Genomic DNA, 111837 nt, shown 5'->3' on the forward strand with positions numbered 1-111837 from the left:
CAGCAAGGCAAAGGCGCTGGAGCGGGTGGAGGCGCTGCTTGCCGAGGTGAACTTCCCCAATCCGCGCGAAGCGATGTCGCGCTATCCGCACCAGCTTTCCGGCGGGATGCGCCAGCGCGCGGTGATCGCCATGGCGCTCTCCTGCAATCCGGCCCTGCTCGTCGCCGACGAGCCGACCACAGCGCTCGACGTCACCGTGCAGGCCGGCATTCTCGATCTTGTGCGCAAGCTGCGGGCCACCCACAACTCCGCCGTCGTCTTCATCACGCATGACATGGGCGTGGTCTCCGAGCTCGCCGACCGGGTGATGGTGATGTATGCCGGCCGGGTGGTGGAGCGCGGCAGCCGTGCTGCGTTGTTCTCCGATCCGCGCCACCCCTATACGCGAGCCCTGCTCGGCTCGATCCCGCCGCTGACCGGCGAGAAGCCCCACCGCCTGCCGGCCATTCCCGGCTCACCGCCCTCGTTGCTGCGCCTGCCGCAGGGCTGCGCCTTCGGCCCTCGCTGTCCGCTGCGCTACGAGCCCTGCCTCACCGAAAAACCTGCCCTTCCAGCCGGCCCGCACGCGGCGGCGTGCCTCCGGGAGGTGCAAGCATGAGCACTGCAATGACAGACACCGAACAGCCGATCCTCGAAACCCGCGCGCTCGGAAAGCGCTTTTCGATCGGCACGCGGTTTTCCGCGGAGGGAAGACGGACGGTACACGCGGTCGACAACGTCTCGCTGACGGTCCGGCGCGGGGAGACGCTCGGCCTTGTCGGGGAGTCGGGATGCGGCAAGTCCACATTGGCGCGCTGTTTGGTGCGGCTTTACGAGGTCTCCGACGGCAAGCTCCTGTTCGAGGGCGAGGACATCACCGCCCGGTCGCTGCGGGAGCTGCGCCCGCTGCGCCGCCGCCTGCAGATGGTTTTCCAGGATCCGTCCGCCTCGCTGAACCCGCGCCGGCGCGTCGGCGATCTCGTCGCCGAGCCGCTGCGTATCCACACGAAACTCTCCTCTAGCGAGATCGACAAGCGGGTTGCCGAACTTTTCGACATCGTCGGCCTCCTGCCGGACCATGTCGGGCGCTATCCGCACGAATTCTCCGGCGGCCAGCGCCAGCGTGTCGGTATCGCACGCGCCATCGCCCTCAATCCCGATCTCGTCGTGCTGGATGAACCTGTTTCCGCACTCGACGTCTCGGTACAGGCGCAGATCGTCAACCTGCTTGCCGATCTCCAGGAAAAGCTTGGCCTCACCTATATCTTCATTGCCCATGACCTCTCGGTGGTGCGCCAGGTCTCGACCCGCATCGCGGTCATGTATCTGGGGTCCGTGGTCGAGGAGGGACCTGCCGAGGAGGTCTTCTCTGCGCCGGCCCACCCCTACAGCCAGGCGCTGATCTCGGCGGTTCCGATCGTCGAGACGACGCCGAGCGGCGCGCGCAGACGCATCCTCCTTACCGGCGACGTGCCAAGCCCGCTCAACCCGCCCTCCGGCTGCCGCTTCCATCCACGCTGTCCGATCGCGAAGGACCGCTGCCGGACGGAGCGGCCCGAGGCGCAGGCGCATGGCAATGGCCGTAAGGTGGCCTGCCATTTTCCGACGCTGTGAGGCTTGGGCAGGACGGGTTTTTTCTGTTCTGTCCAGCATCGTGATGCTTCGTTGTCGGCGTTGCTGTCGTGCGCCGTGGCATGCTGCAGAAGGACGCACCCTCTTGAATTTGCCGCATTGAACGGCCAAGTGCAGGCTATGACTATGGAAACGCCCGCCAGAATTTCGAGGTTTCGCGATCAAGCGCGCTCCCTGACCCGGAGCCGGCTGTCTTGACCCTGTAACGCCGCCGCAAATCCCGCCGCTCCGGGAACCCCACAATCCAACAGTGCGGTTCATGTCGTCTCGCCCTTGTGGCGTTCCGATGGAGCGTTTCCATGTCCACGTCTCATTCCCTGAAAACCTGCCTCACCTGCGACCGGCGCCTGCCGCGCGCAGCCAGCCGTTGCCCCTGGTGCAAGGCGCCCATTCTCGTCCGCTCTGCCTGCGGCGCCCGCCACGGGCCCGGCGCGACGGTCTTCTTCCTGCGCGGCGAGGGGAGGGCATGATGAGAGGCAAGACACGCACCAGCGTTCCCGCCCCCGAGGCCGGTCACTGCGATGAACTGCAGCAGGTCGGGGTGCTCCCCTGGCGCCTGCGGCGCGATGGCGAGCCGAAGATGTTGCTCATCACCTCGCGCCGGCGTGGGCGGTGGATCGTGCCCAAGGGATGGCCGATGAAAGGGCGATCGGCCGCGGCCGCGGCCTCCCGCGAGGCCTTTGAGGAGGCTGGCATCATCGGCGATATCTCTCCTTCGCCTGTGACCTCCTATCGCTACTGGAAGGCACTGGATGACGGCTCGGAGGTTTCCTGCCGCGTCACGGTGTTCGGCATGAAGGTGCGCGGCACGCTGAGCCATTGGCGCGAGAAGGGGCAAAGGCAGCGGCGCTGGTTTTCCCTCACCGCGGCGGCCGAACGTCTCGACGACACGGAGCTTGCCGCCTTCGTGCGGTCGCTCGACGCCTCCTCGGAAGCGCTGCGGTCGCTCGGTCCACTTGCCGGGTGGACGTACCCGCCCGGCGAGCCGCAGACCGGCGAACGGTGAGGGAGCCGATGGTTTCGCTCCGTCTCGCCCGCCGCCGTGGTTCCTCACGCCCTTTCCGCAGGATCGGCGCCGACTGCTGAGAGCCTGGCGCTGCGAACTGCAAATGCAAGCGCGGCGCCAGGATTTCGCTTTCCGACCCAAGAAGAAAACCTGCGGAGCAAGGCCGGACGCGTCGTCGTGCCGCCGCCTTGCCCCTGTTCAGAAAGAGCCAGATATGAGCTTTCGATATAGTCACACCTTCCCCATCAGCGGTCCGAACAAGCTGCCCCGTTTCAGGCAGTGGGCGGCGGAAAACCTGCCGGGCATCGCTTTCTCCCTGCCGCCGCAGGTTCCGGTGAAGAGCACGGCCCTGACGGTGCGCCTGCAATCCATCGAGGATCGCGCTGTGCTGACAGAGAAGCTGGCGGGCGCAGGCTTCAAGTGACGTGAGGCGCGGCGAACGATTGCCTTTACCGTCCGGTAAACATCTGCTGACACAAAGATGTGGTACCGGCATGGTGGCGTCGTTCGCCGCATCTCTTCCTCGAACGCCCCGATCACATCGATCTCCCCACGATACCAGCGATTTTCGGACCAGACATATGGTAAAGGCCCTCGTTTCCAACCAGCGTTATGCAGTGTTCTTCCTTGTCGGGGTGGCTGCATTCGCCTCCCTCGGCGGCGCGCTGCTCTATAGCGGCTGGCTGTTCCTCGTCGCCGCGGCCTGCGGTGCGTTGTTCCTTCTCGGCATTCACGATCTGCGCCAGCACAGGCACGCGATCCTGCGCAACTATCCGGTGGTCGGGCATCTGCGCTTCCTGCTGGAGAGCATCCGGCCGGAAATCCGCCAGTACATCATCGAAAGCGACAATGACGCAGTCCCGTTCAACCGGCAGGACCGCGGTCTCGTCTATCAGCGCGCCAAGGGGGTGGAGGACAAGCGGCCGTTCGGCACGATCGAGAATGTCTACGGTTCCGGCTATGCTTGGCTCACCCATTCCGCGACGCCGGTCGCCATTGCGGACACGGACTTCCGCGTGCGCGTCGGTGGGCCGGCCTGCCGGCAGCTCTATGAAGCCAGCCTCTACAACATCTCGGCCATGAGCTTCGGTTCGCTCTCGGGCAATGCCATCCTCGCCCTCAACACCGGCGCGCGCAAGGGCGGCTTCGCGCATGATACGGGGGAGGGCAGCATCAGCCGCTACCACCGGCAGGGCGGGGGCGATCTGATCTATCAGGTCGCATCCGGCTATTTCGGCTGCCGCGGCGAGAATGGCCGCTTTTCGCCTGAAAAATTCGCCCAGCTTTCTGCCGATCCCCAGATCAAGATGATCGAGATCAAGCTGAGCCAGGGGGCAAAGCCCGGCCATGGCGGCATGCTGCCGGCCTCGAAGATCTCGCCGGAAATCGCGGAGGCCCGTGGCATTCCGATGGGTATCGACTGCATTTCACCGGCTGCGCACAGCACATTCTCGACCCCGATCGGCCTGATGCGGTTCGTCGGGCAGCTGCGTGAGCTCTCCGGCGGAAAGCCGGTCGGCTTCAAGCTGTGCATCGGTCATCGCCGTGAGTTCATGAGCATGGTCAAGGCCATGCTTCAAACGGGCATCGTTCCCGATTTCATCGTGGTCGACGGTGCGGAGGGCGGAACGGGCGCCGCCCCGGTGGAGTTCGCAAACCGCGTCGGGATGCCGATGCTCGAGGGGTTGACCTTCGTGCACAACACGCTGCGCGGCGCAGGCATCCGCAACCAGGTCCGCATCGGCGCGGCGGGCAAGATCGTCTCCGCCTTCGACATTGCCCGCACGCTGGCCCTTGGCGCGGACTGGTGCAACGCCGCGCGCGGCTTCATGTTTGCCATCGGCTGCATCCAGGCGCAGTCCTGTCACACCAATCGCTGTCCGGTCGGCATCGCCACCCAGGACCCCGTGCGTCAGCGCGCGATCGATCTTGGCGACAAGAGCGATCGCGTCGCGCGGTTCCATCGCAATACCATGCATGCGCTGGGCGAGATCGCCGGTGCCGCCGGCCTTGGCGATCCGAGCGATTTCATGCCTTACCACTTCATGTTCCGGCAGAAGGACAACGAGTTCCTCGACGGCAACGAGGCCTATCCCTATCTGCCCGAGGGCTTTCTCGTCTCCGGCTCGGAAATTCCGGAACTGGCCGACTGGCACGACCGCTGGGACCGTGCCAGCGCCGAAAGCTTCGCCCCGCCGGAAATCCCCCACGGGCCGTTCCGCAAGCGCAGGGCCGCTTGACGGTTACAGCGCCCCGGATGCGCCGGGGCGCTGCCTGTATTTGCGTTCCATAATTAAGCTTATGTGATCGTTTGCCGGTCTCTTAGGGCTCGGACTCATCAGCCGGAATGAACCGCAACACGCCCGCAAGGCTTGGGCCGCTTCCGGCTGGCCTGTCGGATGGATGCGAGACGCCGTCGTTGACTGGAATTTCGGAAAAATCGAAGGGGCTGATGCCCTCGAGGCAGGCGACGTTGACGCCGTATTGCTCAGGGTTGGAGCGGCGCTGGTGGTGGATATAGATGCCGCAGCGTGCGCAGAAGTAGTGTTTCGCTGTCTTCGTGTTGAACTGGTAGAGGGTAAGCAGCTCCTCGCCCTCCTCGATGGCGATGTCGGAGAGATTGGCGGAAACCGCGATGGCGCCGCGCATGCGGCAATAGGAACAGGAGCAACGGCGCGCGCTGTGCAGCCCATTTGCAAGGCGAACTCGGAAGCGGACGGAGCCGCAGTGGCAGGCGCCGCCGATGGTGTCGATATCCTTGTCGAGGGGATTTTCTCCGTGCGCCATTGGGGCCTCCTTCGACGATCGGTCCCGCCCGCTTACAGCGTCTGTGGCGCGATGAACTGGTAATAGGCCCAGACAAGGACGATCACCGCGAGAACGGCTATCCAGATGAGGCCCTTTTTCGGTTGCGGCGCCTTCGGAGTGTTCTTGTTTTCCTGCTGCGGCTTCCGGCGTTCGAATTTCAGAACATTGTTGTCGTTCATGGCATCCTCCGGTGCGCGGGCTTGGCAGTCGCCGAGAGCTTTACCGGCGATCTGCCCCTTTCTGCAAGCGCTCACCAAAGAAGAATACCGGTCGGGTTGTCGTGGAAACCCCGGTGCCGTCAACTCGCCTTCCGCGCGGCGCCCATCTGTTCGAAATGCATCTGCCCGAGATGGCCCGTGCCGTCGCGGATGTCGGCGGCGATGGCCGCCTTGAGCGCGTCGGGATTGCGCGCGACGATGGCGGCGAGCGCTTCGGCGTGGCGGTCGATCTGGTAGGTGGCGGAAAGGGTTTCGCCCGCCCGGCGCATGAAGGGCGCAAGGCGCAGCCAGAGGGATTCGATCAGCGGCAGCATCACCGTGCCCGGCCGGGCCTCGTAGAGGCAGCGGTGGAAATCGAAATTCGCCTCCACGAGGCGGCCGAAATCGCGCCGTGCCAGTGCCTCGTCGGCCTGCTGGTCGAAGGCGCGCAGGCGCGCGAGTCGGGCCTCGTCGATGAAGGGCATGGCGCGTTCGGCGGCGCGGGTTTCGAGCGCGATGCGGGCCTCCAGCACCTCTTCGAAGCGCTGCGGATCGATGTCCGGCACGCGGACGCGGCGATTATCGAGCAGTTCCAGCGCGCCGTCGGCAACCAGCCTGTGCAGCGCCTCGCGCACCGGCATGGCGCTGACGCCGAGGGATTCGGCCAGGCCATTGATCGTCACCGGATCGCCCGGCTCGAACTGGCCCGTCATGACGGCCCGCCGCAGCACGCGGTAGACCCATTGCTTGGCGGATTCGGACGCTTCGCGACCGGCAGCAACCAGCATGCGGAAACCCTCCCCTCTGTCGACCCGGCCTCTGCCGGCTTATCGTCTCTGGGCTGAATTCTGCGACCCTTGCACGCAAGGCGGATAAAATCGCAAAGCTCAAAATCACCCTTTACAGATTTGATCAAATTATGATTTGTTGTGATCATAAGCAAGATAAGCCTATCACATAAGAACCGCGATCAGCGGTCGGACAGAGGACAGCCGGCGCTTTGGGCGGAGCACGCTCGGGCGGCCGGACGATAAACGGGGAACCGATGACTGAGACCCGAACGACCGCGGCCCATGGCGGTGCCATCGGCATGCATGGCATCAAGAAATGGTTCGGCAATTTCCAGGCCGTCGACAATGTGACGCTGGATATCCGGTCGAATGAATTCTTCACCCTTCTCGGCCCTTCCGGCTGCGGCAAGACTACGCTCCTGCGTATGATCGCCGGCTTCGAGCTGCCGACCGAAGGACAGGTCCTGCTCGATGGCGTGGATATTTCCAGCCTTCTGCCGAACCAGCGGCCCGTCAACACGGTCTTCCAGAACTATGCCCTCTTCCCGCACCTGACGGTGGCCGAGAACATCGGTTTCGGCCTCAAGATGCTGGGCAAGCCTCGCTCGGAAATCGACAGCGTCGTCAAGGACATGCTGAAGCTTGTCCATCTGGATGGGCGCGGCGACAATCCGGTCACCCAGCTTTCCGGCGGCCAGCAGCAGCGCGTGGCGCTCGCCCGGGCTCTCGCGCCGCAACCGAAGGTGCTGCTGCTCGATGAACCGCTTTCCGCGCTCGACCTGAAACTGCGCAAGTCCATGCAGATGGAGCTGAAGCGCCTCCAGACCGAAACCGGCATTACCTTCGTCTTCGTCACGCATGACCAGGAGGAAGCGCTCACCATGTCCGATCGCATCGCCGTCATGTCGACGGGCACGGTGCGCCAGGTGGGCTCGCCCTGGGATATCTACGACCGTCCGGCCGAACGTTTCGTGGCCGACTTCATCGGCGAGACGAATTTCCTTTCGGCCGAGGTCGTTGCGGTTTCCGGCGACCGGGCCCGCGTGCGGCTCTCCTCCGGCGCGGAGATCCCGGCGACCTTCCCGGCCGACCTGACGCCCGGCGGCAAGGTGACGGTTGTCGTCCGTCCCGAACATGCCCAGGTCGCAGCCCCCTCGCCGTCTTCGGTGTTGCGCGGCACCATCCACGAAATCGTCTATCTCGGCACGGACACGCATTTCCACATTCGCCTCGAGGACGGCACGACCTTCACCGTGCGCCAGCAGAATACCCGCAGCGGGTCCTGCGGCTTTTCGAAGGACGAGGTGGTCGGCATCAGCCTCAGCGACGACGTCGCCCAGATCTTGAGGGATTGACGATGAGCGGCGCACAGCAGGCCGCTCTCGCGGCGCAGAAAAAGGACATCCGCTCCCGCTGGCTGCTCAGCACGCCGGCCCTGCTCATCATCTTCTTTGCGGCCGTCGGCCCGCTGCTCGTGATGCTGCTCTACTCCTTCATGGCGAAGGGCGACTACGGTGATGTCAAGTTCGGGGAGTTCTCGCTCGACGGCTGGGTCTCGGTCTTCTTCCAGCGCGACATATTCGACGATACGCTCGGGCTTGCGGATGCGCATCTGTCGATTATCTGGCGCTCGCTCCAGCTGTCGTTCTTCACGACGCTCCTCACCCTGATCCTCGGCTTTCCGACCGCTTACTTCATCGCGACGCGCCCGGCGCATACCCGTGAGATCTGGGTCTTCCTGGTGACGATCCCGTTCTGGACCAACCTTCTGATCCGCACTTTCGCCATGCAGCAGGTCATCCGCAACGAAGGTCTGCTCAACAACGCCCTGATCTGGCTCGGCGTGATCGATTCCCCCCTGCAGATCATGTACACGGACACTGCCAACCTGCTCGGCATGACCTATGTCTATCTGCCGCTCATGGTGCTGCCGCTCTATGCCTCGATCGAGAAGCTCGATTTCCGGCTGGTGGAAGCGGGCTACGATCTCTATGCGAGCCGCCTGCAGGTCCTGCGCGGCATCGTGATCCCGCTGGTGAAGCCCGGCATCATCGCCGGCTCCATCCTCGTCTTCATTCCCTCGCTCGGTGCCTACGTCATTCCGCGCGTGCTCGGCGGCGGCAAGAACATGATGCTCGGCAACCTCATCGAGATGCAGTTCGGATCGGGCCGCAACTGGCCGCTCGGCGCCGCCATGTCTATCACCCTGATGGCGCTGGTGATGGTTGCGCTGATCTTCTACGTGCGCAATGCCTCGCGGGGAGGTTCGAGCCATGTTTAAATCGCATTTCGACATCCGCTCGCAGCCCGGTTTCGGGCTTATCACCCTCTTCACCTTTTTTGCGCTTTACCTGCCGATCGCGGCGCTGGTCATCTACTCCTTCAACGGGGCAGAATCTCTGTCGCGCTGGGATGGTTTCTCGGCACGCTGGTTCGTCGCCGCCTGGCAGAACGCGGCCGTTCAGGACGCGGCCATCCGCTCGCTGATCATCGCGGTCTGGGCCGCTCTCCTTGCCACGATCGCCGCCACCATGGCGGCTCTCGCGACGACGCGCACGACGCCCTATCGCGGCCTCACCTTCAAGTATGCGCTCATCAACCAGCCGCTGATGGTACCGGAAATCGTGACGGCCGTGGCGCTGCTCATCGTCTTCTCGCGCATCAAGGTCTGGACAGGCTATTCGGGGCTCGGCTACCTGATCGTGGCACATACCGCCTTCTGCATTCCCTTCGCCTACCTGCCCATCCGTGCCCGGCTGGAGAGCATGGACCTGACGCTGGAGCGGGCGGCGGCCGACCTTTATGCCTCGCGCTGGCAGACCTTCCGGCATGTGACCCTGCCGCTGCTGCGCCCGGCGGTCATCGCTGGCTTCATGTTGTCCTTCGTCATCTCCCTGGATGACGTCGTCATCACGGAGTTCGTGAAATCCGGTGGTCAGGATACCCTGCCGACCTACATGCTGGGACAGCTCCGGCGCGAGACGACACCCGAGATCAACGCCATCGCCACGGTCTTCCTAGCGCTTTCGACGGCACTCGTCGTGATCTTCTTCTTCATCAACCGAAAAAAACAGTAATCATCTCGACGAACAAACGACAGAGAGGAACAGAGAATGAAAATGAAATGGATGACGACGACCGCGACGGCGGCCATTGCCATGCTGGCGACGGCGGGTGCCGCCTCGGCAGCGGGCGAGCTCAACATCTACAACTGGGGTGACTACACCAACCCGGAGCTGATCAAGAAATTCGAGGCGAAGTTCGACGTCAAAGTGACGGTCACGGACTACGATTCGAACGACACAGCACTTGCCAAGGTCCGCGCCGGCGGCCACGGCTTCGACATCGTCGTACCGTCGGCGAACTACGTGCAGATCTGGGTCAAGGAAGGCCTGCTGCAGGAAGCCCGTCCGGACCAGATGGAGAACTTCAAGAATGTCGATACGCGCTGGGTCGACGTGCCGTGGGATCCCGGCCGTCACTACACCGTTCCGTGGCAGTGGGGCCTGACCGGCATTGGCGTCAACGCTTCCGTCTACAAGGGCGACATCAACACTTCGGCGATCTTCCTGGATCCGCCGGCGGAACTTGCCGGCAAGATCAACGTCGCGCCGGAAATGAACGACGTGCTCTTCGCCACCATCAAGTACTTCGGCGGCGAATGGTGCACGATGGACAAGGACGTGCTGCGCAAGGTCCGCGACAAGCTCGTCGAGGCGAAGACGAAATGGCTCGCCATGGACTACAGCGTGACCGAGAAGCTGCCGGCCGGCGACTATGCCGCCGTCTACTACTGGAACGGCGCCATCATGCGCTCGCGCCTGAAGAACGCCGACATCAAGTTCGGTTACCCGAAGGAAGGTTTCCCCTACTTCATGGACAGCGTCGCGCTGCTGAAGGATGCGAAGAACACCGAGAATGCCAAGCTGTTCATGAACTTCATCATGGATCCGGAAAACGCGGCCCTGATCTCCGCCTTCGCCAAGTATTCCAACGGCATCAAGGGTTCCGAAAAGTTCCTGCCGGCGGAAATGCAGAATGCGCCGGAACTGGTCGTGCCGGCTGAATTCGAGCCTGCAGGCCAATTCCTTGCAAGCTGCGAACCGGATGTGCAGCAGCTCTACACGAAGATCTGGACCGAACTGCAGAAGTAAGCGGCAAGGCCGCGAAAACCGAGGACAGCTGGACGCGGGAAGGCTTTGCGCCTTCCCGCGCTTCAGTTGGTTATGTCATGATGAAGACGTTCAAGGACGAGCACGGCTTTACCCGTGCGGATGTTACGCTCGCCAACTGGCGCACTGCCCCCTATAGCCGCTGGACCTTTCAGAATGTCCGCGATCTCGTGCCGACGGCGGTGATTGCGGCAGAGGTGCCGGCCGCCGAAGCGCCGCTTCCCAGCGACGCCTTTCTCGATGCGGCGATGGAGACAGGCCTTGCCGGTGCCGCGAGCGCCCGCGCCTTCCTCGACTTCGCCCATACAGACGCCTTCGTAATGATGCGCCGGGGCGAGATCGTCGCTGAATATTACGCACCGCATGCCAATCCGGATGCGCCGCACCTTGTCTTCTCCATCTCGAAGTCGCTGACGGCCGTCGTCTCCGGCATCCTGGAGGCGGACGGACTGATCGATCCCGACCGGCCGGTGGCGGATTACCTGCCGGAGGCCAAGGGCAGCGTCTATGGCGACTGCACCTATCGCGACGTGCTCGACATGCGCGTCAGCCTGGATTTCGAGGAAGCCTATCTCGACCCGCACGGCGCCTTCGCGCGCTATCGCCGCGCCATGCTCTGGAACCCGCCGGAGCCGAACATTGCGCCGGAAACGCTCGCCTCCTTCCTCGTAACCCTCGAGAAGGCCGAGCGGCCGCATGGCGGGCCGTTCTATTATGCCTCGCCGAATGCCGATCTGCTCGGCGTCGTCATCGAGCGCGTCACCGGCGCTCGTTTTGCCGACCTCACCTCCGATCTTCTCTGGAAGCCGATGGGTGCCAAGGGCAATGCCAACATCACGGTGGACGCGATCGGCACGCCGCGCACCGCGGGTGGCGTTTCCATGACGGCGCGCGACCTTGCCCGTCTTGGTGAACTGCTGCGGAACCACGGCGTGCGCAACGGCCGGCAGATCGTGCCGGAAGGCTGGATCCGCGACATGCAGGAGAACGGCGACCGGGAGGCCTGGCAGCAGGGCCGCAATGTCGACCTGCCGAACGGGCGCTACCGCAGCCAGTGGTACCAGTCGGGCGAAGCCGACGGTGCCTTCTGCGCGATCGGTATCCACGGCCAGTGGCTCTATGTCGATCCGAGCACTGAGACCGTCATCGTCAAGCTCTCCTCCCAGCCGGAGCCGCTGGGCGACGAGGAGAACCAGGACAATTTCACGTTCTTCCGGGCGCTTTGCCGCCGGGCAATCTGAACGCATTTCAAGGATACGCCATGCAGACGGAAGCGAGCTTTATCATCCGCAATGCGCGGGTGCTGACCATGGATGCGGCGAACCCGCGGGCGAATGCGGTCGCCATTGCCGGAAACCGCATCCTGGCCGTCGGCTCCGAAGCGGAGATCGATGCCTTTTCGGGGCCCGACACCCATGTGATCGACGCCAAGGGCGGGACTGTCCTGCCCGGCTTCAACGAAGCGCACATGCACATCTTCGGCGGTTCGGCCGAACTCACCGAATTGTCGCTGGCCGGCGTCAAGGGATTTGACGCCCTCGAAAAGGCCGTGAAAGGCTATGCCGCCGACTATCCGGAGCGCCAGCTCCTCATCGCGCAGCAGGCGGACTACACGATCCTCTCTGACGACGAGCGCATGACGCGGCATCATCTCGACCGGATCCTGCCGGACCGCGCGCTGCTGATCGTCGCGCCCGACCACCACACCGCCTGGGCCAATACGACGGCGCTCAGGATGGGCGGCATCCTGGAAGGGCGAGATGTCGGCGTCGGCAACGAGATCGTCATGGCCGACGATGGCCTCGCGATCGGTGAACTGCGCGAGAGCAACGCCATCCGCCCCGTTTCCGCCTTCGGCGAGACCGGCGGGCGCGAAATGCTCGGTGTCGGCACCGGCGGCGACCCGGAGCATGTGACGGCAGAAGAGCGTGCCGGCGATATCGAGGTCATCAAGCGGGGCCTTGCCTATGTGGCTTCGCTCGGCATTACCTCGCTGCAGAACATGGACGGCAGCCTCTACCAGCTTGAAATGCTCGACGAGATCGAGCGTACGGTGGGCCTGCCGGTGCGCGTGCGCATGCCCTTCCACATGAAGAATTTCATGCCGCTCTCGGATCTCGAGACGAAGGCGGCCGCGTGGCGTAACCGCTTCAACACCGATCGCCTTCGCTGCGATTTCGTCAAGCTCTTCATGGACGGCGTGACGGAATCGGGCACCGCCGTTTTCATCGACGACTATGCACACCAGCCTGGCTGGAAGGGCGACCCGCTGTTCTCGCAGGAACACTTCGACAGCATCGCGATTGCCGCCGACAAGCTGGGCCTGCCGGTGGCGGTTCACGCCATCGGCGACGGCGCCGTGCGCATGGTGCTTGATGGCTACGAGGCCGCCATCAAGGCGAACGGCAAGCGCGACAGCCGCAACCGCATTGAGCATATCGAGGTCGTGCATCCCGAAGATATCGGGCGTTTCAAGGAACTCGGCACCGTCGCCTCGATGCAGCCGACCCATCCGCCGGGCAGCGCCGGCCTGCCGGTCGAGCCCTACCTCTCCTACATCGGCGAAGACCGCTGGCCCTATGCTTTCGCCTGGCGCACGCTGGTCGATGCCGGGGCGGAGATCGTCTTCGCTACGGATTGGCCGGTTTCCCCGCTCGACCCGATGAACTGCATCGAATGCGCCATGACGCGTGGTCTCTGGAAGGAGGGCCTGAAGGACGAACGGCTCTCGCTGGCCGAGACGCTGGCCGCCTATACGAAGAATGGCGCCTGGGTCGAGTTCATGGAAGACCGCAAGGGCATGCTGAAGGCGGGCTATCTCGCGGATGTCGTCGTGCTCTCGGACAATGTCGAGGCGGCCGAGCACGGGAAGCTCGCCGCGATCCGCCCTGTCACGACGATTTGCGACGGCCGCATCACCTTTCAGGCCTGAGCGGAGGGCGGCCGTGAAAGGCTCTATCCGCTAGGGGAAATCTGTGCGATAGGCCGGGCGATCATTCGTCCGGTCTTTCCATGTATCTCGCCGAAATCCTTGCCCTTTGCGCCGCCATCTGCATTGCGATGAGCAGCATGCTCGTCAGCGAATTGCGCGGCCGCCTACCGCTTCTCGATCTTGCGCGCCTGCAGATGGGCACCGCCTTTTTCATGACGGCCGCCGTATCCCTCGCCGTCGGTGGCTGGCGCACGATAGGGCTCTGGCAGCTCGGTTTTCTTGCCGTTTCCAGCCTTTTTGGCATCATTATCGCGAGTACGACCTATTTTGCGGCGATCTATACCGCCGGCCCTCGCACCACGGCCCTGCTCTTCTCGCTCACCGCACCCTTTGCCGTCCTGTTCGGTTACCTTTTCCTCGGGGAAACGATAGACGGCCAGCAAGGAGCCGGTATCGCTTGCGTTCTCTTGGGGATCTTGCTCGCGATCGGTGCTCGAGGTACGGCGAAGTCCAAAGGAACCGAGCGGATCTCGTGGCTCGGTATCGTACTGGGCGTCGTTACGGCGCTTGGTCAGGCGCTCGGAAGCCTTGCTGCTCGTCCCGCAATGGCGGCCGGGGCCGAACCTTTCACGGCAATGGCCGTGCGCTCCGGGATTGCGGCCCTGTTCTTCCTGCTTCTCATGGCGGTTCCGCATCCGGTGGTAAAGCCGGCGGCGCAGATCGGAAAAAGGTCGCTGAGCCTTGCGGTCGGCTCTGCCTTTTTCGGTGTGGGCCTGGGCATGTCGCTGCTGATGGCCGCCTTGGCACATGGCAGCGTCGGCATCGTCTCGACGCTGTCATCGATGACGCCGGTCGTGATCCTGCCCATGATCTGGGCCCGCACCGGCGCCGTGCCGCCGCCGCTGGCATGGCTGGGCGCGGCGCTGGCGGTCGCCGGAACGGCTCTGATCAGCCTTTAGGCGGTTCAGCCCTGACGGCCAAGATCGATGAGGTAGGTGTTTTCCGCGCGTGACTTCGCGTAATCCTCGGGGCGGATTTCCGCGAAGAGCAGGGTTTCGCCCTCTGCCGGCGCTTCGGCGAGCAGCTTGCCGTCGGGCGCTGCGATGCGTGACAGGCCGGCATAGGTGAAATGGTCGTCGGCGCCGCAATGGTTGATATAGGCGACGAAGACCTGGTTCTCGAAGGCGCGTACCTGGATCATGTGATTGGCGATGAAAGTGCCGGACGAGCCCTTCGGCAACGCCGTGGGCACGAGGACGAGATCGGCGCCGGCGAGCGCGAGACGCCGGACGTTTTCCGGAAACTCCACGTCGTAGCAGATCAGCATGCCGAGCCGGATGCCGCCGAGTTCCACCATGACGGAGGCAGGTGCGGCGGTGCGGAAGGCGGCGCGCTCGTAGTCGCCATAGAGATGGGACTTGCGGTAGACGGCGTTGGTACCGATGCCATCGGTAAAGAGCGCGCTGTTGTAGACATGCGTGCCGTCCTGTTCGGCAAAGCCCGCGACGATGGCAAGGGCGTTGTCGCGGGCGATCGCGCCGAGGCGCGTGGCAACGTCACCCGTTGCGGGGGATGCGAGACGGCCGAAGGCCGCCTCCCCTGCCCCATAGCCGGGAACGGCAAGTTCCGGCACGACGAGCAGCCTGGCACCGCCGGCTGCCGCATCGGCGGCAGCTGCCGCGATGCGCTCGATATTGGCCTCGCCGTCGCCGGCAATGGCGTGCATCTGGAGGGCGGCGATCCGCATGCGGGCTCCTGTTCGTTGTGGCCTTCCGGCAGCAAGCGTCCCGCTCCTGACGGGCCGTCAGGGCGTTATCGCTTGTCTTCGAGCCGCGAAAACGCCCTAACCTGTTGTCTTTCGTGTTCCCGGACGGAGGATCGGTCCCCGCCTTCCGGACGTACTCTCGATCCTTGCTTTGCCGCATTATCCGACGCCGAAGCGATTTCGCTTCGGCTGGAAATGCTCTAGTCCCGCGACGACATGGCGCCGAGCAGCTTCGGCAGGTCGCCGAAGCGGGCGACGAGACCGAAGATGGTGGCGGCGATGGCGACGAAGAGGATGGTGACCGAGGCCATCGTCGGCGTATAGCCGTAGCGCAGGGCGTTGAAGATCTTGATCGGCAGTGTCTCCATCGTGAAACCGATCGTCATGTAGGCAACGATATATTCGTTGAGCGACAGGACGAAGGCGAAGGCATAGCCGGAGATCAGATAGGGCAGGATGAGCGGCAGGACCACCGTGCGGAAGATCGTGCGGTCGTCGGCGCCCATCGTGGCGGCTGCTTCCACCAGCGAACGGTCGATGGAAGAGAAGCCGAGCGAGAGCGTGACCAGCGGCAGCGTCACGAAGAAGATCGCATGGCTGATGACGGCCGTCGCGGGCTGGCCGTAGAAGCCGGTCGTCGCCCAGAAGGTGAGAAGGCCGAGCGCGGTGATGACCGGCGGCAGCGTGAAGGGCGCGACGCCGAGCAGCTGGAAGATGTTTGCCCAGGGCGCGTGGCGGCGCCAGAGAAACCAGGCGAGCGGCAGGGCGATGGCGAGCGCGACGGCCGCTGAAAGAGCCGCGAGCGTTATCGATGCGAAGAGTGCGTTGCGCCATTCGACATTGGTGAAGATTTCGCCGTACCAGCCGAGCGAAAAGCCCTGCGGCGGGAAGGCGAGCGTCTGCTTCTCGTTGACCGAGACACCGGCCACCACGATGATCGGCAGCGAGAGAAAGAGGCCGATAAGGCCGAAATAGACCTTCTGCAGAAGCGCGTTCATGCGGCTTCTCCCTTGCGACCGGCATAGACCGTGAGTGCGACGAGGCCGAGCGTGACGAGCACGAGGAACACGGCCATGGCGGCGGCGAACGGCATGTTGGACTGGTAGATCGCCTGGTCGGTGATGAGCACCGAGAGCGTCCAGTGCTGCGGCCGGCCGAGGATCTGCGGCAGGAGGTAGGAGCCGAGCGCGAAGATGAACACCATGATCAGCGTCGCGACGATGGTGTTCCTGAGCGCCGGCACGACCACGGTGAAGAAGGATTTTACCGGCGAGGCGCCAAGCGTGCGCGCGGCCTCCGTCAGGGTGGGGTCGAGCCGCACCAGCGCGGGATAGAGCACGAGCACGGTATAGGGCAGCGCCTGGTAGGTCATGGCGGTCAACACCGCGCCGAAGCTCGGGTTGAGGGCCACCGCCTCGTTCATGATGCCGAGCATCACGAGCAGATTGGTAATACCGGCGGTGCGCGAGAAGAGGGTCGACCAGGCAAAGCCGATGATGACTTCCGACAGCGACAGGATGGAGAGCAGCGCCACCAGCCAGAGCACCTGCGTCTTTCGCCGGGCGCGCGAGAGCAGATATGTGAAGGGGACGGCGAGCACCACACAGCAGATGGCGACCGTAATCGCCAGGAACAGCGAGAAGCCGAGCACCTTGCCGAAGAACAGGCTCAGGAAGCGGGCATAGTTGTCGAAGACGAAATCGGGCGAGTAGAACCCCGCCGGGTCGCGGCGGAAGAAGGAGACGGCGATCATCGTCGCGAAGGGCACGACGAAGAAGACGATCAGCATGCCCGCGGGAAAGAACAGCGGGCCGTAGTCGGAAAACTTCTGCGGGGCCTCGCGTCTCATGACTTCAGCACCACGCAATCGCCGGGGTTGAGCTGGATGCCGACGGTCTGGCCGACGGCAACGTCTGGCCGGGCATTCGGCATGGAGACGGCGACGACCTGCTTGCCGGCCGCCTCGACGAAGGTCTCGATCGTGCCGCCGAGATCGCGCACGAAGGTGACGGTCCCCGTGATCGGGGCGTTGCCGGCGGCGGTGAGGTGCACGTCTTCCGGGCGCACCGAGATGATGCCGGATTTGAGGCCCGCCGGGATGGAAAGGCCGGGCACCTGCGCGCCGAGCACGCTCGCGCCGGCGCCGTCGGCGGAGAAGTCGATGAGGTTGGTCATGCCGATGAAGTCGGCGACGAAGGTGTCGGCCGGGCGGCGGTAGATTTCGACGGGCGCGGCGGCCTGGCGGATTTCACCGCCGCTCATCACGACGACCGTGTCGGCCATGGTCATGGCCTCGCGCTGGTCGTGGGTGACGACGATGGTGGTGATACCGAGGCGTTGCTGCAGCTGGCGCAGTTCCACCTGCATGGCCTCGCGCAGCTTCGCGTCGAGGGCGGAGAGCGGTTCGTCGAGCAGGAAGAGTTTCGGCGAGATGGCGAGCGCGCGGGCGATCGCGACGCGCTGGCGCTGGCCGCCGGAGAGCTTTGCGACCGGGCGGTCCGCGTAGCCTGTAAGGTGGATCATCGCGAGCAGCTCGTCGACGCGTTTCTTCTGCTCTTCCTTGCCGACGCCGCGGATGCGCAGCGAATAGGCGATGTTCTCGCCGACCGTCAGGTGCGGGAAAAGTGCCAGCGACTGGAAGACCATGCCGAGCTCCCGCTTGTGGGTCGGCACGTTGGTAATGTCCTTGCCGTCGAGCTTGATGGCGCCGCTCGTCGGAAGATCGAGGCCGGCGACCATCCGCATCAGGGTCGTCTTGCCGCAACCGGACGGGCCGAGAAGGCAGACGAAGGTGCCGTGCGGAACCGTCAGCTCGACATTCTTGACGGCCGTGAAGGTACCAAACTGCTTGACGATATTCTGGAGGGTCAATCCGGACATTGGAGCTCCGCTCGGCGCTGACGGTTTTGGGGCCGGCCGGCTGATTGTTCAGCCGGCCGGTCGAGTTCTGGAAGGCGCGGCTCAGCCCGCGATCATTTCCGTCCACTTCTGGTTCAGCCAGTCGGCCTTGGACGTGTAGAGGTCATAGCGCGGGATAATCGGCTCGATGTCCGAGGACACCGCGGCGAACTCTTCCGCCGTGAGGTCGAGCAGATCGCGCTTCAGTGTCGGGGCGGTACCGACCTTGCGCGACAGGAGCGCCTGGATCTTCGGCTGGCACATGTAGTTGATGAAGGTGTGGGCTTCTTCGGCCTTTTCGGAGGCGCGTGACAGGGCCCAGCAACCGGAATCCATGATGCCGCCCTCCTTCGGGAAGGTGGAGCGGACCGGCTGGCCATCCTTTGCGGCAAGGCCCGTCACGTCATGGTAGTACTGGCCCATCGGGATTTCGCCCGACTTCAGCGACTGTTCGAACTGCGCCTCGTCGCGATACCACAGGCGGACGTTCGGCTTGACTTCGGCGAGCTTCTCGAAGGCCTTAACGAGGCCTTCCTCGGTGTCGAGCGCGTTGGTGCCACCGAAATGGGTCTTCGCGGTCACTTCCAGGAGGAACGAGTTCGAGACGAGCGCCAGCAGGCCGAGCTTGTCGGCGTTGGCCGGATCCCACAGCGCATTCCAGGAGGTCGGCGCTTCCTTGTAGACATCCGTGTTGGTCACGAGCGTGATGTACCAGGCGACGGCACCGATGCCGGCGACGCGGCCGTCGGGATACTTGTTGACGAAATGGTCGATGAGGTTCGATGAATTCGGGATCTTGGCCGTGTCGAGAGCGGCCCAGAGTTCGGTCGACTGGCCCTTCAGCATGGCGACCTGCGACATCATCGAGACGTCGGCCGGGGCCTGGCCGGCCTTGGCGGCCTGTTCGAGCTGGACGAGCCAGGCTTCGCCGGTCGGCTCGGCGACCGATTCCACGGCGATGCCGGTCTCCTTGGTGAAATCGGCAAAAATGTTCTTGTCGAACGAATCCTTGAAGTAGCCGCCATACACGCCGACCTTCAGCGACTTGTCCTGGGCGCGCAGCACGGCCGGCATGGCCAGCAGCGAGGCACCGGCAACGCCGGCACCCAGCACCGCGCGGCGGCTGACATTGGTCTTGAGGATGTCACGCATCGTCATTTTTCTCCTGTTAGGCCGGCCGATCGATCCGGCCGGTGCGTTCCCGTTGTTGCTATTGTATGTCAGGCGGTCCGGGCCACGGAAGGGCTGAAAACCATAAGGCTCAGAATTTCGAACAGCACCTGGGCGCCGGCATGGGCGGTGTTGGTCGTGGCGTCATATTGCGGGGCGACTTCGACGACGTCGCCGCCGACGAGATTGATGCCCTTGAGGCCGCGGATCAGCTCCAGAACCTCGCGGCTCGTCAGTCCGCCGATTTCCGGCGTACCGGTGCCGGGGGCGAAGCTCGGGTCGAGGCTGTCGATGTCGAAGGAGAGATAGGTCGGCCCGTCGCCAACGATCGCCTTCGCCTTCTCGATGATGGCAGGAATGCCGAGGCCGCTCACCTCTTCGGCGTGGATGACGGTCATGCCGGACTCATAGGAGAATTCCCAGAGATATTCCGACGAGCCGCGGATACCGATCTGGATCGTGCGGGTCGGGTCGAGCACGCCGTCGAGCACGGCGTTGCGAAACGGGCCGCCATGGTGGAACTTCGTCTGGTCGAAGGAGCCGCCGGTGTCGCAATGGGCATCGATATGGATCATGCCGACCGGCTGTTTCTTCCCGACCGCTTTCATGATCGGATGGGTGATCGAGTGGTCGCCGCCGACGGCGAGCGGGATCACGCCGGCATCCACGATCTGGTTGAAGCGCTTCTCGATGTCGTCATGGCTGAGCTCGAGGCGATAGCGGCTCTGGAAGGGCACGTCGCCGATATCGGCCACGCGCAGTTCCTGCACCGGGGCGCAATCGAGCACGTGGTTGTAGGGGCCGATGCGCTCGATGGAGCGCATGGCGCGCGGCCCGAAGCGCGAGCCGGGGCGGTTGGTGACGCCGAGATCCATTGGCACGCCCGTTATGGCGACCTGGAGATTGCCGAAATCGGGATTTTCCGCATCAAGGGGCATGTAAGGTGCGGAGAGGAAGGTCGGTACGCCGGCATAGGGCGCAAGGCGCGAGCCGCTCTTGGTGAAGATCTTGTCGGCGACCTTGCGGAAGGCCGGGTCGAACAGTTCGCCACCGTGGCTTGCGCCGTACTTTGCCTTGAGTTCGTCGAGCTTGCTGCCGCCCATTGTCCTTACCTCACCTGTCAGAAATGCGGGCAGACCGGGGGCCGGAGCAGAAGCGAGCCAAATGATGTTCCCCCGGGGCTTTGCCCTCGTTCTTCATAGTATCGTAATAAAACGGCTGGAAAATCAATTGACATTGTTGTAGCGGTTTGTGTGAGAAAAACTCACATACCGGAACCGCCTCCATGGCCTCGCGCCTGCCGCCGCTCAACCCGCTTCGCGCCTTCGAGGCGACCGCCCGCCGGGGCGCGGTTTCGGCTGCCGCGCGCGAGCTGAACGTGACGCACGGCGCGGTCAGCCACCAGATACGGGCACTGGAGGAATCGCTTGGCACCGTTCTTTTCGAGCGCGGCGGCAAGCGGCTCAAGCTGACGCCGCAGGGCGCGCTTCTGCTGCCCGCCGTTACCAATGCCTTCGGCGAGATCGCGGCAGCAACGGCGCTGATGAAGCAGCCGGAGACCCGCGGCGATCTCACCGTCACCTGCGTGCCCGCGCTCCTGTCGCTCTGGCTCATCCCGCGCCTCAACACCTTCACCGACCAGTTCCCCGGCGTGCGTGTGACGCTGATCGCCTCCAACGATCCCGACAATCTGCGCTCGCTCGACACGGATGTCAGCGTGCTCTACGGCGATGGCAACTGGCCGGATTGCTGGACGCGGCTCTGGTCGCATCTCCAGCTCTTTCCGGTGGCGAGTCCGACGCTGCTCAACAGCCGTCCGCTGCGCTCGGTGCGCGATCTTTCCGACCACACGCTGTTCCACGGTGACGACGGGCGCGAATGGAACACCTGGCTGGCGGCGGCGGATGCGATCGACGTGGTGCGCGGGCGCCAGCATTTCATGAGCGACGCGCGCCTTTCCACCGAGGCGGCGCTGCATGGCCAGGGTATCGCCCTCGGCGACACGATCACCGCCAGCAACCTCATCGCCTGCGGCGAACTCGTCGTGCCCTTCGACTTGACGGTGCCGGCCAATGACGCGTTCTATGTCGCCTGCCGGCAGGCGGTGCGCCAGGCGCCGATCGTCAAGGTGTTCATCGACTGGCTCTTTGCCTCGCTCGAAGAGAGCCTGCCCGAGCCGCAGACCTCCGCCCGCATGATATTGCGCGGCCGCAGTGGCCGGACCGGTGAAAACCATCACGCGACCGCAATCCCGGCCAAGCGCCGTGTTCCCTCCACCCCCCAGCGCAAGACCCGCGCCTGACCGCTACGGAAATGACAATGCCCCGTTTCAACCCGCTCGTCGAAACCCTTGCCGCCCCGCCGATCCCGTCCGTCTTCGCCTGGGGCGATGCCTATGATGGCCGTAGCGGCCCGATGATCGACCTGTCGCAGGCTGTGCCCGGTTATCCGCCGCATCCCGACATGCTGCGCCTGCTCGGCGAATATGCCGCTTCGCGCGCCTATACGGGCTATGGGCCGATCGAAGGCGAGGACAGCCTGCGCAAGGCCTATGCGCTGCATGTGGCGGAGGCCTACGGCGCGGCGATTGTCGCCGGCAATGTCCATATCACGGCCGGCTGCAACCAGGCCTTTATCTGTGCCGCCATGGCGGTCGCCGGAGCCGGTGATGCGGTGCTGATGACCGATCCCTACTATTTCAACCAGGAAACGACGCTCGCGATGCTGGGTATCAAGACCCGGTTTGCGGCCTGCGACCCCGCCAACGGGTTCCTGCCTGACATCGAGACGCTGGCATCGGCGATTACGCCCGACGTGCGCGCCGTCGCGCTCGTCTCCCCGAACAACCCCACCGGCGCCGTCTATCCGCCCGCCCTGCTGGCGCAGATCTACGATCTTTGCGCCGCACGCGGTGTCTGGCTCATTCTCGACGAGACCTATCGCGACTTCCTGCCGGCCGGTGCCGGCCGGCCGCATGACCTGTTCGGCCGGCCGGGCTGGGAGAGCACGCTGATCAGCCTCTACAGCTTCTCGAAATCCTTCTGCATACCCGGCCATCGCCTCGGCGCCATCACGGCGGGTGCCGGCGTGGTCGAGCAGGTCGCCAAGATCATGGACAACCTGCAGATCTGCCCGCCGCGCTCCGCCCAGGCCGCTGTTGCCACAGCCCTGCCACTCCTGGCCGACTGGCGCGAGGAGAACCGTCGGGAAATCGCCCGGCGGGTCGAGGCGCTGCTTTCGACTATGGCCGGCGCTCCGGCCTGGCGCGTTGGCGCGGTCGGCGCCTACTTCGCCTTCATTGGCCATCCGTTCGGCGAAGCGCCCTCCGCGCGGGTCGCGGAGAAGCTGGCCAAGGAGGCCGGCATTCTCTGCCTGCCCGGCAGCTATTTCGGTGCGCGGCAGGACGGCTACCTCCGCTTCGCCTTCGCCAATGCCGATGTGACGACGATCGGGCGGCTGCAGGAACGGCTCAACCGATTCGCCTTGGACTAATCAGCGGTTGCTACTTTTAGCTGAGCGAGACGATGTTCATGTAGACCCCAGGCATCACCGAATGTCTGGGGGCGGCAAAATCATTTCGCTCCTAATGGTTGCGTGTAGAAAATAGATGCAATCGCGCAGGCCGTGTCTTGTGCTTGCTCCGGTTGTCCTTATGGTCTTGACATGCTGCGCACCGGAGGAAGTCCGGTCGCGGGGAAGAGGCTCAAGTCATGGGAACAGCGGGCGAAATTGACGGGCCAACTACCGAAGGCGCTCTTGGCGCCTCCTTGGTGGCGCAAGGCGTGGTGCATCAACTCCGTCGAGCGCACGGCCAGTTTCTTCACCGTTTCCTCCTCTATTTTTCGGCTATGAACCTGCGTCCGGCAGAGTTCAGCGCCCTCGCCCTGATCGCGGAAAATCCCGGGCGCAAGCAATCGGAGATTGCCGGAGCGATGGGTGTCCAACGGGCGAATTTCGTATCGCTGATGAACGAGCTCGAAGGGCGATGTCTGATCGAGCGGCGTGCGGCGCCGAACGACCGGCGCTCTCACGCCCTTTATGTAACTCCAGCCGGGGCGAGCCTATTTGCAGATGCCCGCAAGGCGGAGGCGGATTTTGAGGCGGATTGCCTGGAGCGACTTGGCGGTACGCGGGCGCGCGACCAGTTCCTGGTCCTCCTCACGCTTCTCTTCGGTTGAGTCTTTCCGGTGGATCCGAGCTTGACCTTGCCATGCGGGAAGGTTTCAGCATGGGTGACCAATCAGGAGACCCTTCATGAGTGACAATGCCCGCCTCGCCTTCACTGTTGCGGATATGACCTGCGGTCATTGTGCCAAGACGATCACGGGCGCGGTCCTTTCTGCCTTTCCGGCCGCCAAGATCGAGATCGATCTCGGCACGAAGCGCGTTTCGGTTGAGAATGCCGGCGACCGCTCTGCCGTCGCCTCTGTCATCGAAGCTGAGGGCTATTCGCCGGTCGACGCCGCCTGAGCGTCAAAAGGCCGCTTGATCTTGACAGACGGGGCACTGCGCGACCATTTCCAGAACGGGATGACGGCCCACTTTGCTCGTATGCTGACGGCTCGCCTGGCTTTTCCTGGCGCGCCGGATGGGTCGGCAGGCACTGCGCTTTGCGCAATGCCCACCGTCTCGATCCTGCTGCGGCCGGAATGTTTTCCCGCGGCTTTCTGCAAGGGAGACTATGCATGAACATCGGCGAAGCGGCAGAGGCGACGGGCGTCACCGCCAAGATGATCCGGCATTACGAAGAGATCGGCCTCATCCGGGCGGCCGGCCGCACGGGCGCGGGCTACCGCGTCTACGGCGCGAAGGACCTCTCGACGCTCTCCTTCATTCGGCGAGCGCGTGATCTCGGCTTTTCCATCGCCCAGATCCGCGACCTGCTCGCGCTCTGGCAGGACCGCGAACGCGCTTCCGGCGACGTCAAGCGCATCGCCAGCGCGCATGTCGCCGAGATGAAGGAAAAGATGCGCCTGCTGCAGGAGATGGTGCAGACGCTGGAGCACCTTTCCGCGCATTGCCACGGCGACGACCGGCCGGATTGCCCGATCCTCGAACAGCTTGCGGCCGGCAAGGCCGAGGAAAAATGTTGCTGACTTAGACCGCGGGCGACAGGTGCTCGTGGACTGCGAGCCAGCGGCCGGACGGGTCGCGGGAGAAGACGATAGTCTCGCGCTCGTTGTTCCTTACGGTCTCGCCACCGATGGAAAGATCGGTCTCGACGGCGTGGGTGAAGATCGCGACGTTGCCGGCAAACTGCACCTGTCGGTCCGTCGAACGGCAGGCGAGCACGCGGAAACCGTCGCGCTTCTCCCAGAGGGCCCACTCGGCCTCGTAGGCGGTGCGGCTTTCGAGGCGGCGGTCGAGATTGTAGAAGAGGAAGCTCGCTTCTTCAGAGAAGGCGGCGAAATAGGCCTCGCGGTCGTGCCGCGCAAAGGCGTCGACCAGCGCATCGGCGGCGGCAAGGACGGTGGTTTCCGGTTCGGTCATGCGGGGAGGCTTCCTGTCGCTCAGACGATCTTGACGGTGCTGATGAGCGCGGCGATGGGCTCGTGCTGGGTGTTGACGCGCGCCTTCAGTTCTTCGAGCGGCATGGCGTCGACCTTGCAGAACTCGATGAACATCATGTTGAGATTGTTGAAGAAAAGCTCACCCATGGCCTTGGTGTCGACGCTGGCCTGTACGATGCCGCGGGCCTGCAGGGTCTCGACGAGGCGAATGACTTGCGCGCAGAGCTGGCCGTCGAGTTCGCTGTAGCGCCGGGAGAGCGGCATGTCCGGCTGCTGGATGGAGATCGCCATGGCCGTACGCCACATCTCCTTGGAGAGGTAGTAGAGCGAATGGTCGTAATACTGCTCGATCAGCGCACGCAGCGCTTCGGCGACGTTCAGCGGTGGGTTGGCGACGATGCGCGTGCCGGCTTCCAGCACCTCCGTCACCTCCATCGCCACGGTCGCGACGAGGATGTCGCCCTTGTTCTGGTAGTAGTTGTAGAGTGTGCCGACGGAGACCTCCGCCATCTCGGCGATGTCCTCGATACGCGCGCTGTCATAGCCCTCGCGGCGAAACAGCGTGGTCGCGGCTTCGAGGATGCGACGTGTCCTGTCCGCCTTCTGTTTTGCGCGCAATCCGGCCATGGAACCTCCGTTGGAATCCCCTCAAAAATGAGATTGACTTAAAAAATGAACTCGTTCAATCTTTTTCTCAAGGCACCGCAATGAGTGCCATCCGCCAGGCCGACAGCCTGCAGCCAGAGGGAAAGACGATGAAGATAACCGTTTCGGGCGGGCTCGGCCGCCGCATGCTTCTTGCCACCGCCACCGCTCTTGTCCTCGCTCCGGCGGGTGCCATGGCGCAGGACGAGTTGAACGCGCTCGTCTGGTGCGATCACACGGATCCCGCGCTGGTCGAGCCGTTCGAAAAGGCCAACAACGTCAAGGTGAACCTCAAGGAATACGAGGGCACGGGTGCGGCGATCTCGATCATCGAGCAATCCCGCCCCGGCGACTGGGACGTGCTTGTCATCGACGCCGTCGACGTGCCGCGCGCCATCGACATGGAAATTCTCGGCGAGATGCCGGCCGATAAATTGCCGCTCGGCGACCTTTTTCCTGAAGTGCGCATGGAGCAGACGACCACGAAGGACGGCAAGGTCTATGCCGTCACGGAAAAGTTCGGCTACAACACGATCTCCTACGACAAGACGAAGGTCGATCCCGCTGACATGGACGACCTCTCCGTCATCTGGTCGGAGAAATACAAGGGCCGCATCGCGCTCTATGACTATTACCTGCCGATGGTCGGCCTGACAGGCGTCGGCATCGGCAAGAAGACCGCCGAACTGAAGCAGGACGACCTGCCGGCGATCAAGGAAAAGCTGTTCGAGATGAAGAAGGTCGCCCGCCAGGTGAGCGACGTCGTCGCCTCGCAGACGGCGCTGGCGACCGGCGAGGTGGACATCGTCGTCGGTGGCGGGGAATGGTTGACGGCCGGGCTTTCGGCGGAAAAGCCGAACCTCGACTGGACCATCCCGAAACAGGGCGCGCTGCGCTGGGCGCAGTCGATCGGCGTCTTCAAGGATTCCGAAAAGCAGGATCTGGCGCTGAAATTCGTGCAGTACATCGTCAGTCCCGAGGGGCAGGCGCGGCTTGCGACCTCCTCCTGCTACTGGGCGATGCCGGCGAACGCCAAGGCGGGCGAGCACCTGACCGACCAGCAGAAGACGGCGCTGCGCTGGGACAGGCAGCCGGACTACCTGAAGAACTCGCAGCTCTATCCGGTGGCGGATGCCGACATGGATGCGGCGATGCAGGATGTGTGGACGGAGATGTTGCAGCAGTAAGGGTTTAATGGAGCGCAGTCGCCCGCGTTGCTGGGCAATCGCATCAGGTTCGCCCCTCACCCTACCCCTCTCCCCGCAAGCGGGGAGAGGGGACTTGCCCCACGAACCGGTCATTGGTCAAGGAAGCCGGTGCGGCATATCCCCGTCTCCCCGCTCGCGGGAAGATGGTGCCGGCAGGCGAATGAGGGGCGGCACCAGCATAGAGCGCGAACGGAGACCCGACCGCATGACCACCACCGCCCTCGAACGCGCCGAGCGCCGTAAGGCCTGGGCCTTTGCCCTGCCGGCGCTCGCCTGGACGGGGTTCTTCTTCCTCGTGCCCTTCGCCTATATGGCGGCGATCAGTTTCTGGACGCGGCAGGGGCGCGAGATCGTCGCGACCTGGACGCTCGATAACTACATTGCCTTCTTCGGCAAGGCGCATTTCTTCAAGGGGCTCACCGTCTCGCTGGAGATTACCGCCATCGTCACCGTCATCTCCATTCTGCTCGCCTATCCGCTGGCCTGGATCATCGCCGAGCGCGTGCCGAAGAAATGGCAGCGTTTCGCCCTCGTCATGGCCATCCTGCCGTTCTGGACCTCCTATGTGGTGCGCTCCTATTCCTGGCTGCTGGTGCTCTCGAAGGGCGGCGTCGTCAATCAGGCGCTGCTCGCCCTCGGCGTCATCGCCGAGCCGCTGGAGCTTTCGGCCAACCGCACCGGCACGGTCATCGGCTTCGTGCACTTCTTCGTCATGCTCTTGACGCTGACGATCTACGCCAACCTCATCCAGCTTTCGCCGAACTATCGCCGCGCGGCGGCAGACCTCGGGGCGAACGCTTTCCAGACTTTTTGGCATGTCGTGTTGCCGCTGACGCTGCCCGGCATCATGGTCGGCGCGTTCCTGACCTTCGTGCTGTGCATCGGCGATTACATCACGCCGCAGATCCTCGGCGGCAACAACGAATTGGTGCTGCCGCAGGTCATCATGCTGCAACTGGGCCGACGGGCGGATTTCCCGATGGCGGCCGCGCTCTCGCTGGTTCTGATGGTCGTCGTGACGCTCGCCTACATCGCCTGCGCCCGCTGGCTGAAGATGGAGAGGACCTGACCATGCGGCACCTCACCACGGCGCTGGCGGCGCTCTATGCGGGCCTCATCTATCTCTTCATTTTCCTGCCGGTCGTGGTGCTGGTGCTGTTCTCCTTCCAGGACGGCACCCTGCCGGTGCCGCCGCTGAACGGGCTGACGCTGCGCTGGTACGAGGCGATCTTTGCCGACGGCAAGCTGATGGCGGCGCTCGGCAATTCGCTTCTCGTCGCGATCCTCTCCTCGGCGGTCGCCTGCGTGCTCGGCTTCCTCGCGGCCTATGCCTTCGCGCGCTACACGCTGCCGGCCTCCGGCCTGCTGCGCGGGCTCATCGTCGCGCCGATGACTGTCAGCACGCTGATCATCGGGCTCGGCCTGCTGTCGATGCTGAACGTCACGGGCCTGCGCCTTTCGCTTCTGACCGTCGGCATCGGCCATGTGGTGATCAACCTGCCGCTGTGCTTTGCCATCATCTATGCCTCGATGGGCGGACATCAGGTGAACATCGAGCGGGCGGCGTGCGACCTCGGCGCAAAAGACTGGCAGGTCATGTTGCTCGTCACCGCGCCCATGCTGCTGCCGTCGATCCTCTCCGCCTTCTTCCTCTCCATCACCTTCAGCTGGGACGAGTTCATCGTCGCCTTCCTGCTGTCGCGCTTCGATGTGACGCTGCCGGTCGAGATCTGGAGCATGCTGCGCTCCGGCCTCGATCCGCGGACCAACGCAATCGGCAGCGTGGTCTTCCTCGTCTCGGTCGTGTTCCTCGTCGTGGTGGAACTCGCCGTCTTCCGCAAAACCGGGAAATCCTCATGACCGCCGACGTTTCCATCAAGAACGCCACCAAGGTTTTCGGCGCTTTCCGGGCACTGGACGACGTCTCGCTCGATATTGCCGCCGGCGAGTTCATCGTGCTGCTCGGTCCCTCGGGTTGCGGCAAGACCACGCTGCTGTCCATCCTCGGCGGTTTCATCGAGCCGACCTCAGGCACGATCGCGATCGGCGGGCGGGACATGACCTTTGTGCCGCCGGCCAAACGCCCGACGACCACCATGTTCCAGGACTATGCGCTCTTTCCACATATGTGCCTGCGCGACAATGTCGGCTTCGGCCTCAGGATGCGCGGCATGGGCAAGGCGGAGCGTTACGAGAAGGCATTTTCCTATCTCGATCTCGTCGGGCTCAGGGCGTCCTCCGCCAAGAAGCCGCACGAACTCTCGGGCGGCCAGCGGCAGCGCGTGGCGCTCGCCCGGGCGCTGGCGGTCGATCCCGACGTGCTGCTGCTCGACGAACCGCTCGGCGCGCTGGACCTGAAACTGCGTCGGCAGATGCATGACGAACTGAAGGCGATCCAGAAGCGTGTCGGCACGACCTTCGTGCATGTCACGCATGATCAGGAAGAGGCGATGGCGATCGCCGACCGTATCGTCGTCATGAACAAGGGGCGCATCGAGGATGTCGGCACGCCCGCCTCGATCTACATGCGACCGCGCTCGCTGTTTTCCGCCGGCTTCATGGGCGAGGCGAATTTTTTGCCGGCCAAGGTGTGCGGCACGGCGGGGAACGAGGCCGAAGTGGAAACCGCGCTCGGCCGCGTTGCCCTCCCCGCCTCCGCCTTCGTTTCCGGCCTGCCGGCGGCGGGGCGGGATGTGACGCTCTGCATCCGGCCGGAGCATTTTCGCAGTGCCGGTGCGGCGGTGCCGACCGTCTCGCTGGGGCGCGGCCGGATCACCTCCAGCGCCTTCTTCGGCACGCATCACCGTTGCCACGTTGCCGCGGGCGGGGCGAGCCTCACCGCGCATCTGCCGCAGACCGAGACGCCTGACATCGGTGGCGAGCTTGACCTTCGGCTGAAGGCGGATAGCATCGTCGTGCTTCAGGACGGAGCGGGAGTTTAGGGTCACATGCAGCGCATCCGCCCGGAGGATTGGTACAGCGTTCGTCGCCTCGATGACGGCGTCACCGCGATCAGCGAACCCTATATCCAGGAATTCTACCGCTGCAACGTCTGGCATGTGCGCGGCCGTGACCGGGACATGCTCGTCGACAGCGGCATGGGTGTCGTCTCCTTGCGTGAATGGGTGCCGCTCGTCACCGAACGCGATCTCATCGCCGTGGCGAGCCACACCCATTTCGACCATATCGGCTGCCACCACGAATTCGAGTGCCGGGCCGTACACGCCGCCGAGGCGGACCTGCTCGCCAACCCGACGCGGCAGAACACGCTCGCCGACCCCTATGTGACCGACGAGATCTTCGACGCGCTGCCGCCTGAACCCTATTGCTCGACGTGTTATGCGGTGAAGAAAGCGCCGGCGACGCGCCTGCTCGAGGATGGCGATGTCATTGACCTCGGCGACCGCCAGTTCGAGGTCGTCCACACGCCGGGCCATTCCCCGGGGGGTATTGCGCTCTATGAAAAGGCGACCGAAATTCTCTTCTCGGGCGACATCGTCTACGATGGTCCGCTGATCGAGGATACCTACCATTCCGACGCGGCGGACTATCTCGCCTCGATGGAACGCCTCCTGACCCTGCCGGTGCGGCTGGTGCATGGTGGCCATTTTCCAAGTTTCGGTGGCGACCGCTACCGCCAGCTCATCAAGGGCTGGCTCGATGAAAAACAGAAGTGACGGGAGAAAAGCATGCTCGACAAGCGCAAATTCTACATCGACGGCCAGTGGGTGGACCCGCTGAAGCCCAACGACCTCGAGGTCATCAACCCGGCGACGGAAAAGCCGATCGCGGTCATCTCCATGGGCACCGCCGCTGATATCGACCGCGCCGTCGCCGCGGCCAAGAAGGCTTTTGCGACCTACAGCCAGACCAGTGTGGAGGAACGCCTCGCGCTGCTCGAAAAGCTGCTCTCGATCTACAAGCGCCGCTATGAGGAGATGGCCCGCACCATCACGCTCGAACTCGGCGCGCCGATCACCATGAGCACCGAGCAGCAGGCGGATGTCGGCGTCGGCCACCTGCAGGGTTTCATCGACGGGCTGAAGCGGCTGAAGAGCCGCGAGGTGCTGGCGAACGGCGATGTGGTGCGCCGCGAGCCGATCGGCGTCTGCGGCCTCATCACGCCCTGGAACTGGCCGATCAACCAGATCGCTCTGAAGGTCGTTCCGGCGCTGGCGACGGGCTCGACCTGCGTGTTGAAGCCATCCGAATTCACGCCGCTCAACGCGCTGCTCTATGCGGAGATGGTGCATGAGGCGGGCTTCCCGGCCGGCACGTTCAACCTCGTCAACGGCGATGGCCTCGAATGCGGCGCGGCGCTCTCCAAGCACAAGGACGTCGACATGATGTCCTTCACCGGCTCCACCCGCGCTGGCATTGCGGTCAGCAAGGATGCGGCCGAGACCGTCAAGCGCGTGACGCTGGAACTCGGCGGCAAGTCGCCGAACCTCGTCTTTGCCGATGCGGACCTTGAAGATCGCGTTGCCGGCAGCGTGCGCGAGTGCTTCAACAATTCCGGCCAGTCCTGCGATGCCCCGACCCGCATGCTGGTCGAGCGTTCGGTCTATGACAAGGTGGTCGAGATAGCCGAACGCACCGGCAAGCAGGCGACCGTCGGCAATCCGGAGCAGGAAGGTGAACATATCGGTCCGCTTGTCTCGCACGTCCAGTTCGGTCGCGTGCAGGCGCTGATCGAGGCGGGTGTTGCCGAGGGCGCGCGCGTGCTGGTCGGTGGCCCGGGTAAGCCCGAGGGTTTCGAGACTGGCTATTTCGTCAAGCCGACGATCTTCGCCGACGTCAACAACGAGATGCGCATCGCCCGTGAAGAGGTCTTCGGCCCCGTTCTCTCGATCATACCCTTCGACACGGAGGAGGAAGCGATCGCGATCGCCAACGACACCGCCTATGGCCTTGCCGCCTATCTTCAGACCGGCAATCCCGATCGGGCCGAGCGCGTCGCCGCCCGCCTTCGCGCCGGCATGGTGCACATCAATGGCGGCCCGCACCGCTACGGCAGCCCGTTCGGCGGATACAAGCAGTCGGGCAACGGCCGCGAGGGCGGCCTTTTCGGCCTGGAGGATTTCCTCGAGGTGAAGACCGTGCACCGGCCGGACGCGGCCTGAGACAGCGGCGGCGCCCCTTTTGGGGCGCCGCTTTCCTTTATAGACGGCCTTGACCGACGCTGTTGTCGTCCTCGTGCTTGACCCGAGGTTCCATCGGCGGCTCCAAGCCCGGTGGTCGGGTCCGCCCCGATCACGGTGGAAAAATCGTGCGGACGTTCGTCGGCAGTCGAGAAAGCGGCGCGTGCAAGGGCGCCCCCCACATGCGGCCGGGGTCGACGCAAAGTTTTCCTCCAATTTCGCCTGTCCCGTCTGGCCCAATCGGTTGCGGTCTGATAGCTCGCGGCATTCACGATATCCGGACTGCCGCCTTGTCTCCGATTGCCTCCTCCAAGCATAGCCGCCTTGCTTTGATCGCCCTGCTCGTCGGCGGCGTGGCGATAGGCGGGTCGCCGATCTTCGTGCGCCTTTCCGAGGTCGGGCCGATGGTCACGGCCTTCTGGCGTGTCGCGCTGGCCTTTCTGCCGTTCGTGCTCATCTCGCAGGTGGCAAAGCAGGGTGACGAGCGGCCGACAGGGCTCAGAGACTATCTCTTCCTGCTGCTGCCGGGTGCATTCCTTGCCGCCGATCTTGCCGCCTGGCACTTGTCGCTGCACATGACCTCCGTCGCCAATGCAACGCTGCTCGGCAATCTTGCGCCGGTCTTTGTGACGCTCGGCTCCTGGCTACTCTTCCGCACGCGGGTCACGCCGGTCTTCCTGGCGGGTCTCGGGCTGACGCTCATCGGCGTGCTCGTGCTGAAGGGCGGGCCGTCGGCGCTCGGCGGCGGGCAGCTTGCCGGCGACGCGACGGCTGTCGTTGCCGCGCTCTTCTATGCTGGTTACATGCTTTCGCTCGGTCATATCCGTTCGCGGTTTTCGACACTGCGCATCATGGTCTGGACGACCTTCTCGGCGGCGGTCTGTATCTTGCCGGTGGCCCTCTTCTTCGAGGGGGGCATGGTACCCGCGACGCTGTTCGGCTGGACGATGCTCATCGGCCTTGCCTTGATCAGCCATGTCGCCGGGCAGGGCCTCGTCACCTATGCGCTCGCCTATCTGCCGACGGCCTTCTCCTCGCTGACGCTGCTTCTGCAACCGGTCGTCGCCGCCATCCTCGCCTGGGCCATTCTGGCCGAACCAGTCGGTGCGATGCAGGCGGTCGGCGGGGCGATCGTGTTGATCGGCATTCTCGTCGCCCGCCGCGGATGAGGTTCAGCCGTCGGTCTGTTTGGCCTGCAGGACGGTTCTGATGCCCGCGTAGACGATCAGGCCGTTGATGGCGATGCCGAGCAGGAAGCGGCCCGGGGCGAGCGCGAAGCTCATCGGCGCATCCGGATTGTAGCCGAGGCCCGCAATGCCGCCCATGTCGTTCATCGCGATGCCGGAGATGAGCCACCAGGCACCGGCGACGATCATGATCCAGCCCATTATCTTGCCGTTCTTCATGCTACCTCTCCCGCGGCATGCACGTTGCAAGGCGAAAGCCCGGCAAGGCTGCCTCCGGAGAAACGGCCAGGCTGCACCGAATATTCCGGCAGGCTAATGATTGTGCCGCGGCGGCGTTTCCGCGATCGCGCGGAAATCGGCCGCCCCGTCGATCACCGCGCCGTCCGAAAGCTGGGTAACGGTCTTGCGGTAGATCCGCTGCCAGGGCGTCGCATCGGCCGGTACCGGCGGAATGCCGTCCACCTTGCGGCGCTCGATTTCCACCGCCTCCACCAGCATGTCGCACCGCCCCTCGGTCAGGTCGATGCGGATGACATCGCCGGTGCGCAGGAAGGCGAGACCGCCGCCGGCGGCACTTTCCGGCGAGGCGTTGAGGATCGACGGGCTGTCGGCCGTGCCGGACTGGCGCCCATCGCCGATCGTCGGCAGGCTGGTGATGCCGCGCTTGAGCAGATGGTCCGGCGGCTGCATGTTGACGACCTCGGCCGAACCCGGCCAGCCGAGCGGCCCCGCGCCGCGGATGACGAGGATGGTGCGCTCGTCGATGCCGAGCGCGGGGTCGTTGATGCGCCTGTGATAGTCTTCCGAGCCGTCGAAGACGACCGCCTTTCCCTCGAAGACGCCCTCGCGACCGGGCTCGCTGAGGTAGCGCGCGCGAAACTCCTGCGAGATGACCGAGGTCTTCATGATGGCGAAATCGAAGAGGTTGCCCTTCAGGACGAGGAACCCGGCGCGTTCCTTCAGCGGCTCGTCATAGGGGCGGATGACCTCGCGGTCACTGGCGGCGCGCCCTTCCAGGTTTTCCGCCATGCTGCGCCCCGTCACGGTCGGACAGTCGCCGGCGAGCTTTCCGGCGGCAAGCAGCTCGTGCATGATCGCCGGCACGCCGCCGGCCCGATGGAAGCGCTCGCCGAGGAAGCGGCCGGCGGGCTGCACGTCAGCGAGCAGCGGGATGTCGTAGCCGTGCTCCTGCCAGTCCTCAGGCGTCATCTCCACGCCGGCATGTTTCGCCATGGCCATCAGATGCGGCTGGGCATTGGTCGAGCCGCCGATGGCCGAGTTGACGCGGATCGCGTTGAGGAAGGACTTTCGCGTCAGGATCGATGAGGGACGGATGTCTTCCAGCACCAGTTCCACCGCACGCCGGCCGGTGCGATAGGCCATCTGCCCGCGTTCGCGATAGGCCGCCGGGATGGCCGCGCAGCCGGTCAGCGACATGCCAAGCGCCTCGGCGAGTGCGTTCATCGTCGAGGCGGTACCCATCGTGTTGCAATGGCCGATGGAGGGCGCCGAGCCCATCGCGGCCTGGAGAAATTCTTCTTCATCGATTTCTCCGGCGGCGAGCTTGCGGCGCGAGCGCCAGATCACCGTGCCGGAACCTGCGAGGCCACCTTCGTGCCAGCCGTCGAGCATCGGTCCGCCAGAAAGCACGATCGCGGGAATATCGACCGTCGAGGCAGCCATCAGCGCCGACGGTGTGGTCTTGTCGCAGCCTGTCGTCAGGACGACGCCGTCGAGCGGGTAACCGTAGAGGATCTCGACAAGGCCGAGATAGGCAAGGTTGCGGTCGAGCGCGGCCGTCGGCCGCTTGCAGTTCTCGAAGATCGGATGGGTCGGGAACTCGATCGGAATGCCGCCAGCATCGCGGATACCGTCGCGAACGCGCTTGGCGAGATCGACATGGTGGCGGTTGCAGGGGGTCAGATCGCTGCCGCTCTGGGCGATGCCGATGACCGGCTTGCCTGAGCGCAGTTCTTCCGGGGTGATGCCGTAGTTCATGAAGCGCTCGAGATAAAGCGCCGCCATGTCGACGTGCTCGCGGTTGTCGAACCAGTCCTCGGAGCGCAGCCGCCGCTTGCCCGTCTTTTCGTCCGTCATGAAATGAACCTCGTCAAAAATCCCGGATTGCACTCTTCCATTGCCGCCGTGCGCAATCAACCGGGCGGGGCCCGGTGCGCCGCTTTATGCAGCTATCAAAATTGCTGACTGGATCGGCCGGGCGGAATGTGTCACAGCCCTTTCATCCAAGCTTCCGAGTTTCCGCCATGACAGACATCACCGCCTCCTCCCCCGCCACGGGCACCGCTCGCCTCGGCGTGCTCCTGATGCTGCTCGGCATGGTGATGTTCTCGCTGAACGACGTGCTCGGCAAATGGCTCGTCGCGACCTATTCCGTCGGTCAGCTCATGCTGATCCGCAGTATCGCCGCGATGGTGGTTCTCGCACCGTTCTTCTGGAAGGTCGGCTGGCGCAGGCTCGTGGATGTCGGGCGGCCGAAGCTGCATCTCGTGCGCGCAGCGCTGTTTGCCTTCGAGGCCTCTGCTTTCTACTTCGCCGTCGCCTACATGCCGCTTGCCGATGCCATGACCTATTGGCTGGCCGCGCCGATCTACGTTGCCGCCATGTCGCCGCTGCTGCTCGGCGAGAAGGTCGGCTGGCGGCGCTGGACGGCGATCATCGTTGGCTTCATCGGCGTGGTGATCGCGCTGGAACCGTCGAGGGAAACGTTCACCCTGCCGGCGCTGATCGCGCTTGCCGGCAGCCTCGCCTTCAGCTTCGCCATGGTGCTCAGCCGAACGCTGCGTACGACACCCGATACGACGCTGGTGTTCTGGCAGGTGGCAGGTGCGGCCATCTTCGCCGGTGTCTGGTGCATTGCCGATCCGGCCGGCTGGGCGCCGGTCAGCAGCATCGACTTCGGCCTTCTGAGCCTGCTCGGCGTTGTGGCGATGGGCGCGCATATGCTGGTCAATCGCTCGCTGAAGCTGGCGGATGCGGCGACCGTCGTGCCGCTGCAATATTCGCTGCTGCTCTGGGCCGTGGTTTTCGGCTGGATGTTCTTCGGCGATGCGCCGCGCTCGGCCATGCTGATCGGTGCCGGCTTCATCGTCGCCTCCGGCCTCTTCATCTTCTTCCGCGAGCAGCAGCTCAAGCGCCGTGCCTGACGCGCGCTTCAGGGCGCCGTGCAGGATTGCGAGATGCCTTTCGCCCAGGCGGCGTAAGCGTCCGGTTCGATGACCGTGAGATCGAAAGCCATCTTCTCGTAGCCGGCACCGGAGAGGCTGGTGGCGCCGCCCTTGAAGGTGCCCGTCGCCGCGGGACTGAAGGCCACGAGATTGAGCAGTCCGGGAATGGCATCCGCCTTGAGATCGAGCGCCGGCACGCGCCATTCATGGATGATATCGTCGGCGGTGATGGAGAGATGCACGCGTTTGCCGCGCGGCAGCATGAGCGCGCCTTCGACGCGGCATTCGCCGGCCCCGTCCGTTTCCGTGTTCGGATAGGCATAGCGCCAGCCATATTGGTATCCGATGATGGTGACGGAAAGCTCGGGCGGCGCCTGGTCCGCCTTCAAAATGTCCGGCACGAGAAGATCAAGCGGCGAGGCGAAGGCGCTGCGTGCGAAAAGGGTGGCGATCAGAAGAAGCGGCGCGCGGCGGATCACAGGGGCAGTTCCGTGGTGTATTTCACGCTCTTCAGCGCGAAATGTGAGGAAGAGTTGGCGACGGCTTCATGGGTCAGGATCGCTTGCATCAGCAGTTGTTCGTAGTCCCGGACGTCCTTTACCACGACGCGGATCAGGTAGTCCCACTCGCCGGACATGGAGTAACATTCCAGCACCTCCTCGTGGGTCTGCACGAAGCGCTCGAAATCGCGCCGGGCGCCCGGATCGTGCGACTTCATGCGCACCTGGCAGAAGACGTTGAGACCGCGGCCGATGCTGTCGGGATCGAGCAGCCGCACGGTCGGGCCGAGCACGCCGGCCTCCTCCAGCGCCTTGATGCGCCGCCAGCAGGAGGCGCTGGAAGCGCCGACCTCTTCGGCAAGCGCCGCATGGCTGATATCCCCCCGCCGCTGCAGGACCTTGAGGATTTTCTTGTCGACGGCATCAAGTTGAATGGAATTCATCGAAAATCCCAAGAATGTGATGGTTCTGTTTCATTCCTACCGCAAAACCCAGCCGGTTTGAAACGCTTTTTCGCCGGGCGGGGCCTACACTCTCCAGGACTTGATATCTGCGGGAGGAAACTATGGCGCAGGTCGCACTCAAATCCGTCGTCGGGTCCACTGTTCGCAACGCGCCCGACGATACCGTCGATTGGAAGCGCATCGCCTATCTGGTGCATCTGTCGCGGGCGCTCGACGACATGGAGGAAACCCGCCTCGTTCCGGAAAAGAAGGTGCTCTACCAGTTTTCCGCCCGTGGCCACGATATGGCGCAGATCATGCTCGGCTGTCTCCTCACCGACCGGCATGACGCGACCTGCGGCTACTACCGGTCTCGCCCGCTGCTGCTTTCGCTCGGCGTCGACCCCGCGGATGCGCTCGGTTCCGCCATGGGCCGGGCCGGTGGTTACTCGGACGGGCGCGATATCGGTGTCGTCTTCAACTATCCCAACCTTGACGGTGCCTCCGCCCTGCCGATGTGCGGCGGTGTCGGGACGCAATATACGCCCACGGCCGGGTGGGCGCAGGCGGTGAAATACTATGCCGAAACGCTCGGTAAGGCAGATTATGCACGGAGCATCGCCGTCGTGCTCGGCGGTGACGGTTCGGTCGCCTCGAACGGCTTCTGGTCGGCGCTGACCATCGCCACCACGCAAACCCTGCCGATGCTGTTCTACATCGAGGACAACGGCTACGGCATTTCCGTTCCCTCGACGATCCAGACGCCCGGCGGCAACATTGCGGCGAACCTTTCCGGTTGGCAGAACCTGACGATCTTCGAGGGCGACGGTACCGATCCGGCCGCCGTCGCCCGGCTGACCTGCGCGGCGGTGGAGCATGTGCGTGAGGCGCGCGGCCCCGCGCTGCTGCGCCTCATGGTGCCGCGCCTGCAGGGCCACAGTTTTCAGGACACGCAGGCCTACAAGAGCGAAGCGGTGGTTCGCAGCGAATGGGCGCGGGATCCGCTGCCGCGCCTGAAGGACTACATCGTGCCGGCCGTGCTCAGCGCGGCGGAGTGGGAGGCGGCGGATACGGGCGCAAGGGCGGCGGCGGAAACCGCGCGCATCGCCGCAGAAGCGCGTCCGGTCGCCGTTCCGGAGACGGTGACGCGCCATGTTTTCTTCGAGGGTGAGGTGCAGGTGATGGGCGGGCAGATCCGCCACGGCCATGTGCCGCCGCAAACCGCCGCGGTCGCCGTGTCGGAAGGCCAGCGCATCAACATGGTCACAGCCATCCGCCGCACGCTCGAGCACGAGCTTTCGAACAACGAACGTGTGGTGCTGTTTGGCGAGGACATCGGCCCGAAGGGCGGCGTGCATGCCGTCACGCTGGGTCTCCAGGAAAAATTCGGCCGCGAACGGGTGTTCGACACGTCGCTTTCGGAGGAAGGCATTGTCGGCCGGGCGGTCGGCATGGCGCTGGCGGGGCTGATGCCGGTGCCGGAAATCCAGTTCCGCAAGTATGCCGAACCTGCCACCGAACAGATCAACGATTGCGGCACGATCCGCTGGCGCACCAACAACCGTTTTGCCGCGCCCATGGTGCTGCGCATGCCGGGCGGCTACTTTAAATGCGGCGACCCCTGGCACAGCCAGACCAATGAGGTGGCCTTCGTGCACCAGCCCGGCTGGAAGGTGGCGGTCCCCTCCAATGCCGCCGACGCGGTCGGGCTGCTGCGCACTGGCCTTCGCGGCAACGATCCGGTCATCTTCTTCGAGCACCGCGCCATGCTGGACCATGCCTGGGCGCGGCGCCCCTATCCCGGTGACGATTTCGCCCTGCCCTTCGGCAAGGCGAGTTTCACGCGTCGCGGCGAGGCGATCACGCTCGTCACCTGGGGCGCCATGGTGCATCGCTGCGAGGAAGCGGCGGAGGGCATTTCCGCCGATGTCATCGACCTGCGCACGCTGATGCCCTGGGACAGGGAGGCGGTGCTGTCTTCGGTCCGGCGCACGCGCCGCTGCCTTGTCGTGCACGAGGATCTCGGCACCGCCGGCTTCGGCGCGGAGATCGCCGCCGTCGTCGCCGACGAGGCCTTCATGGATCTCGATGCCCCCGTCTCGCGCCTGACGATGCCGGACATACCGAGCCCGCACAATCCGGTCCTGCTCGACTGGGCGGTGCCTTCGGCGGGGCGGATCCGCGCCAAGATCGACGCATTGATGGAGTTCTGACGGATGGCGGGGCTGATGATCGACGTTCTCGCGCCCGTGGAGCAGGAAGGCACCAAGGCGGTCGTGCGCAACTGGCTGAAGGCGGTGGGAGATAGAGTAGCGCCCGACGATCCCCTCGTGGAACTTGAAACCGACAAGGTGACACAGGAAATTCCCGCCCCCGTCGCCGGCATCCTGAGTGAGATCCTGATGCAGGGTGGCGAAAAAGCCGAGCCCGGCGCTGTGCTTGGCCGCATCCGGCTGGAAGAGGCTGCCACCGCCGAACCCGTTGCCATGGCCACCAAGCAGGAGCTCAGGCGGGTGCCGGCAGCTGCGGAACACTATTCTCCGGCCGTACGGCGTGCGGCGGCGGAGTACGGCATCGACCCCGCGACGGTAGAACGCTCCGGCAAAGGCGGACGGGTGACGCGGGCCGATATGGATGCCGCGCACGAGGCGGCGCGCGCTGTGCAGTCATCACCGGCGCCTGTCCAGGAGACTGTACCGGAGATGCCGCCTCTCGGAGGGCGTTCGCGGGCGATCCGGCACTCGCCAATGCGGCTTGCGATCGCGGAACACATGCAGATGTCCGTCTCCACGGCGCCGCATGTCACGGCGGTGTTCGAGGCGGATTTCAGCGCCGTCATGCGGCACCGCGAGAAGAGCAGGCAGGCCTTTGCCGCGTCGGGTGTGTCGCTCTCCTATACGGCCTACATCGTTTCGGCCTGCGTGGCGGCGACGAAGGCGGTGCCCGAGGTCAACAGCCGCTGGTTCGACGACCGGCTGGAGGTGTTCGATGACGTCAATATCGGCATCGGCACGGCGCTCGGCAATGAAGGGCTGGTGGTGCCCGTCATCCGTGCAGCGCAGGACCTCTCGCTCTCCGGTATCGCCGCGCACCTGCAGGATCTTACGACCCGCGCCCGGACGAAGACGCTGACGCCCGCCGACATGCGCGGCGGCACCTTCACCATCTCGAACCACGGCGTTTCCGGCTCGCTTCTCGCTACGCCTATCATCATCAACCAGCCGCAAACGGCAATCCTCGGCGTCGGCAAGCTGGAAAAGCGCGTGGTGGTGCGGGAGGTCGAGGGTGTCGATACGATCCAGATCCGGCCGATGGCCTATGTCTCGCTGACCATCGATCACCGCGCGCTCGACGGTCACCAGACCAACACATGGCTCGCCCGCTTCGTCGAGACGCTGGAAAGCTGGCCGCAATGAGCGCTTCCGGCGACTATGACGTGCTGGTGATCGGCGGCGGTCCCGGGGGCTATGCCTGTGCGATCCGCGCTGCGCAGCTCGGGCTGAAGACAGCCTGCGCCGAGGCGCGGCCGACGCTCGGCGGTACCTGTCTCAATGTCGGCTGCATTCCCTCCAAGACATTGCTGCATGCGACGCATCTGCTGGAGCTCGCCCGTGACGGCCACATGGCCGGTTTCGGCATCGACACGGGGCCGGTCTCCGTCGATCTCGCCCGGTTGATGGCGCGCAAGGAGGCGACCGTGGCCTCGCTGGCGGGCGGCATCGATTTCCTGTTCCGCAAGAGCGGCGTTGACCGCCTGTCGGGGCGGGCGCGGCTCGCTGGATCAGGCCGTGTCGATATCGGCGGCAAGAGCGTCACCGCAAAGGCGATCGTCATTGCTACGGGCTCGCTGCCGACGGGGCTGGACGGTCTGCAGGTGGACAACGACGCCGGGATTGTGGTCGATTCGACTGGTGCGCTGTCTCTCCCCCGCATACCCGGCCGGCTCGCCGTCATCGGCGGCGGAGCGATCGGCCTTGAACTGGGCTCGGTCTGGCGGCGCCTTGGCACTGTCGTAACGGTCGTCGAGCTGGCGGACAGCATCCTGCCTGGCATGGACGCCGATATCCGCGCGACGATGACGAAACTCCTGGTGCGGCAGGGCATGGAGATCCTCGCTTCTACCGGCGTTTCCGGTGCTAAAATCCGCAAGGACGGTGCCATCCTCAAACTGAGGGGAGCGGAGGGCGAAGTCTCGGAACTCGCCGCCGACGTCGTGCTGGTCGCCACGGGGCGGCGGCCGAATACGGGCGGTCTCGGGCTGGAAACGGCCGGCATCACCCCGGATATGGGCGGTTTCATTCCGGTCGACGCGCGCGGTCGGACGGTGGTGGACGGCATTCATGCGATCGGCGACGTGACGCGCGGGCCGATGCTCGCGCACCGCGCCGAAGACGAGGGCATCGCCATGGCCGAGCGGCTTGCCGGTCGGCCCGGTACGAGCAATTCCGCCATCGTCCCGGCAGTCGTCTACACCGATCCGGAGGTTGCCGCCGTTGGCCGGACCGAAGAGAGCCTGAGGGCGGAGGGGGTCGCCTACCGCGCCTCGACCTTCCCGATGCTGGCCAACAGCCGGGCAAAGGCGAACGGCAGCACGGAGGGTTTCGTCAAGCTTCTGGCGGACGAGGCGAGCGGTGTCGTGCTTGGTGCGCATATGGTCGGCACTGTCGCCGGTACGATGATCGCGGAGGTCGCGCAAGCGATGGAGTTCGGGGCGACGGCGGAGGATATCGCCTATACCTGCCATGCCCACCCGACGCACAACGAAGCGATCAAGGAAGCGGCCCTCGGTCTTTTCGGGGCGGCCATTCATAGCTGAGCGCGATGATACCGGCGCCGTCAACGCTTGACCGGTTGCCGTGGCAGGGGCTGAAATTTTCTGGCGATGATTGCTGTTCCTCGTGATACCGTGCGCTCCGTCGGCGGGGTCGCCGTGTAAAATTCAATCTATACAATTTCTATAGAATGTGATCTTTTTGACCGATTAAGCCTGTGCGCCCTGAAACGCCAATCCGCGAGGAGCAGACGACATGGGTATGATCTCATCAGCGTTCGACCGTCCGTCGCGAACCGCTGCCATCATCGGCAGCGAAGACGAGGCGTTGACCGTTGCTGGCACGATTGCCGGCATCTTCGCCGACGGGGACGCGGCCCAGACCGCCCAGGCCCGCCTCGATCTTCTCTCCCGTTCCGGCCTGTTCGGCATTTCGGTGCCCACCGAGCACGGCGGGATCGACGTTTCCAACACCGTGTTGGCGGATGTCTGTGCCGTAGCGGCCGCACAGTCGACAACACTTGCCGACATCCTGGCTGCTCATTTCGTGGCGCTGGAGCATCTGCGCAGCTATGGTACGGACGGCCATCGTTCCGTGGTGTTCTCCGCCACCCTCGCCGGTGCCCGGCTCTGTCGGGCGGCAGCGAGGCGCAACGGACAGGATGGCGACGCCCTGCCATTGGCCGCAAGCGGTCTTGCCTGGCGCCTGAGCGGCGAAGCGCTCTGTACCCCCTGTACCCGCCATGCAGACTGGCTGATCGTGCCGGGGCGCAGCGAGAGCGGACGGACGATGGGCGTCCTGCTGGCGACCCGCATCGAGGGGTTGCACTACGTCGCCAACAGCTGCGAACCGGTGGACAGGTCCGTGCCGTCGGCGGAACATGTTCTATTCAAGGATGTCGCCGTCGATGCCGACGCGGTGCTGCATCCGCCTGTCGAGACGGCGGTGCCCCAATCGCTGGAACTGCTTCTGGAGGCCGCCCGGCAGCTGGGTGCGGGCCAGCGCGCATTCGAGCGCCTACTGCGCGCCGATCACGGCGATCTTCTCGAGACGGGTCTGCTGTCCGCCCGCCTCGCCGCCGCGCAGGCTATGATGGCGGAAGCCGGCCGCACTATCGATGCGGCCCAGATCGGCCTTGCGGACCAGCACCGGACGAACGCCTTCCTCGCCTCCACGGCTGCCCTTGCGGTGGCGCATGAGGCCGCAAACCACGCGCGCAAGGCGATAGACCGCAGCCCATCACCAGTGGCCGTCTCCCCGTTCCTTGCCACTGTCCTGCAGGAAAGCGGCCGGCTACGGCGCCAAGGGCATCCACACCCGCCGGAACAGGAGGGTTAGGGTTCTACGCGGAGCGCTGTGAGGCGCTCCGGGTTATCCGACGCGCTTTTCCAGCGCTTCCTCGTCGATCATTGCGCTGGCACCGGGTACGGCAACGAACTGTTCGAGCGTCATCGTGTCGAGGATGGAGGCAATGGCGTCGCGCACATCGGTCATGGCGCGGCGGACCTGACAGGCTTCAGGGTTGGCGCAATCCTCACAGGCCTCATAGGCCGTACGGCTGGCGCAGCGGATCGGCGCCAGCGGGCCGTCGAGCACGCGGATGGCATGGCCGATGCGGATCTCCGATGCAGCGTGGGAGAGCGAATAGCCGCCGCCCGGCCCCTTCTTGGAGCGCAGCATGCCGGCATTGCGCAGTTCCAGCAGGATCGTGTCGAGGAATTTCTTCGGAATGTTGTTGCGGAGCGCGATCTCGCTGACGAAAGCGGTTTCGCCGGGTGCCAGCCGCGCCAGATCCACCAGGGCCTTCAGTCCGTATTTTCCCTTTTTCGTCAGCATGTCGGCCTGCTTTCCATCAGCATATGTGCATCACCGGATATGCCCGGCAGCGCGGACACGCGCATCGCGTCCGGCTCGGTTTCCGTCCGTCGTCCTCGGGAAGATCGATCGGCTCACCCATGACGGGTGATTCTGGCTCATTCTTGGCACCGGAGTGCGAAAAACATATAAAAACAATATAATTTATTTTTCAGTGATCCTGCAAGGAAATTGGCATTTTTGCCAAGTGCTTATGCGGATTTTCCGCCCTGGCGTGCCCATTTGGCATCATTTTCCACTCTCGCCGATCCTTTCCGCGAACTCCTCCTTGCACGAGGCCTTGCATGGCGGTTTTCCGGTGCACGCGACTCGTTTCAACAGCACCGTCGGAAAACGCAAAACCAATCGCGAGGATGCCGCTAAATTGAGGCAAATATTTCTCTACTAAATTTATTGAATATATAGCCTTGAATAACCGGCCCGCGACTGAACCCGGGCGACGGCTTTTTGAGGAGAGACCCATGACCACGACCCGCAGGACCCTGCTTGCCGCGACGGCCGCCCTTGCCCTCACCGCTTCGTTCGGCACTGCCTTTGCCGAAGAGGTGACACTCAATATCGGTTACCAGCCGATCGTAGAACCTTCTCGCGTGCCGCAGGCCGACGGTACCTATGAGAAGGTGACCGGCGCCAAGATCAACTGGCAGAAATTCGATGGCGGCGCCGACGTGATCGCCGCCATCGCTTCGGGTTCGCTGGATATCGGCTATGTCGGCTCGTCGCCGCTGGCCGCCGCGTCCAGCCGTGAATTGCCGATCGAGACGATCTTCGTCGTCGGCCTCATCAGCGAGGCCGAGGCGCTTGCCGTGAAGTCCATCGAGAAACCGGAGGATCTTGCAGGCAAGAAGATCGCGACGCCCTTCGTCTCCACCGCGCATTACAGCCTGCTGACGGCGCTGAAGCACTGGAAGGTCGATCCGAAGTCGGTGGAGATCCTCAATCTGCGTCCGCCGGAAATTGCGGCCGCCTGGGAACGCGGCGATATCGATGGCGCCTATGTTTGGGATCCGGTGCTCGCCCAGCTGAAGAAGAGCGGCAAAGTTCTCGCCACCTCGGCGGATGTCGCCGAGTGGGGCGGTCCGACCTTCGATGCCTGGATCGTCAGCAAGAAATTTGCCGAGGAGCATCCGGATGTCGTGACGGCCTTCGTGAAGGTGACGGGCGATGCGACGGCGGCCTACCGCGCCAATCCAGAATCCTGGAACGCCACCTCGCCGGAAGCCGAGAAGATTGCACGCCTGACAGGCGCCAAGCAGGACGAAGTGCCGGCACTCCTGAAGGGCTACATCTTCCCGACGCTGGAAGAGCAGGCCGGCGAGGCGTTGCTCGGCGGCGGCACGGTGAAGGCGGTGGCCGACACGTCGGCCTTCCTGCTGGAACAGGGCAAGATCCCCGCGGCGCTCTCTGATTACGCGCCTTATGTCTCCACCCGCTGGGTGACGGATGCGACGAAGCTCGCCTACTGACCCGGTGAGACAATCCCGCGGCGGAAGGGCCTGGCAGCGTTATCGCGCTGCCGGGCCTTCTTCCGATCGATCGCCCACGCTTCCGGAGGTTTCATGAGTACCCTGACATTCCGCAACGTTTCGCTGCGCTATCCGCCGAGGGCGGGGCGCACCGGCGCGGAGGAAAAACTGGTCCTCGACGGCATCAATCTGCAGGTCGCATCGGACGAGCTGGTCGCCATCATCGGGCGATCAGGCTCCGGCAAGACGAGCCTGCTCAATCTCGCCGCCGGGTTCCTCGATCCCACCGCCGGCACCGTTACCGTGGATGGCGTGCCCATCGACGGGCCGGGCGCCGACCGGGCGGTCGTTTTCCAGGACGATGCGCTCTATCCTTGGCTGGACGCGCGGGACAACATCGCCCTTCCCTTCAAGCTGAAAGGCGTGCCGCTTGCCGAGCGCCGTGCGCGGGCGGAACAGCTTCTCGCCCGTGTCGGCCTTGCCGATGTCGGTAACCGGCGGATCTGGGAGCTCTCCGGCGGCATGCGCCAACGGGTCGGTATTGCCCGAGCACTCGCCGCCGAGCCGCGGTTCCTGCTGCTCGACGAACCGCTCGGCGCGCTCGACGCCCTGACACGCACGCGCATGCAGGAATTCCTGCTGCGCATCAAGGCGGAAAGCGGAGCGGGCGCCCTGCTCATCACGCACAGCATCGAGGAGGCGCTGCTGCTCGGCACGCGCATTGTCGTCCTGTCACCCCATCCGGGTCGCCTGACGGCGGAGATCGAGGCGGGCTTCAATGCGGAGGTGCTGAATGGCGCATCGGTCGCTGCGGTGAGGGCCTCGCCGATCTTCAAGCGCATGCATGCCGGCCTGACCGGCCTCATCCACGCCTCCGCGCAAGAGGAGATTGCCGCATGACACTTTCGACTGACATCGATGCCCTGCCGCAGGTGACGGAAACGCAGCCGGTGAAACGCCTGCCGAGGGGGCGGTCGCTACCGGTGGCCATCATCTCGGCCGTCACGATCGGCGTGATCATCGCGGCCTGGGGGCTGGCCTCCGTCTACGCGCTCGTCTCGCCGGTCTTCCTGCCCTCCCCGCGGCAGGTCGTGCTCGCGCTCTACAATCTCGTCGTCACGGGGTTCGTCGACGCGACGCTGGCAGAACATGTCGGCGCCAGCCTCACCCGCATCTTCGGCGCGTTGATCGCCTCCATCCTTATCGGCATTCCTGCCGGCATCGCGATCGGCACGAGCCGCCTTGGCCGCGGCGTTCTCGACCCTATCGTCGAATTCCTGCGGCCGCTGCCGCCGCTTGCCTATCTGCCGCTGATCATCATCTGGGTCGGCATCGGCGAGGCCTCGAAGATCACGGTCATCGCACTTTCCATGCTGCCGTCGATCATCCTGTCGACCTCCGCCGGCGTGCGCGGGGTTTCGAAGGATCACGTCAATGCGGCTCGCTCGCTCGGGGCGAGCCGGGCGCAGGTGTTGCGCGAGGTGGTGCTGCCGAGTGGTGTGCCGTCGATCCTCACCGGCGTGCGCATCGCGCTCGGCGCCGGCTGGACGACGCTGGTGGCGGCCGAGCTGGTGGCTGCGACGAGCGGCATCGGTTTCATGATCCAGTCGGCGGCTCAGTTCCTCGTCACGGACATCGTCATTGCCGGCATCATCGTCATCGCGCTGATCGCCATCCTCCTAGAATACATCGCCCGGCAGATCGAGCGGCGCCTGGTGCCCTGGGCGGCGCATCGGTGAGATTTATCGGGGGGGCTGAAAGTAAACGGCCGCCCCTTGGTCAGAAGAGGCGGCCGTTTTCCGGTGTGCTGGATCTCATCCGCGGTGGTCGAGGCGGGCGGTCAGGCGATCGCCCAGCCACTGGATACCGCAGACGAGCACGATCAGCACGGCGACAACCGCCACCATCACCGATGTCTCGAAGCGCTGGTAACCGTAGCGGATGGCGAGGTCGCCGAGGCCGCCCGCGCCGATGGCGCCGGCCATGGCAGAGGCGCCGATCAGCGTGACGAGCGTGACGGTGAAGCCGGCAACGATGCCGGGCAACGCCTCGGGGACCAGCACTTCCCGCACGATGGTCCAGCGGTTGCCGCCCATCGCCCGCACCGCCTCGATCAGGCCGCGATCGACTTCACGCAGCGACACCTCGGCGATGCGCGCATAATAGGGTGTCGCGGCGATGGCGAGCGGCACGATGGCCGCCCAGGTGCCGATCGACGTGCCGACGATGAGGCGCGTGACCGGAATGAGGGCGACCAGCAGGATGATGAAGGGCACGGAGCGGAAACCGTTGATGACGGCGCCGAGCACGCGGCTGATCCAGAGGTTTTCCGCAATGCCGCCGCGCGCGGTTGCGACCAGCGCAAGGCCGAGCGGCAGGCCGAAGACGAGCGAGATGACGCCGGAGGCCGCCGTCATGACGACGGTTTCCCACAGCGAACGGACGAGCAGTTCAAGCATGACCGGCGACATGGCCGAGGACCTCCACCTGTGCGCCGGAGCGCTCTGCAAGGGTTGTGAAACGTGCAGTGGCCTCGACCGGCACGGCGATGAAGAAGCGGCCGACCGCCTGTTCCTGGATATGGTCGATGCCGCCGTGGATCAGCCGGTAGCCGTCCGGAAACGCGGCGGAAAGCTGCTGAAGGAACGGGCCTGTGGCGGCAGGGCCGGCGATATCGACGCCGAGGATGGCCTCGCCAACCACGTCCGCGACCAGCGTCTCGGCGATATGGGCCGGCAGCTGCGGGCGGATGCCGCTGAGAAGGCTCTTCGTCGTCTGTGCCTGAGGCGTCGCGAAGACCTGCCAGACCGGACCTTCCTCCACGATGCGGCCGGCGTCGAGCACCGTTACGCGGTCGGCGATGGAGCGCACCACTTCCATTTCGTGGGTGATGAGCAGTATGGTGAGGCCGAGCTTGCGGTTGATATCCTTCAGCAGCGTGAGGATCGCCCGGGTCGTTTCCGGATCGAGCGCCGAGGTCGCCTCGTCGGAAAGCAGCAGCGCCGGGCTTGCGGCGAGTGCCCTTGCAATGCCGACGCGCTGCTTCTGGCCGCCGGAAAGCTCTGACGGATAGGCCTTCGCCTTGCCCGAGAGGCCGACGAGTTCGATAAGCTCGGCCGCGCGTGCCAGACGTTTGGCCTTCGGCCAGCCCTCGATCTTCAACGGCAGGGCGATGTTTTCCTCGACGGTCTTGGCCGAGAGCAGGTTGAAGTGCTGGAAGATCATGCCGATGCGGCGGCGCAGCGGTTGCAGATCCGCCTCGCCAAGGCCGGTGATCTCGCGACCTTCGATGGCAATGCTGCCGCTGTCCGGCCGTTCGAGGCCGTTGAGGCAGCGGATGAGCGTCGACTTGCCGGCGCCGCTGCGGCCGATGATGCCGAGGATTTCGCCGCGGCGCACCGTAAGCGAAACGCCGTCGAGCGCGGCGGTTGTGCCGAAGCGGCGCCGCACGTCGGCGAGATGCACGACATCGTCCTGCCGCGCGACGGCTTCGGCCGCCTGTCTTGTCACATGGGTGTTCATTTCGGTTCCCTTCCGGAAACGACAAGACAGCCCGCGGCGGCCGAAGGCGCATCGCGGGCTGTCTTGCTGGTTGGATGGCGGCCTTAGTAGGCGCTGATGCCCGTGCCCTTGTAGACGCGGTCGAATTCAGCCTTCACGGCATCGTTCTGGTAGGCTTCGACCAGCGGCTTGACCCAGGCCTCCTCCTTCGATTCCGCGCGCACGGCGATGAAGTTGCGGTACGGGTTTTCGTCGACGGGCTCCTGCGCGATGCGGTTTTCCGGGGTGAGCCCGCTCTTCAGTGCCCAGTCGGTGTTGACGATCGCGGCATCGAGGTCATCGACCGAGCGGCCGACGATACCTGCATCGAGTTCCTTGATCTCGAGGTTCTTCGGGTTCTCGGCGATGTCGGCGATCGTGGCGAGGATGCCGGTGCCGTCCTTCAGCTTGATCAGGCCTTCGTTCTGGAGCACGCGCAGCGCCCGGCCCTCGTTGGACGGGTCGTTCGGCACGCCGACGACGGCGCCATCAGGAAGTTCGGCCACCTTGGCGTGCTTCTTGGAGTAGAGGCCGATCGGCCAAACGGCCGTGTAGCCGACCGGGACGATCTTGTAGCCGTGCTGCTGGACCTGGTTTTCCAGATAGGGAAGATGCTGGAAGGCGTTCGCGTCGATTTCGCCGCGGGCAAGCGCTTCGTTCGGCTGGGTGTAGTCGTTGAAGACGACCGCCTCGATGGTGAGGCCCTTCTTGGCGGCTTCCGCGATGACGACGCGCCAGACGTCTTCGTCCTCGCCCGAGATGATGCCGACCTTGAGATCCTTCTTGTCTTCGGCAAAGCCGGGTGCGGGAAGCGAGAAGGTGGAGAGGGCGGCGGCTGCCACCGCGAGGGCCGCAAGTGCGGCGCGGCGGGTGAAGAGAGTGCTTGCGCGGAGTTTCTTGTTGATTTTCGACATGCTGGCCTGCTTTCGCGATTGGGAGGATCGACTGCGAAACATCGCTGTTTCTGCCCTCAAAATCGCAAATGCCGCTTTTATGGACAACGAACGGCGGTTTATTGAGCAGGCGGAAAGGGAAATTTTCGCTCCCGGATATCGCGGTGCGGCGGAAAATATTTTCTACTGAAATTGTAAACTATGTCGGGTGCCGCAGCGGGCACCGTCCGTCCGGGCGCCGGCTCAGAAGGTCGGCGGCGTGTTGATCCAGATCAGCACGGTCTCGCCGTCGTGGCGGTTGCGCCAGGCATGGCGCCGGCAGCTTTCGAAATAGAGGCTGTCGCCGGGGCCGAGGTCGTGGAATTCGTGGCCGTCGAGCACCATTTCGATGCGGCCGGAGAGGACATGCACGAATTCCTCGCCCTCATGCTTGTAGGCGCCGTCCGAGGAAGCGCCGGGGGCGAGCACGAAACGGTGGCAATCCATCATGTTGCGCCCGTCAGCCAGAACCTGGATGGTGACGCCGGGGGAGGTCTCGGGCCAGAACTTCCACTCCCCCGCCCGGACGACCGAGCGGTTTTCCTGCTCCTCCTCGCCGGAGAGTTTCGAGACGGTTGTGCCATAGTAGTCGGCAAGGTCGTGCAGCACGCGGAACGTCACGCCCTGCGAGGTGCGCTCGAAGGTGGAGAGCACGGAGGTCGCGACACCGATGTCGCCGGCGACCTGATCGAGCGTCCTGCCGGCGGCGTGGCGCAGGCTCCGCAGCTTGCGCCCGACGCCCTGGTGAGCGTCGCCGTCGGAGGCAGGACTGTCATTGGCTGGCTCTTCCGCCTCGAGCGCCTCGCGGATAGCCGCCGGGTTGAGGCCGCGCTCGGTCCTGTACCAGGCGATGCGCTTCAGCCGTGCGACGTCCTCAGCGCTGTATTGGCGGTGACCCGTTTCGGAGCGGCCGGGCACGACCAGCCCCTGCGTTTCCCAAAGCCTGAGCGTGGAGGCTGAAACGCCAGCGAGCCGCGCGGCCTCCGCCACCTTGTAGTGCACCGGTTCTTGCGAACCCATCGCGCCAATCCCTGATTCTGTATAGTGTTCTTTTATAGCATTCCGGCGGCGCGGACCGGTTCGAAAAACCGTCGCATTGCCGCCGTAAAATGCCCGTTGCATTCTTGCAGAAAAAATGTAGGAATTCCACTTGAGACTTGCAGAAAAAATGCAAGTTAATGCGGTTCCGGCAAAAAGCGCGAAGCGGCTTTGCGTTCGGAGCCGCGCGAACGTTCCATTATCAGAAGCCTCCAGATTCAGGATAGCGCCATGACCGCAACGCCCCTCACAGACCGCAAGAACGCCGCCATCTCGCGCGGCGTCGGCATGACCACGCAGATCTACGCCGACCGTGCGGAGAATGCGGAGATCTGGGACAAGGAAGGCAACCGCTATATCGATTTCGCTGCGGGTATCGCCGTCGTCAACACGGGCCACCGCCATCCGCGCGTCATCGAGGCCGTCAAGAACCAGCTCGACCGTTTCACCCACACCTGCCATCAGGTCGTGCCCTATGAGAACTATGTCGAGCTCGCCGAGCGCCTGAACGCCATCACCCCCGGCAACTTCGCCAAGAAGACGATCTTCGTGACGACCGGCGCCGAAGCCGTCGAGAACGCCGTGAAGATCGCCCGCGCCGCCACCGGTCGCCAGGCCGTCATCGCCTTCACGGGGAGCTTCCACGGCCGCACCTTCATGGGCATGGCGCTGACCGGTAAGGTGGTTCCCTACAAGGTCGGCTTCGGCGCCATGCCGGCCGATGTCTACCATGCGCCCTTCCCGGTCGAGATGCACGGCACGACGGTCGAGCAGTCGCTTTCCGTCCTGAAGAAGCTGTTTGCAGCCGATGTCGATCCGAACCGGGTCGCGGCGATCATTGTCGAGCCGGTTCAGGGCGAAGGCGGTTTCTATCCGGTCCCGGTTTCCTTCATGAAGGCGCTGCGCGAGATCTGCGACCAGCACGGCATCCTGCTTATCGCCGATGAGGTCCAGACCGGTTTCGCCCGCACCGGCAAGATGTTCGCCATGGAGCACTACGGCATTGCGGCCGACCTGATGACCATGGCCAAGGGCCTTGGTGGCGGTTTCCCGATCGCGGCCGTCACCGGCCGTGCGGAAATCATGGATGCGCCCGGCCCGGGCGGTCTTGGCGGCACCTATGCCGGCAGCCCGATCGGCGTTGCGGCGGCCCATGCCGTTCTCGACGTCATCAAGGACGAGGACCTCTGCAACCGCGCCGAAAATCTTGGCGCGCGCCTGAAACAGCGCCTTGCCTCGCTGCAGGACAAGATCCCCGAGATTGTCGACATCCGCGGCCCGGGCTTCATGAACGCCGTCGAATTCAACGATGTTTCGACCAAGCTGCCGAGCGCCGACTTCGCTAACAAGGTGCGTCTGAAGGCTCTCGACAAGGGCCTGATCCTGCTGACCTGCGGCGTGCACGGCAACGTTATCCGCTTCCTGGCGCCGATCACCATCCAGGACGAGGTATTCGCCGAGGCGCTCGACATTCTCGAAAGCGCGATGATCGAAGCCCGCGCCGCCTGACCGGCGCCGCGCGACACTGAAACACATCCTCTCAAGGCGACACCCGGAGCTCAAGCTCCGGGTGAACGGCTTTCCATGTCCGAAAGGAAGGACACCATGGCTTTCTACGATGCTCTCACCCGGCACCTGACGTCGGCCGATCTCCTGCGCGATGCGGGTTATGTCAACGGCAACTGGATCGGCGGAAACGGCGCGGCAACCTTCGACGTCTTCAACCCGGCCACCGGCGAAAAGCTCGCCACACTGCCGGAAATGGGCGCCGGCGAAACGGCCGCGGCGATCGACGCGGCCTATGCGGCACAGCAGGTCTGGGCCGCCCGCCCGGCGAGGGACCGCAGCATCCTCCTGCGCAAGTGGAACGACCTCATCATCGCGAATGCCGACGAACTGGCCGCGATCCTGACTGCCGAAATGGGCAAGCCGCTGGCGGAAGCCAAGGGCGAAATCCTCTATGCCGCCTCCTATGTCGAGTGGTATGCGGAAGAGGCCAAGCGCATCAACGGCGAGACGATTCCGGCTCCGTCGGCCGACAAGCGCATGCTGGTCATCAAGCAGCCCGTCGGCGTCGTGGGCACGATCACGCCGTGGAATTTCCCTGCCGCGATGATCGCCCGCAAGGTGGCGCCCGCACTTGCCGTCGGCTGCACGGTCGTTTCCAAGCCGGCCGAGCAGACGCCGCTTTCGGCCATTGCCCTTGCGGTGCTCGCCGAAAAGGCCGGTATTCCCGCGGGCGCCTTCAACGTCATTCTCGGCACGGATGGTCCGGCGATCGGCAAGGAGCTCTGCTTCAACCCGAAAGTCCGCAAAATCTCGTTCACGGGTTCGACGGAGGTCGGTCGCATCCTGATGCGCCAGTGCTCCGACCAGATCAAGAAGGTGAGCCTGGAGCTCGGCGGCAACGCACCCTTCATCGTCTTCGACGACGCGAATATCGATGCGGCCGTGGAAGGCGCCATGGCGTCGAAATATCGCAATGCCGGCCAGACCTGCGTCTGCGCCAACCGTCTCTATGTGCAGTCGAATGTCTATGACGTCTTTGCCGAAAAGCTGGCGAAGAGGGTTGCCGAGCTCTCGGTCGGCGATGGCTTCGACAAGGGCACGACGATCGGCCCGCTCATCGAGGAAGCGGCGATCGACAAGGTCGAGGCGCATATTGCCGATGCCGTCTCCAAGGGAGCGTCCGTGGTGGCCGGCGGCAAGCGCGTCGACGGCAAGGGCACCTTCTTCCAGCCGACCGTTCTGAAGAACGTCGCACGCGGCATGACGGTCGCACGGGAGGAAACCTTCGGTCCCGTCGCCCCGCTCTTCCGCTTCGACACCGTCGAGGACGTGATCGCGCAGGCGAACGACACCGAGTTCGGCCTTGCCGCCTACTTCTTCGCCGGCGATCTCAAGAAGGTCTGGAAGGTGGCCGAAGCGCTGGAATACGGCATGGTCGGCGTCAATACCGGCCTCATTTCCTCCGAGGCTGCGCCCTTCGGCGGCATCAAGCAGTCCGGTCTCGGCCGCGAAGGCTCCGCCCATGGTGCCGACGACTATCTCGAACTGAAATATGTCTGCATGGGCGACGTCGCCTGATGATACCGGGATCGCCCCGCTTCGGCAGGGCGATCCTCAGGCGGTCTCGATATCCGTCTGCGGAAAGTCGTCGCCTTTGTGGAGCAGTGGCATATCGAGCTGCCTTGCGCAGGCATAGGCGAAGCAGTCTCCGAAGTTGAGACCTGCAGAATGGCGGCCCTTGCCGAAGCGGTGGTATGCATCGACGGCCGCTGCCGCGATTGCCGGCTCGATGGCAATGATCTGGACGTCAAACAGCCGGATATAGGCCTCGACCTCGCGCAGGGCGGCGTTCGGTTCAAGTCGGAAAATCCGGCTATAAGCAACGGACGCTTCCCAAAGCGCCATAGCCGAGGTCGTCGGAGAACGCGCGGCCGCCAAGCGCGCCGACAGCGATGCGGCATCGCTTTCGTTTGTCATCATGGCGACGATTGCTGAAGCGTCGAGGAACATCAATCCTCGTAGAGACTGTCGATGAAGGCTTTGTCGGCCTTGAGGCCAGTGGGGGCGTACTTCCTGTTGAGTTCCCTTGTCATGGCCACGGCCTTCTCGACCAATGTCGGTTCACTCTCCACGCGCTGCAGCTCATGCACGAGAGCCTGCCGCACCGCCTCGGTCTTGCTGACCTTGCGCAGCGCGGACAGTCGTTGGGCAAGCCGGTCGACCTCCTGGTCCTTCACATAGAGCGGCATGGTATATCCTTCCTCCGTCGAGGGTATATATACCATGCCGGAACCTTGCCTGAAAGATCAGGCCGGCTTGACCGCGTCAGGGTGCGCAGCCTGGAAAGCAGTAAGGGCGCGGCAGGTTTCGGCGATGCGTCGTACCTGTTCGAGGGCCGACAGATCGACGCCCCAGCGCTCGGCATTGTAGACCTGTGGCACGAGGCAGAAATCCGCCATGGTGGGCGTGTCGCCATGGCAGAAGGTGCCGGTCGCCGGGGCATCGAGGAGCTTTTCGACGGCCAGAAGGCCTTCGCCGATGTACTTCTTCATCCAGGCGACGCGCGTCTCTTCCCCTCCCCCCGCCAGCGTCATGACATGGCCGATGACGCCGGTGTTGCAGACGGCGTGGATTTCCATGGCGATTGCATAGGAAAGCGTGCGCACCCGCTGCCGACCCAGCGGATCGGCAGGCAGGAAACGCGCCTCGGGGCGAGTTTCGGCAAGATACTCGATGATAGCAAGCGATTGCGTCAGGACGTGCCCGTCGATCGACAAGGCCGGCACGAGGCCCTGCGGGTTGCGGGCGCGGTGTTCCGCGGAACGCTGCTGACCGGCCAGGAGATCAACGGATTCGCGCCGGTAGGACAGGCTGAGGCTTTCGAGCGCGATGCGCACACGGTAGCTGGCGGATGAGCGCCAGTAATCGAAGAGGATGATCTCGTCGTGCACTGGCTCAGCCTTTCTCGTATCGCTCGACGGTCTGTTCGATCGCGCCGAAGATCGAGTGGCCCGTCTTGTCCTTCATCTCGATGCGCACGGTGTCGCCGAATTTCATGAAGGGTGTCTTGGGCGCGCCCGAGGCGATCGTCTCGATGGTGCGGATTTCCGCGATGCAGGAATACCCCGCCCCACCTTCGGCGACCGGCTTGCCGGGGCCGCCATCAAGCTTGTTGGAGACGGTGCCGGAGCCGATGATCGAGCCGGCGACGAGCGGCCGGGTTTTGGCGGCATGGGCGACGAGTTCGGCAAAGTCGAAGGTCATGTCGATACCGGCATTGGCCTTGCCGAAGGCCTTGCCGTTCAGGGAGACGAGGAGCGGCAGGTGCAGCTTGCCGCCGTCCCAGGCATCGCCCAGTTCGGCGGGGGTCACCGCGACAGGCGAGAAGGCCGAGGAGGGTTTCGACTGGAAGAAGCCGAAGCCCTTGGCGAGTTCACCCGGAATGAGGCCACGCAACGACACGTCGTTGACGAGCATGACGAGCTTGATTGCCTGCCGCGCCTCCTCGACGCTCGCGCCCATCGGCACGTCGTCCACGATGACGGCGATCTCGCCTTCCATGTCGATGCCGAAGGCCTCATCCGCCGCAAGGATCGGGTCTCGCGGTCCCAAAAAGCTGTCGGAGCCGCCTTGATACATCAGGGGATCGGTCCAGAAGCTCTCGGGCATTTCGGCATTGCGTGCCTTGCGCACGAGTTCGACGTGATTGACATAGGCCGAGCCGTCCGCCCACTGGTAAGCGCGGGGCAGTGGCGATGCGGCGTCGTGTTCGTGGAAGCGGGCGGTCGGTTGCGAACCGGTTTCCAACCCTTCGGCGACCCGCTCAAGCCGCGGGGCGACATGTTCCCAGTCGTCCAGCGCATCCTGGAGAGTGCGGGCGATATGCCCCACTTCCGAGCAGCGCGTCAGGTCGCGCGAGACGACGACCAGGCGGCCGTCGCGGGTGGAATTTTTCAGTGTCGCAAGCTTCATGCGTCCTACTCCCGATCTTGTTTCCGGCCGTGCGATCGTGTCATCTTCCGGCCGCCTGTCTCCACCCTCGTGCGCCGGTCGTTCCGGCGCATCGCTTTTCCGAGGAAATCCCGTCTTGAACCGTACGGTGCTGAATTCCCTGCTGCTGGTCGCCGGCTTCGTCGGCGCGACGGCCATCATCCTTTATACGATGGGTCAGCCGCTCATCTGCAAGTGCGGATATGTCAAACTCTGGCATGGCGTGGTGATTTCTTCGGAAAACTCGCAGCACCTGTCCGATTGGTACACGCCGAGCCACATCATCCACGGTATCCTGTTCTTCGGCCTCTTCACGTTCCTCCTGAAGAAGGCGAGCCTCAAACTGCGGCTTGCTCTCTCGCTGGTGCTGGAATGCGCCTGGGAAATCCTCGAAAACACCGACATGATCATCAATCGCTATCGCGAGGCGACGATCTCGCTCGACTATTTCGGCGACAGCGTGATCAATTCGAGCGCGGACATTCTCGCCATGGTGGTCGGCTTCTTCCTCGCGGCACGCCTGCCCGTCTGGGCGAGCGTGGCGATCATCGTCGTCTTCGAGGCGACCACCACCTGGCTCATCCGCGATGGCCTGGCGCTCAACATCCTGATGCTCGTCTGGCCGCTGGAGGCGGTGAAGGCCTGGCAGGGCGGCTGACGTCATTTGATGCCCGGCGTTCCGTCGAACTTGCGTTCCAGCCCATCCCAGCATTCTAGATAGTTGTCCTGCAGGGTTTCCAGCTCGGCCGCGAACTTCGTGATCTGCTGGGGGAAGCGCGTCTCGAACATGAAGGCCATGGTGTGGTCGAGTTTTACAGGCTTAAGCTCGCTGTTCGCGGCTTTCTCGAAGCCGGTCGCATCGGGCCCGTGTGGTAGCATCATGTTGTGAAGGCTCATGCCGCCGGGCACGAACCCCTCCTCCTTGGCGTCGTACTGGCCGTGGATCAGGCCCATGAATTCGCTCATGATGTTGCGGTGATACCAGGGCGGGCGGAAGGTGTGCTCGGCCACCATCCAGCGCGGCGGGAAGATGACGAAGTCGATGTTCGCGGTGCCGGCCTCCTCGGTCGGCGCAGTCAGCACGGTGAAGATCGACGGGTCGGGATGGTCGAAGAGGATCGCGCCGACCGGCGAATAGGCCCTGAGGTCGTATTTGAACGGTGTGTAGTTTCCGTGCCAGGCGACGACGTCGAGCGGGGAATGGCCGATCTCGGTCACATAGAACTTGCCGCACCATTTGACGTGCACGCGGCAGGGCGTCTCCTTGTCCTCATAGGCCGCGACCGGCGTCTTGAAGTCGCGCGGATTGGCAAGGCAGTTGGCGCCGATCGGCCCGCGGTCCGGCAGGGTGAATTTCGCGCCGTAGTTCTCGCAGACATAACCGCGCCAGGTGTCGCCCTCGCCGATGCGCGCGACCTTGAACATCATGCCGCGCGGGATGAGGCAGATTTCCAGCGGCTCGACATCCATGATGCCCATTTCGGTGAAGATACGGACGGCACCGAGCTGCGGCACGACGAGAAGCTCGCCGTCAGCATTGAAGAAATAGTCGTCCACCATGTCGGCGTTGAACGTATAGGCATGCGCTGCCATGCCGACCTGCGTCAGCACGTCGCCGGCCGTTGTCATGGTGCGGATACCTTGAAGGAAATTCTGTGTCTCGTCAGACGCCGGCAGCGGGTTCCAGCGCAGCTGGCCGAGCGGCAGGGAATGATCGTCGAGGCAGGGCGCGGTCTTCCAGTGTGGGTAGCTGGCAGTGGAGAAGCGGCGGGTGTGGCGCACGCTTGGGCGGATTCGGTAGAGCCAGGAGCGCTCGTTGGTGCCGCGCGGTGCAGTGAAAGGTGATCCGGAAAGCTGTTCGGCATAAAGGCCGTAGTTGCATTTCTGCGGGCTGTTCTGGCCCTGCGGCAGGGCACCCGGCAGCGCCTCCGTTTCGAAATCATTGCCGAAACCCGGCATGTATTTCAGGCTGTTGGCGGCATGATCCGACATGGCTGGTCCTCCTCCTGCAAGGCGCTTGTCCTCAAGTGGTTGCAGATGTAACTGTCCATTTTGTAACCATCAAGGCGCGCCATGGATTTCAAGCTCGAGACGTTCCTGCCCTATCGGCTCAATCTCGCCGCCGAGCTGGTCAGCCAGCGCTTTGCCGCGCAATACCGTGCGCGCTACCGCATGACGCGGCCCGAATGGCGGGCGCTCGCCGCACTCGGCGCCTACGGGCGCATGACGGCGACGGAGATCGGCGCGAACTCCAGCATGCACAAGACGAAGGTGTCGCGTGCCGTGCGGGCGCTGGAGGAAAAACGCTGGCTGAAGCGGCGCGAGGATTTGGACGATCGCCGGATCGAGCACCTCGAACTGACGCCGGCGGGACGGCGCATCTATGGCGAAATGGTCGTGGTGGCACGGGAGTACGAGCGGGAGCTTGCCCGGCTTCTCGGTGGCGGCGGGCTGAAGCAGCTGGAGGCCGGTCTTGCCGCCGTCGAGGCGAAGCTGGCGGTGCCGACGGTTCGTCGTGTGCCGAAGGACTGACGATACATCAATGCTGTGAAACGATCGACCCTGATCGATTCATATCTTTCGTTGGACGGTGATTCGCGCCTTCGGCAGACTCGCGTCCATGCCCAATACGTCCCCACCCCCGCTGCCCAGCTATCGTTTTCGCCGTATCGATGCGGTGCGCAACATGGCGCGCTTCTATATGCTTTCGTTGGAGCCGACCCTTTTCGGCGAGGTCGCGGTGCTGCGTCACTGGGGCCGTATCGGCACGCACGGCCGGCAGGTGCTGAACCTCTATCCCTCGCTGGCGGAGGCAGAGACGGTGCTCGCGCGACAGGTCGCGCTTCGGCGCAGGCGGGGCTATGTCGAGGCTTGAGGGACCAGATTCGGCGGTCCCGGAAGAAAAATGCAAACTTTCTTGAGTTTTCCCCAGCCGAATCGCGCGGCCTCGATAGGCGACCGATGGTCAATAGGCTAAAGTCTGGATTATTGGGTGCTAGCTCCGTCCCGTGACGGGCGCGTTAACCCTTTTTGCCTTGCCCTGGAATCAGAATCGCGTCTAAATGCGTTTTAAACCTGCAAATGGGTTTGAAATCGCATTTTGAGATTCTCGACATGAATATGGCCGCAACGTTCGGACGGGCAATTTCCGAGGTCGATCAACTGATCATCGGACAGGCGCACGAACTGTCAGACAAACTGAAGCAGCACCGGCTGGAGATGTTCCCTCCCGTCGCACAGAAGAACCTGCGCCAGTTCCAGCTGAGCGAGGCCGCACATTTCCTGGGCGTCACCAGCGGCTACCTGCGCAATCTTTCGCTGGAATCCAAGGGGCCGCTGCCGCAGGTCACGCCTTCTGGCCGCCGGTCCTATTCGGCTGAGCAATTGCAGGAGATGCGCGAGTATCTCGAGCAGAACGGCCGTGCCGGTCAGCGCTACGTGCCGCGCCGCCGCGGCGGCGAACACCTTCAGGTCATCGCGGTCGTCAACTTCAAGGGCGGCTCCGGCAAGACGACGACGACGGCCCACCTCGCCCAACACCTCGCGCTGACAGGGCACCGGGTGCTGGCGGTGGATCTCGACCCGCAGGCCAGCCTTTCGGCGGTGCACGGCTTCCAGCCGGAGTTCGACGTCAACGAGAACGAGACGCTTTACGGGGCCATCCGCTATGACGACCAGCGGCGGCCGCTGAAGGAAATCATCCGCAAGACGAACTTCCCGGGCCTCGACATCGTGCCGGGCAATCTCGAACTCATGGAGTTCGAGCACGACACGCCGCGGGTTCTCGCGCAGGGCGACCGGAGCGATTATGGCCGGATCTTCTTCGCACGGCTCGATGAGGCTCTGTCGTCCGTAGCCGACGACTATGACGTGGTGGTGATCGACTGCCCGCCGCAGCTCGGCTTCCTGACGATGAGCGCGATCTGCGGCGCGACGGCAGTGCTGATCACGGTGCATCCGCAGATGCTCGACGTCATGTCCATGTGCCAGTTCCTGCAGATGCTGGGGGAAGTGCTGAACACGCTGAAGAGCGCGGGTGGCAACATGAACCTCGACTGGCTGCGGTATCTCGTTACCCGCTACGACCCGGCCGACGGGCCGCAAACCCAGATGGTCGCCTTCATGCGCTCACTGTTCAAGCAGCATGTCCTGACCAATCCGATGGTGCGAAGCGTTGCCATTGCCGATGCAGCGCTGACCAACCAGACGCTTTACGAAGTTGACCGGAGTCAGTTCACACGTGCCACCTATGACCGGGCGCTCGAATCCATGGAGGCGGTCAACGCGGAAATCGTTGAACTGATCCACAAAGCATGGGGGCGCTGACCATGGCGCGCAAGAACGTTCTTTCCAACCTGATGTCCCCGACGACGACGGAACAAGTGGCGCCGGTAACCCCCGGCAACGACGAGCCGCGCCAGCATGTGACCTACAAGGGCATCGGCGCGCTTGGCGCTGTTACGCGCAGTATCGACGCGCTGGCCGCCAAGGCGGATGCGGCAAAAGAGATCGAAGCGAAGTTGACGGCCGGCGAGGTCGTCATCGAGCTTGAGCCCGATCAGATCGAAGAATCCTTCGTTTCCGACCGCCTTGCCCATTCGGACGAGCAGTTCCGTGACCTCGTTGAGGCTATGCGCGTGCGAGGGCAAGACTCGCCGATCCTCGTTCGTCCGCATCCAGCCAAGGACGGTATCTACCAGATCGCCTTCGGCCATCGCCGCGCCAAGGCTGCGCGCCTGCTCGGGCGGCCTGTTCGCGCTGTCGTCAAGGCGTTGACCGACCGGGACCACGTTATCGCGCAGGGCCAGGAAAACAGTGCGCGCGCTGACCTTTCCTTCCTCGAAAGGGCAACCTTTGCCGGGGAGCTGGAGGCGCGTGGCTTCGACCGCGAAACGATCATGGCGGCGCTGAGTGCCGACAAGACGACCGTGTCCAAGATGCTCTCGGTGGTGAACCGCATTCCCAAGACGGTGCGGACCGGCATCGGCCCGGCGCTCGCCATCGGGCGAGACCGCTGGCACGAGCTGGCCACCCGCTTCGACGAGCCCGCCAACGAGGACAGGGCGATGGAATTCCTGGCCCGCGACCGGGTGAAAGCCCGTGCACCCGAGGACCGTTTCAATCTCGTCAGCAGCCACCTTGCCCGCAAGGACGCCCCGGAGGCTGTCGCAAAGCCGGCGCCGGCCGAGTGGGTCCGCAAGGATGGCCCGGTGCGCGCCAGCATCAAGACCACCGGTCGCCAGTACACGATTGCGCTGAAATCCGCGGATGCCTTGGCCTTTGGCGCTTACATTACCCAGAACCTGGACCGCCTCTACGAGGCGTTCCGGACGGAAAATGCAGATAAATCAGGAGATTGATCCGCAAAAGAAAAAGGCCCCCTCAACGTTACCGTCGTGGAAGCCCTTCTCATCGTTTAGCAGCCTGAGAGTCGCACTTCCCCGAATCACAGTCAAGCCTTTTTGGCGCCGGTTCCGGTGATGGGGTTTCTTTTGCCTGTTGAAAAGGTGAAGAGACATGGAGACGGACGGCATAACGACGCCCTTCGGGCGGCGGGCGATGACGCTTGGCATGCTCGCAAGCCAGGCGATCGCAAAATCAGTCCCGCCGGATGCGAGCGTGGACAAGTGGAAGCTGTATCGGTGGCTCTGTGAAGCGCGGCCGAAGCTGGGCATCAGCGACCGGGCGCTTTCGGTGCTGAATGCGTTGATGAGCTTTTATCCGAAGACCGACCTTGCCGGAAGCGACGGGCTGGTGGTGTTCCCCTCGAACGCTCAGCTTTCGCTGCGCACGCACGGCATGGCGGAGACGACGCTGCGCCGGCATCTCGCGGCGCTGGTGGAAAGTGGCCTTCTCACCCGGCGCGACAGCCCGAACGGCAAGCGCTATGTGCGACGCGACCCGCAGGGCGCGATCGGTGAAGCCTTCGGCTTTTCACTGGCCCCGCTGCTTGCCCGGGCCGAGGAAATCGAACAGCTTGCCGCCGAGGTGGTTGCCGAGCGCCTGTTACTGCAGCGGCTGCGGGAGCGTGTGACGCTCGTGCGCCGGGATATTGCCAAGCTGATCGGGACCGCGCTGGAAGACGGGCTTGCGGGTGACTGGATGCGTTACGAAGCCGATTTTCGAGTGCTTGTGCTTGCCCTGCCACGCGTACCGACACCGGAAATCCTGACGCCGGCCCTCGCCGCGCTGGAAGCGTTGCGAGCGGAAATCATCAACCACCTGGAACGGCAGGTTATTTTGAAAAAATCGGCGGGCAATGCCGGCCAAACTGAGCGGCACAAACAGAATTCAAAACCCGACTCATCCTCTGATTTTGAACCTCACTTCGAATCGAAGCAGGGCGGCGATGCCGAGAGAGAACAGGAGCGGGTGGCTGTGCAGCACGGCAATGGCGATGAAAAAACGAGCGGACGCTATTCGCAGTGGCCTGTCGATGTCCCGACGACGGCGAAAGGAGTTCATCCACAGCCGGCGAATGTTTCGGATGCGCTCAAGCCCTATCCGCTGGGTCTTGTGCTGCAGGCGTGCCCGGAAATCGTCGCCTTCGGTCCGGGTGGAGCGATATCGAGCTGGCGCGATCTGATGACCGCGGCGGTGGTGGTGCGCTCAATGCTGGCGGTCAGCGCTTCGGCCTATGAGAACGCCTGTGCGATCCTCGGGCCGGAGAACGCGGCGACGGTCATTGCCTGCATTCTTGAACGCGCCGGGCACATCAACTCGGCGGGCGGCTATTTGCGTGACCTCACCCGGCGGGCGGAACGCGGGGAGTTTTCGCTCGGGCCGATGCTGATGGCGCTGACGCGGGCAAACGAGAAGCCAGTACGGCAGGTGGGGTGACGGTGCCAGGGCGGTACACGAAATTCACTTTGGAAACCGGGCATTAACCATGGATTCCCTAATCATGGGGGGAAGACAAGGAAGCCCGAATCAATGCCCCCATATGCCGCGATCCAGCCGCACCGCCGCTCTGTTGCCAACGAGAATGGACCGGTCGTCCCGTTTCCCGTCGAACGCCGCACGGCCCATGTCCGCCGCTGTGCCGGGGAACTGGGCGGCCTGCATGGCGATGAAGCGCGGCTATACTGGGTGAAGGTGTGCCGTGAACTTGCGGCCGAGCTGCAGAAGCTTGGATCGAACGAAACCCAGGCACGGGCCGCCGTTTTCGCCTTTCAGGACGAGGTGCAGCAGGAACTCATGCGCCTGCATCAGGTCGATGAGGCCTGATCTCAAATAAGCCCGGAAGCGGTTCCCGCCAGCCCGAGCGAAAACACGCCGAGGCAGACGGCTGCAACGCGGTAGACAAGTTGCGGCGACAGAACCGGCGCGCGACCAATCAGGCTGCCTAGAACGAGAAAACTCGTGCCGGCGCCCGCAACCAGCAGGCTGAACAACCCTATCGCCGGGGCGATCTGCGAAAGCGGGCCGTGTGGCATGATGACGAGACCGATAATCGGTGCTTTCGGGTTGAGGACGGTTGTCAGGAAGACCTGACCGATGGTTACGGTAGAGGCACTGTCCGGGGTCGTCTCGCTGGACGAGACGCGCCAAAGCCGAATGGCCAGAAAAAGCACCCACAAGGCAGCCACGAGCCGAAGGGTGACGGCAAGCGCCGGGCGCCCTTCCAGCAGAGACGCGGCAATCGTTGCCAGTGGCACGACGACGACAAGATAGCCTGCAAGCTCCCCGATCAGCAGCGGGAGGCTCGAGCGGAATCCGCGCGCTGCGGCGCCGACCGTCAGAAGGGTGTTGGTTGGTCCAGGCGTGAGCAGCAGCGCGAGAATGGCGACGATGAAAAAGCTGTCGGGCATGAGTGTTCCACGGGTGGGGAGGATCTGTACGGCTCCACCCTAGGCACTTCCTGCACCGCGGCCTTGATCTCCGTCAAGAGCGCGGTGTCTTCCCCCGCATGCGAAGTCCCGGTAAGGATCGGATCAAGATCACGAGAGGGAGACGACAATGACCGAGATGATTGCGGACGACATCCGCCGGCTGGAGGAACAGGAGCGCCTTCTCCGGTTCAGCCGGTTCAGCCCGGACGATGCCTGGGCGCTCGGCAATCGGGTTCGCGAGACGGCGCTCGCCCGTGGCGCGGGTGTGGCGATCAATATCTCCCTGCGTGATCGGCCGTTGTTTCATTGCGCCCTCCCCGGAACATCGACCGACAATGTCGAGTGGATCCGACGCAAGCGAAACACGGTGCTGCGGCTCTGGCACTCCTCCTATCTCGTAGGGCGGAGGCTGGCGCTTTCCGGCCGGGACCAAATGGAAGCGCATAATCTCCCGCATGCCGACTTCGCAGTGCACGGCGGCAGCGTCCCGCTCTTCGTAGCGGATCTCGGCTGCGTGGGAGCCGTTACGGTTTCGGGCGTGCCACAGCGCATAGACCACGCCATTGTCGCGGATGCGATCGCCGGCTTCTTGAACATCGACCTTGGCGAAGCCCGCTTGCCGGACTAGCGTCCCTCCCCTCCCCTCCCCTCCCCTCCCCTCCCCTCTAGGAAAGATCGACCCGGCTCATTAGGATAAGCTGCGGCCGCTTGGCCGGGAGGAAGCGGAGAGGAGCCGTCGTTCCGTGAAATTGCGTCATGCCCTGGCATTCGTGATCCTGCCGATCGTCGTGGTGCTCACCATCCTGCAAGGCGGCGCGCTGTTGACCCGCAGCTACATGGGCGAAGCCTCCTTGCAGGCCGGCACGACGCTTCGCCTTGCGGTTGCGGCGCTCGGCGGGCATCTCAGCCGCTACGAGCCCCTGCCCGCGCTGATCGCTGATCACGACGATATCGAAGCGCTGCTCCAGGCGCCCGCGGACCCGGAGCTGCGCCGGACCGCAAGTCAATACCTCAAGGAGATCAACAGCCTTCTGGAGTCCTCGGACATTTATGTGATGACGCCGGACGGCAACACGATCGCGGCCAGCAATTACGAGGCGCCCGGAACCTTCGTCGGCCAGAATTTCGACTACCGTCCCTACTTTCAGGAGGCGATCGCGGGTCGGCAGGCAAGGTTCTATGCGCTTGGTACGACATCGCTGAGACGGGGGTACTATTTCTCCTCGCCGGTGGAAGTCGGTGGTACTATCCTCGGTGTTATCGTCTTCAAGGTGGACATTGACACCATTGAGGCTTCCTGGCGCGGTGGCGAATACGAAATCTTCGTCGCAGATCCCGAAGGCATCATCTTCATGACGGGGAACGAAAAGTGGCTCTACAACGGCATTCTGCCGTTGGACGCCCCTCGCCTCGCCCGTACCCAGGCTTCCCGGCGCTACGCCGAAGCGGCATTGAAACCCCTGCCCGTCACCGAAAGTGTTTACTACGGTCAACATTTGATGCGGATCGCCGGTGAAGGCTCGACGCGGGAATATCTGCAGCTCTCGCAATACATGCCGGAGGCGGACTGGACCGTGAATGTGCTGCTCGACACAGCCTCGGTGCGCACGCAGGCCCGGACCGCCCTCATCGCCATTCTGCTGTTCATCTGCCTTGCGGGCCTTGGACTTGCCGTGCTCTGGCAACGTCGCGCCCGGGTCGTGGAGCGGCTCCGGCTCCAGGAGGAGGCGCGCAATGAGCTTGAGCGGCGCGTCGAGGAGCGCACTGCCGATCTCGCCCGCGTCAACGAACAGATCGAACTCGAAGTCGCCGAACGACGGCTGACCGAGCAGGAGCTGCGCAAGACTCAGGCCGATCTCATCCAGGCCGGCAAGCTTGCCGGTCTCGGCCAGATGTCAGCCGCCCTCTCCCATGAACTCAACCAGCCGCTTGCCGCGGCGAAAACCTATGCGGACAGCGCGGCGCTGCTGATCGATCGGGGCCGTGTGCCTGAAGCGCAAGATAATGTCCGCCGCATCTCCGCCCTCGTCGACCGCATGGCCTCGATAAGCCGTCACTTACGCAACTTTGCCCGCAAGCCGAACGAGAAACTGGGAGCCGTTCCCCTCCCCGATGTCATCGCCGATACGGTGGAGATCGTCACCCCGCGGCTGAAGGCGGCGGATGCGAAGCTGGAGGTCGCACTTGATGAGCAGGCATTCGTCGTGCGCGCCGGGCCGGTCCGCCTCCAGCAGGTGCTTGTCAACATCATCAGCAATGCGGCCGATGCGGTCGAGGGACTGGATGACCGGCTGATCCGGCTTTCCGCGCATCGCGAAGGCGATCATGTCATCATCGAAGTGCGCGATCACGGACCGGGCGTACCGGCTGCAATTGTCGATCGTATCTTCGATCCCTTCTTTACGACCAAGGGCGTCGGCAAGGGACTTGGCTTGGGTCTCTCCATTTCTTATAATATTATCAAGGACTTCGGTGGAAGTCTCTCTGCAGTGAGCCATCCCGACGGAGGCGCTGTTTTCCGTATTACGCTCGATGTCGCAACCCCTGCGCAGGAGGCGGCAGAATGAGCGGACCGCGCATTCTGCTGATCGACGACGAAGAAGAGATGCGCCGCTCCTCGGCGCAGGCCCTCGAACTGTTCGACCTGACGGTGGATACCTTTGCCAGTGCGGAGCCGGTGCTGGAACTCGTCGGCTATGCCTTCGACGGGGTTGTCGTCAGCGACATCCGTATGCCCGGCATGGACGGCATGACGCTGTTGCAGCGCATTCGCGAGGTGGATCCGGAAGTCCCGGTTATCCTGGTGACCGGGCATGCGGATGTGCAACTTGCCGTCAGCGCCATGCGGGCCGGCGTCTATGACTTCCTGGAAAAGCCGTTCACGGCGCAGCATCTCGCCGGCATCATCCGCCGTGCGATGGACCGCCGCAGCCTGGTGCTGGAGAACCGCCGCCTGCGCGCCGTCGCCGGCAAGCGGGACGACATCGAAGCCCGGCTGCCGGGTCGAACGCAGATCATGGTGGACCTTCGGTACAGGTTGAGAGCGATCGGCGCGACGGATGCCGATACGCTGGTGATCGGCGAGACCGGGGCCGGCAAGGAAGTGGTGGCACGCGCGCTGCACGATATCAGCGCCCGCGCAAACCGCCCCTTCATCGCCATCAACTGCGCGGCCCTGCCGGAAAACCTCATCGAGAGCGAGCTCTTCGGCCACGAGGCGGGAGCCTTTCCCGGCGCCCTGCGGCCGCGCTTCGGCAAATTCGAACACGGCCGTGGCGGCACCATCCTGCTGGACGAGATCGGCTCCATGCCCTTCGACCTGCAGGCAAAGTTCCTGCGCGTTCTGCAGGAGCGGGTCATCACCCGTCTCGGCTCGAACGAGCCCGTGCCGCTCGACGTGCGCTTCATTGCGACCAGCAAGGTGGATCTGGCGGCGGAGGTGGCGGCCGGACGGTTCCGGGCCGACCTCCTCTATCGGCTCAATGTCGCGACGTTGCATGTGCCCTCGCTCGCGCAGCGCCGGGCGGATATTCCCCTGCTCTTCCTCCAGCTTGTGCGCGAGGCCGCGGCGCGATACGGCCGCAGCGACATTGACGTTCCCCCGCAGTTGACGGCGGACATTGCCGGCCGGAGCTGGCCGGGCAACGTGCGGGAGCTGCGCAATTTCGCGGACAGGCTCGTGCTGGGGCTCGATACTGCGCCGGACGAGGCGTCGCCGGAGTCCGCACCGCAGCGCCTTGCCGACAGGGTCGCCGCCTATGAGCGAGGTTTGATCGCCTCGGCACTGGCTGCCCATGGCGGCAGTCTGAAGCCTGTTTACGAGCAGCTCGGGGTCTCCCGCAAGACGCTTTACGAGAAGATGCAGAAGTACGGGCTCGATAAAAATTTCGCGTCTGGGCTGCTTCAGGACGACATTTGAGGCGTTGGTGGGTGGATTTCCACCCACTCGTGTGCAGGTTTGTTCCCATCTCCACCCATCGTGCCAAGTTTACGGCGGTAAACTCGCCCGTAAAATTCCCTCGCCGCTTGCCGACTCGCCATCCCGGAGGCCCTTCTAGGTCATCCAGAACCGGCGCGGGAGGAGCCACGTCGGCTGGGCATTTCATCGGGAGGATTTGATGAAGACATTGAAAGCCCTGTTCGGCGTCTCGGCCGCACTCGCCGTATCGCTGCTCGCCACGTCGGCACTCGGCCAGACCTATCCGGAACGGACCATCACCATGGTGGTGCCCTTCTCCGCGGGCGGTCCGACCGATACGGTCACCCGCCTCGTTGCAGAAGCGATGTCAAAGGATCTCGGCCAGCAGATCGTGGTCGAGAATGTCGGCGGCGCCGGCGGCACGCTGGGTGCGGGCCGTGTGGCCAGCGCAGACCCGGACGGTTACACGCTGCTGCTCCACCATATCGGCATGGCGACCAGCGCGACGCTCTATCGCAAGCTCGCCTATGACACTTTGAACGCCTTCGAATATGTCGGCCTCGTCACCGATGTGCCGATGACGATCGTCGCCCGCAAGGATCTCGAGCCGACGGACCTCAAGGGCCTGATTGACTACATGAAGGCGAACAAGGATACGGTGACCGTGGCCAATGCCGGCATCGGCGCGGCCTCGCATCTGTGCGGCATGCTGCTGATGAGCGCCATGCAGACGCAGTTCGTTACCGTTCCCTACAAGGGCACCGGCCCGGCGATGACGGATCTGCTCGGCGGCCAGGTCGACGTGATGTGCGACCAGACGACCAACACGACGAAGCAGATCCAGGGCGGCACGATCAAGGCCTATGCGGTGACCTCCCCTGCCCGGCTCGGCAATCTGCCGGATGTCCCGACGGCGGAAGAAGCCGGTCTCTCCGGCTTCCAGGTCGGCATCTGGCACGGCGTCTATGCGCCCAAGGGTACGCCGGCCGACGTGGCGGAACGCCTGTCCAAGTCGCTGCAGGCCGCGCTGAAGGACCCCAACGTCGTCGCCCGCTTTGCCGAACTCGGCACGGCGCCGTCGGCAGAGGCAGACGCAACGCCGGCTGCCCTGAAGGCAAAACTCGAAGGCGAGATCGCGCGCTGGAAGCCCGTCATCGAGGCGGCCGGCCAGTACGCTGACTGAGGTCAACCGCCGCCGTCGCGTGTCGTTTCCGTCGAGATGACGGAAACGACACGGCGGTGCACGGAGTGGCTCGCGGCGGCAGTCGATGCCGCCACGAGCCCTGACCGCCTGCGCGGCCCGTCCCGGTCGCTGGAAGAGGGGAACCCATGAAACAATTACAGTTCGACGGTACCAATGCGATCTGCGGCCTGACCTTTATCGCGCTTGGCGGCTTCTTTATCTATCAATGCCTCAACCTTGAGCTCGGCACGGCTTTCCGCATGGGGCCGGGTTACTTCCCGTTAATCCTCGCCGCGATCCTGACGCTGCTCGGCGTCGTCGTGCTGGTGCAGGCGACACGGGTGCAGGGCGAGCCCATGGCCCCGCTGGCGCTGCGCGGCATGCTGTTCATTCTGCCGGCGCCCGTTTTCTTCGGGCTCACCGTGCGCGGGCTCGGCTTCGTGCCGTCGCTGTTCTTCGCCGCGCTCATCGCCGCCTTCGCCTCGACGCGCATGAAGCCGCTGATGGCGCTGGTGCTCGCAGGGGCGATCACGCTCTTTTCCGTCCTGGTGTTCAGCTACGCCCTCGGGTTGCCGTTCGAACGCTTCGGCCCCTGGACCCGGCTTTAGGAGGCGCGTATGGATCTTGTCAGCAATCTCGCGCTCGGCTTTTCCACCGCGGCCTCGCCGGAAAACCTCGCCTTCTGCCTGATCGGCGTGCTGCTCGGAACGCTGATCGGCGTTCTGCCCGGTATCGGCGCGACGGCGACCATCGCCATGCTCCTGCCGATCACCTTCAAGCTGGAGCCGGTCTCTTCGCTGATCATGCTCGCCGGCATCTACTACGGCGCGCAATATGGTGGCTCGACCACGGCGATCCTGATCAACATGCCGGGCGAGTCTTCATCCGCCGTGACCGCCATCGACGGTTATCAGATGGCCCGCAAGGGCAGGGCAGGAGCGGCGCTCTCCATCGCTGCGCTCGGCTCGTTCTTCGCCGGCACGGTCTCCACCTTCCTCGTCGCGATCTTTGCCATTCCCCTGACAGCCATCGCACTCGAATTCGGCGCTGCCGAGTACTTTTCTCTGATGGTCGTCGGTCTGGTTTCCTCCATCGCGCTGGCCCACGGCTCGATCGTCAAGGCACTGGCCATGGTGGCGCTGGGCTTGCTGCTCGGCCTCGTCGGTACGGACATCTATACCGGCACGCCGCGCTTCACCCTCGGCATTCGCGAATATGCCGACGGGCTCAACTTCGTTGCCGTTGCGGTCGGCGTCTTCGGCGTCGCCGAGATCCTGCGCAACCTCGAGGGGGAGAAGACGCGCAGCCTCATCATGGCCAAGGTGTCCGGGCTCTGGCCGACGAAGGACGACTTCCGGCGCATGGTCGGTCCGGTGCTGCGCGGCACGGCCATCGGCTCGGCGCTCGGCATTCTGCCGGGGGGAGGGGCGATCCTCGCGGCCTTCGCGTCCTACACGGTGGAAAAACGTGTATCGGATCATCCCGAAGAGTTCGGCCACGGCGCGGTTGCAGGTGTCGCCGGGCCGGAATCGGCCAACAATGCGGGTGCCCAGACCTCGTTCATCCCGCTGTTGACGCTCGGCATCCCCGCCAACCCCGTCATGGCGCTGATGGTCGGGGCAATGATCATCCAGGGCATCGTGCCGGGGCCGAATGTCGCGACCGAGCAGCCGACGCTGTTCTGGGGCATCATCGCCTCGATGTGGATTGGCAACCTGATGCTTGTCGTGCTGAACCTGCCGCTGATCGGCCTCTGGGTGAAGCTGCTGACGGTGCCCTACTACGTGCTTTTCCCGATCATCATGGCGTTCTGCTCGATCGGCGTCTACAGCGTCAACTCGAACGTCTACGACCTCTATGCGGTCGCGCTGTTCGGCCTTGGCGGGTATCTGCTGGTCAAGTTGCGCTGCGAGCCGGCGCCGCTGCTGCTCGGCTTCGTGCTCGGGCCTTTGCTGGAGGAGAACCTGCGCCGCGCCATGATCCTGTCGCGCGGCGACCCGACCACCTTCGTCACACGCCCGATCAGCGCAATTCTGCTGGCACTGGCGCTGGCCGTTCTCATCATCGTCTTCCTGCCTTCGGTCAAGAAGAAGCGTGAAGAGGTTTTCCAAGAAGAAGACTGAAACAGGAAAACCTGCGGGGGAGGGGAGGAGTGGCGACGAGCCGCTCCTCCTCGCATTTTAGCGATATTGCATTGCGGCAGAAACCGGGTTAAAAAACTTGAGGAAAAATAGAAGGAATATCAGCAGGGGAAGATGACGTTCCAGCCGCGCATGCAGAACAGGATCGAGGGCTTTTCCGTCGTCGGCGGTCTCAACCGTCGCCACTGGAATGGTATCGTCGCCGATGTCTGGGATGTCGAATGCGCGGCCCATGCAGGCGGCTATTATGTCGGCCGGGACCCGCGGCTTTTCATCCTGCTCGACAAGCAGGGGCCGGGCGATTCTCGCATTCGCCTTGCGCCCGGGGGGAGCGAATCCGTCGAGGACTGGCGGCATTGCCCGATTGCCTACATCCCCGCGAATTTTGAACTCTGGGCGGATCTCGCCGATCACCAGTTCCTGCGCCATCTCGACCTGCATTTCGATGTGGAAACGGTTGGCCGGCGCCTGGCGGAGGATCTCGATCCGGAGCGGCTCGCCACCCCGAAGCTGTTCTTCTCCGATGACCGCCTGTTTTCGCTGGCGCAGCTCATCGCTGCCGAATGTATCAATCCGTTGCCGCTGCATGACCTCTATGGCGACGGCCTGGCGCTGGCGCTGATCATCGATGTCATGAAGCTGGGTAAGATGCCGGGCCGTAAGCGCGGCAAACTGGCGGGCTGGCAACTTCGTCGCGCGACCGACTTCATTGAAGAAAACTGCTTGCGCAACATCCGGCTGGAGGAACTCGCCAGCCTGATCGGCCTGTCGCAATCCCATTTCAGCCATGCCTTCAAGGCATCGACCGGCATTGCGCCCCATCAATGGCAGGTGAATGCGCGGCTGCGCCGGGCCAAGCAATTGCTTTTGCAAGGTGATCAGCCTCTGACGGAGATCGCCGTCGAGACCGGATTTTCCGACCAGGCGCATTTCACCCGGGTTTTCCGCAAGAATTTCGGCACGACCCCGGCCCATTGGCAGAAAGTGCAGCTGACCTGAGCTTGCGCGGTCGGGCGATTGTTCGCTCCGTGGAAAATTGCCCAAGAACGTACAATTTTCGCGGAATGCGACAAGCCCGATCGTTAAAATTGAGTTAAGCACTCACCTTATTGTTGGAAGACCGTTCTGGCTGGCGAACGGGTGAGTGGGGTATGCGCAGATGATGATGAAATCGAAGGGGCCGGCGCCGCGAGCAAGGCTTTTGGCGGGTGTTGCAATGTCCATGCTCGCCGGGCTGGGCCATGCCGCGGCCCAGGACAGCACGACGCTCAATCCCGTAGTCGTCGAGGGGACCGGCGGGGAGGGGGAGGCCTCCGCGGCGGGACCTGTCAGGGGCTATGTCGCCAAGGTGTCCGCTACCGGCTCGAAATCCGATACCGCGCTTCGCGACATCCCCCAGGCCGTTTCGGTCATCGGCCGGGATGAACTCGAGGACCGCGGCGTCGTCGGCAAGGTGGACGAAGCGCTGCGCTACACGTCCGGCGTCTTCGCCGAACCCTTCGGCTCCGATCCGGACACGGACTGGATCTACATTCGCGGTTTCGATGCCAGCCAGACAGGGCTTTTCCTCGATAGCCTCAATCTCTTCAGTTATTCGTTCGGCAACTTCCAGGTTGATCCGTTCTTCCTCGAACGAGTGGAAGTGCTGAAGGGGCCGGCCTCCGTGCTCTACGGCGCGGCCAATCCCGGCGGTCTTGTCAATATGGTCGGCAAGCGACCGCTCGAGGAGAAGCTGGTCTACAGCGAGATCGGCGTCAACAATTACGGCAATGCCTTCGCCGGTTTCGACGTCAACACACCGCTTGGGAGCGGCGTCAATTTCCGCCTTACGGGCAAGCTTGCGGGCGGTGACCAGACGACCGACTATTCGGAAGACCTGCGCGGCGGGATCATGCCGCAGGTTACCTGGCAGCCGGATGATGCGACGAAGCTCAACGTCTACGCCTTCTACAGCGCCATGGACCAGGTGCATGTCGGCAACGGCTTCTATCCCTACTACGGGACCGTGGAATCGGCGCGCTTCGGCAAGATCGATCCGGAAGGTTTCTATGGCGAGCCGTCGTCCGATGATGGCGGTTACCAGCAATTCCTGCTCGGCCACGAGTTCGAGCACACCTTCGACAACGGCTGGACCTTCTCGCAGAACGGTCGCTACGGTCACCTCTCGAAGGAGGAGACCATGGCCTACATTTACGGTTACTACAACCGGGACACGGATGCAGGCTGGCTGGAGCAGCCGGATGGCAGCACGGATACGTTTACCCGCATCGGTTTCCATGGCGACACCGAGGTGGATACCTTCGCGCTCGACAACCGCCTGAACGGCACGTTCCAGACGGGCGGGCTGGAGCACGACCTGACGGTCGGTCTCGATTTCAAATACTACAGGATCGACCAGACCCAGGCCGCGGGCGGTGCGACGCCGATCGACGTGCTCGACCCGCTCTACGGTGTCGCTCAGGGTGACAAGTTCGTCTATCTCGATCAGGTGTTGACGCAGCGCCAGGTCGGCCTCTATGCGCAGGATCAGATCCGCTTCGGCGGCGGCTTCATCGCCACCCTGAACGGGCGCTACGACTTCGTGCGCACCGAATCCGATGCTGCGGTCGGCTATAGCTACACCTCCGACGACAAGGCCGCGAGCGGCCGTGCAGGCCTCGCCTACGAATTTGCCAACGGCTTTACCCCCTATGCCAGCGTTTCGACGTTCTTCCTGCCAGTTATCGGTGCAAGCGCGACAGCACCGATCAAGCCGGAGGAAGGCTATCAGCTCGAAGGCGGCTTCAAGTACGAGCCGACGGGCTTTGACGGCATGCTCACGGCTTCGGTCTTCCATCTCGTGAAACAGAACTGGACCGTCACCGACCCGTTGACCTTCCTGCAGTCGCAGATCGGCGAAGTGACCTCGACGGGGATCGAACTGGAAGCGAAGGCGCAGATCGCCAACGACTGGAGGGCGACGGCGGCCTTCACCTACCAGAAGCTGGAAATGACGGAACACGCCGACCGGACCCTGATCGGCAACAGCCCCTATCTGGTGCCGGAAGTCACCGCATCGCTCTGGCTCGACTACACTATCCCGGAAGGCGTGCTGGAAGGGCTCAGCGTCGGCGGCGGCGTGCGCTACCAGGGCGAATCCTGGGCTGATTACGCCAACACCAAGAAGGTGCCGGACGTGGTGCTCGCCGACGCGGCGCTGCGCTACGAAAAGGACGGCTGGGGCGCGGCGCTCAACGTCACCAACCTCTTCGACAAGGAGTATGTGAAGGGGTGCCAGACCACCATGGTCTGCGGCTACGGCGATGGCCGTACCATTACCTTCAAGCTCAGCCGCACCTGGTAAGGGGCAAAGGCGCACCGAGGCTCCGGAGCGCCTTTCGCTTGCCAATGAGGCACGCAAACCTTTCCTCCGTCATGGGCGGGCCTGACCTGGGGATGACAGAGGCGCGCCGGAAAGTCCCGACGCGCCTTTGTCGTTTCAGCCAATCAGCGCCAGCCCAGCGCCGGTGCTACGTGCTTCAGGATGGCCTCGATGACATGGGCATTGTACTCGACCCCCAGCTGGTTCGGCACGGTCAGGAGCAGTGCATCGGCCTCCCGGATCGCCTCGTCGGCGGCAAGCTGCCCGATGAGCTTGTCCGGCTCGTCGGCATAGGAGCGGCCGAAGATCGCCCGCGTCTGGTCGTCGATGAAGCCGATCGAATCCGCCTCCTTGCCGCCGCGGCCGAAATAGGCCCGGTCGCGGTCGTCGACGAGCGCGAAGATACTGCGGCTGACCGAAACACGCGGTGTGCGGCTGTGGCCGGCCTCCTTCCATGCCTCGCGATAGGCGCGGATCTGCGCCGCCTGCTGGACATGGAACGGCTCGCCCGTCTCGTCGTTCTTCAGCGTCGAGCTCTGCAGGTTCATGCCGAGCTTCGCCGCCCAGACGGCGGTGGCGTTCGAGCTTGCACCCCACCAGATGCGCTCGCGCAAGCCTTCCGAATGCGGCTCCAGCCGCAGGAGGCCGGGCGGGTTGGGGAACATCGGCCGCGGGTTCGGCTGTGCGAAACCTTCGCCTTTCAGCACATCCAGAAACACTTCGGCATGCCTTCGCCCCATGTCGGCGTCGCTCTGGCCTTCCTGCGGCTGGTAACCGAAGTAACGCCAGCCGTCGATAACCTGCTCGGGCGAGCCGCGGCTGATGCCGAGCTGCAGGCGCCCACGGGAGATGAGGTCGGCTGCGCCGGCGTCCTCTGCCATGTAGAGCGGGTTTTCGTAGCGCATGTCGATGACGGCCGTGCCGATCTCGATCCTGTCCGTCTTCGCGCCGACGGCGGCAAGGAGCGGAAAGGGGGAGGCGAGTTGCCGGGCGAAATGATGCACCCGGAAATAGGCACCGTCCGCGCCCAGTTCCTCCGCCGCGACGGCAAGGTCGATCGACTGGAGCAGCGTATCGCCGGCCGAGCGGGTCTCGGATTGGGGGGAGGGGGTCCAGTGCCCGAAGGAAAGGAAACCGATTTTCTTCATGGATGTTTGCCTCGACGCCGGTGCGTCCGTTGGGATGGGTGTCGCCGGCGAAGATGGGGTATCGGGCAAGGCTTGAAAAGGTGTGGAACGAGAACGCTGCGTTCACCGTTCGGTGCTTTTGTGCCGGTAAAGGCTACGGCAGGATCAGGCGGTCACCGCTTGTTTGGATGGTTCCGGGGTCAGGAAAACTGGCTTTGTCCAGAGGTTCGAAAGAAACTCCATGCACCCTGTGCGGTTTTCTCTGGAAAAGATTTAAAAACTGCACATTACGGAAACGTCGCCAATGCGATCCCGGCCATGCTCAGTGATATTTTTCCCGCTCCCGCAGGAGGATCGCCGGGGCGTTCAGCCCGGCGATCGGTTGGTTGACGTCTGCCGGAATGTCTCCGGTCAGCTGGAGATCGAGATAGCGCGCGCAGCACACCCTCAGGAAAGATGTGAAGTTTCCGAGGTCGTGGCCGGCATCGATCGATTCATGGTGCAGCTTGGTGATCAGCTGCGTCACGTTCATGCGATCGCGGCGCGCGATCTCCTCGAGCTTCGACCAGAAGAAATTCTCCAGCCGCACGCTCGTCACCATGCCGTCGATCCGCAGCGAACGCGTGGTGCTCTCCCAGAGCTTCGCATCCGCCTTGATGAACAGCTCACACATCCCGGCCTCCTTGTCCGCCTCCTCAGGCAGCGTCTGTTTGTAGCAGGGACGCGGCGTCCAGCACAGCCATGAACTGCCGCAGCCAGGAAGGGTGTGCCGGCCATGCGGGTGCGGTGACGAGATTGCCGTCGGAGACCGCATCGTCGATCGCGATATCCGCATAGATGCCGCCGGCAAGTTCCACCTCAGGGCGGCAGGCGGGATAGGCCGAGCAGGTCCGGCCCTCGAGGACGCCGGCGGCTGCGAGAAGCTGGGCACCGTGGCAGATGGCGGCCACCGGCTTGCCGGCTTCGAAGAAGTGCCGCACCGACTTGATGACCTCGGGGTTGAGGCGCAGATATTCCGGCGCGCGGCCGCCCGGGATGACCAGCGCGTCGTAGTCTTCGGCACGGATGCTGGAGAAGGTGGCGTTGAGGGTGAAATTGTGGCCACGTTTTTCGGTATAGGTCTGGTCGCCCTCGAAATCATGGATGGCGGTCGCGACGGTCTGGCCGGCATTCTTGCCGGGGCAGACGGCATGCACGGTGTAGCCGCAGGCAAGCAGCGTCTGGAACGGGACCATGGTTTCATAGTCCTCGGTGAAGTCACCGGTGATCATCAGAATTTTCGAAGCTGGCATCTGTTTCCTCCCAAAACCAATGGGAGGAGCTTAGCAAGGCCGGCATGCGAGCGGGTACTATGGGAATACTACAGTGAAGATTCAGCGATAGCGCCGTCAGACACCTTTGGCCACCATCGTGTAGATCTTGCGGGTCCGTTCGTGGATCGTCCATTCGCCGCGCCAGCCGAGCGGCAGCACGAACATTTCACCCGCCCCGATTTCCCGGCTCGTGCCGTCAGCATTGTGCAACGATACACGGCCGGTGAGGATGTGGCAGATTTCCGCAATCTCGCTGCGGTCGGCGGTGAAGCGGCCGGGGGTGCATTCCCAGATGCCCGTCTCCATCTTGCCGTCCGGGCTCGTCCACAGGGGCAGCGTTGCCTCCTGCTGCTCGCCCTCGATGGAGGTGGGTTTTGCGACGAAGGCGCCGATATCACGCTGGAGGAGGTCGCCGAAATTTTCGAAGCTGATCATGGTTCGTCCTGTCTCTGGCTCAATGGCCTGTGATGGTGTCGGCAAGCGCCGCGAGTTTCGACGTGTGCGGCAGGCCGGCGAACTCGCGCTCGTCGGCGATGCGGTAAAGCTGGTACATGGAATGCACGCCGAGCCAGCGGAAGGGTTCCGGCTCCCACTTGCGCACGGTGCGGTTGACCCAGGGCAGGGCGGTCAGCTCCGTCTCACGGTTGAGCACGAGGTCGCAGAGCGTGCGGCCGGCAAGGTTGGAGCTGGAGACGCCGAGACCGACATAACCGCCGGCCCAGCCGATGCCCGTCGAGCGGTCGAAGCCGGCCGTCGTGCACCAGTCGCGCGGCACGCCGAGCACGCCGCACCAGGCATGGTCGATCTTCAGCGGTTTCGTCTGCGGCAGCAGGCGCGTGAGGATGGCATGCAGGGCGTCGATGGTCGCCTGCTGCGTCTTTCCGTTCACATCGGTCTTCGAGCCGAAACGATAGGGCACGCCGCGCCCACCCATGGTGATGCGACCCTCGCGGGTGCGCTGGGCGTAACAATAGGCATGCGCGGCATCGCCGAGCAGTTCGTGGCCTTCCCAGCCGATCTCCCGCCACAGCGCTTCCGGCACGGGCTCGGTGACGATCTGGGCGCTGTTCAGCGGCAGCCAGGTGCGCTCTTCGCCGGGGAAGCCGGCGGAAAAGCCTTCCGTGGCACGGATGATTTTCGCCGCGCGTACCGTGCCGCGGTCGGTTTCGATCCGGCCCTTCTCGAAGCGGGTGACCGCGGTGCCTTCGAAGATCGGAACGCCAAGGGCTTCGACGACATTGGCGAGGCCACGCACGAGCTTGGCCGGCTGCACGCGCGCGGTGTCGCGGATGACGAAGCCGCCCTGGACGTTGGCGATGCGGATGCGTTTTGCGGCCTCCTCTGCGGAGAGCATTTCCAGGCGCTCGGCAGGCATCTGCCAATCGAGATAGAACTGGTACTCCTCGCGAGCGCGGGCGAGCTGCGGCGCGTTGGTGGCGACGGTGAAATTGTCGACGCGGCGGATATCGGCGTCGATGCCCTCGGCCTCGGTGACACGGATCACTTCGTCCACCGTGCCCGCCATGGCGCGCTGCATGTCGATGACCGCGCCGCGCGTCGAGGTTTTCAGATATTTGTCGCGGGACCATCCGAAGCCGCCGGATAGCCAGCCGCCGTTTCGTCCGGATGCGCCGAAGCCCGCGAACTCCCGTTCCAGCACGACGATGTCGAGCGAGGGATCGGCCTTCTTCAGGTAGTAGGCCGTCCACAGGCCCGTATAGCCGGCGCCGATAATGCAGACATCGGCCTCGCGATCGCCGGGCAGGGGAGGGCGCTTTTGCGGTATGCCGCCGATATCGGCATACCAGAAGGAGATGTCACCGTTGGTCTTGACGTCCATGGGAGAGGCTTTCGGGTTCAGGTCAGCGTCACGTCGGCGCTGGCGTCGTCGGGAAGAAGGATGAGGTCGGCGGGGGTGAAGGCGATGTCGACGGTGTCGCCAATGGCAAAATCGGTCGCGCCGAGCGGACTGCGCACCACGGCGACCGTGCCGTCCGTCAGCCGCACCTCGTATTTCGAGCCGGAGCCGAGATAGATCGCCTCGGCGACCGTGCCGGACAGGCGGTTTTCGCCGGGGAGAGTGTCCATGCCGGGGCGTTTCAGTGCCACGCGCTCGGGCCGCAGCAGGATGACCGGGCGGGCATCGCCGGGAAGACGGCCATGGGCAAAAATCCTCTGATCGCCGATGGTCATCACCGTGTCGTTGCCGGAAAGCTCGGCCTTGCCGCGGAGGACGGTGGATTCGCCGATGAAACGGCCGACGAAGAGGGTCGCCGGTTTGTCGTAGAGTTCGCGGCCCGTGCCGATCTGCTCGATGCGCCCGCCATTGAACACGGCGATGCGGTCGGAGAGCACGAGGGCCTCCTCCTGGTCGTGGGTGACGTAGACGAAGGTGGTGCCGAGTTCGCGGTGGATGCGCTTGATTTCGAGTTGCAGCCATTCGCGCAGTTTTTTGTCGAGCGCGCCGAGCGGCTCGTCCATCAGGAGGAGCGGCGGATCGAAGACGAGGGCGCGGGCGAGCGCCACGCGCTGCTGCTGGCCGCCTGACAATTCGTTGGGGTAGCGATGGGCGAAATCGGCCATCTTCACCATGTCGAGGGCGCGTTTGACGCGGCGCTCGCGGTCTTCGCCGCGGATGCCGCGCAATGCCAGCGGATAGGCGACGTTTTTGCCGACCGTCATGTGCGGGAAGAGCGCGTAATGCTGGAAGACGACGCCGATATTGCGCTTGTGCGAGGGCAGGCCGGTTACGCTCTTGCCGCCGATTTCGAGCGTGCCGGAACTGATGTCGGTAAAACCGGCGATGAGGTTCAGTGTCGTCGTCTTGCCGGAGCCGGAGGGGCCGAGCAGCGTCATGAACTCGCCGGGGCGGATGTGCAGGTCGATGTCGTTGAGGGCGGTGAACGCGCCGTAACGTTTGGACGCCTTGCGGATTTCGATCGCCGCGCCGGCGGAGCGTTGGGGTGCGGTCATGGGTCAGGTCCTTCCGCGGCGCATGCCGAGAAGCAGGCCGGCGATGATGATGAGTGAGGTCGCGAGGAACAGCAGCGTGCCGACGGCGGCGACGGTCGGGTCGGCGTCGCGGGTGATCGAGGTGTAGATCTGCACCGGCAGGGTTTTCAGGTACGGGCTGGTGATGAACAGCGCGACGATGATCTCGTCGAACGAGGTGATGAAGGCGAAGAGCGCGCCGGAGAGGATGCCGGGCAGGATGAGCGGCAGCGTGACCGTGCGGAAGACGGTCAGCCGGCCGGCACCGAGGCTGGCGGCGGCGGTTTCAAGGCGCCGGTCGAAGACTTCGAGGCTGGCCTGCACGGCGATCAGCACGAAGGGGATGGCGAGCATGGTGTGCGCCAGCACGAAGCCGGTGACCGTGCCGACGAGGTGCGTGTCGAGGTAGACCGCGTAGATGCCGATCGCCAGCACGACGCCAGGCACCACCATGGGCGTGATGAGGAGGGCGCGCAGCAGGCCGCCGGTGCGCGCCGCCGCGCGGGAGACGCCGAAGGCGGCGAGCGTGCCAACGACGGTCGCGACGACCGCGACGATAAGGGCGATGATCAACGAATTGGAGAAGCTGGTCGTCCAGTCGGGATTGCGGAAGAAGTTGTCGTACCATTGCCAGGAGAAGCCGACCGGCGGGAAGGCGAGCGACTTGTTGCCGTTAAACGACATCGGGATCACCACCAGCGTCGGCGCGAACAGGAGCACGGCGACGAGCAGGCAGAAGAGGCCGAGGAGGACGCGGGGGAAGGACGGCATCTATTACGCCTCCCTGCGGCTTGAGGAATGTTTCTGGCGCATCAGCGGGGCGGCGATGGCGAGAAGCACGAAGGTGGCGATGAGCAGCACGACGCCCATGGCGCCGCCGCGGCCCCAGTTGAGCAGGCTCAGCACCTGGTTCTGCACCAGCGAGGACAGCATGGTCGAGCGCGGGCCGCCGAGAAGGGCGGGGGTGATGTAGAAGCCGAGCGACAGGATGAAGACGATGATGACGCCGGCATAGACGCCGGGCAGCGAGAGCGGCACGTAGATCTGCACGAAGGCCTTCCACGGTTTTGCGCCGAGGCTGCGGGCGGCCTGGAGCAGGCGCGTGTCGATGCCCTTCATCACGGAATAGATCGGCAGGATCATGAAGGGCAGCAGCACCTGCGTCATGCCGATGATGACGCCGGGCAGCGTGCGGATCAGCTTGATCGGTGGCAGGCCGATGCCGCGCAGGAAGGAATTGATGACGCCGGAATCCTGCAACAGGATGACCCAGGCCAGCGTGCGCACCACGCCGCTCAGCCAGAAGGGCACGAGCACGCACAGGATGAGCGCGAGGCGCACGTTCTTGCCGACGATGGTCATGGCGTAGGCGTAGGGGTAGGCGCAGATCAGCGAGACGAGCGTCACCCAGGCGGCGACGACGAAGGTGCGTTGCAGCACGGTGCGGTTCACCGCGGACTGGAAGAACCAGACATAGTTGTCGAGACCGGGCGCGGGATCGGTGAAGCTGCGCACCACGACGATCGCCAGCGGATACGCGAGGGCGACGAGCAGCACCAGCACGGCGGGGGCGGCGAGCCATACCGCGCCGCGCGGGCGCCATCGCGTAAGGAGAGCGGGCCTGTCAGACGTGTCGGTCACGGTCGTCTCCTGTGGTTCGGTTGGGTGGCGGCATTCTCAGTTGGGCTGGCCCCTCATCCGGCCTGCCGGCCACCTTCTCCCCGTAAACGGGGCGAAGGGGATAGGCCGCACCGTTTTCCGCAATGAGAACCGGTTCGTGGGGCAGGTCCCCTCTCCCCGCTTGCGGGGAGAGGGTTAAGGTGAGGGGCAGTCACCGCCGCAGGCCTCAGTTACCGGAAAGCAGCGCGTTCCACTTTTCCGCGGCGAGGTCGAAATTCTTCACCCAGAACGGAATGTTCTGCTGATAGCCCTGCGCGATGCGCTCGGGCGTCGAGGTGAGGAAGGCCGCCGTGGCGTCGTCGACCTTCGGCTTGGCGTCGAGGTTGATCGGCGTGTACGAGGTCTTTTCGGTGAGGACCGCCTGGGCGTTTGCGCCGAGATAGGCGTTGAGCAGGGCATAGGCGGCATCCGTGTCCTTGACGCCGACCGGGATGGTCATCTGGTCCATGACGACCAGCCAGTCCTGCCAGACGGGCGTATAGGCGGCGCCGTTCTTCACCGCGGTCATGGCGCGGCCGGTCCACATCATCACCATGTCGGCCTCGCCGGATTCGGCAAGCTGCTGGCTCTCCGCGCCGGTCTTCCAGTAGATCGTGTCGGGGCCGAGATCGCGCAGCTTCTGGATGCCCTTCTCGATATCGTCAGGCGTCATCGCCTTGGGATCGCCGCCCGTCGCCCTGAACGCCTGCTCGATCAGGCCGCCGGTCGGATCGCCGGAACCGTCGATGGCGCGCACGCCCGGGAATTTTTCGGTGTCGAAGAAATCCACCCAGTTCTTCGGCGGATTGTCCTTGTAGGTCTCGTTCTTGTACATCAGCACGACGCCGTAGTTCATCGCCGGAACCGAGCATTCGCCGACCTGGCCGGGGGGGATCTTCGAGACGTCGAGCTTGGAGAAGTCCAGCTTCTGGAACAGCGTGCCGCAATGCACGTAGGGCGGCAGGTCGGCGGTGTCGACCACGTCCCAGGTGACGTTGCCGGCATCGACCTGGGCCTTGAGCTTGGCGATCTCGGTCGGGCCGTCATTGAGCAGCGTCACGCCGGATTTCGTGACGAACTCCTGGAGCGCGGCGACCTGGCCGTCCTGATAGATGCCGCCATAGGAGACGAAGGTCAGCGTCTTGCCCTTGAGCGAGCCTTCCTTCACATCGCCGGCGACCGGCTTTTCCTGTGCAAACGCCGGCAACGCCAGGGCGCACGTCATCGTCAGGGCAAAAGCCCTCGCAAAATTCTTCATCATCGATACTCCCAGTAGCGCTCGCGTGAATTGTTCCTGCCGCGGTTACGAGCCCGGCCGTGGCAGGTATTTGTCGAGGTCATCGGCGACGCTGGTGGGCGGCGCGATCATCCAGAGCACTTCAGCCGGTTCCTTGCCGATATTGACGGTCTTGTGCGGAACCGAGGTCGGATATTCGATGCTGTCGCCGGCCGACAGCACATGGCGTTCCTCGCCGAGGGTGAGTTCCACCTCACCCTTGAGGACGAAGAAGAGTTCATGCGAATCCCCGTGGCTGTAGGGCTTGTCGCCCGTCGAGCCGCCGGGATCGAATTCGCCGATATAGACTTCCATGTCGCGGATCGGCCGCCGTGACAGAAGCATTTTCCGATAGCCCTCGGCCGGCGGCAAAGCCGGGCGTTCGTGCTTGCGCAGCACGCGGCCGACGGGCGGGGCGGCCTCCTCGAAAAGGTCCGTCAGGCTTATGCCGAGCGCACCGGCAATGCGCATCAGCGTGCTGATGTTGACGCCGCTAAGGCCCCGTTCGAGCTGGCTGAGGAAACTTGCGGTCGTTCCGGTCGCCTCGCCCAGCGTGCGCAACGACATGCGGCGGGCGGTGCGGAAGGCTTTTACCTTCTCGCCGACGGCAGCCTGGTTCCTCGTCGCGACCGCGATGTCGTTCATGGTTTTGCTCCTCACTTAACAGCGTATTAAGTGAATGGCATTTTGGCAACTGCTAAAATCAAGGTGCAACGATTTTCCCGAATTGCCTGGGATCCGCCCTCGGCGGATATCTGCTTGGCGGAAGGGCGTTCGGCAGCAAAGCCGTTTCAAAACGGCAACTTAGAGAGCGGTTCCAGCCTTTAATCCGTCATAGACGGCTTCTTCGGCGGTGCGTGGCGCCAGACAGTCTCCGATGAGATGGATCTCCGGCACCAGTCCAGTCAGCATCGTCCGCAACGCGTCGTTTGGCGCATGCCCGAGACAGAGGACGAGCGTATCCACCTCCTCAAAGAGGATCGGCCGTTCGCTGACGGTGTGTTGCAGGTAGACCGTGCCGCCGTCGCAGCCGTAGAGCCGGGCATAGGGCGTGATGCCAACGCCCTTCCTGTGCAGCTCAGCGGCGATGTTGTCGCGCACATAGAGCGGCAGAAGCTCGCCGGGGTGGGTGCCGTTGACGGCGAGATCGACGCTGCATCCCTCGTTGACCAGCAGTTCGGCAATGCCGGGGCCGATCCAGTCGCAGCGCCAGTCCGCGACGACGACGCGGCTGCCGGTCTTGGCTTCGCGGCGCAGCACCTGCCAGGCATCGACCACCTGCACGCTGTCGTCGGCGGGGATTTCCGGCAGGTAGGGGCTCGCGCCCGTCGCGAGCACGACGGCGTCCGGCCTTTCCTGTTCGATAAGGGCCACATCGACGCGAACGCCTTTGACCACGCGCACCTGCGCCAGTTCGAGTTCGCGCGACAGGTTGGTGACGATGCCGCCGAATTCGGCGCGGCGCGGCAATTGCTGGGCGAGCAGGGCCTGCCCGCCGAGCTGGTTTGCGGCTTCATAGAGCGTGACCTGATGGCCGCGTGCGGCGGCGATGGCGGCGGCCTTCATGCCGCCCGGCCCGCCGCCGATCACCATGACCTTTTTCGGCCGGGCGGCCGGGGTCAGCGTGCCGAAGGCAAGTTCCCGGCCGGTCTCCGGATGCTGGATGCAGGAGATCGGCACGCCGCGGTGAAAATGGCCGATACAGGCCTGGTTGCAGGCGATGCAGGCACGGATATCGTCCGTGCGGCCTTCTTCGGCCTTAGCCGGCATCTCGGGATCGCAGATCAGCGCGCGCGTCATGCCGCAGACATCGGCTGCGCCCTCGGCGATGACAGCCTCGGCCTCCTGCGGCTGGTTGATACGGCCGGCGACGAAGACCGGTACGCTCAGCGCCTTGCGGAAGCGGGCGGCGTCGCTGGAGAGGTACGCGTTGCGATAGGCCATGGGCGGCACGATATGCACTGCGCCGCCGAGCGAGGCAGAGGTGCCGGCGGTGACGTTGACATAGTCGACCAGCGGTTCGAGCAGGCGGCAGCCGTCGAGCGCCTCGTCCGGGGTGAGGCCGTTTTCATCGCGGTCCCCGGCGCTGATGCGCAGGCCGACGACAAAATCCTCCGATGTGGCGGCGCGGATCGCCTTCAGCGCTTCCTCGGCAAAACGCAGCCGGTTTTCCAGCGCGCCGCCATAGGCATCCGTGCGGCGGTTGACGCGCGGGTTCAAAAATTGCGCCGGCAGGTAGCCGTGGCTCGCCACCAGTTCGACGCCGTCGACACCGGCCTCCAGCATGCGCCGGGCGGCCGCGCCATAGCCGGCGACGATCTCGTCGATCATTGCTTGGTCGAGCGCGCGCGGCATGACGCGAAACCGCTCGTTGGGCGTGACGGAGGGGGCATAGGCGGCCGTCAGCAGGCCGTCGCCGCCCTCCATGATCTCCCGGCCGGGATGGAAAAGCTGCGAGAAGAGCGCGCAGCCTTGGGCGTGGCAGGTTTCCGCCAGTTTGCGATAGCCCTCAATGCAGCCGTCGTCCGTCGCCATCAGCATGTGCGAGGTGTAGCGCGCCGTCTCGTGCACGCCGGCCACCTGTGAGACGATAAGACCGACGCCGCCTTTGGCTCTGGCCTCGTGGTAGGCGACGAGAGCCGCGTTGACGCGGCCATCGGTCGGCAGCGTCGTGTCGTGACCGGTGGACATGATGCGGTTCTTCAGCCGCACGCCGCGGATCGTCAGCGGCTGGAAGAGGTTCGGAAAGGCGGCGGACTCAGTCATGCTGCGCTCCCGTTCTTGCGACAGTGGCGCATGGCGCGATCGGTCCGTGCATTCTCCATCATTCAGTCCTCCCATCCTGATTGAGCGAAGCCAGGTGCTTATATTTTATCCAAAGTAAAAAATCGACGACGTTTTTTACTAACGGCAAAATCTGTTGCCACGCGCTCTATTCTGGGCAACCTTGCCGCCATGCGCCGGTATCGCGTGGAAAGGGAAGAGGTGATGGTGGACGAGGATGTTCTTGGAGGGCAGGGCGGCGCGGTGGCCGAGGATCCGGTGCTCGGCGAGCGTATCCGCGGCTTGCGCAAGCGGCGGGGTATGACGCTCGCCCAGTTGGCCGAAAGTTGCGACCTTTCGACCGGCTATATCAGCCAGATCGAGCGCAACCTTGCCTACCCGTCGATCCCGGCCCTGGTCGGTATTGCCCGCAGTCTCGGGGTCACCGTGCAATGGTTTTTCGGCGGTGCGGCGGCGGTGCCGCAGGCCGAGCGGGGGTACGTCATCCGCCGCGGCAACCGTCTGCGCATCCAGTATGACGGCGGCATCGTCGACGAACTGCTGACGCCGAAGATGAGCCTCCAGCTCGAGATGATTCACACCCGCCTGCCGCCGGGCAGCGAAAGCGCGGAAAGCTACACCCATGCGGGTGACGCCGTCGGGTTCGTCGTGACAGGCGAACTGGAGATGTGGGTCGGCGAACGGCATTTCCACCTGCGCGAGGGCGACAGCTGCTCCTATTCCGCCGGTGAGCCGCACCGCTACCGCAATCCTGGAAGCCGGGAGGCTGTCGTGCTCTGGGCGATCAGCCCGCCCAGCTTCTGACGTCAGCGCACCGTTTCGATTTCCTGCAGCAGCCAGTCGCGGAAGCGGGCGAGGGCGGGGTTGCCCTCGATACTCTCCTTCGGACAGAGGAATTTATAGGATTCCTCCGGCTGGAAGGTCTCCTCCGAGAGCACGCACAGGGTGCCGCGCGCAATGTCGGCCTCGACGAAGGCGCGGTGCGAGAAGCCGATACCGTGGCCGGAGCGCGCAGCGGCAAGCAGCGTATGCTGGTCGTCGAAGAAGAGATTGGCGTTCGTCTGCGTCTCCTGCAGGTTGTTGTGGGTCAGCCAATTCTTCCAGTCATTGGCGTTGCGATAGTGCAGGCGCGCGACGCTGCGGCTGAACAGGAGATCTCTGGCCTGTGCGACGCTGGCGAGCAGCGCCGGGCTGCAGACGGGGACAAGGCGTTCGCGCAGCACCTCGACGGCATAGTCTCCGGCCCGAGGATGGACACAGTACTTGATCTGGGCGTCCTCACGCTCGACGGCGCCGCTGCGCTCCTCCAGATTGCTGAGATGGAGCTGGATGCCGGGATTCTGTTCGAGGAAGCCCGCCATGCGGGGCACCAGCACCTCCATGGCGAAGAAGGGGCCAGTGCGGATACGCAGGATCTTCGCCTCGGTCTCCTGGCCGATGAGCGAGAGCACATTGGCGACATCCTCGAAGGCGCGTGTGCAGACGTCGAGCAGCAGGCTGCCTTCCGAGGTGAGGCTGACCCCGCGCGAGTTGCGCTCCAGAAGGCGGCGGCCGAGCCGCTCCTCCAGCTGCTTGATCTGATGGCTGACGGCGCCCTGGCTGACGGCAAGCTCGCTCGCCGCCGCCGTGAAGCTGCGGTGGTGGCCCACGGCCTCGAAGGCGCGCAATGCGCGCAGATTGGCGAGTTGTCGACGGTGGTGCCTGTCTGTCATCGAACCATGAGGAAAACTAATAGTTAGGAATATATCTTTTGCATTGTTGCAGCGTCGGCTCAACAGTAATCCTACAAGGGCAGAACGAAAACCGACCGGATGTATCGTTCGCCAAGACCCGGAAAATTCAGGTTGTTGCCTTCACTTCGGTGTCATGCGCTGGAAGGTGGGGCTGTGGGCGAGGCAATCCGGCGACACAACACGATGAGGGAACGATGATGAGAAAAATGGCGCTCTATGCGTGCACGGCGGTCGCGATCGTCCTGTCGGGGGCAGCATCGGCCGCAGCCGAGACGATCCGCATGGGTGCGGAAGGTGCCTATCCGCCCTTCAACTATGTTGCCGAGGATGGCCAGCTCAAGGGCTTCGACATCGATCTCGGCAACGCGATCTGCGCGGAGCTGAAGGCGGAATGCGTGTGGAGCACCAACGAGTGGAGCGGTATCATTCCGGCGCTGCAGGCCAGCAAGTTCGACATCATCGCCTCGTCGATGGCGATCACGGAAGCGCGCCGGGAGCAGGTAAGCTTCTCCGAGCCGTACTATTTCAACGCCATGCGTTTCGTCGCGTCGAAGGACCTGGACCTGAAGGACGTCACGCCCGCCACCGCCGAGGGCATGGTGATCGGCACGCAGTCGGGCTCGATTGCGGCCGACATGCTCAAGGAGTTCTTCCCCGACAATGAGGTGAAGCTCTATCCGACGCTGGGCGAGGCCTTCCTCGACATGAAGAGCAGCCGCCTCGACCTCCTGGTGGAATCGAAGATCGCCAGCGCGGATTGGCTGGCCAAGGGCGAGGACTGCTGCGTCTTCGTCGGCGAGGAGTTCCTCCAGGACGGTACGCTCGGCGCCGGTCTTGCCTTCCGCAAGGAGGACAACGCCCTTCGCGAGCGCGTGAACGCGGCGCTGGCGACCCTCGTCGGCAACGGCACCTATGAGACGATCCGCAAGAAATACTTCGACTTCGATATCCGTCAGAAGCCGAAGAATGCGAGCGAGCTGTTCGCAAAATAATCCGGTCCTGACCGCATGAAACGTTGGCGCAGCCCGGCAACCGGGCTGCGCCCGCCGTCAGCCCTTGTCCGGACAGGTTCATGAACCAGCTATCCCTTCTTGCCTTCGGCGCGGGCGGATGGGGCGACGAGATCCTTCGGGGCCTTGCCGTCACCCTCGCGCTGGCGCTGGCCACCTTTCCGGTGGCGATCGCGCTGTCCTTCGCCGTGCATTGGGCACGCACCGCGTCTTTGGCGCCGGTGCGGCTCTTCGGGCAGGCCTATGCGACTCTCTTCAAGAGCCTGCCGGAAATCCTGACGCTTCTCATCCTCTACTACCAGGCCCAGGCGGTGCTGAACTGGCTGGCGCAGCGCCTATCGCCGGGAAGCGATTTCTCCATCAGCCCCTTCATCGCCGGGCTTGTCGCGCTCAGCCTCGTCATCAGCGCCTATGGCAGCGAGGTCGTGCGTGCAGCGATGAACGCGGTGGGCCGCGGGCAGTTCGAGGCGGCCGCGGCGCTGGGACTTTCGCCCATGCGGGCGTTCCAGAAGGTGATCCTGCCGCAGCTTTGGCGCCATGCGCTGCCGGGCTTCGGCAATCTCTGGGTGATCCTCTTGAAGGATACCTCGCTCGTTTCGGTGATCGCGCTCAGCGACCTCACCCATGTCGCCGTCGTGGCGATCAACACGACGCGCGAACCGTTCCTGTTCTATCTCGCCATCGGCGTGCTCTATGTCGCGTTGGTGACCCTGTCGTCGCGGGCGCAGAAGGCACTGGAGCTGCGGGCATCGCGCGGGTTTTCCGCCGCCGGAGGCTCGCATGCTTGATCTCTGGTTCGACAATCTGCCGCTCTGGCGCGACGGCCTCCTCACCACGATCGGTCTCACCGTCTCGGCGGTCGTCATCGGCTTCTTCCTCGCTGTGCCGATCGGCGTGGCGCGTTCGCGCTCCAGGGGCGTGCTCGGCCTCCTTGCGCTCGGCTATGTCAACGTGCTGCGCGGCCTGCCACTCCTGGTGCTGTTGTTCCTCATCTATTACGGCGTGGGCCAGTTCAACCGTGAACTCAGGCAGTTGGGGCTCTGGTGGTTCTTCCGTGACGCCACCTATTGCGGCCTTCTGGCTCTGGTGCTCAACACCGCCGCCTACCAGGCCGAGATCATCCGCGGCAGCCTCGATACGATTTCCAAGTCTGTGCTTGAAACCAACGCGGCGCTCAACCTGACGCGCTGGACGGCCTTCCGGCGGGTGCTGTTGCCGATCGCGCTTTCCAAGGCGCTGCCGGCGCTCGGCAACGAGGTGATCCTGCTTCTGAAGTCCACCTCGCTCGTCGCCATCATTACCGTCTTCGACCTGATGGGGCAGGCGCGGTTCATCTTCTCGAAGACCTTTGACCTTGGCGTCTATTACGTGGCGGCGGCGCACTATCTGGTCGTTGTCCTTCTCATCGAATGGGCCGTGCGGCGGATCGAGGCGCGCACGCCCTGGGTCGCGCGGTAGGAGAGCTTCATGCAGCAGCAGCCCGCCGTCCGCTTCGAGCGGCTCAACAAGTTCTACGGCGCCTTTCATGTGCTGAAGGATATCGACCTTTCGGTCGCCCGCGGCGAGCGCATCGTGCTGTGCGGTCCGTCCGGCTCGGGAAAATCCACGCTGATCCGCTGTATCAACCGGCTGGAACCCCACCAGTCCGGCCGGCTGACTGTCGATGGCATCCTGCTCGACGATACGCCGAAGACCATTCGCGCGGTGCGCAACCGGGTCGGCATGTGCTTCCAGCATTTCAACCTGATCCCGCACCTGACCGTGCTTGGCAACTGCACCCTGTCGCCGATCCATACACATGGCGTCGCGAAGGAAGAGGCGGAGGCGCTTGCCATGGCGCTGCTCGCGCGGGTGCGCATGGACGGCCATGCCGGCAAATATCCCCATCAGCTTTCCGGCGGCCAGCAGCAGCGTGTCGCCATCGCGCGCGGCCTCTGCCTCCGGCCTGAGATCATGCTCTTCGACGAGCCGACCTCCGCGCTCGATCCGGAATCGATCGCCGAAGTGCTCGAGGTGATGGCCGGGCTTGCCGCCGAGGGCATGACGATGCTGTGCGTGACCCACGAAATGGGCTTCGCCCGCAAGGTCGCGGACCGCATCGTGTTCATGGAAAAGGGGGAAGTCATCGAGGCGGCGCCGCCGGACGTGTTCTTCGGCGTCGACGCGAAGGAGCGGTCCCGACGTTTCCTCAGCCGTATCGCGCAGAGCTGACGGGGGCGTCATGGCTTCCTGAAACTTTGCGCCACCTCGAAAACCGGGCCGCATTCCGCATTTTTCCACGCCAGTTCATCGTCTGCCCTTGCGGGCAGGGAAGGGTATTTCATGTCCTATCGTGTCGCCATCATAGAGTTCATCAACGAATCCAACACGTTCACGCTGAAGCGGACCGGGATCGACGATTTTCGTGCCTCGCATTACTTCAAGGGCGACGAGATTCCGCAGAACTTCGCGGGCACGGGATCGGAAGTGGGCGGAGCGATGGAGGTTGCCCATGCGCGGGGCTGGACGCCGGTCTACATCGTCGCTGCCCATGCCGAACCGAACGGCATCATCCTTGAAGAGGCACGCGCGGAGATCACGCAGGAATGCCTGCGCCGGCTGAAGGAAAGCGGCCCCTTCGACGGGATCTTCGTGGCGCTGCACGGCGCAATGGTGACGGAGACGGACGAGGATGGCGATTGCCAGTTCCTGCGGGAAATTCGTGCCGTGGTGGGCGATGCTGTGCCCGTTGCCATCACGCTGGACCTGCATGCCAACATCTTCGACGACCTGGCGGACCTTGCCCAGATCTCCGTTTCCTTCCGCACCTATCCGCATGTCGACATGCGGGAGGTCGGCGTCGAGGCCTGCGATCTGCTGCACCGGGCGATGGCCGGCGAGATCGCGCCGAAGCTCACCATCCGCCGCCCGCCCATGCTGCTCGGCTGCGACGACGGGCGCACGACGGACAACGGGCCGATGTGCCGCCTACTGGAAAAAGCGGCGGCGGAAGCAGCGGCGCCGGGCGTGCTCGTCGTCTCGATCAATGCCGGCTTCACCGATGCCGATGTCTGGGCCGCCGGACCAAGCGTCGTCGTCACCTATGACAGCGCCACCGTGCCGGTCGCAGCGGCGGAGGGCGTCGGGGAAAGGCTCTGCGCGGCCATCTGGTCCTACCGCAACGAGTGGACGCAGCCGGTGCCGCTCTCGGCATGCATCGCGGAACTGACGGACGCCGATCCCAGGGACGGCATCGTCGTGGTGGCGGATTTTTCCGACAATCCCGGATCGGGCGCCTATAGCGACTGCACGGCGCTGATCGCCGCCATGCTGGACGCGCAGCTCACCGATGCCGCCGCCGGGGCGTTGCTGGATCCCGATGCGGTCCGCGAGATCGCAGAGGCTGGCGTCGGGGCTAAGGTCACGGTGACGATTGGCGGGCGCACGGACCCGACGGTCGGTGGCGGTCCCCTGACGGTGACCGGCACGGTGATGGCGATCACCGACGGCAGGTTCGTCTTCGAGGGGCCGATGTTCACCGGCCTGCCCGGCACCTGCGGCACGAGTGTTTGCCTGCGCGTCGATGGGCTCGATATCATGATCGTTTCCGAGCGCATGCAGATGCTGGACAAGAACATCTTCCGCGCCGTCGGCATAGAGCCGACCAAAAGGGCGATCCTCGCGGTGAAATCCATGCAGCATTTCAAGGGCGCCTTCGGGCCGATCGCCGCGCGCATGATCGTGACGGATGCTGGCGGGCTGAGCTCGCCGGATCTTGCGCGCAGGACCTATACGCGCCTTCGCCGCCCGGCTTTTCCTCTGGATTCTGAACAGCTTGCTGCAGCGTCATCAAACTGACGGTGTGTGCTTCCGGCGGTCGCTTTCCACGGGAACGCTGCCGCCGGCCGCTGTTTTCCACCGGCAAAAAACGGCGCCGATTGACAATGTTTTAAACTGTGCTAATGTGATTAAACGTTTAATCATGTCGGTGACCAGCCGTGAAGCCTTCGCGACCCAACCTTTCGGAACTGGCGCGCCACCTTGGGGTGTCGATTGCGACGGTATCGAATGCGCTGTCGGGCAAGGGGCGGCTATCGCCGGAACTTGCCAAGCGCATCCGCGATGCGGCGGACGAATTGGGCTATGTGCCGAGCCAGGCGGGCAGAGCCCTGCGCACCGGCCGCAGCGGCGTTCTCGGCCTCGTCCTGCCCGATATCGGCAATCCGCTCTATCCGGAAATCGCGCAGGAAATCGAGCGCGTGGCGACGGGGGCGGGCTACGGCGTGCTGATCGCCAACTCGCGCGACGAGATCGCCGCGCAGGACAAGGCGATCTTCCAGCTCATCGAGCGCGGGGTGGACGGCATCGTCATCGTTCCCCGCCGCGGCACGACGGTGCCGGAAACGCGCTGCCCCATTGCGATCATCGACACGCCGACGACCCCGCGCAACACCGTCTCGGCGGATCATTTCGCCGGCGGCGCGGAGGCTGCCGGCCATCTTGCTGCGCTCGGCCACAGCAGGATCCTTCTGATCGGTGACGATCCGAGCTCGAATGTGCAGAACGCTCGTATCAATGGCATGCGTTCCGCGCTGTCGGGCATCAGGACGGAGACCATCTGGATCGTCGAACTGGAGGCCCGGCACGGCAAGGGCTGTGCGCTCGGGCTTGCAGGCTGGCGGAAGCGGGGCTTTACCGCCTTCGCCTGCGTCTCCGATCCCCACGCACTGCGTGCGCTCACCGAGCTGCAATCGGCCGGCATCGCCATTCCGGCGGAGGCCAGCATCACCGGTTTCGACAATCTGCAATGGTCGTCCTTCATCTCGCCGCCGCTGACGACCGTGAAGATGAACATGCCGGAAATCGCGACGCTGGCGCTCGATGCGCTGGTTGAGGCGATCCAGTCCCGCGAGGCCTCGGACGACACGCCGAGCCCGCCCGTCACCGCTCGCAAGGCCGCCGTGCCGATGGAGCTTGTCATCCGCCGTTCCAGTGGTCCCGCGCCATCTGCCGGTTTTTTTGAGGAGGAGTCCCCGCATGCATAAGAAAGTACTGGCCGCCAGCGTCTTCTGGCTCATGAGCGGTGCGCTCGCATCCGCCGAGGAGCAGACGCTGACCATTTCCGTCTATGGCTTCGTCCAGGAGGAGTTTACCGAGGCGCTCTACAAGCCTTTCGAGGCCGAATGCGGCTGCAAGCTGGTCGTCGAGACCGGCAACAGCATCGAGCGCCTGGCCAAGCTGGACGCCAACAAGGACGCTCCGGTCATCGACATGGCCGTCTTCTCGCTTGCCGATGCGCTTTCCGCCGCGCGCAAGGGCCTGACCGACAAGATCGATACGACGAAGCTTTCCAACTACGACAAGCTCTATGATTTCGCCAAGGACCCGAACGGCGACGGCATGAGCGTCGGCTACACGATCTACAAGACCGGCATCGCCTACCGCACCGACAAGATGAAGATCGAATCCTGGGCGGATCTCCTGAAGGACGACTATGCCGGCCATGTCGCCCTGCCGAACATCACCACCAACCAGGGTGGACCGGTGCTGAACATGATCGGCAAGGCGCTCGGCAAGGATTCACCCGATCTCAAGGATGCCATGGCCGCCGTCGGCGAGAAGCGCGACGAGTTCGTCACCTTCTACGTCAAGAGCTCGCAGCTCGTGCAACTCATGCAGCAGGAAGAGATCTGGGCCGCGCCGATGGGGCACTTCTCCTGGGCCGGCATCTCGAAGCTGGACCTGCCGATCGGCTGGGCCGCTACCAAGGAAGGCGACGCCGGCGATATGAACGCCATGGTGCTCGTCAAGGGCTCCAAGAACCAGGAATTGGCCCTGAAGTTCATGGATTTCTGGCTTTCGACGCCGATGCAGACCAAGATCGCCGAAATGCTGATCGACAGCCCGGCGAACAAGGAAGTCGTCGTCGCGCCCGAGATCGCCGAAAAGCTGACCTACGGCGCCGACGTCGCCAACAAGCTGACCTTCCTGCCGGCCGCCACCACCCTCGACTACCGTGAGAAGTGGCTTGCCGAGTGGAACGCGACGGTCGCGCAGTAAAAGGCGTTCTGAACCGAAGGCGATCGCACTAAGTTGTCCCTCACCCTCTCCCCGCAAGCGGGGAGAGGGGACTTGCCCTACGAACCGTTGAGGAATTGGGCAAGCCGGCACGGCATATCTCCTTCGCCCCCGCTTGCGGGGGGAAGGTGGCCGGCAGGCCGGATGAGGGGCAATCTCTATACGCGACCGCTCCCCCTCGTGGGGAGATGCCGGCAGGCAGGGGGAATTCCTCTGCGCTTCCCATCACCCCGAACCGCTGCCCTCTTTTCGGCAGGAGCACGCATGTTTCAAAATCGCGCTGAAGCCCTGGCGCTGGCCTTGCCGGCCGCCGTCTTTGCGACCGTCATCTTCCTGGTGCCTGTGGTCATCGTGCTGGCGGAGGGCTTTCGCAGCCCGGCCGGCTGGACCTTCTCGGCCTATACCAACTTCTTCTCCGAGCCACTGAACAGGCTGGTTCTGCTGCGCACGTTCAAGCTCGGCATCGCCGTGACGGTGGCGTCCGCCCTCATCGGTTATGCCGCCGCCTTTGCGATCGTCAATCTCAGCGCCTCCGGCAAGGGGCGCATGATCGGCTTCATCTCGCTGCCGCTGATGATCTCGCCGGTCGCGCGCACCTATGCCTGGATCGTCATCCTCGGCCGCACCGGCATCGTCAACCAGGCGCTGCAGGCCGTCGGCCTCAGCGACGAGCCGATCCGCCTGCTCTTTACCGAGACGGCCGTCTTTATCGGCCTCCTGCAGCTCTTCCTGCCGCTGATGATCCTGTCGCTGATCAGCGCGCTGGAAAACATGCCCAAGGATGCCATCCTCGCCGCCCGGGTGCTCGGCGCCAACTGGTTCCAGGTGTTCTGGAAGGTCATCCTGCCCTTGACGCGCGAAGGCCTCGTTGTCGGCGGCACTCTGGTCTTCACCGGTTCGCTGACGGCCTACATCACGCCCGCCATCCTCGGCGGCTCCAAGGTGCTGATGCTGGAGACGCTGCTCTTCCAGCGCGTCACCGTCGCCAACGACTTCGTCTCCGCAAGCGTCATCGCCTTCATCCTGATCGCCATGTGCTTTGCCGCGAACCTTCTCCTGAAACGGCTCGCCACCGCGAGGAACAAGCGATGAACCGCACGCTGTCCTTCACCATCCTCACCGCGCTGATCGTCTTCCTGATCGGTCCGTTCCTGATCATCGTCGCCGCCTCGCTTTCGGCCGGCGATACGCTTGCCTTCCCGCCGCAGGGCCTGTCGCTCAAATGGGTGCTGAAGGTCTTCACCGTCGAGAGTTTCCGCGACAGCTTCATCATGTCGATGATCCTCGCCGTCGGCGGCACCTTCGTTGCGCTGTTGCTCGGCGTGCCGGCGGCCTATGCGCTGTCGCGCTACAAGCTGCCCTTCGGCGAGACGATCAACACCATCGTTACCTTGCCGATCATCGTGCCCGGCATCATCGTCGGTCTCGCGCTCTTGCGCTATCTCGTCGTGCCCTTCAGTTTCTCGATCGGCGTTGCGCTGTTCCTTGCCCATACGGCCCTCGTGCTGCCCTATACGGTGCGTGTCGTCTCCTCCAGCTTCAACAACCTGCGCTCCGACATGGAGGAGGCGGCGGTGCTGCTCGGCGCCACCCGTCTCGGCGCCTTCTTCATGGTGGTGCTGCCGAATATCCGGGCGGGCATTCTCGCCGCCTTCATCCTCGGCTTCGTAACGAGCTTCAACCAGGTGCCTGTCTCGCTGTTCCTGTCCGGTCCTGGCGTGCGCACGCTGCCCATCGACATGCTCTCCTACATGGAAACCACCTACGATCCCTCCGTCGCTGCGCTGTCGGCCCTTCTGGCCCTGATGTCGATCGGCATCGTCTTCCTCGCAGAACGCTTCCTTGGATTCTCCCGCTATGTCTGATCGCGCTTTCCTCTCCCTCGAAAACCTGACGCTCTCCTACGGCAATTCGATCGCCGTCGACAAATTCAACCTCGACATCAGGAAGGGCGAACTCGTCGCCTTTCTCGGCCCGTCCGGCTGCGGCAAGACGACGACCATGCGCTCGATCGCCGGCCTCCTGACGCCGACCTCCGGTCGCATCACGCTCGACGGCACGGACATCACCCGCGTTTCCGCCAACAAGCGCAATGTCGGCCTGGTCTTTCAGTCCTACGCGCTCTTCCCGCATCTGACCGTTTTCGAAAACGTCGCCTTCGGTCTGCGTTTGAAGCGCATGCCGGCCGCCGACATCGAGGCGCGTGTCACCGCCGGCCTGAAGTCGGTCGGCCTTTCCGCCTTCTCCGGCCGCAAGCCGACGGAACTTTCCGGCGGCCAGCAGCAGCGCGTGGCGCTCGCCCGTTCCATGGTCATGGAGCCGAAGGTGCTCTTGCTCGACGAGCCTCTCTCCAATCTCGATGCGCGCCTGCGCGTCGAAATGCGCGCCGAGCTGCAGCGCGTGCAGAAGGAGACCGGGGTCACGATGATCTTCGTCACCCACGACCAGGCCGAAGCCCTGTCGCTCGCCGACCGCATCGTCGTGATGCGTGACGGCCTGGTCGAGCAGATCGGCACGCCCGAGGAAATCTACAACAACCCCGTCTCTTCCTTCGTCGCCGACTTCGTCGGATTCGAAAATGTCTTCGCGCTGAAGGACGGCAAGCTTGCTACGCCCGCGGGCGCGACCGCGCTTGCCGAGACGCTGCCCGGCAATGCCGCGGGTCTTGCCTGGCGCCCCGCAGGCGTCGTGCTCGATGCCGGCCCGTTCAAGGGCAAGGTGAAGAGCGTTTCCTTCACGGGCAATCTGCGCGAATACCTGCTCGACACGCCGCTCGGCCCCATCACGGCCGAGGTCAGTGCCGCGCTGCCGGTCCATGCGCTCGGTGCTGACCTCGCCTTCGACCTGCCGCTGAAGGCGGCCGCGCCCCTCCAGCGTTTCGCGTGACGGCGATGGGCGTCTGGATCGATACGGATATGGGGTTCGACGACATCGCCGCCATCCTCGTGGTGGCGCATGCGAGGGAGCCCATCGACGGCATATCGCTGGTCTTCGGCAATTCCGGCTTTGCGCAGGTGCGGCAGAATGCGGCCTCGGCTGCCGCAGCCTTCGGCTGGAGCTTTCCCCTCCACGACGGCCGGTCCCTGCCGGTCCTGGGCCGCCTCGAAACCGCGGAGAACATCCTTTCCGAAGCCGGCATGCTGACCGCCGGCCGCAGTCTGCCGCCAGTACCTCTGCCACCGGAGAGCGATGCCTTCTCCGCCCTCTGCCATTGGCTGGAGACGACGGAAAGCCCGCGCCGCATCCTTGCCCTCGGCCCGCTCACCAACATCGCCGCGTTGGCGCTCGCCCGGCCGGATCTGGCGAAGAAGATCGACGATCTTACCTGGATGGGCGGCGGCGTCACCGCCGGCAACCACACGGCCTCGGCCGAATTCAACGCCTTCGCCGACCCGGAAGCGCTCGCCATCGTGCTCGCCCATGGCCTGCCGCTGCGCATGGTCGATCTCGACCTCTGCCGCAAGGTCGTCGCCTTTCCGGACGACGCCGCGCCGGTCCGCACCGCAGGCGGGCGGAATGCCGACCTTCTGGCCGATCTTCTTGCCGGATACATCTCCATCGGGACAAGCCGTGGCCGTCCCGGCATGGCCATCTACGACCCTTGCGCTGCCGTCGTCTTCGTGCGACCGGAGCTGGTGACCTTTACTGCTGCCCGCATCGACGTGGAACTGTCCGGAATGCTGACCCGTGGACGCACGGTTGTGGATGTTCGCGCCGCCGCGGCAAGACGCAATGCCGCCTTCGTCTCCGATATCGACGTGGATGCCGCGCGTGCGGTCATCCTTGGCGCGCTGACTGCGGAGGCGCAGCGATGACCGGCCGGACCGACGCTTGCGACCTCGACGACGAGACCCTGAGGGAAAACGCCGTCGCGGCGGCCCGCGGCGACCGCGCCTTCGATATCCTCATCCGTGGCGGCACGCTGGTCGACATGGTGACGGGCGAGTGCCGCCCTGCCGATATCGGCCTCGTCGGCCCGCTGATTGCGAGCGTTCATGCGCCGGATGCCCGGCAGGATGCGGCGGAGACAGTCGACGCCACCGGGCTCTTCGTCTCACCCGGCCTCATCGATACGCATATGCATGTCGAAAGCTCGATGATCACCCCCGCGGCCTATGCCGCGGCGACGCTGCCGCGCGGCGTCACCACGCTTGTCTGGGATCCACACGAGCTCGGCAATGTGCACGGTGTTGCCGGTGTCGACTGGGCGGCGGAGGCAGCCGGCGCGCTGGCGCAGCGCCATGTGCTGCTTGCACCCTCCTGCGTGCCGTCCGCGCCGGATCTGGAAATGGCAGGCGCTGATTTTCCCGCGGAAACCATCGCCGCACTGCTCGCCCGCCCGGAGATCGGCGGCATTGCCGAGGTGATGGACATGCGCGCCGTCATCGAGGGGAGGGCACGCATGAGCGCCATCCTCGCTGCCGGCCGCCGGTCCGGCAAGCCGATCCATGGCCATGCGCGCAGCCTGGGCGGTGCCAATCTGCAGGCTTTCGTGACGTCGGGCATCAGCTCCGATCATGAGATCGTGTCCGGTGAGGACCTCGTGCAGAAACTGCGCGCCGGCCTCACCATCGAATTGCGCGGCTCGCACGATCACCTTCTGCCCGAATGCGTCGCGGCCCTCAACGCGCTGCCCCACTTCCCGCAGACGGTGACGCTGTGCACCGACGACGTCTTCCCGGACGACCTTTTTTCCGCCGGCGGCCTCGACGACGTGGTGCGCCGCCTCGTGCGCTACGGCATGAAGCCGGAATGGGCCTTGCAGGCCGCCACGCTGAACGCTGCCCGCCGCATCCGCCGCGACGATCTCGGCCTCATCGCTCCCGGCCGCCGGGCCGACATCGTGCTGTTCCGGGATCTTGCCGATTTTCAAGCGAAACGGGTCTTTTGCAGCGGGCGTCTTGCTGCTCGCGATGGTGCCCTCATCGAAGCGGCACAGGAAATCGACGCGGCGCCGCTTCGCGGCTCCATGCATCTTGCGCCGCTCGTGGACGATGATTTCCGTATTCCCTGTGCGGGCAGCGAGGCGACCGTCGCCCTGATCGCCAAACCGCGCTTCACCGAATGGGGCGAGGCCGTCGCGAAGGTCGAGAACGGCTTTGTCGTTCCGCCCGCCGGAACCACGCTGATCGCGGTGGCACATCGGCACGGCAAGACGGATGCACGCCCTCGCGTCGGCCTCCTGTCCGGCTGGGGTGACTGGCGCGGCGCGCTTGCCACCACCGTCTCGCATGACAGCCATAACCTCACGGTCTTCGGTAGCAATGCGCGGGACATGGCCGTGGCGGCCAATGCGGTGATTGCCGCCGGCGGCGGCATGGCCGTAGCGGCGGAGGGCAAGGTGCTGGCGCTGCTCGCGCTGCCGCTCTCCGGCCTGATTTCCGATGCGCCGCTTGAGGACGTGGCCGCCGCCTTCTCGGCGCTGCGCACCGCGGCCGATGGCATCGTCGACTGGCAACCGCCCTACCTGGTGTTCAAGGCCGTCTTCGGCGCGACGCTCGCCTGCAATGCCGGCCCGCACCAGACCGACCGCGGCATCGCCGATGGCACGACCGGCGTGCTGCTCGAAAACCCGGTCTTGAGCATTCGGGGCCTTCCGTGAACGCATCCGCCAACACCACCGCTCCATCGGTCAGCACCGGTCTCTTGCTGCCGGCGATCTTTGTGCCGCTCTGGTCGAGCGGCTTCGTGCTGGCGCGGCTCGTCGCGCCCCATGCGGAGCCGCTGACCTTCCTTGCCGTGCGCTTCTGTCTTGCCTTTCTGGCACTCGCCGCCATCGCGCTCTGGAAGAGGGCCCGCTGGCCGCGCGCGGCGCAGGAATGGCGACAGGCGCTGCTCGCCGGCGTGCTGATCCACGGCCTTTATCTCGGTGGTGTCTTCTGGTCGGTGGCAAACGGCCTGCCGACGGCGATTTCCGCGCTGATGGCGGGCATGCAGCCGCTGCTCGTGACGTTGCTGGCCGGCCGGCTGCTCGGTGAGCGCATGTCGCGGCGCGGCGCCATCGGCATCGTCATCGGCGCCATCGGCACGCTGGTCACCCTGGCGCCGAAGCTCGGCGCGACGGATGCCGGCGGCATTCCTCTCGTGCCGCTTCTCGTCTGCCTTGCGGGCGTGCTCGCCATTACCACCGGCTCCATCCTGGTGAAGCGTACGAAGATCACCGCAGATCCGCTGACCAACACAGCCGCGCAATATATCGGCGCGCTGGTGCCGACGGCGATCCTCGTGCCCTTCGTCGGCGGGCCGGCCTTCGATACGACGGCGGTGCCGTTGTGGATCGGCCTTGCCTGGTCGGTTTTCGGCATGTCGCTCGGGGCGATCCTCTTGCTCCTGCACATGATCCGCCAGGGCGCACTGTCCAAGGTGTCGTCGCTCTTCTTCCTCGTGCCCGGCGTCTCGGCCCTGATGGCCTGGATCGGTTTTGGCGAAAGCCTCACCCTGGTCCAGATTGCCGGCCTCTGCATCGCCACGCTCGGCGTTTCCCTTGCCAGCCGCGGCTAAACTGACAGGAACCACCATGACCCTTGCCGAGATGATCGCCACCAGCAATGCGCCCGCCGTCACCGTGCGCCGCGACCTGCATCGCCATCCGGAAACGGCCTTCCTCGAATACCGTACCGCCTCGCGCGTTGCCGCCTATCTCGACCATCTCGGTTTTGCCGTGCGCACCGGCCGGGACGTGATGGATCCAGCCGTCGTCATCGATCCGCCCTCGGCCGAGGCGGTGGTGGCAGCAAAGCAGGCGGCTCTTGCCACGGGCGGCGATCCCGTCTGGATGGACCGTATGCCGGAAGGCCTTACCGGGGTCGTCGCGGACTATCGTTTTGGCGACGGGCCGATCGTCGCCTTCCGCTTTGACATGGATGCGCTGCCGGTCAACGAGACCGGGGCCGAGACGCACCGGCCGAATGCGGAGGACTACCGCTCGCGTTTTGCCGGCCGCATGCATGCTTGCGGTCATGATGGCCATGTCGGCATCGGCCTTGCGCTCGCCCGCCGGCTTTGCGCGGAGAAGGGACTTTCCGGCACTCTGCGCCTGATCTTCCAGCCGGCGGAGGAAAGCGCCCGCGGTGCTGCGCCCATGGTGGCGGGCGGCGCGGTCGACGCTGTCGATCATCTCTTTGTCGGCCATCTCGGCTGCCTGTTGCCGTCCGGCAGGATCGGTGCCAGCGCTGTCGGCTTCCTGTTCTCCAGCCGCTTTGTCGTCACGTTCCGCGGGGCTGTCGCCCATGCGGCGATGGGGCCGCAGGAGGGGCGCAACGCGCTGCTGGCCGGGGCCTCGGCGGCGCTCGGCTTGCACGGCATTTCGCGTTTTGCCGGTGCGGAAACCTTCGTCAATGTCGGCGTTCTGCGCGCCGGTACGGCCTTCAACATCGTGGCCGACACCTGCGAGATGCTGGTGGAGGTGCGGGCCGACGACCGTGCGGCGCACGACTACATGGTCGAGCGGCTGCACGCGGTCATCGAGGGCGCCGCCGCCATGCAGCAATGCGGCGTGGATATCGTGCGCAAGAACCACATGCCCGGCAACGAGAACAGCCGGAACGCCACCGACCTCATCGCCGACGTGGCGCGTGGCCTGCCCGGCGTCACCGAGGTGCTGCCGGAATGGTCGATCGGGGGTGGCGACGATGCCTGCCTGATGATCCGCCATGTGCGGGAGAACGGCGGCTCGGCCGCCTATTGCATCATCGGCAGCGATATACCAGCCGTGCACCACGCTGCTGATTTCGATATCGACGAGGCATCGCTCGAAACTGGCGTCGCGCTGTTTGCCGGCATCGCGCAGCGCCTGCTGGGTGGCGAAGCGCGCGCATAGCACCCTGCTGCCGCTTTCTGGCAGCGGCGGGTGCGTATAGAGTGCCGGCATGTCCCGCTCCGAACGCCTCTTCGCTCTCCTGCAAGCCCTCCGCCGTCATCGCCGGCCGGTGAGCGGGCGGGTTCTGGCGGAGGAGACGGGCGTCAGCTTGCGCACGCTCTACCGCGACATTGCCAGCCTCCAGGCGCAGGGCGCCGGCATCGAGGGGGAGGCGGGACTGGGTTATGTTCTGAAGCCCGGCTTTCTCCTGCCGCCGCTGATGTTCTCGCCGGAGGAGATCGAGGCTCTTGTCCTTGGCGCCCGCTGGGTGGCGAACCGCGGCGACGACCCGCTGCAGGATGCCGCCCGCAACGCGCTGGCCCGGATATCGGCAGTGCTGCCGCCTGAACTGCGCGAGACGCTGGAGGCATCGCCGCTGCTCGTCGGTCCGGGGAATGCGCTTCCGGCAAGTTCGGTGGACCTTGCCGTCCTGCGGCAGGCGATCCGCACGGAGCGCAGGCTTTCCATCACCTATCGCTCGGCGGAGGGCACGGCGTCGGCTCGCGTGATCTGGCCCTTCGCGCTCTCCTTTTTCGACCATGCGCGGGTGGTGATCGGATGGTGCGAGCTGCGCGAGGCCTTCCGGCATTTCCGCACCGACCGGATCGATGCGGTTGAGGTGTTAGACGACCGCTATCCCAGGCGCCGTCAGGCCCTGTTGCGGGCATGGCGCGAGGCGGAAAACATTCCGCAGCAGCGCATGCTGCTGCCATAAACTGGCAGCAGGGGATGGTAGCTGTTTCCTGTCTTTCAACGACAGGAGGCTCCGATGAGCAACATCAACAGCGTTCTTCTCTATGTGGCGGATGCAGCGGTAAGTGCCCGCTATTATGCACGTCTTCTCGGCCAGGAGCCGGTGGAGGCGAGCGCGACCTTCGCGATTTTCGTGCTGCCGTCCGGCCTCGGTCTCGGCCTGTGGGGCAGGGAGGGCGTGGCGCCGGCTCCGGCAGCGGCCGGTGGCGGAAGCGAGATCGGTTTCACGGTCGAGACCGTGGAAGAGGTCGATCGCCGTCATGCCGCGTGGCGGGAGAGAGGCGCCGACATCCTGATGCCGCCGACCGATCTCGACTTCGGCCGCAGCTTTGTCGCCGTCGATCCCGATGGCCATCGCCTGCGCGTCTATACGGTGACGGACAACTCCCGAGCCTAGCGGCCGCCGGATATAGGAGAAGACCGGCCAGGGTTTCCCCGGCCGGTCGGCAGAGAGCGCGGCTATTCTGCCGGGGCAGACTTGTATTCCGCGCCGCGATCGGCATCGAGGATGCTGTCGATGGCGATGAGGTCGGGCATCTTCAGGCCGTTGGCGCCGCCGCGCGAGACGAGCAGGTAGCCGAGGTAGACGGCGCCGATGGCGAACATGATCGCGACATAGGACCACGGCTTTGCGAAGGAGGCGTCGCGGAAGATCGCCAGTTCGAAGGCAAGCCAGGCGATGGCGAGGACGAGCACCGGAACCTCCCAGGCGCCGAGCGTGAAGCCCTGGCTCGGCGGCAGCTGGTGGCGCTTGGCCGCATACATCAGCACGGTCACCGCATAGATGATCGCCGGCAGCAGCGTTGCGGCGGAGAACAGCGAGAACAGTGCATCGGTCTGCTGCGAGAACAGCGCGAGGATGACCTGCCCGATGACGGCGACGAAGATGGTCGCGTTGACCGGCGTGTGCAGGGTCGGGCTGATCTTGTGCCAGAGCTGCCACCCCGGGAAGCGCTCGTCGCGTGACATGGCCCAGACGAGGCGTGTGCCGCTGAGAAGGATGACGAGGCCGCAGGAGAAGATGGAGATGACCACCAGAACCAGCAGGAAATTGCCGACGATAGGGCCGAGCACGCGTGTGATGACATCCGCGATCGGCGTTGCAGAGGCACCGAGTGCTGTCGGATCGCCGAGAAGGGCGGTGACGGCGATGAGGAACAGCATGCCGATGATGCCGAGGCTGAGAACCGCCTGCCACATCGCCTTCGGCACGACACGCGCCGGTTCGCGGGTTTCCTCGGCAAGGTTTGCCGCCGATTCGAAACCGACGATGGTGAAGGCGCCGAGCAGCGTGCCCATGATCCACGGGCCCGCCTTGGTCAGTTCGCCGAAGGCATAATAGCCTTCCGCGCCGATCGTGCCCGTGCTCGTCAAATTGGCGAAGTCGAGTTCGTTGTTGATGGCGCCGACCGCAAAGAGCAGCACGACGAGCCCGATCATGCCGACGAGCTGGATGGTGACGGCGACCGCGTTGAAGCGCTGGGTGAACTTCGTGGAGAAGGCGATCATCACGGCCTGGGCGACGATGACGAGGCTGGTGATCCACCAGGCGTTCATGGTCGTGCCCTCGTAGCCGAAGAGGACCGGCAGCACGGTGGAGGCAATGGTGTAGTCCACCGCGCAGAGCACGATGGCAAGGAAGGTGAAGCTGATCCAGCCCATGATCCAGCCGAAGACCGGATTGGAGATGCGCGACGTCCACTGGTAAACGTAGCCGGTCACCGGAATGCGTGCGGCGAGCGAGCCGAGGATGAGAGCGACCATCAGCTGGCCGACGACAACCACCGGCCAGGTCCAGATGCCCATCGGTCCCGATGTCGAGAGCATGGCGCCGTAGGCGGTGAAGATGCCGGTCGCGATCGAGACGAAGCCGAAGGCGACGGCGAAGGATTGAAAGGCGGTGACGTCACGCTTCAGCGTGTCGTGCTGGCTTGCGTGATGGGATGGCGCGGGCCGTCCCGTGGTGTTCTTGCTCATGGTTCCCCTCCTGTTTCAGGTTTGGTATGCGGTCAAGTCATGCGGGAAAGTCGCCCTCGGCCTCGCTCCAGAGGCTGACGCGGCGGTTGCGTTGCTTGAAGAAATCGATCTCGCGCGCGACGCCGGCGCTTTCTTTCCAGCCGTCGGTATCGATGACGATCAGCTCGTCCATCGCCTCCATGAAAACGGCATCGACCGGCCCCCAGAGCTTGCCGATGCCCGCCTTGTCGAGATCGGCAAGGTGGCCGTTGATCGGATGGGACATCGACACCTGGCTGAAGACGGCGCCGCCGCCCCGCACGATGCGGGCGGCCACGGCGTTCGACAGCGTGAAACGCTGTTCCACGACCGTTTTGTCGGCATGCCCGTAGGGGCATGCGAGAAAGATCTTTCGCATGTTCTAAGCTCCGGAAATGGTCTGTCTGTGGTCGAGGGCGTCACTGACGCCAGGCTCGAGCCCTCTCGATGGCGCGCGCGAAGCGCGCATGCTCGGCCGTGCTGACGGAAGCATCCGGCGTGAAGGTCTGCGCCGCCTTGCGGGCGCCGCTGACGTCGACGCCGCAGAGTTCGGCAAGGCCGAGCGCTGTCAGCTCGTGCATCGGCGGCACGGTGATCGACCGCCTGCTCGCCGAGGCGAGGAACTGGGCGAAATAGCTGCTCTGCGACAGGCCGCCGTCGATGGAGATGCTTTCACCGAGCGGGACGACCTGCGCGGCGGCCTCGATGAGGCCCACCGTCAGCATCGCGATGCCCTCCAGCACCGCGCGAACCATGTCCCGTCGGTCCGTTGCATGGTCCATGCCGATGAAGAGTGGCGCAGCCTGGCGGTCCCAGTAGGGGGCGGCAAGGCCGGAAAGCGCCGGCACGAAAACGATGCCGCGGCTGAGGGCCGACGGCCCCTCGAAGCTGCCGAGCTCCTCCATTGCCGAGAAGAGGCCGATATTGCGCGCCCATTCGAGCGCCGAGCCGGCATCGTAGACGCCGCCTTCGACGGCGAAGGTCGGCGCTTCGCCCTTACGATGCCAGGCAATGGTCGGCAGAAGGTCTGAAGCGGGCGGACGCCTGTCTCCGGTGACGGACAAAAGGAAGGCGCCGGTGCCGAAGGTGATCTTGCAATCACCGGGCTTGCGGCAATCGTGGCCGTAAAGGGCGGCCTGCTGGTCGACGATCGAGACCTTGACGGGCGTTCCGCCGATGGTCCCGAAGGTCTCGTTGACGGCGGCGATATCGGGAAGGCAGTGCCGAGGGACGCCGTGCAGGTCGCACATCTCCTCGCTCCAGCTGCCGGTGGCAAGATCAATGAGGCCCGTGCGCGAGGCGGTTGCCAGATCCGTACGGAACGTGCCGCACAGCCGGTCGAGGAAGAAGGCGTCCGTCGTGCCGAGCCGCAGGCGGCCGGCCTGAAGCGCGGTGGAGACCGCCGGGATGTTCTTGACCAGCCAGGCGAGTTTGCTGGCGGAGAAATAGGGATCGAGCGGCAGGCCGCAGACGCTCTTGGAGCGTTCCTCCGCGGCAGGCGGCAGGGCGGCAAGGTCGTCCGCCGTCCGCGCATCCTGCCAGACGATGACAGGAGAGAGGGCCTTTCCGGTCTCTGCGTCCCAGGCAAGGCAGCTTTCGCCCTGGTTGGAAATGCCGATCGCATCCACCGGCCCGGCGCCCTCCAGCACGGCCTCGATGTTGCGCAGCAGTTCCTCCGGATCGTGCTCCACCCAGCCGGGTGCCGGATGGTGCTGCGCATGGCGGCGCGTGCCGGCGACCGTCCAGGCCCCGCCATCCTCGACGACGAGGCAGCGGGTGGACGTCGTGCCCTGATCTATGGCGGCTACCCGCATTATGATTCCTCCCTGAAACGAAAATGGACGTGCTGCGCCTGCGGCGCCGCCGCCGGAATGGGCACGAGGACGCGCCGCTCGGGCATCCAGGTGCCGCTGGCGTGCCACACTTCGCGCCCCTCCAGTTCAAGCGACAGGCGGCCCTTCGCGCGGCGCAGGAAGCGCAGCTGGAAGTCCCGGAATGCCGCAGGCAGAGAGGCCGCACGGCGCAGGATGTTCGGCACGACGAGCTTGACCGGATCGTCGAAGGTGACGGCAACCGGTTGTGCCGCCTCCGGGTCGCGGCCGATATCCGCAGCCAACGAGCGCCCGATTGCGCGGCCTTCGCGATAGGCCCAGCCGCCGGTCTCGACCGCGCGCAGCACGTTGCCGGCAGCAAAATGCAGCGGATCGCGCGCGCGTCCATATTGATCGACCGCCGGGCCGGCGCTGCCGGTATCGACCCCGATAGAAGACTGCAGGAACAGCGCCGATTCCGGCGTGAACTGTCCCGTCAGCAGTACGCCGTCACAGGCGAGGGTTTCGAGCTCACCGTTCCGGCGGATGGTGACGGCCTCGACGCGATCGCGCCCGATGATGTCGACGACGTCGGTACCGCGATGGAACGGCACGCCGACCAGTGTGGGAAACCAGTTCAGGGGGGGCCGGGCAAGGGCATGGGAGCGCGGCTCTATCATCGCGACGGGCCTTGCCCCGTGGGAGAGGCAGGTCAGCACGGCCGACAAAGAGACGAGTTCGGAGCCGACGATGAGCGGGCGGCGGAACGGCACGAGGCCGTGGAAGGCGATGTAGGCCTGGAGCGTGCCCGTGGTGATGACGCCGATCGGCCGGTCGCCGGAGAGCAGGCGCGCAGAGCGTGGCTTTTCGCGCGCGCCGGTCGTCACCAGGATGCGTCTTGCACGGAGGGTCTCGACGCCGCGGCCCGAGGTGACCGTGACGGCCCCACCCTCTTCCAGCCGCACGACGGAATGGCCCGTGCGGATATCGACGCCGGCCGTGGCGGCTTCCCGTTCGAGTTTGCGGCCATAGGCCGCCCCGAAATAGACGCGGCCGAATTCCAGCATGCCAAAGGGGGAATGGCTGCAGTGGCGGGTTGCGCCACCGAGTGCCGGCTCACGGTCGAGCAGGGTGACCCGCCCGGCGCCGCGCTTGCACATCTCGATGGCTGCCGCGACGCCTGAGGGGCCGCCGCCGATGACGATGACATCCGCGTCGAACGGGCTCATCGGCTCTCCCCCGTTTCGCTGGCCAGTGGTGTCGCAAGCTTTCCGCGGGTCATCTCGGCAAGGCGTGCATTGCAGTAGAAGCCCTGGCAGCGCCCCATGCCGGCGCGCGTGCGCCGGCGCAGGCCGCCGAAATCGCCGGGCGGGACGGGGCTGTCGAAGGTCGCCTCGATCTCGCGGCGCGTGACCAGCTCGCAGTGACAGACGATCTCGCCATGGTCGGGGCGTTGCCAGTCGCGCTCCCGGCATTCGGCCAGATTGGGGACTGAGACCGGCGGAACCTCGGAAGGGTGTGCAAAATCACCGGCAAAATCCGAATACAGCTTCAGGGCATGCTGCGCGAGGCCAAGAGCAGAGCTGAGGCCTGTCGAGCGGATGCCGCCGAGCGTGATGGCGCGCTTGTCGGGCCGCACGAAAACCCGATAGCCCTTTTCCTCGCTGGCGGGGCGTAGCCCGGCATAGACCGCCGTCACCGGAATACCGGCAAGGGCGGGCACGATTTCCGCCGCGCGGCGCAAGAGGGCGTCGAGCGTTTCCGTCTCGACCGTGGCGCGCACCCGGTCCTCCTGCTCCTCCGCCGTCGGGCCGACGAGCACGTTGCCGAAGGCGGTGGGACAGACGACGATGCCCTTGGTGATTTCCGTCGGGACCGGCAGGATGATGCGGGGGACATGGCGCGCGGCGGCCTTGTCGAGCACGACGAACTGGCCCTTGCGCGGCTTGATGCGGAAGGCCGCTTCGAAGCCGAGGCGGCTATCGACGATATCGCCGTAGAGGCCGGCCGTATTGACCACGCTGCCCGCCTCGATGATGCCGGCCGACGTTTCCAGCCACCAGCTCCCGTCGAACGCGCCTTTGAGAAGTTCCGCGCCGCGCAGGAAGATCGCGCCGAGCGAAACGGCCTGCGTGAGATAGGCGAGCGGCGCCGACCAGGGATCGATGACATGTTCGCCCGGCACTTCGAGGGCGCCGGCAAGGCGTTCCGACAGCGTCGGCATTGCGGCGCGCGCTTCGGCGCCTGAGCGGAGCACGACATCCGTGATGCCGTTTTCGTGCGCCTGGGCGTCGATGGCGGCCAGCTTGTCGGCCTCGAGGCTGTTCCAGGCGCAGACGAAGGCCGTTGTGGTGACGAGGGGCAGGTTCAGCGTGTCGCGGATCGCGAGATACTCCCGCCGGCCCGCGCGGACCAGATCGAGCTCGAGGCTGCCGGGCGGGGCGTCGAAGCCCGTATGCAGGATCGCGCTGTTCGCCTTGGACGCTCCGGAGAGAATGTCCGTTCCCTTCTCGATAAGCACGACCTTCGCACCGGCCAGCGCAAACCGCCGGGCGACCGCACAGCCCACGACGCCTGCGCCGATGATCGCGATGTCGAATGATCCGCTGATGGCGGGGGGAAGGGGCACTGACATTTCTCCCGTTCGGTCAATGATTGACTGAACGGTATTTAACGTTTGACCGAATGTAAAGCGGGATTGCGAGCCGGTTCGGACTCAACGTGACGGGAAGCCCTGATTTTCAGCGCGCGCTGTGCAAGAGTGAAAACCTCAGGTTTTGACCGATCGGTCTCTTTCCGGTCATTGACTTGACCGATCATCGCGCTACAACGGGAAAGCATAGCAAACGAGTGGCTTTGCATTCGAAAACCGTTGCCGGAAAGGACCATTGTGAGGCCTGCGGATCGCCACGAAAAAATTGTGCGGCTGGTGCACAAGGCTGGGGAAATCGGTGTCGATGAGCTGGCCCAGACGCTCTCCGCCTCCCGGGAAACCATCCGGCGCGATCTCTCGAACCTCGATGCGATGGGGCGCCTGAAGAAATTCCATGGCGGCGCGCGGGTTCGCTCCACGCCATCGGTCGAGCCGGCCGTGGAGGGACCCTTCGCGCTGCGCATGGCGGAAAACCTCACCGCAAAACGACGGATCGCCTATGCCGCCGCCCGGCTGCTTGCGCCGGGGGATTCGGTGTTCATCGACACGGGCACTACGACGCTGATCCTGGCGGAGGCGCTCGTCGACCTGCCGGCGCTGGTCGTCATCACCAATTCCTGGAAGATCGCCGCGACGGTTTCGGCCAATGCCGATCACAAGGTCTTCCTGCTCGGCGGAGCCTATGGCGCGGACGCGGGGGAGACGCTCGGGCAGTTCGCTGTCGAGCAGGTGCGGAAGTTCCGCGCGCGCCACGCCTTTCTCACCGTCGGGGCGGTGGATCAGCATTCGGTCATGGACTTCGACGCGCAGGTAACGGAGGTGGCGCAGACCATGATCGAGCGCGCGGAGGCGGTCACCGTGCTGGCGGATGCTTCGAAATTCGGCAAGCACGGCATTTTCGAGGTCGCGCCCTGGTCTGCGCTGGACCGGCTGGTGACGGAACAGGAGCCGCCGGCCTCGATCGCCGAGGCGCTGGCGGCCGCCGGGACGGAAGTCGTGATCGCCTGAGCGGGTAGACCGTGCCCCGAGCTGGGGGCACGGCCAGCGGGCTCAGCCCGCCACGAGGAACCAGGAACGGCGCGCCTGCATCAGCCCCACGGCATAGATGGAGAAGGCAAGGACCGCGGTCGCGGGTGCCGAGAGTTCCGCATAGGCGCCGCCCCAGACATGGAGCGCGATGCCGACCGCGGCGGCGACGAACCAGGCGCTGATACCGAGCGGATTGAAGGCCGGCACATGGCTGGAGCGGTATTCGATGGCCGGACCCACCAGCGTGCTGTAGCGGTCGATCAGGATGTGCGCCATGGCGACGGCGACCCAGGCGACGACGAAGATGCCCTGGTAGGCGAGGGCCTGGAGCAGGTAGGAGAAGACGTCGGCGAGCATCAGGAGATAGACGATGACGCCGACCGCGATCGCCCAGCCGACGCGGCCGAAGGGCAGGCGGCCGAAGAGCTGCACCAGCGCTTCGAGGTTGACGGCGGCGAGGTAGTAGTTCGCCGTGTTGATGCGTGTCTGCGTGACCCAGACGAAGGCGAGGCCCCAGATGCCCATAAGCTTCAAGAGCGCCAGCAGCACGCTGACCTCCGAGAGCGCGCCGAGATCCGGCACGGTGCCGATCATGAACATGCCGAAGAGGCCGCTCACCAGGAAGGCGACGGCGTAGAAGGGCGTGCCGAAGTTGAACCAGGCGTGATAGCCGGCGTCTTCCTGGCGTCCGAAGCGGGCATAGTCGAAGGTGAACATCATCAGCACCCAGACGCCCATGTAGTAGACGAAGCAGGACCACCAGCCGCCGGCCGGTTCGCCGGTTTCCGGGCCGAGGTTCAGCCATTTGTCGCTGTAGCCGTATTCGCCGATGGCGAGCGCGACGGCGACCACGAGGCCGAGGATGTAGAAGGGCAGGAGCACGCCGTTGAACTTGTCGAGCCAGGTCTGGATGCTGCCGAAGATCAGGGGCACGCTGTAGAGCACGACGATGAGCGCCGCGACGGGATAGGAGATCGACGGCATGACGGTGTTGATGCCGACGGCGATGACCGAGCCCTCGAAGACGGCGTAGTAGATCGCCGTGGCGCAGAAGATCAGCG

The 111837-nt window shown here is 64.5% G+C and carries 113 protein-coding genes (2 of these 113 cut by a window edge); 69 read left to right on the plus strand and 44 right to left on the minus strand.

What is annotated here, in order from left to right; genetic code table 11:
* The 6 genes from P9A16_RS14835 to P9A16_RS14860 form a co-directional block, all read left to right on the plus strand.
* Positions 1-598, plus strand: partial view of an ABC transporter ATP-binding protein gene (locus P9A16_RS14835; protein ID WP_278025747.1) — the 3' portion only. 362 nt of this gene lie to the left of the window's left edge; 598 of the gene's 960 nt are visible here — the last part of the coding sequence; its start codon lies off the left edge, out of view; the stop codon is at positions 596-598.
* 8 nt (positions 599-606) lie between these two features.
* On the plus strand, positions 607-1593 hold the full coding sequence (locus P9A16_RS14840; RefSeq protein WP_037409682.1) for an ABC transporter ATP-binding protein: 987 nt from the start codon (positions 607-609) through the stop codon (positions 1591-1593).
* Positions 1594-1910: 317 nt separating this feature from the next.
* Entirely contained in the window at positions 1911-2081 is a 171-nt protein-coding gene (locus P9A16_RS14845; protein ID WP_023514505.1) for a hypothetical protein, read from the plus strand.
* Entirely contained in the window at positions 2081-2617 is a 537-nt protein-coding gene (locus P9A16_RS14850) for an NUDIX hydrolase (RefSeq protein ID WP_023514506.1), read from the plus strand. The genes P9A16_RS14845 and P9A16_RS14850 overlap by 1 nt, the downstream gene beginning before the upstream one ends.
* 214 nt (positions 2618-2831) lie before the next feature.
* Positions 2832-3041 (plus strand): hypothetical protein, encoded by a 210-nt coding sequence (locus P9A16_RS14855; RefSeq protein ID WP_023514507.1) that lies wholly within the window; start codon positions 2832-2834, stop codon positions 3039-3041.
* Between the two features lie 157 nt (positions 3042-3198).
* Positions 3199-4857, plus strand: a complete 1659-nt coding sequence (locus P9A16_RS14860) for an FMN-binding glutamate synthase family protein (RefSeq protein WP_023514508.1) — start codon at positions 3199-3201, stop codon at positions 4855-4857.
* An 82-nt stretch (positions 4858-4939) separates the two neighbouring features.
* Here the strand turns inward: P9A16_RS14860 and P9A16_RS14865 are convergent, their stop codons facing one another.
* From P9A16_RS14865 to P9A16_RS14875, 3 genes are all read right to left on the minus strand, one after another.
* Positions 4940-5404: a GFA family protein gene (locus P9A16_RS14865; RefSeq protein ID WP_023514509.1), complete on the minus strand. Its 465-nt coding sequence runs from the start codon at positions 5402-5404 to the stop codon at positions 4940-4942.
* A gap of 32 nt (positions 5405-5436) precedes the next feature.
* Positions 5437-5604, minus strand: coding sequence for a hypothetical protein (locus P9A16_RS14870; RefSeq protein WP_023514510.1), 168 nt, complete (start codon positions 5602-5604; stop codon positions 5437-5439).
* A 119-nt stretch (positions 5605-5723) separates the two neighbouring features.
* A complete protein-coding gene (locus P9A16_RS14875; protein ID WP_023514511.1) occupies positions 5724-6410 on the minus strand; it encodes a GntR family transcriptional regulator in 687 nt (228 codons plus the stop codon).
* 257 nt (positions 6411-6667) lie between these two features.
* Here P9A16_RS14875 and P9A16_RS14880 point away from each other — a divergent pair, with 257 nt between their 5' ends.
* The 7 genes from P9A16_RS14880 to P9A16_RS14910 all read left to right on the plus strand — a co-directional run bounded on the left by P9A16_RS14880 (position 6668) and on the right by P9A16_RS14910 (position 14476).
* Positions 6668-7768 carry an ABC transporter ATP-binding protein gene (locus P9A16_RS14880; protein ID WP_023514512.1) on the plus strand — a complete coding sequence of 367 codons (1101 nt, stop codon included), beginning with the start codon at positions 6668-6670 and terminating at the stop codon, positions 7766-7768.
* A 2-nt stretch (positions 7769-7770) separates the two neighbouring features.
* Positions 7771-8694 carry an ABC transporter permease gene (locus P9A16_RS14885; protein WP_023514513.1) on the plus strand — a complete coding sequence of 308 codons (924 nt, stop codon included), beginning with the start codon at positions 7771-7773 and terminating at the stop codon, positions 8692-8694.
* A complete protein-coding gene (locus P9A16_RS14890; protein WP_023514514.1) occupies positions 8687-9490 on the plus strand; it encodes an ABC transporter permease in 804 nt (267 codons plus the stop codon). Before P9A16_RS14885 ends, P9A16_RS14890 begins: the two co-directional genes overlap by 8 nt.
* 42 nt (positions 9491-9532) lie before the next feature.
* The gene (locus P9A16_RS14895; protein ID WP_037409688.1) at positions 9533-10567 is read left to right on the plus strand and encodes an extracellular solute-binding protein; all 1035 of its coding nucleotides are present in this window, start codon (positions 9533-9535) and stop codon (positions 10565-10567) included.
* Positions 10568-10644: 77 nt separating this feature from the next.
* Complete coding sequence (locus P9A16_RS14900) at positions 10645-11826, plus strand: serine hydrolase domain-containing protein (RefSeq protein ID WP_023515369.1); 1182 nt, start codon at positions 10645-10647, stop codon at positions 11824-11826.
* 20 nt (positions 11827-11846) lie between these two features.
* Positions 11847-13517: an amidohydrolase gene (locus P9A16_RS14905; RefSeq protein ID WP_023515370.1), complete on the plus strand. Its 1671-nt coding sequence runs from the start codon at positions 11847-11849 to the stop codon at positions 13515-13517.
* Between the two features lie 80 nt (positions 13518-13597).
* Positions 13598-14476, plus strand: a complete 879-nt coding sequence (locus tag P9A16_RS14910; RefSeq protein ID WP_023515371.1) for a DMT family transporter — start codon at positions 13598-13600, stop codon at positions 14474-14476.
* A 5-nt stretch (positions 14477-14481) separates the two neighbouring features.
* Here the strand turns inward: P9A16_RS14910 and P9A16_RS14915 are convergent, their stop codons facing one another.
* From P9A16_RS14915 to speB, 6 genes are all read right to left on the minus strand, one after another.
* Positions 14482-15264, minus strand: coding sequence for a carbon-nitrogen hydrolase family protein (locus P9A16_RS14915; RefSeq protein WP_023515372.1), 783 nt, complete (start codon positions 15262-15264; stop codon positions 14482-14484).
* Positions 15265-15482: 218 nt separating this feature from the next.
* Positions 15483-16280, minus strand: coding sequence for an ABC transporter permease (locus P9A16_RS14920; RefSeq protein ID WP_023515373.1), 798 nt, complete (start codon positions 16278-16280; stop codon positions 15483-15485).
* Positions 16277-17131, minus strand: coding sequence for an ABC transporter permease (locus P9A16_RS14925; protein WP_023515374.1), 855 nt, complete (start codon positions 17129-17131; stop codon positions 16277-16279). Before P9A16_RS14925 ends, P9A16_RS14920 begins: the two co-directional genes overlap by 4 nt.
* On the minus strand, positions 17128-18162 hold the full coding sequence (locus tag P9A16_RS14930; protein WP_024271646.1) for an ABC transporter ATP-binding protein: 1035 nt from the start codon (positions 18160-18162) through the stop codon (positions 17128-17130). Before P9A16_RS14930 ends, P9A16_RS14925 begins: the two co-directional genes overlap by 4 nt.
* Positions 18163-18243: 81 nt before the next feature.
* Positions 18244-19332: an ABC transporter substrate-binding protein gene (locus P9A16_RS14935; RefSeq protein WP_023516960.1), complete on the minus strand. Its 1089-nt coding sequence runs from the start codon at positions 19330-19332 to the stop codon at positions 18244-18246.
* A gap of 68 nt (positions 19333-19400) precedes the next feature.
* Positions 19401-20453, minus strand: coding sequence for an agmatinase (gene speB / locus P9A16_RS14940; protein ID WP_023516961.1), 1053 nt, complete (start codon positions 20451-20453; stop codon positions 19401-19403).
* Between the two features lie 182 nt (positions 20454-20635).
* Between speB and P9A16_RS14945 the strand changes: the two genes are divergently transcribed.
* The 5 genes from P9A16_RS14945 (at position 20636) to cueR (ending at position 24446) form a co-directional block, all read left to right on the plus strand.
* Positions 20636-21652: a LysR substrate-binding domain-containing protein gene (locus P9A16_RS14945; RefSeq protein ID WP_023516962.1), complete on the plus strand. Its 1017-nt coding sequence runs from the start codon at positions 20636-20638 to the stop codon at positions 21650-21652.
* A 17-nt stretch (positions 21653-21669) separates the two neighbouring features.
* Complete coding sequence (locus P9A16_RS14950) at positions 21670-22842, plus strand: aminotransferase (RefSeq protein ID WP_023516963.1); 1173 nt, start codon at positions 21670-21672, stop codon at positions 22840-22842.
* 218 nt (positions 22843-23060) lie between these two features.
* Complete coding sequence (locus P9A16_RS14955; protein WP_023515674.1) at positions 23061-23528, plus strand: MarR family winged helix-turn-helix transcriptional regulator; 468 nt, start codon at positions 23061-23063, stop codon at positions 23526-23528.
* A gap of 76 nt (positions 23529-23604) precedes the next feature.
* Positions 23605-23820: a heavy-metal-associated domain-containing protein gene (locus P9A16_RS14960; protein WP_023515675.1), complete on the plus strand. Its 216-nt coding sequence runs from the start codon at positions 23605-23607 to the stop codon at positions 23818-23820.
* Between the two features lie 215 nt (positions 23821-24035).
* Positions 24036-24446, plus strand: a complete 411-nt coding sequence (gene cueR / locus P9A16_RS14965) for a Cu(I)-responsive transcriptional regulator (RefSeq protein WP_023515676.1) — start codon at positions 24036-24038, stop codon at positions 24444-24446.
* 1 nt (position 24447) lies between these two features.
* On the opposite strand, the gene P9A16_RS14970 is transcribed toward cueR, so the two are convergent.
* Positions 24448-24840 (minus strand): YybH family protein, encoded by a 393-nt coding sequence (locus P9A16_RS14970; protein WP_023515677.1) that lies wholly within the window; start codon positions 24838-24840, stop codon positions 24448-24450.
* A gap of 20 nt (positions 24841-24860) precedes the next feature.
* The gene (locus tag P9A16_RS14975) at positions 24861-25487 is read right to left on the minus strand and encodes a TetR/AcrR family transcriptional regulator (protein ID WP_023515678.1); all 627 of its coding nucleotides are present in this window, start codon (positions 25485-25487) and stop codon (positions 24861-24863) included.
* Between the two features lie 128 nt (positions 25488-25615).
* On the opposite strand from P9A16_RS14975, the gene P9A16_RS14980 reads away from it, so the two are divergent.
* The 7 genes from P9A16_RS14980 to P9A16_RS15015 all read left to right on the plus strand — a co-directional run bounded on the left by P9A16_RS14980 (position 25616) and on the right by P9A16_RS15015 (position 33023).
* Positions 25616-26692 carry a polyamine ABC transporter substrate-binding protein gene (locus P9A16_RS14980; protein WP_037409684.1) on the plus strand — a complete coding sequence of 359 codons (1077 nt, stop codon included), beginning with the start codon at positions 25616-25618 and terminating at the stop codon, positions 26690-26692.
* 226 nt (positions 26693-26918) lie between these two features.
* The gene (locus tag P9A16_RS14985) at positions 26919-27782 is read left to right on the plus strand and encodes an ABC transporter permease (protein WP_023517481.1); all 864 of its coding nucleotides are present in this window, start codon (positions 26919-26921) and stop codon (positions 27780-27782) included.
* A gap of 2 nt (positions 27783-27784) precedes the next feature.
* Positions 27785-28573, plus strand: a complete 789-nt coding sequence (locus P9A16_RS14990; RefSeq protein ID WP_023517480.1) for an ABC transporter permease — start codon at positions 27785-27787, stop codon at positions 28571-28573.
* A complete protein-coding gene (locus tag P9A16_RS35785) occupies positions 28570-29655 on the plus strand; it encodes an ABC transporter ATP-binding protein (RefSeq protein ID WP_024271211.1) in 1086 nt (361 codons plus the stop codon). Before P9A16_RS14990 ends, P9A16_RS35785 begins: the two co-directional genes overlap by 4 nt.
* A gap of 6 nt (positions 29656-29661) precedes the next feature.
* On the plus strand, positions 29662-30390 hold the full coding sequence (locus P9A16_RS15005; protein ID WP_023517461.1) for an MBL fold metallo-hydrolase: 729 nt from the start codon (positions 29662-29664) through the stop codon (positions 30388-30390).
* Positions 30391-30402: 12 nt separating this feature from the next.
* A complete protein-coding gene (locus P9A16_RS15010; protein ID WP_023517460.1) occupies positions 30403-31836 on the plus strand; it encodes an aldehyde dehydrogenase family protein in 1434 nt (477 codons plus the stop codon).
* A 293-nt stretch (positions 31837-32129) separates the two neighbouring features.
* The gene (locus tag P9A16_RS15015) at positions 32130-33023 is read left to right on the plus strand and encodes a DMT family transporter (RefSeq protein WP_443021671.1); all 894 of its coding nucleotides are present in this window, start codon (positions 32130-32132) and stop codon (positions 33021-33023) included.
* A gap of 3 nt (positions 33024-33026) precedes the next feature.
* On the opposite strand, the gene P9A16_RS15020 is transcribed toward P9A16_RS15015, so the two are convergent.
* Both P9A16_RS15020 and P9A16_RS15025 read right to left on the minus strand, forming a co-directional pair.
* Positions 33027-33260, minus strand: coding sequence for a hypothetical protein (locus tag P9A16_RS15020; RefSeq protein WP_024271209.1), 234 nt, complete (start codon positions 33258-33260; stop codon positions 33027-33029).
* Between the two features lie 93 nt (positions 33261-33353).
* Positions 33354-35138: an IlvD/Edd family dehydratase gene (locus tag P9A16_RS15025; protein WP_024271208.1), complete on the minus strand. Its 1785-nt coding sequence runs from the start codon at positions 35136-35138 to the stop codon at positions 33354-33356.
* 167 nt (positions 35139-35305) lie between these two features.
* Here P9A16_RS15025 and P9A16_RS15030 point away from each other — a divergent pair, with 167 nt between their 5' ends.
* Entirely contained in the window at positions 35306-36205 is a 900-nt protein-coding gene (locus tag P9A16_RS15030) for a DMT family transporter (RefSeq protein ID WP_023516830.1), read from the plus strand.
* Positions 36206-36213: 8 nt separating this feature from the next.
* On the opposite strand, the gene P9A16_RS15035 is transcribed toward P9A16_RS15030, so the two are convergent.
* Complete coding sequence (locus P9A16_RS15035) at positions 36214-36705, minus strand: cytochrome c oxidase subunit II (protein ID WP_023516831.1); 492 nt, start codon at positions 36703-36705, stop codon at positions 36214-36216.
* Positions 36702-37169 carry an Lrp/AsnC family transcriptional regulator gene (locus tag P9A16_RS15040; protein ID WP_023516832.1) on the minus strand — a complete coding sequence of 156 codons (468 nt, stop codon included), beginning with the start codon at positions 37167-37169 and terminating at the stop codon, positions 36702-36704. The genes P9A16_RS15035 and P9A16_RS15040 overlap by 4 nt, the downstream gene beginning before the upstream one ends.
* 122 nt (positions 37170-37291) lie before the next feature.
* Here P9A16_RS15040 and P9A16_RS15045 point away from each other — a divergent pair, with 122 nt between their 5' ends.
* The 4 genes from P9A16_RS15045 (at position 37292) to P9A16_RS15060 (ending at position 43279) form a co-directional block, all read left to right on the plus strand.
* Complete coding sequence (locus P9A16_RS15045; protein WP_023516833.1) at positions 37292-39382, plus strand: alpha-ketoacid dehydrogenase subunit alpha/beta; 2091 nt, start codon at positions 37292-37294, stop codon at positions 39380-39382.
* 15 nt (positions 39383-39397) lie between these two features.
* Entirely contained in the window at positions 39398-40585 is a 1188-nt protein-coding gene (locus P9A16_RS15050; protein ID WP_443021665.1) for a dihydrolipoamide acetyltransferase family protein, read from the plus strand.
* Positions 40582-41985 carry a dihydrolipoyl dehydrogenase gene (lpdA, locus tag P9A16_RS15055; RefSeq protein ID WP_023516835.1) on the plus strand — a complete coding sequence of 468 codons (1404 nt, stop codon included), beginning with the start codon at positions 40582-40584 and terminating at the stop codon, positions 41983-41985. Before P9A16_RS15050 ends, lpdA begins: the two co-directional genes overlap by 4 nt.
* A 211-nt stretch (positions 41986-42196) precedes the next feature.
* Positions 42197-43279, plus strand: coding sequence for an acyl-CoA dehydrogenase family protein (locus P9A16_RS15060; protein WP_023516836.1), 1083 nt, complete (start codon positions 42197-42199; stop codon positions 43277-43279).
* 33 nt (positions 43280-43312) lie between these two features.
* Here the strand turns inward: P9A16_RS15060 and P9A16_RS15065 are convergent, their stop codons facing one another.
* Positions 43313-43777 carry an RrF2 family transcriptional regulator gene (locus P9A16_RS15065; protein ID WP_023516837.1) on the minus strand — a complete coding sequence of 155 codons (465 nt, stop codon included), beginning with the start codon at positions 43775-43777 and terminating at the stop codon, positions 43313-43315.
* 500 nt (positions 43778-44277) lie between these two features.
* Between P9A16_RS15065 and tauA the strand changes: the two genes are divergently transcribed.
* The 3 genes from tauA to P9A16_RS15080 all read left to right on the plus strand — a co-directional run bounded on the left by tauA (position 44278) and on the right by P9A16_RS15080 (position 47021).
* Positions 44278-45282 (plus strand): taurine ABC transporter substrate-binding protein, encoded by a 1005-nt coding sequence (gene tauA / locus P9A16_RS15070; RefSeq protein ID WP_023516838.1) that lies wholly within the window; start codon positions 44278-44280, stop codon positions 45280-45282.
* 93 nt (positions 45283-45375) lie between these two features.
* The gene (locus P9A16_RS15075) at positions 45376-46182 is read left to right on the plus strand and encodes a taurine ABC transporter ATP-binding protein (RefSeq protein WP_023516839.1); all 807 of its coding nucleotides are present in this window, start codon (positions 45376-45378) and stop codon (positions 46180-46182) included.
* Positions 46179-47021 carry an ABC transporter permease subunit gene (locus P9A16_RS15080; protein ID WP_024271207.1) on the plus strand — a complete coding sequence of 281 codons (843 nt, stop codon included), beginning with the start codon at positions 46179-46181 and terminating at the stop codon, positions 47019-47021. The genes P9A16_RS15075 and P9A16_RS15080 overlap by 4 nt, the downstream gene beginning before the upstream one ends.
* Positions 47022-47096: 75 nt before the next feature.
* Here P9A16_RS15080 and P9A16_RS15085 read toward each other — a convergent pair whose 3' ends face one another.
* The 3 genes from P9A16_RS15085 to P9A16_RS15095 all read right to left on the minus strand — a co-directional run bounded on the left by P9A16_RS15085 (position 47097) and on the right by P9A16_RS15095 (position 49736).
* Positions 47097-47753 (minus strand): methionine ABC transporter permease, encoded by a 657-nt coding sequence (locus tag P9A16_RS15085; protein ID WP_023516496.1) that lies wholly within the window; start codon positions 47751-47753, stop codon positions 47097-47099.
* A complete protein-coding gene (locus tag P9A16_RS15090) occupies positions 47734-48804 on the minus strand; it encodes a methionine ABC transporter ATP-binding protein (RefSeq protein ID WP_023516497.1) in 1071 nt (356 codons plus the stop codon). The genes P9A16_RS15085 and P9A16_RS15090 overlap by 20 nt, the downstream gene beginning before the upstream one ends.
* Before the next feature lie 83 nt (positions 48805-48887).
* The gene (locus P9A16_RS15095; RefSeq protein WP_023516498.1) at positions 48888-49736 is read right to left on the minus strand and encodes a MetQ/NlpA family ABC transporter substrate-binding protein; all 849 of its coding nucleotides are present in this window, start codon (positions 49734-49736) and stop codon (positions 48888-48890) included.
* Between P9A16_RS15095 and P9A16_RS15100 the strand changes: the two genes are divergently transcribed.
* Positions 49723-49905: a hypothetical protein gene (locus P9A16_RS15100; RefSeq protein WP_037408631.1), complete on the plus strand. Its 183-nt coding sequence runs from the start codon at positions 49723-49725 to the stop codon at positions 49903-49905. The two genes, P9A16_RS15095 and P9A16_RS15100, sit on opposite strands and share 14 nt — an antisense overlap.
* A 53-nt stretch (positions 49906-49958) precedes the next feature.
* Here the strand turns inward: P9A16_RS15100 and P9A16_RS15105 are convergent, their stop codons facing one another.
* Entirely contained in the window at positions 49959-50774 is an 816-nt protein-coding gene (locus P9A16_RS15105) for a MerR family transcriptional regulator (protein WP_023516499.1), read from the minus strand.
* A 249-nt stretch (positions 50775-51023) separates the two neighbouring features.
* Here P9A16_RS15105 and P9A16_RS15110 point away from each other — a divergent pair, with 249 nt between their 5' ends.
* Both P9A16_RS15110 and P9A16_RS15115 read left to right on the plus strand, forming a co-directional pair.
* Positions 51024-52301 (plus strand): 4-aminobutyrate--2-oxoglutarate transaminase, encoded by a 1278-nt coding sequence (locus P9A16_RS15110; RefSeq protein ID WP_023516500.1) that lies wholly within the window; start codon positions 51024-51026, stop codon positions 52299-52301.
* 96 nt (positions 52302-52397) lie between these two features.
* Positions 52398-53879, plus strand: a complete 1482-nt coding sequence (locus tag P9A16_RS15115; protein WP_024271206.1) for an NAD-dependent succinate-semialdehyde dehydrogenase — start codon at positions 52398-52400, stop codon at positions 53877-53879.
* Between the two features lie 36 nt (positions 53880-53915).
* Here the strand turns inward: P9A16_RS15115 and P9A16_RS15120 are convergent, their stop codons facing one another.
* The 4 genes from P9A16_RS15120 to P9A16_RS15135 are packed head-to-tail and all read right to left on the minus strand — an operon-like array spanning position 53916 to position 56273.
* Complete coding sequence (locus P9A16_RS15120; protein ID WP_023514377.1) at positions 53916-54311, minus strand: type II toxin-antitoxin system VapC family toxin; 396 nt, start codon at positions 54309-54311, stop codon at positions 53916-53918.
* Positions 54311-54586 carry a type II toxin-antitoxin system VapB family antitoxin gene (locus P9A16_RS15125; RefSeq protein ID WP_024271205.1) on the minus strand — a complete coding sequence of 92 codons (276 nt, stop codon included), beginning with the start codon at positions 54584-54586 and terminating at the stop codon, positions 54311-54313. Before P9A16_RS15125 ends, P9A16_RS15120 begins: the two co-directional genes overlap by 1 nt.
* A 21-nt stretch (positions 54587-54607) precedes the next feature.
* Positions 54608-55252 carry a maleylacetoacetate isomerase gene (maiA, locus tag P9A16_RS15130; protein ID WP_023514379.1) on the minus strand — a complete coding sequence of 215 codons (645 nt, stop codon included), beginning with the start codon at positions 55250-55252 and terminating at the stop codon, positions 54608-54610.
* A gap of 4 nt (positions 55253-55256) precedes the next feature.
* Positions 55257-56273 (minus strand): fumarylacetoacetate hydrolase family protein, encoded by a 1017-nt coding sequence (locus tag P9A16_RS15135; protein WP_023514380.1) that lies wholly within the window; start codon positions 56271-56273, stop codon positions 55257-55259.
* 115 nt (positions 56274-56388) lie between these two features.
* Between P9A16_RS15135 and P9A16_RS15140 the strand changes: the two genes are divergently transcribed.
* Positions 56389-56949, plus strand: coding sequence for a DUF2585 domain-containing protein (locus P9A16_RS15140; protein ID WP_023514381.1), 561 nt, complete (start codon positions 56389-56391; stop codon positions 56947-56949).
* Between the two features lie 2 nt (positions 56950-56951).
* On the opposite strand, the gene hmgA is transcribed toward P9A16_RS15140, so the two are convergent.
* On the minus strand, positions 56952-58283 hold the full coding sequence (gene hmgA, locus P9A16_RS15145) for a homogentisate 1,2-dioxygenase (RefSeq protein ID WP_023514382.1): 1332 nt from the start codon (positions 58281-58283) through the stop codon (positions 56952-56954).
* 81 nt (positions 58284-58364) lie between these two features.
* On the opposite strand from hmgA, the gene P9A16_RS15150 reads away from it, so the two are divergent.
* From P9A16_RS15150 to P9A16_RS15175, 6 genes are all read left to right on the plus strand, one after another.
* Positions 58365-58823: a MarR family winged helix-turn-helix transcriptional regulator gene (locus tag P9A16_RS15150; protein WP_023514383.1), complete on the plus strand. Its 459-nt coding sequence runs from the start codon at positions 58365-58367 to the stop codon at positions 58821-58823.
* Positions 58824-58911: 88 nt separating this feature from the next.
* Positions 58912-59166: a WGR domain-containing protein gene (locus P9A16_RS15155; RefSeq protein WP_023514384.1), complete on the plus strand. Its 255-nt coding sequence runs from the start codon at positions 58912-58914 to the stop codon at positions 59164-59166.
* A 239-nt stretch (positions 59167-59405) separates the two neighbouring features.
* Positions 59406-60617, plus strand: coding sequence for a plasmid partitioning protein RepA (gene repA, locus P9A16_RS15160; protein WP_024271204.1), 1212 nt, complete (start codon positions 59406-59408; stop codon positions 60615-60617).
* 2 nt (positions 60618-60619) lie between these two features.
* Positions 60620-61651, plus strand: coding sequence for a plasmid partitioning protein RepB (gene repB / locus P9A16_RS15165; RefSeq protein WP_023514386.1), 1032 nt, complete (start codon positions 60620-60622; stop codon positions 61649-61651).
* Positions 61652-61808: 157 nt separating this feature from the next.
* Positions 61809-63131: a plasmid replication protein RepC gene (gene repC, locus P9A16_RS15170; protein WP_278025749.1), complete on the plus strand. Its 1323-nt coding sequence runs from the start codon at positions 61809-61811 to the stop codon at positions 63129-63131.
* A gap of 93 nt (positions 63132-63224) precedes the next feature.
* A complete protein-coding gene (locus P9A16_RS15175; RefSeq protein ID WP_023514388.1) occupies positions 63225-63518 on the plus strand; it encodes a DUF6074 family protein in 294 nt (97 codons plus the stop codon).
* A gap of 2 nt (positions 63519-63520) precedes the next feature.
* Here the strand turns inward: P9A16_RS15175 and P9A16_RS15180 are convergent, their stop codons facing one another.
* The gene (locus P9A16_RS15180) at positions 63521-64102 is read right to left on the minus strand and encodes a LysE family translocator (protein WP_023514389.1); all 582 of its coding nucleotides are present in this window, start codon (positions 64100-64102) and stop codon (positions 63521-63523) included.
* Between the two features lie 148 nt (positions 64103-64250).
* Between P9A16_RS15180 and P9A16_RS15185 the strand changes: the two genes are divergently transcribed.
* The 8 genes from P9A16_RS15185 (at position 64251) to P9A16_RS15220 (ending at position 74709) form a co-directional block, all read left to right on the plus strand.
* Entirely contained in the window at positions 64251-64751 is a 501-nt protein-coding gene (locus tag P9A16_RS15185) for a heme-degrading domain-containing protein (RefSeq protein WP_278025750.1), read from the plus strand.
* Positions 64752-64866: 115 nt separating this feature from the next.
* A complete protein-coding gene (locus P9A16_RS15190; protein WP_023514391.1) occupies positions 64867-66690 on the plus strand; it encodes a sensor histidine kinase in 1824 nt (607 codons plus the stop codon).
* The gene (locus tag P9A16_RS15195; RefSeq protein ID WP_023514392.1) at positions 66687-68042 is read left to right on the plus strand and encodes a sigma-54-dependent transcriptional regulator; all 1356 of its coding nucleotides are present in this window, start codon (positions 66687-66689) and stop codon (positions 68040-68042) included. The genes P9A16_RS15190 and P9A16_RS15195 overlap by 4 nt, the downstream gene beginning before the upstream one ends.
* Positions 68043-68241: 199 nt before the next feature.
* Positions 68242-69225: a tripartite tricarboxylate transporter substrate-binding protein gene (locus P9A16_RS15200; RefSeq protein WP_023514393.1), complete on the plus strand. Its 984-nt coding sequence runs from the start codon at positions 68242-68244 to the stop codon at positions 69223-69225.
* A gap of 146 nt (positions 69226-69371) precedes the next feature.
* The gene (locus tag P9A16_RS15205; RefSeq protein ID WP_023513888.1) at positions 69372-69833 is read left to right on the plus strand and encodes a tripartite tricarboxylate transporter TctB family protein; all 462 of its coding nucleotides are present in this window, start codon (positions 69372-69374) and stop codon (positions 69831-69833) included.
* 9 nt (positions 69834-69842) lie between these two features.
* The gene (locus tag P9A16_RS15210) at positions 69843-71348 is read left to right on the plus strand and encodes a tripartite tricarboxylate transporter permease (protein ID WP_023513889.1); all 1506 of its coding nucleotides are present in this window, start codon (positions 69843-69845) and stop codon (positions 71346-71348) included.
* A gap of 132 nt (positions 71349-71480) precedes the next feature.
* Positions 71481-72365 carry a helix-turn-helix transcriptional regulator gene (locus P9A16_RS15215; RefSeq protein WP_023513890.1) on the plus strand — a complete coding sequence of 295 codons (885 nt, stop codon included), beginning with the start codon at positions 71481-71483 and terminating at the stop codon, positions 72363-72365.
* A 160-nt stretch (positions 72366-72525) separates the two neighbouring features.
* Complete coding sequence (locus P9A16_RS15220; protein WP_037408648.1) at positions 72526-74709, plus strand: TonB-dependent siderophore receptor; 2184 nt, start codon at positions 72526-72528, stop codon at positions 74707-74709.
* A 143-nt stretch (positions 74710-74852) separates the two neighbouring features.
* On the opposite strand, the gene P9A16_RS15225 is transcribed toward P9A16_RS15220, so the two are convergent.
* The 11 genes from P9A16_RS15225 to P9A16_RS15275 form a co-directional block, all read right to left on the minus strand.
* Positions 74853-75875 (minus strand): LLM class flavin-dependent oxidoreductase, encoded by a 1023-nt coding sequence (locus tag P9A16_RS15225; RefSeq protein WP_023513892.1) that lies wholly within the window; start codon positions 75873-75875, stop codon positions 74853-74855.
* Positions 75876-76176: 301 nt separating this feature from the next.
* Positions 76177-76527, minus strand: a complete 351-nt coding sequence (locus P9A16_RS15230) for a ribbon-helix-helix domain-containing protein (protein WP_023513893.1) — start codon at positions 76525-76527, stop codon at positions 76177-76179.
* 22 nt (positions 76528-76549) lie between these two features.
* The gene (locus P9A16_RS15235) at positions 76550-77146 is read right to left on the minus strand and encodes a DJ-1/PfpI family protein (protein ID WP_023513894.1); all 597 of its coding nucleotides are present in this window, start codon (positions 77144-77146) and stop codon (positions 76550-76552) included.
* Positions 77147-77242: 96 nt separating this feature from the next.
* On the minus strand, positions 77243-77602 hold the full coding sequence (locus P9A16_RS15240) for a cupin domain-containing protein (RefSeq protein WP_023513895.1): 360 nt from the start codon (positions 77600-77602) through the stop codon (positions 77243-77245).
* 19 nt (positions 77603-77621) lie between these two features.
* Positions 77622-79007 (minus strand): NAD(P)/FAD-dependent oxidoreductase, encoded by a 1386-nt coding sequence (locus P9A16_RS15245; RefSeq protein ID WP_023513896.1) that lies wholly within the window; start codon positions 79005-79007, stop codon positions 77622-77624.
* A gap of 17 nt (positions 79008-79024) precedes the next feature.
* Entirely contained in the window at positions 79025-80140 is a 1116-nt protein-coding gene (locus P9A16_RS15250; RefSeq protein WP_023513897.1) for an ABC transporter ATP-binding protein, read from the minus strand.
* A 3-nt stretch (positions 80141-80143) separates the two neighbouring features.
* The gene (locus tag P9A16_RS15255) at positions 80144-80929 is read right to left on the minus strand and encodes an ABC transporter permease (RefSeq protein ID WP_023513898.1); all 786 of its coding nucleotides are present in this window, start codon (positions 80927-80929) and stop codon (positions 80144-80146) included.
* Between the two features lie 3 nt (positions 80930-80932).
* Positions 80933-81799, minus strand: coding sequence for an ABC transporter permease (locus tag P9A16_RS15260; RefSeq protein ID WP_023513899.1), 867 nt, complete (start codon positions 81797-81799; stop codon positions 80933-80935).
* 205 nt (positions 81800-82004) lie between these two features.
* Positions 82005-83078 carry an extracellular solute-binding protein gene (locus P9A16_RS15265; RefSeq protein WP_023513900.1) on the minus strand — a complete coding sequence of 358 codons (1074 nt, stop codon included), beginning with the start codon at positions 83076-83078 and terminating at the stop codon, positions 82005-82007.
* 42 nt (positions 83079-83120) lie between these two features.
* Positions 83121-83738 (minus strand): helix-turn-helix domain-containing protein, encoded by a 618-nt coding sequence (locus P9A16_RS15270; protein ID WP_023513901.1) that lies wholly within the window; start codon positions 83736-83738, stop codon positions 83121-83123.
* A gap of 159 nt (positions 83739-83897) precedes the next feature.
* On the minus strand, positions 83898-85859 hold the full coding sequence (locus tag P9A16_RS15275; RefSeq protein ID WP_024271203.1) for an oxidoreductase: 1962 nt from the start codon (positions 85857-85859) through the stop codon (positions 83898-83900).
* A 222-nt stretch (positions 85860-86081) separates the two neighbouring features.
* On the opposite strand from P9A16_RS15275, the gene P9A16_RS15280 reads away from it, so the two are divergent.
* Positions 86082-86681 carry a helix-turn-helix domain-containing protein gene (locus P9A16_RS15280; protein WP_024271202.1) on the plus strand — a complete coding sequence of 200 codons (600 nt, stop codon included), beginning with the start codon at positions 86082-86084 and terminating at the stop codon, positions 86679-86681.
* Positions 86682-86683: 2 nt separating this feature from the next.
* On the opposite strand, the gene P9A16_RS15285 is transcribed toward P9A16_RS15280, so the two are convergent.
* Complete coding sequence (locus P9A16_RS15285) at positions 86684-87589, minus strand: LysR family transcriptional regulator (RefSeq protein WP_023513326.1); 906 nt, start codon at positions 87587-87589, stop codon at positions 86684-86686.
* Positions 87590-87804: 215 nt separating this feature from the next.
* Here P9A16_RS15285 and P9A16_RS15290 point away from each other — a divergent pair, with 215 nt between their 5' ends.
* The 16 genes from P9A16_RS15290 (at position 87805) to P9A16_RS15365 (ending at position 103685) form a co-directional block, all read left to right on the plus strand.
* Positions 87805-88602: a transporter substrate-binding domain-containing protein gene (locus P9A16_RS15290; RefSeq protein WP_023513327.1), complete on the plus strand. Its 798-nt coding sequence runs from the start codon at positions 87805-87807 to the stop codon at positions 88600-88602.
* Positions 88603-88682: 80 nt separating this feature from the next.
* On the plus strand, positions 88683-89408 hold the full coding sequence (locus P9A16_RS15295; RefSeq protein WP_023513328.1) for an ABC transporter permease: 726 nt from the start codon (positions 88683-88685) through the stop codon (positions 89406-89408).
* Positions 89401-90078 carry an ABC transporter permease subunit gene (locus P9A16_RS15300; protein WP_130514321.1) on the plus strand — a complete coding sequence of 226 codons (678 nt, stop codon included), beginning with the start codon at positions 89401-89403 and terminating at the stop codon, positions 90076-90078. Before P9A16_RS15295 ends, P9A16_RS15300 begins: the two co-directional genes overlap by 8 nt.
* Before the next feature lie 9 nt (positions 90079-90087).
* A complete protein-coding gene (locus P9A16_RS15305) occupies positions 90088-90831 on the plus strand; it encodes an amino acid ABC transporter ATP-binding protein (protein WP_023513330.1) in 744 nt (247 codons plus the stop codon).
* A gap of 111 nt (positions 90832-90942) precedes the next feature.
* Positions 90943-92457, plus strand: a complete 1515-nt coding sequence (locus tag P9A16_RS15310) for a M81 family metallopeptidase (RefSeq protein WP_023513331.1) — start codon at positions 90943-90945, stop codon at positions 92455-92457.
* A gap of 140 nt (positions 92458-92597) precedes the next feature.
* Positions 92598-93644, plus strand: a complete 1047-nt coding sequence (locus P9A16_RS15315) for a LacI family DNA-binding transcriptional regulator (protein WP_023513332.1) — start codon at positions 92598-92600, stop codon at positions 93642-93644.
* Positions 93637-94659, plus strand: coding sequence for an ABC transporter substrate-binding protein (locus P9A16_RS15320; RefSeq protein ID WP_023513333.1), 1023 nt, complete (start codon positions 93637-93639; stop codon positions 94657-94659). Before P9A16_RS15315 ends, P9A16_RS15320 begins: the two co-directional genes overlap by 8 nt.
* Before the next feature lie 282 nt (positions 94660-94941).
* A complete protein-coding gene (locus P9A16_RS15325; protein WP_023513334.1) occupies positions 94942-95769 on the plus strand; it encodes an ABC transporter permease in 828 nt (275 codons plus the stop codon).
* Positions 95766-96542 (plus strand): ABC transporter permease, encoded by a 777-nt coding sequence (locus P9A16_RS15330; RefSeq protein ID WP_023513335.1) that lies wholly within the window; start codon positions 95766-95768, stop codon positions 96540-96542. Before P9A16_RS15325 ends, P9A16_RS15330 begins: the two co-directional genes overlap by 4 nt.
* Positions 96535-97563 (plus strand): ABC transporter ATP-binding protein, encoded by a 1029-nt coding sequence (locus tag P9A16_RS15335; protein ID WP_023513336.1) that lies wholly within the window; start codon positions 96535-96537, stop codon positions 97561-97563. Before P9A16_RS15330 ends, P9A16_RS15335 begins: the two co-directional genes overlap by 8 nt.
* A gap of 5 nt (positions 97564-97568) precedes the next feature.
* Positions 97569-98492 (plus strand): nucleoside hydrolase, encoded by a 924-nt coding sequence (locus P9A16_RS15340; RefSeq protein WP_023513337.1) that lies wholly within the window; start codon positions 97569-97571, stop codon positions 98490-98492.
* Positions 98489-100279: an adenine deaminase gene (locus P9A16_RS15345; protein ID WP_023513338.1), complete on the plus strand. Its 1791-nt coding sequence runs from the start codon at positions 98489-98491 to the stop codon at positions 100277-100279. The genes P9A16_RS15340 and P9A16_RS15345 overlap by 4 nt, the downstream gene beginning before the upstream one ends.
* Positions 100276-101178: a DMT family transporter gene (locus P9A16_RS15350; RefSeq protein ID WP_023513339.1), complete on the plus strand. Its 903-nt coding sequence runs from the start codon at positions 100276-100278 to the stop codon at positions 101176-101178. The genes P9A16_RS15345 and P9A16_RS15350 overlap by 4 nt, the downstream gene beginning before the upstream one ends.
* A gap of 16 nt (positions 101179-101194) precedes the next feature.
* The gene (locus tag P9A16_RS15355) at positions 101195-102496 is read left to right on the plus strand and encodes an amidohydrolase (RefSeq protein WP_023513340.1); all 1302 of its coding nucleotides are present in this window, start codon (positions 101195-101197) and stop codon (positions 102494-102496) included.
* A gap of 49 nt (positions 102497-102545) precedes the next feature.
* Complete coding sequence (locus P9A16_RS15360) at positions 102546-103250, plus strand: helix-turn-helix transcriptional regulator (RefSeq protein ID WP_023513341.1); 705 nt, start codon at positions 102546-102548, stop codon at positions 103248-103250.
* Positions 103251-103304: 54 nt separating this feature from the next.
* Entirely contained in the window at positions 103305-103685 is a 381-nt protein-coding gene (locus P9A16_RS15365) for a VOC family protein (protein ID WP_278025751.1), read from the plus strand.
* Positions 103686-103747: 62 nt separating this feature from the next.
* Here the strand turns inward: P9A16_RS15365 and P9A16_RS15370 are convergent, their stop codons facing one another.
* Genes P9A16_RS15370 through P9A16_RS15390 form a run of 5 tightly spaced genes read right to left on the minus strand, consistent with a single transcriptional unit; the run spans position 103748 to position 109747 of the window.
* Positions 103748-105265: an amino acid permease gene (locus P9A16_RS15370; RefSeq protein ID WP_023513343.1), complete on the minus strand. Its 1518-nt coding sequence runs from the start codon at positions 105263-105265 to the stop codon at positions 103748-103750.
* 37 nt (positions 105266-105302) lie between these two features.
* Entirely contained in the window at positions 105303-105662 is a 360-nt protein-coding gene (locus P9A16_RS15375; RefSeq protein WP_023513344.1) for a DUF1937 family protein, read from the minus strand.
* Positions 105663-105702: 40 nt separating this feature from the next.
* The gene (locus P9A16_RS15380; protein ID WP_023513345.1) at positions 105703-107097 is read right to left on the minus strand and encodes an FGGY family carbohydrate kinase; all 1395 of its coding nucleotides are present in this window, start codon (positions 107095-107097) and stop codon (positions 105703-105705) included.
* Positions 107097-108323: an NAD(P)/FAD-dependent oxidoreductase gene (locus tag P9A16_RS15385; RefSeq protein WP_024271201.1), complete on the minus strand. Its 1227-nt coding sequence runs from the start codon at positions 108321-108323 to the stop codon at positions 107097-107099. The genes P9A16_RS15380 and P9A16_RS15385 overlap by 1 nt, the downstream gene beginning before the upstream one ends.
* The gene (locus P9A16_RS15390; RefSeq protein ID WP_336314306.1) at positions 108320-109747 is read right to left on the minus strand and encodes an NAD(P)/FAD-dependent oxidoreductase; all 1428 of its coding nucleotides are present in this window, start codon (positions 109745-109747) and stop codon (positions 108320-108322) included. Before P9A16_RS15390 ends, P9A16_RS15385 begins: the two co-directional genes overlap by 4 nt.
* A gap of 237 nt (positions 109748-109984) precedes the next feature.
* Between P9A16_RS15390 and P9A16_RS15395 the strand changes: the two genes are divergently transcribed.
* On the plus strand, positions 109985-110755 hold the full coding sequence (locus tag P9A16_RS15395) for a DeoR/GlpR family DNA-binding transcription regulator (RefSeq protein ID WP_023512121.1): 771 nt from the start codon (positions 109985-109987) through the stop codon (positions 110753-110755).
* A gap of 42 nt (positions 110756-110797) precedes the next feature.
* On the opposite strand, the gene P9A16_RS15400 is transcribed toward P9A16_RS15395, so the two are convergent.
* Positions 110798-111837: the 3' portion of a purine-cytosine permease family protein gene (locus tag P9A16_RS15400; protein WP_023513789.1), read on the minus strand. It continues 316 nt past the right edge of the window; only the last 1040 of its 1356 coding nucleotides appear in the window; its start codon lies off the right edge, out of view — the gene reads right to left on this strand; it ends in the stop codon at positions 110798-110800.

Origin of the sequence: Shinella sp. 838, from assembly GCF_029623935.1 — a bacterium.
Taxonomy (GTDB): Bacteria; Pseudomonadota; Alphaproteobacteria; order Rhizobiales; family Rhizobiaceae; genus Shinella.

Excerpts from the sequence above, each read along its gene's own strand:
- hmgA (WP_023514382.1), bottom strand. The coding sequence starts at position 58,283 with ATGTCGGATCATGCCGCCAACAGCCTGAAATACATGCCGGGTTTCGGC.
- P9A16_RS35785 (WP_024271211.1), top strand. The coding sequence starts at position 28,570 with ATGACCGCCGACGTTTCCATCAAGAACGCCACCAAGGTTTTCGGCGCT.
- P9A16_RS14845 (WP_023514505.1), top strand. The coding sequence starts at position 1,911 with ATGTCCACGTCTCATTCCCTGAAAACCTGCCTCACCTGCGACCGGCGC.
- lpdA (WP_023516835.1), top strand. The coding sequence starts at position 40,582 with ATGAGCGCTTCCGGCGACTATGACGTGCTGGTGATCGGCGGCGGTCCC.
- P9A16_RS14980 (WP_037409684.1), top strand. The coding sequence starts at position 25,616 with ATGAAGATAACCGTTTCGGGCGGGCTCGGCCGCCGCATGCTTCTTGCC.
- P9A16_RS14985 (WP_023517481.1), top strand. The coding sequence starts at position 26,919 with ATGACCACCACCGCCCTCGAACGCGCCGAGCGCCGTAAGGCCTGGGCC.
- repB (WP_023514386.1), top strand. The coding sequence starts at position 60,620 with ATGGCGCGCAAGAACGTTCTTTCCAACCTGATGTCCCCGACGACGACG.
- P9A16_RS15290 (WP_023513327.1), top strand. The coding sequence starts at position 87,805 with ATGATGAGAAAAATGGCGCTCTATGCGTGCACGGCGGTCGCGATCGTC.
- P9A16_RS15060 (WP_023516836.1), top strand. The coding sequence starts at position 42,197 with ATGGGTATGATCTCATCAGCGTTCGACCGTCCGTCGCGAACCGCTGCC.
- P9A16_RS15005 (WP_023517461.1), top strand. The coding sequence starts at position 29,662 with ATGCAGCGCATCCGCCCGGAGGATTGGTACAGCGTTCGTCGCCTCGAT.
- P9A16_RS14955 (WP_023515674.1), top strand. The coding sequence starts at position 23,061 with ATGGGAACAGCGGGCGAAATTGACGGGCCAACTACCGAAGGCGCTCTT.
- P9A16_RS14885 (WP_023514513.1), top strand. The coding sequence starts at position 7,771 with ATGAGCGGCGCACAGCAGGCCGCTCTCGCGGCGCAGAAAAAGGACATC.
- P9A16_RS15225 (WP_023513892.1), bottom strand. The coding sequence starts at position 75,875 with ATGAAGAAAATCGGTTTCCTTTCCTTCGGGCACTGGACCCCCTCCCCC.
- P9A16_RS14935 (WP_023516960.1), bottom strand. The coding sequence starts at position 19,332 with ATGCGTGACATCCTCAAGACCAATGTCAGCCGCCGCGCGGTGCTGGGT.
- P9A16_RS15375 (WP_023513344.1), bottom strand. The coding sequence starts at position 105,662 with ATGCGAAAGATCTTTCTCGCATGCCCCTACGGGCATGCCGACAAAACG.
- P9A16_RS15045 (WP_023516833.1), top strand. The coding sequence starts at position 37,292 with ATGGCGCAGGTCGCACTCAAATCCGTCGTCGGGTCCACTGTTCGCAAC.
- P9A16_RS15250 (WP_023513897.1), bottom strand. The coding sequence starts at position 80,140 with ATGACCGCACCCCAACGCTCCGCCGGCGCGGCGATCGAAATCCGCAAG.
- P9A16_RS15120 (WP_023514377.1), bottom strand. The coding sequence starts at position 54,311 with ATGTTCCTCGACGCTTCAGCAATCGTCGCCATGATGACAAACGAAAGC.
- P9A16_RS15090 (WP_023516497.1), bottom strand. The coding sequence starts at position 48,804 with ATGAACACCCATGTGACAAGACAGGCGGCCGAAGCCGTCGCGCGGCAG.
- P9A16_RS15105 (WP_023516499.1), bottom strand. The coding sequence starts at position 50,774 with ATGGGTTCGCAAGAACCGGTGCACTACAAGGTGGCGGAGGCCGCGCGG.
- P9A16_RS15215 (WP_023513890.1), top strand. The coding sequence starts at position 71,481 with ATGACGTTCCAGCCGCGCATGCAGAACAGGATCGAGGGCTTTTCCGTC.
- P9A16_RS15150 (WP_023514383.1), top strand. The coding sequence starts at position 58,365 with ATGGATTTCAAGCTCGAGACGTTCCTGCCCTATCGGCTCAATCTCGCC.
- P9A16_RS14930 (WP_024271646.1), bottom strand. The coding sequence starts at position 18,162 with ATGTCCGGATTGACCCTCCAGAATATCGTCAAGCAGTTTGGTACCTTC.
- P9A16_RS14860 (WP_023514508.1), top strand. The coding sequence starts at position 3,199 with ATGGTAAAGGCCCTCGTTTCCAACCAGCGTTATGCAGTGTTCTTCCTT.
- P9A16_RS15200 (WP_023514393.1), top strand. The coding sequence starts at position 68,242 with ATGAAGACATTGAAAGCCCTGTTCGGCGTCTCGGCCGCACTCGCCGTA.
- P9A16_RS15305 (WP_023513330.1), top strand. The coding sequence starts at position 90,088 with ATGCAGCAGCAGCCCGCCGTCCGCTTCGAGCGGCTCAACAAGTTCTAC.
- P9A16_RS15270 (WP_023513901.1), bottom strand. The coding sequence starts at position 83,738 with ATGAACGACATCGCGGTCGCGACGAGGAACCAGGCTGCCGTCGGCGAG.
- P9A16_RS14850 (WP_023514506.1), top strand. The coding sequence starts at position 2,081 with ATGAGAGGCAAGACACGCACCAGCGTTCCCGCCCCCGAGGCCGGTCAC.
- P9A16_RS15020 (WP_024271209.1), bottom strand. The coding sequence starts at position 33,260 with ATGAAGAACGGCAAGATAATGGGCTGGATCATGATCGTCGCCGGTGCC.
- P9A16_RS15075 (WP_023516839.1), top strand. The coding sequence starts at position 45,376 with ATGAGTACCCTGACATTCCGCAACGTTTCGCTGCGCTATCCGCCGAGG.
- P9A16_RS15220 (WP_037408648.1), top strand. The coding sequence starts at position 72,526 with ATGATGATGAAATCGAAGGGGCCGGCGCCGCGAGCAAGGCTTTTGGCG.
- P9A16_RS15330 (WP_023513335.1), top strand. The coding sequence starts at position 95,766 with ATGAACCGCACGCTGTCCTTCACCATCCTCACCGCGCTGATCGTCTTC.
- P9A16_RS14890 (WP_023514514.1), top strand. The coding sequence starts at position 8,687 with ATGTTTAAATCGCATTTCGACATCCGCTCGCAGCCCGGTTTCGGGCTT.
- P9A16_RS14960 (WP_023515675.1), top strand. The coding sequence starts at position 23,605 with ATGAGTGACAATGCCCGCCTCGCCTTCACTGTTGCGGATATGACCTGC.
- P9A16_RS15095 (WP_023516498.1), bottom strand. The coding sequence starts at position 49,736 with ATGTCGAAAATCAACAAGAAACTCCGCGCAAGCACTCTCTTCACCCGC.
- P9A16_RS15240 (WP_023513895.1), bottom strand. The coding sequence starts at position 77,602 with ATGATCAGCTTCGAAAATTTCGGCGACCTCCTCCAGCGTGATATCGGC.
- P9A16_RS15025 (WP_024271208.1), bottom strand. The coding sequence starts at position 35,138 with ATGACGGACGAAAAGACGGGCAAGCGGCGGCTGCGCTCCGAGGACTGG.
- P9A16_RS15125 (WP_024271205.1), bottom strand. The coding sequence starts at position 54,586 with ATGGTATATATACCCTCGACGGAGGAAGGATATACCATGCCGCTCTAT.
- P9A16_RS14970 (WP_023515677.1), bottom strand. The coding sequence starts at position 24,840 with ATGACCGAACCGGAAACCACCGTCCTTGCCGCCGCCGATGCGCTGGTC.
- P9A16_RS15050 (WP_443021665.1), top strand. The coding sequence starts at position 39,398 with ATGATCGACGTTCTCGCGCCCGTGGAGCAGGAAGGCACCAAGGCGGTC.
- P9A16_RS14855 (WP_023514507.1), top strand. The coding sequence starts at position 2,832 with ATGAGCTTTCGATATAGTCACACCTTCCCCATCAGCGGTCCGAACAAG.
- P9A16_RS15300 (WP_130514321.1), top strand. The coding sequence starts at position 89,401 with ATGCTTGATCTCTGGTTCGACAATCTGCCGCTCTGGCGCGACGGCCTC.
- P9A16_RS15385 (WP_024271201.1), bottom strand. The coding sequence starts at position 108,323 with ATGAGCCCGTTCGACGCGGATGTCATCGTCATCGGCGGCGGCCCCTCA.
- P9A16_RS15275 (WP_024271203.1), bottom strand. The coding sequence starts at position 85,859 with ATGACTGAGTCCGCCGCCTTTCCGAACCTCTTCCAGCCGCTGACGATC.
- P9A16_RS14840 (WP_037409682.1), top strand. The coding sequence starts at position 607 with ATGACAGACACCGAACAGCCGATCCTCGAAACCCGCGCGCTCGGAAAG.
- repC (WP_278025749.1), top strand. The coding sequence starts at position 61,809 with ATGGAGACGGACGGCATAACGACGCCCTTCGGGCGGCGGGCGATGACG.
- P9A16_RS15115 (WP_024271206.1), top strand. The coding sequence starts at position 52,398 with ATGGCTTTCTACGATGCTCTCACCCGGCACCTGACGTCGGCCGATCTC.
- P9A16_RS14865 (WP_023514509.1), bottom strand. The coding sequence starts at position 5,404 with ATGGCGCACGGAGAAAATCCCCTCGACAAGGATATCGACACCATCGGC.
- P9A16_RS15085 (WP_023516496.1), bottom strand. The coding sequence starts at position 47,753 with ATGTCGCCGGTCATGCTTGAACTGCTCGTCCGTTCGCTGTGGGAAACC.
- tauA (WP_023516838.1), top strand. The coding sequence starts at position 44,278 with ATGACCACGACCCGCAGGACCCTGCTTGCCGCGACGGCCGCCCTTGCC.
- P9A16_RS15010 (WP_023517460.1), top strand. The coding sequence starts at position 30,403 with ATGCTCGACAAGCGCAAATTCTACATCGACGGCCAGTGGGTGGACCCG.
- P9A16_RS15345 (WP_023513338.1), top strand. The coding sequence starts at position 98,489 with ATGACCGGCCGGACCGACGCTTGCGACCTCGACGACGAGACCCTGAGG.
- repA (WP_024271204.1), top strand. The coding sequence starts at position 59,406 with ATGAATATGGCCGCAACGTTCGGACGGGCAATTTCCGAGGTCGATCAA.
- P9A16_RS15040 (WP_023516832.1), bottom strand. The coding sequence starts at position 37,169 with ATGAATTCCATTCAACTTGATGCCGTCGACAAGAAAATCCTCAAGGTC.
- P9A16_RS14975 (WP_023515678.1), bottom strand. The coding sequence starts at position 25,487 with ATGGCCGGATTGCGCGCAAAACAGAAGGCGGACAGGACACGTCGCATC.
- P9A16_RS15255 (WP_023513898.1), bottom strand. The coding sequence starts at position 80,929 with ATGCCGTCCTTCCCCCGCGTCCTCCTCGGCCTCTTCTGCCTGCTCGTC.
- P9A16_RS14870 (WP_023514510.1), bottom strand. The coding sequence starts at position 5,604 with ATGAACGACAACAATGTTCTGAAATTCGAACGCCGGAAGCCGCAGCAG.
- P9A16_RS15355 (WP_023513340.1), top strand. The coding sequence starts at position 101,195 with ATGACCCTTGCCGAGATGATCGCCACCAGCAATGCGCCCGCCGTCACC.
- P9A16_RS15370 (WP_023513343.1), bottom strand. The coding sequence starts at position 105,265 with ATGAGCAAGAACACCACGGGACGGCCCGCGCCATCCCATCACGCAAGC.
- P9A16_RS15280 (WP_024271202.1), top strand. The coding sequence starts at position 86,082 with ATGGTGGACGAGGATGTTCTTGGAGGGCAGGGCGGCGCGGTGGCCGAG.
- P9A16_RS15065 (WP_023516837.1), bottom strand. The coding sequence starts at position 43,777 with ATGCTGACGAAAAAGGGAAAATACGGACTGAAGGCCCTGGTGGATCTG.
- P9A16_RS15175 (WP_023514388.1), top strand. The coding sequence starts at position 63,225 with ATGCCCCCATATGCCGCGATCCAGCCGCACCGCCGCTCTGTTGCCAAC.
- P9A16_RS15360 (WP_023513341.1), top strand. The coding sequence starts at position 102,546 with ATGTCCCGCTCCGAACGCCTCTTCGCTCTCCTGCAAGCCCTCCGCCGT.
- P9A16_RS15380 (WP_023513345.1), bottom strand. The coding sequence starts at position 107,097 with ATGCGGGTAGCCGCCATAGATCAGGGCACGACGTCCACCCGCTGCCTC.
- P9A16_RS14895 (WP_037409688.1), top strand. The coding sequence starts at position 9,533 with ATGAAATGGATGACGACGACCGCGACGGCGGCCATTGCCATGCTGGCG.
- P9A16_RS14915 (WP_023515372.1), bottom strand. The coding sequence starts at position 15,264 with ATGCGGATCGCCGCCCTCCAGATGCACGCCATTGCCGGCGACGGCGAG.
- speB (WP_023516961.1), bottom strand. The coding sequence starts at position 20,453 with ATGGGCGGCAGCAAGCTCGACGAACTCAAGGCAAAGTACGGCGCAAGC.
- P9A16_RS14905 (WP_023515370.1), top strand. The coding sequence starts at position 11,847 with ATGCAGACGGAAGCGAGCTTTATCATCCGCAATGCGCGGGTGCTGACC.
- P9A16_RS15210 (WP_023513889.1), top strand. The coding sequence starts at position 69,843 with ATGGATCTTGTCAGCAATCTCGCGCTCGGCTTTTCCACCGCGGCCTCG.
- P9A16_RS14910 (WP_023515371.1), top strand. The coding sequence starts at position 13,598 with ATGTATCTCGCCGAAATCCTTGCCCTTTGCGCCGCCATCTGCATTGCG.
- P9A16_RS15080 (WP_024271207.1), top strand. The coding sequence starts at position 46,179 with ATGACACTTTCGACTGACATCGATGCCCTGCCGCAGGTGACGGAAACG.
- P9A16_RS15340 (WP_023513337.1), top strand. The coding sequence starts at position 97,569 with ATGGGCGTCTGGATCGATACGGATATGGGGTTCGACGACATCGCCGCC.
- P9A16_RS15235 (WP_023513894.1), bottom strand. The coding sequence starts at position 77,146 with ATGCCAGCTTCGAAAATTCTGATGATCACCGGTGACTTCACCGAGGAC.
- P9A16_RS15230 (WP_023513893.1), bottom strand. The coding sequence starts at position 76,527 with ATGTGTGAGCTGTTCATCAAGGCGGATGCGAAGCTCTGGGAGAGCACC.
- P9A16_RS15110 (WP_023516500.1), top strand. The coding sequence starts at position 51,024 with ATGACCGCAACGCCCCTCACAGACCGCAAGAACGCCGCCATCTCGCGC.
- P9A16_RS15135 (WP_023514380.1), bottom strand. The coding sequence starts at position 56,273 with ATGAAGCTTGCGACACTGAAAAATTCCACCCGCGACGGCCGCCTGGTC.
- P9A16_RS14875 (WP_023514511.1), bottom strand. The coding sequence starts at position 6,410 with ATGCTGGTTGCTGCCGGTCGCGAAGCGTCCGAATCCGCCAAGCAATGG.
- P9A16_RS14920 (WP_023515373.1), bottom strand. The coding sequence starts at position 16,280 with ATGAACGCGCTTCTGCAGAAGGTCTATTTCGGCCTTATCGGCCTCTTT.
- P9A16_RS15195 (WP_023514392.1), top strand. The coding sequence starts at position 66,687 with ATGAGCGGACCGCGCATTCTGCTGATCGACGACGAAGAAGAGATGCGC.
- P9A16_RS15320 (WP_023513333.1), top strand. The coding sequence starts at position 93,637 with ATGCATAAGAAAGTACTGGCCGCCAGCGTCTTCTGGCTCATGAGCGGT.
- P9A16_RS15205 (WP_023513888.1), top strand. The coding sequence starts at position 69,372 with ATGAAACAATTACAGTTCGACGGTACCAATGCGATCTGCGGCCTGACC.
- P9A16_RS15245 (WP_023513896.1), bottom strand. The coding sequence starts at position 79,007 with ATGGACGTCAAGACCAACGGTGACATCTCCTTCTGGTATGCCGATATC.
- P9A16_RS15285 (WP_023513326.1), bottom strand. The coding sequence starts at position 87,589 with ATGACAGACAGGCACCACCGTCGACAACTCGCCAATCTGCGCGCATTG.
- P9A16_RS15030 (WP_023516830.1), top strand. The coding sequence starts at position 35,306 with ATGACAGACATCACCGCCTCCTCCCCCGCCACGGGCACCGCTCGCCTC.
- P9A16_RS15155 (WP_023514384.1), top strand. The coding sequence starts at position 58,912 with ATGCCCAATACGTCCCCACCCCCGCTGCCCAGCTATCGTTTTCGCCGT.
- P9A16_RS15265 (WP_023513900.1), bottom strand. The coding sequence starts at position 83,078 with ATGATGAAGAATTTTGCGAGGGCTTTTGCCCTGACGATGACGTGCGCC.
- cueR (WP_023515676.1), top strand. The coding sequence starts at position 24,036 with ATGAACATCGGCGAAGCGGCAGAGGCGACGGGCGTCACCGCCAAGATG.
- P9A16_RS15295 (WP_023513328.1), top strand. The coding sequence starts at position 88,683 with ATGAACCAGCTATCCCTTCTTGCCTTCGGCGCGGGCGGATGGGGCGAC.
- P9A16_RS14925 (WP_023515374.1), bottom strand. The coding sequence starts at position 17,131 with ATGAGACGCGAGGCCCCGCAGAAGTTTTCCGACTACGGCCCGCTGTTC.
- P9A16_RS15180 (WP_023514389.1), bottom strand. The coding sequence starts at position 64,102 with ATGCCCGACAGCTTTTTCATCGTCGCCATTCTCGCGCTGCTGCTCACG.
- P9A16_RS15310 (WP_023513331.1), top strand. The coding sequence starts at position 90,943 with ATGTCCTATCGTGTCGCCATCATAGAGTTCATCAACGAATCCAACACG.
- P9A16_RS15365 (WP_278025751.1), top strand. The coding sequence starts at position 103,305 with ATGAGCAACATCAACAGCGTTCTTCTCTATGTGGCGGATGCAGCGGTA.
- P9A16_RS15185 (WP_278025750.1), top strand. The coding sequence starts at position 64,251 with ATGACCGAGATGATTGCGGACGACATCCGCCGGCTGGAGGAACAGGAG.
- P9A16_RS14880 (WP_023514512.1), top strand. The coding sequence starts at position 6,668 with ATGACTGAGACCCGAACGACCGCGGCCCATGGCGGTGCCATCGGCATG.
- P9A16_RS15325 (WP_023513334.1), top strand. The coding sequence starts at position 94,942 with ATGTTTCAAAATCGCGCTGAAGCCCTGGCGCTGGCCTTGCCGGCCGCC.
- P9A16_RS14950 (WP_023516963.1), top strand. The coding sequence starts at position 21,670 with ATGCCCCGTTTCAACCCGCTCGTCGAAACCCTTGCCGCCCCGCCGATC.
- P9A16_RS15335 (WP_023513336.1), top strand. The coding sequence starts at position 96,535 with ATGTCTGATCGCGCTTTCCTCTCCCTCGAAAACCTGACGCTCTCCTAC.
- P9A16_RS14945 (WP_023516962.1), top strand. The coding sequence starts at position 20,636 with ATGGCCTCGCGCCTGCCGCCGCTCAACCCGCTTCGCGCCTTCGAGGCG.
- P9A16_RS14900 (WP_023515369.1), top strand. The coding sequence starts at position 10,645 with ATGATGAAGACGTTCAAGGACGAGCACGGCTTTACCCGTGCGGATGTT.
- P9A16_RS14990 (WP_023517480.1), top strand. The coding sequence starts at position 27,785 with ATGCGGCACCTCACCACGGCGCTGGCGGCGCTCTATGCGGGCCTCATC.